Annotated in this window: 114 protein-coding genes, 3 tRNA genes and 3 pseudogenes (2 of these 120 cut by a window edge); 59 read left to right on the forward strand and 61 right to left on the reverse strand. The window is 70.3% G+C overall.

Annotation, left to right across the window (positions count from 1 at the left end):
- On the forward strand, positions 1–1669 hold the 3' portion of the coding sequence (locus BMW85_RS12885) for a sensor histidine kinase (RefSeq protein WP_091080985.1). 200 nt of this gene lie to the left of the window's left edge; 1669 of the gene's 1869 nt are visible here — the last part of the coding sequence; the start codon falls outside the window, past its left edge; its stop codon occupies positions 1667–1669.
- A 142-nt stretch (positions 1670–1811) separates the two neighbouring features.
- The gene (locus BMW85_RS12890; RefSeq protein WP_342743401.1) at positions 1812–2246 is read left to right on the forward strand and encodes an ATP-binding protein; all 435 of its coding nucleotides are present in this window, start codon (positions 1812–1814) and stop codon (positions 2244–2246) included.
- 16 nt (positions 2247–2262) lie between these two features.
- Here BMW85_RS12890 and BMW85_RS12895 read toward each other — a convergent pair whose 3' ends face one another.
- The 3 genes from BMW85_RS12895 to BMW85_RS49525 all read right to left on the reverse strand — a co-directional run bounded on the left by BMW85_RS12895 (position 2263) and on the right by BMW85_RS49525 (position 3376).
- Positions 2263–2916 carry a YidC/Oxa1 family membrane protein insertase gene (locus BMW85_RS12895; protein WP_091080990.1) on the reverse strand — a complete coding sequence of 218 codons (654 nt, stop codon included), beginning with the start codon at positions 2914–2916 and terminating at the stop codon, positions 2263–2265.
- Between the two features lie 89 nt (positions 2917–3005).
- Positions 3006–3206 (reverse strand): DUF6412 domain-containing protein, encoded by a 201-nt coding sequence (locus BMW85_RS12900; RefSeq protein ID WP_091080991.1) that lies wholly within the window; start codon positions 3204–3206, stop codon positions 3006–3008.
- Positions 3203–3376, reverse strand: coding sequence for a hypothetical protein (locus BMW85_RS49525; protein ID WP_177240642.1), 174 nt, complete (start codon positions 3374–3376; stop codon positions 3203–3205). Before BMW85_RS49525 ends, BMW85_RS12900 begins: the two co-directional genes overlap by 4 nt.
- Before the next feature lie 94 nt (positions 3377–3470).
- Between BMW85_RS49525 and BMW85_RS12905 the strand changes: the two genes are divergently transcribed.
- Together BMW85_RS12905 and BMW85_RS12910 are read left to right on the forward strand one after the other, a co-directional pair.
- The gene (locus tag BMW85_RS12905) at positions 3471–4163 is read left to right on the forward strand and encodes a response regulator transcription factor (protein WP_091080994.1); all 693 of its coding nucleotides are present in this window, start codon (positions 3471–3473) and stop codon (positions 4161–4163) included.
- Positions 4163–5287, forward strand: coding sequence for a sensor histidine kinase (locus BMW85_RS12910; protein ID WP_091080996.1), 1125 nt, complete (start codon positions 4163–4165; stop codon positions 5285–5287). The genes BMW85_RS12905 and BMW85_RS12910 overlap by 1 nt, the downstream gene beginning before the upstream one ends.
- Here the strand turns inward: BMW85_RS12910 and BMW85_RS12915 are convergent.
- Complete coding sequence (locus tag BMW85_RS12915) at positions 5238–5879, reverse strand: hypothetical protein (RefSeq protein WP_091080999.1); 642 nt, start codon at positions 5877–5879, stop codon at positions 5238–5240. The two genes, BMW85_RS12910 and BMW85_RS12915, sit on opposite strands and share 50 nt — an antisense overlap.
- 187 nt (positions 5880–6066) lie before the next feature.
- Between BMW85_RS12915 and BMW85_RS12920 the strand changes: the two genes are divergently transcribed.
- The 3 genes and pseudogenes from BMW85_RS12920 to mptB form a co-directional block, all read left to right on the forward strand.
- On the forward strand, positions 6067–6414 hold the full coding sequence (locus BMW85_RS12920) for an STAS domain-containing protein (RefSeq protein ID WP_091081001.1): 348 nt from the start codon (positions 6067–6069) through the stop codon (positions 6412–6414).
- Positions 6411–7163 carry a glycosyltransferase gene (locus BMW85_RS12925; protein ID WP_091081004.1) on the forward strand — a complete coding sequence of 251 codons (753 nt, stop codon included), beginning with the start codon at positions 6411–6413 and terminating at the stop codon, positions 7161–7163. The genes BMW85_RS12920 and BMW85_RS12925 overlap by 4 nt, the downstream gene beginning before the upstream one ends.
- A 283-nt stretch (positions 7164–7446) precedes the next feature.
- A pseudogene (gene mptB / locus BMW85_RS50995) lies at positions 7447–8445 on the forward strand (polyprenol phosphomannose-dependent alpha 1,6 mannosyltransferase MptB); the annotation flags it as partial.
- Positions 8446–8713: 268 nt separating this feature from the next.
- On the opposite strand, the gene BMW85_RS51000 reads toward mptB, so the two are convergent.
- The gene (locus BMW85_RS51000; RefSeq protein WP_245774758.1) at positions 8714–11095 is read right to left on the reverse strand and encodes a hypothetical protein; all 2382 of its coding nucleotides are present in this window, start codon (positions 11093–11095) and stop codon (positions 8714–8716) included.
- A 59-nt stretch (positions 11096–11154) separates the two neighbouring features.
- On the opposite strand from BMW85_RS51000, the gene BMW85_RS12940 reads away from it, so the two are divergent.
- The 4 genes from BMW85_RS12940 to serS all read left to right on the forward strand — a co-directional run bounded on the left by BMW85_RS12940 (position 11155) and on the right by serS (position 15116).
- Complete coding sequence (locus BMW85_RS12940) at positions 11155–12360, forward strand: glycosyltransferase 87 family protein (RefSeq protein ID WP_245774759.1); 1206 nt, start codon at positions 11155–11157, stop codon at positions 12358–12360.
- Positions 12361–12382: 22 nt separating this feature from the next.
- Entirely contained in the window at positions 12383–12802 is a 420-nt protein-coding gene (locus BMW85_RS12945; RefSeq protein ID WP_245774760.1) for a DUF4446 family protein, read from the forward strand.
- 60 nt (positions 12803–12862) lie between these two features.
- Entirely contained in the window at positions 12863–13786 is a 924-nt protein-coding gene (gene pheA / locus BMW85_RS12950; protein ID WP_091081008.1) for a prephenate dehydratase, read from the forward strand.
- Positions 13787–13850: 64 nt separating this feature from the next.
- The gene (gene serS / locus BMW85_RS12955) at positions 13851–15116 is read left to right on the forward strand and encodes a serine--tRNA ligase (protein WP_091081011.1); all 1266 of its coding nucleotides are present in this window, start codon (positions 13851–13853) and stop codon (positions 15114–15116) included.
- 21 nt (positions 15117–15137) lie between these two features.
- Here serS and BMW85_RS12960 read toward each other — a convergent pair whose 3' ends face one another.
- Both BMW85_RS12960 and BMW85_RS12965 read right to left on the reverse strand, forming a co-directional pair.
- Entirely contained in the window at positions 15138–16451 is a 1314-nt protein-coding gene (locus BMW85_RS12960) for a hypothetical protein (RefSeq protein ID WP_091081012.1), read from the reverse strand.
- Positions 16452–16602: 151 nt separating this feature from the next.
- The gene (locus BMW85_RS12965) at positions 16603–16806 is read right to left on the reverse strand and encodes a cold-shock protein (protein ID WP_091081014.1); all 204 of its coding nucleotides are present in this window, start codon (positions 16804–16806) and stop codon (positions 16603–16605) included.
- Positions 16807–17029: 223 nt separating this feature from the next.
- Here BMW85_RS12965 and BMW85_RS12970 point away from each other — a divergent pair, with 223 nt between their 5' ends.
- The gene (locus tag BMW85_RS12970; protein ID WP_091081017.1) at positions 17030–17812 is read left to right on the forward strand and encodes an HAD family hydrolase; all 783 of its coding nucleotides are present in this window, start codon (positions 17030–17032) and stop codon (positions 17810–17812) included.
- A gap of 25 nt (positions 17813–17837) precedes the next feature.
- Here the strand turns inward: BMW85_RS12970 and BMW85_RS12975 are convergent, their stop codons facing one another.
- Positions 17838–18359, reverse strand: a complete 522-nt coding sequence (locus BMW85_RS12975; RefSeq protein ID WP_091081019.1) for a bacterial proteasome activator family protein — start codon at positions 18357–18359, stop codon at positions 17838–17840.
- A 5-nt stretch (positions 18360–18364) separates the two neighbouring features.
- A complete protein-coding gene (locus tag BMW85_RS12980) occupies positions 18365–19321 on the reverse strand; it encodes an NAD(P)H-quinone oxidoreductase (protein ID WP_091081021.1) in 957 nt (318 codons plus the stop codon).
- A gap of 114 nt (positions 19322–19435) precedes the next feature.
- On the opposite strand from BMW85_RS12980, the gene BMW85_RS51005 reads away from it, so the two are divergent.
- Entirely contained in the window at positions 19436–21625 is a 2190-nt protein-coding gene (locus BMW85_RS51005; protein WP_245774761.1) for a MinD/ParA family ATP-binding protein, read from the forward strand.
- A gap of 1 nt (position 21626) precedes the next feature.
- Here the strand turns inward: BMW85_RS51005 and BMW85_RS12990 are convergent.
- Positions 21627–21713 (reverse strand) — tRNA-Ser (locus BMW85_RS12990).
- Between the two features lie 51 nt (positions 21714–21764).
- Between BMW85_RS12990 and BMW85_RS12995 the strand changes: the two genes are divergently transcribed.
- Complete coding sequence (locus BMW85_RS12995) at positions 21765–22085, forward strand: STAS domain-containing protein (protein WP_218155763.1); 321 nt, start codon at positions 21765–21767, stop codon at positions 22083–22085.
- Here BMW85_RS12995 and BMW85_RS13000 read toward each other — a convergent pair.
- From BMW85_RS13000 to BMW85_RS13025, 6 genes are read right to left on the reverse strand one after another with little or no spacing between them, the layout of a single operon-like run.
- Positions 22035–22919, reverse strand: a complete 885-nt coding sequence (locus tag BMW85_RS13000; RefSeq protein WP_091081025.1) for an NUDIX hydrolase — start codon at positions 22917–22919, stop codon at positions 22035–22037. The two genes, BMW85_RS12995 and BMW85_RS13000, sit on opposite strands and share 51 nt — an antisense overlap.
- Before the next feature lie 12 nt (positions 22920–22931).
- Positions 22932–23666, reverse strand: a complete 735-nt coding sequence (locus tag BMW85_RS13005) for a M15 family metallopeptidase (RefSeq protein ID WP_245774762.1) — start codon at positions 23664–23666, stop codon at positions 22932–22934.
- A gap of 29 nt (positions 23667–23695) precedes the next feature.
- Positions 23696–24172 carry a universal stress protein gene (locus tag BMW85_RS13010; RefSeq protein ID WP_091081031.1) on the reverse strand — a complete coding sequence of 159 codons (477 nt, stop codon included), beginning with the start codon at positions 24170–24172 and terminating at the stop codon, positions 23696–23698.
- Between the two features lie 12 nt (positions 24173–24184).
- Positions 24185–24421 carry a hypothetical protein gene (locus BMW85_RS13015; RefSeq protein WP_091081033.1) on the reverse strand — a complete coding sequence of 79 codons (237 nt, stop codon included), beginning with the start codon at positions 24419–24421 and terminating at the stop codon, positions 24185–24187.
- A complete protein-coding gene (locus BMW85_RS13020) occupies positions 24418–24846 on the reverse strand; it encodes a hypothetical protein (protein WP_091081036.1) in 429 nt (142 codons plus the stop codon). Before BMW85_RS13020 ends, BMW85_RS13015 begins: the two co-directional genes overlap by 4 nt.
- Entirely contained in the window at positions 24843–26654 is a 1812-nt protein-coding gene (locus tag BMW85_RS13025) for an MDR family MFS transporter (protein WP_091081038.1), read from the reverse strand. Before BMW85_RS13025 ends, BMW85_RS13020 begins: the two co-directional genes overlap by 4 nt.
- 120 nt (positions 26655–26774) lie before the next feature.
- Here BMW85_RS13025 and BMW85_RS13030 point away from each other — a divergent pair, with 120 nt between their 5' ends.
- The 3 genes from BMW85_RS13030 (at position 26775) to BMW85_RS13040 (ending at position 29921) form a co-directional block, all read left to right on the forward strand.
- A complete protein-coding gene (locus BMW85_RS13030) occupies positions 26775–27353 on the forward strand; it encodes a TetR/AcrR family transcriptional regulator (protein WP_091081040.1) in 579 nt (192 codons plus the stop codon).
- A 138-nt stretch (positions 27354–27491) separates the two neighbouring features.
- Complete coding sequence (locus BMW85_RS13035) at positions 27492–28823, forward strand: glycoside hydrolase family 6 protein (protein ID WP_091081043.1); 1332 nt, start codon at positions 27492–27494, stop codon at positions 28821–28823.
- A gap of 117 nt (positions 28824–28940) precedes the next feature.
- Complete coding sequence (locus tag BMW85_RS13040) at positions 28941–29921, forward strand: LLM class flavin-dependent oxidoreductase (RefSeq protein WP_091081045.1); 981 nt, start codon at positions 28941–28943, stop codon at positions 29919–29921.
- 9 nt (positions 29922–29930) lie between these two features.
- Here BMW85_RS13040 and BMW85_RS13045 read toward each other — a convergent pair whose 3' ends face one another.
- From BMW85_RS13045 to BMW85_RS13095, 11 genes are all read right to left on the reverse strand, one after another.
- Positions 29931–30395, reverse strand: coding sequence for a hypothetical protein (locus tag BMW85_RS13045; protein WP_091081047.1), 465 nt, complete (start codon positions 30393–30395; stop codon positions 29931–29933).
- Positions 30379–31146 carry a PAS domain S-box protein gene (locus BMW85_RS13050; protein ID WP_143082250.1) on the reverse strand — a complete coding sequence of 256 codons (768 nt, stop codon included), beginning with the start codon at positions 31144–31146 and terminating at the stop codon, positions 30379–30381. Before BMW85_RS13050 ends, BMW85_RS13045 begins: the two co-directional genes overlap by 17 nt.
- Positions 31147–31216: 70 nt before the next feature.
- The gene (locus BMW85_RS13055) at positions 31217–31633 is read right to left on the reverse strand and encodes a hypothetical protein (protein ID WP_091081053.1); all 417 of its coding nucleotides are present in this window, start codon (positions 31631–31633) and stop codon (positions 31217–31219) included.
- 33 nt (positions 31634–31666) lie between these two features.
- Positions 31667–32893 carry a vWA domain-containing protein gene (locus tag BMW85_RS13060; RefSeq protein WP_091081055.1) on the reverse strand — a complete coding sequence of 409 codons (1227 nt, stop codon included), beginning with the start codon at positions 32891–32893 and terminating at the stop codon, positions 31667–31669.
- On the reverse strand, positions 32890–34083 hold the full coding sequence (locus BMW85_RS13065; RefSeq protein ID WP_091081058.1) for an AAA family ATPase: 1194 nt from the start codon (positions 34081–34083) through the stop codon (positions 32890–32892). The genes BMW85_RS13060 and BMW85_RS13065 overlap by 4 nt, the downstream gene beginning before the upstream one ends.
- 55 nt (positions 34084–34138) lie before the next feature.
- Positions 34139–35419 carry a hypothetical protein gene (locus tag BMW85_RS13070; protein ID WP_091081060.1) on the reverse strand — a complete coding sequence of 427 codons (1281 nt, stop codon included), beginning with the start codon at positions 35417–35419 and terminating at the stop codon, positions 34139–34141.
- 58 nt (positions 35420–35477) lie between these two features.
- Positions 35478–35948, reverse strand: a complete 471-nt coding sequence (locus BMW85_RS13075; protein ID WP_143082251.1) for a hypothetical protein — start codon at positions 35946–35948, stop codon at positions 35478–35480.
- Between the two features lie 112 nt (positions 35949–36060).
- The gene (locus tag BMW85_RS13080; RefSeq protein ID WP_091081065.1) at positions 36061–36441 is read right to left on the reverse strand and encodes a hypothetical protein; all 381 of its coding nucleotides are present in this window, start codon (positions 36439–36441) and stop codon (positions 36061–36063) included.
- Between the two features lie 85 nt (positions 36442–36526).
- On the reverse strand, positions 36527–37288 hold the full coding sequence (locus BMW85_RS13085; RefSeq protein ID WP_143082252.1) for a trypsin-like peptidase domain-containing protein: 762 nt from the start codon (positions 37286–37288) through the stop codon (positions 36527–36529).
- A 64-nt stretch (positions 37289–37352) separates the two neighbouring features.
- The gene (locus BMW85_RS13090) at positions 37353–38414 is read right to left on the reverse strand and encodes an EcsC family protein (RefSeq protein ID WP_091081069.1); all 1062 of its coding nucleotides are present in this window, start codon (positions 38412–38414) and stop codon (positions 37353–37355) included.
- Positions 38415–38789: 375 nt separating this feature from the next.
- Positions 38790–39659 carry a LysR family transcriptional regulator gene (locus BMW85_RS13095; RefSeq protein ID WP_091081072.1) on the reverse strand — a complete coding sequence of 290 codons (870 nt, stop codon included), beginning with the start codon at positions 39657–39659 and terminating at the stop codon, positions 38790–38792.
- 80 nt (positions 39660–39739) lie between these two features.
- Here BMW85_RS13095 and BMW85_RS13100 point away from each other — a divergent pair, with 80 nt between their 5' ends.
- The 4 genes and pseudogenes from BMW85_RS13100 to BMW85_RS48360 all read left to right on the forward strand — a co-directional run bounded on the left by BMW85_RS13100 (position 39740) and on the right by BMW85_RS48360 (position 43152).
- Positions 39740–40216, forward strand: coding sequence for a cupin domain-containing protein (locus BMW85_RS13100; protein ID WP_091081073.1), 477 nt, complete (start codon positions 39740–39742; stop codon positions 40214–40216).
- Entirely contained in the window at positions 40213–40575 is a 363-nt protein-coding gene (locus BMW85_RS13105) for a DoxX family protein (protein WP_091081871.1), read from the forward strand. The genes BMW85_RS13100 and BMW85_RS13105 overlap by 4 nt, the downstream gene beginning before the upstream one ends.
- Before the next feature lie 753 nt (positions 40576–41328).
- Positions 41329–41553 (forward strand): annotated as a pseudogene (locus tag BMW85_RS13110) (RDD family protein); the annotation flags it as partial.
- A 468-nt stretch (positions 41554–42021) separates the two neighbouring features.
- A complete protein-coding gene (locus BMW85_RS48360; RefSeq protein WP_143082253.1) occupies positions 42022–43152 on the forward strand; it encodes a hypothetical protein in 1131 nt (376 codons plus the stop codon).
- 203 nt (positions 43153–43355) lie between these two features.
- Here the strand turns inward: BMW85_RS48360 and BMW85_RS13120 are convergent, their stop codons facing one another.
- Complete coding sequence (locus BMW85_RS13120) at positions 43356–44468, reverse strand: DUF418 domain-containing protein (protein WP_245774764.1); 1113 nt, start codon at positions 44466–44468, stop codon at positions 43356–43358.
- A gap of 192 nt (positions 44469–44660) precedes the next feature.
- On the opposite strand from BMW85_RS13120, the gene BMW85_RS13125 reads away from it, so the two are divergent.
- Together BMW85_RS13125 and BMW85_RS13130 are read left to right on the forward strand one after the other, a co-directional pair.
- Positions 44661–45419, forward strand: a complete 759-nt coding sequence (locus BMW85_RS13125) for a TetR/AcrR family transcriptional regulator (protein WP_091081081.1) — start codon at positions 44661–44663, stop codon at positions 45417–45419.
- A 247-nt stretch (positions 45420–45666) separates the two neighbouring features.
- Positions 45667–46470: a hypothetical protein gene (locus tag BMW85_RS13130; RefSeq protein WP_091081083.1), complete on the forward strand. Its 804-nt coding sequence runs from the start codon at positions 45667–45669 to the stop codon at positions 46468–46470.
- A gap of 487 nt (positions 46471–46957) precedes the next feature.
- Here the strand turns inward: BMW85_RS13130 and BMW85_RS13135 are convergent.
- Positions 46958–47030: transfer RNA gene (locus BMW85_RS13135), tRNA-Arg, on the reverse strand.
- A gap of 145 nt (positions 47031–47175) precedes the next feature.
- Here BMW85_RS13135 and BMW85_RS13140 point away from each other — a divergent pair.
- Genes BMW85_RS13140 through BMW85_RS13165 form a run of 6 tightly spaced genes read left to right on the forward strand, consistent with a single transcriptional unit; the run spans position 47176 to position 51970 of the window.
- Complete coding sequence (locus BMW85_RS13140) at positions 47176–48423, forward strand: sensor histidine kinase (RefSeq protein ID WP_245774765.1); 1248 nt, start codon at positions 47176–47178, stop codon at positions 48421–48423.
- Positions 48420–49076 (forward strand): response regulator, encoded by a 657-nt coding sequence (locus BMW85_RS13145; protein ID WP_091081085.1) that lies wholly within the window; start codon positions 48420–48422, stop codon positions 49074–49076. The genes BMW85_RS13140 and BMW85_RS13145 overlap by 4 nt, the downstream gene beginning before the upstream one ends.
- 18 nt (positions 49077–49094) lie before the next feature.
- On the forward strand, positions 49095–49460 hold the full coding sequence (locus tag BMW85_RS13150; protein WP_143082254.1) for a hypothetical protein: 366 nt from the start codon (positions 49095–49097) through the stop codon (positions 49458–49460).
- Positions 49461–49470: 10 nt separating this feature from the next.
- The gene (locus BMW85_RS13155; protein ID WP_091081089.1) at positions 49471–50205 is read left to right on the forward strand and encodes a prolipoprotein diacylglyceryl transferase; all 735 of its coding nucleotides are present in this window, start codon (positions 49471–49473) and stop codon (positions 50203–50205) included.
- Positions 50202–51722, forward strand: coding sequence for a radical SAM protein (locus BMW85_RS13160; protein ID WP_091081092.1), 1521 nt, complete (start codon positions 50202–50204; stop codon positions 51720–51722). Before BMW85_RS13155 ends, BMW85_RS13160 begins: the two co-directional genes overlap by 4 nt.
- Positions 51719–51970, forward strand: coding sequence for a hypothetical protein (locus BMW85_RS13165; RefSeq protein ID WP_091081093.1), 252 nt, complete (start codon positions 51719–51721; stop codon positions 51968–51970). Before BMW85_RS13160 ends, BMW85_RS13165 begins: the two co-directional genes overlap by 4 nt.
- Here BMW85_RS13165 and BMW85_RS13170 read toward each other — a convergent pair.
- The 3 genes from BMW85_RS13170 to BMW85_RS13180 form a co-directional block, all read right to left on the reverse strand.
- A complete protein-coding gene (locus tag BMW85_RS13170; protein WP_091081096.1) occupies positions 51960–53231 on the reverse strand; it encodes a hypothetical protein in 1272 nt (423 codons plus the stop codon). The genes BMW85_RS13165 and BMW85_RS13170 overlap by 11 nt on opposite strands.
- Positions 53228–53527: a sigma-70 family RNA polymerase sigma factor gene (locus BMW85_RS51010; RefSeq protein WP_245774766.1), complete on the reverse strand. Its 300-nt coding sequence runs from the start codon at positions 53525–53527 to the stop codon at positions 53228–53230. The genes BMW85_RS13170 and BMW85_RS51010 overlap by 4 nt, the downstream gene beginning before the upstream one ends.
- A 250-nt stretch (positions 53528–53777) precedes the next feature.
- A complete protein-coding gene (locus BMW85_RS13180) occupies positions 53778–54236 on the reverse strand; it encodes a MaoC family dehydratase (RefSeq protein ID WP_091081099.1) in 459 nt (152 codons plus the stop codon).
- A 275-nt stretch (positions 54237–54511) separates the two neighbouring features.
- Here BMW85_RS13180 and BMW85_RS13185 point away from each other — a divergent pair, with 275 nt between their 5' ends.
- Complete coding sequence (locus tag BMW85_RS13185) at positions 54512–55693, forward strand: ATP-binding protein (RefSeq protein ID WP_091081101.1); 1182 nt, start codon at positions 54512–54514, stop codon at positions 55691–55693.
- Between the two features lie 120 nt (positions 55694–55813).
- Here the strand turns inward: BMW85_RS13185 and BMW85_RS13190 are convergent, their stop codons facing one another.
- Positions 55814–56608, reverse strand: a complete 795-nt coding sequence (locus BMW85_RS13190) for a MauE/DoxX family redox-associated membrane protein (protein WP_245774767.1) — start codon at positions 56606–56608, stop codon at positions 55814–55816.
- A gap of 5 nt (positions 56609–56613) precedes the next feature.
- Positions 56614–57579: a hypothetical protein gene (locus BMW85_RS13195; protein WP_091081106.1), complete on the reverse strand. Its 966-nt coding sequence runs from the start codon at positions 57577–57579 to the stop codon at positions 56614–56616.
- A gap of 216 nt (positions 57580–57795) precedes the next feature.
- On the opposite strand from BMW85_RS13195, the gene BMW85_RS13200 reads away from it, so the two are divergent.
- Positions 57796–58299 carry a SigE family RNA polymerase sigma factor gene (locus tag BMW85_RS13200; RefSeq protein WP_091081108.1) on the forward strand — a complete coding sequence of 168 codons (504 nt, stop codon included), beginning with the start codon at positions 57796–57798 and terminating at the stop codon, positions 58297–58299.
- Here the strand turns inward: BMW85_RS13200 and BMW85_RS13205 are convergent.
- Positions 58294–58869 (reverse strand): MarR family winged helix-turn-helix transcriptional regulator, encoded by a 576-nt coding sequence (locus BMW85_RS13205; protein WP_245774768.1) that lies wholly within the window; start codon positions 58867–58869, stop codon positions 58294–58296. The genes BMW85_RS13200 and BMW85_RS13205 overlap by 6 nt on opposite strands.
- A gap of 103 nt (positions 58870–58972) precedes the next feature.
- Between BMW85_RS13205 and BMW85_RS13210 the strand changes: the two genes are divergently transcribed.
- Positions 58973–59536: a YceI family protein gene (locus BMW85_RS13210; RefSeq protein WP_091081113.1), complete on the forward strand. Its 564-nt coding sequence runs from the start codon at positions 58973–58975 to the stop codon at positions 59534–59536.
- Positions 59537–59711: 175 nt separating this feature from the next.
- Positions 59712–59801, forward strand: a tRNA-Ser gene (locus BMW85_RS13215).
- Between the two features lie 64 nt (positions 59802–59865).
- Here the strand turns inward: BMW85_RS13215 and BMW85_RS13220 are convergent.
- The 4 genes from BMW85_RS13220 to BMW85_RS13235 form a co-directional block, all read right to left on the reverse strand.
- The gene (locus BMW85_RS13220) at positions 59866–60693 is read right to left on the reverse strand and encodes a protein phosphatase 2C domain-containing protein (protein WP_091081115.1); all 828 of its coding nucleotides are present in this window, start codon (positions 60691–60693) and stop codon (positions 59866–59868) included.
- Positions 60690–61514 (reverse strand): sigma factor-like helix-turn-helix DNA-binding protein, encoded by an 825-nt coding sequence (locus BMW85_RS13225; protein ID WP_218155764.1) that lies wholly within the window; start codon positions 61512–61514, stop codon positions 60690–60692. The genes BMW85_RS13220 and BMW85_RS13225 overlap by 4 nt, the downstream gene beginning before the upstream one ends.
- 429 nt (positions 61515–61943) lie before the next feature.
- Positions 61944–62354 carry an ATP-binding protein gene (locus BMW85_RS13230; RefSeq protein WP_091081120.1) on the reverse strand — a complete coding sequence of 137 codons (411 nt, stop codon included), beginning with the start codon at positions 62352–62354 and terminating at the stop codon, positions 61944–61946.
- 99 nt (positions 62355–62453) lie between these two features.
- The gene (locus BMW85_RS13235; protein WP_218155765.1) at positions 62454–63263 is read right to left on the reverse strand and encodes a helix-turn-helix domain-containing protein; all 810 of its coding nucleotides are present in this window, start codon (positions 63261–63263) and stop codon (positions 62454–62456) included.
- Between the two features lie 1180 nt (positions 63264–64443).
- Here BMW85_RS13235 and BMW85_RS13240 point away from each other — a divergent pair.
- Positions 64444–64812 carry a hypothetical protein gene (locus BMW85_RS13240; protein ID WP_143082255.1) on the forward strand — a complete coding sequence of 123 codons (369 nt, stop codon included), beginning with the start codon at positions 64444–64446 and terminating at the stop codon, positions 64810–64812.
- Positions 64813–64826: 14 nt separating this feature from the next.
- Here BMW85_RS13240 and BMW85_RS13245 read toward each other — a convergent pair whose 3' ends face one another.
- Positions 64827–66902, reverse strand: coding sequence for a hypothetical protein (locus BMW85_RS13245; protein ID WP_177240655.1), 2076 nt, complete (start codon positions 66900–66902; stop codon positions 64827–64829).
- Positions 66848–67258, reverse strand: a complete 411-nt coding sequence (locus tag BMW85_RS13250; RefSeq protein WP_091081128.1) for a DoxX family protein — start codon at positions 67256–67258, stop codon at positions 66848–66850. Before BMW85_RS13250 ends, BMW85_RS13245 begins: the two co-directional genes overlap by 55 nt.
- Positions 67259–67544: 286 nt before the next feature.
- Between BMW85_RS13250 and BMW85_RS13255 the strand changes: the two genes are divergently transcribed.
- The 11 genes from BMW85_RS13255 to hypE all read left to right on the forward strand — a co-directional run bounded on the left by BMW85_RS13255 (position 67545) and on the right by hypE (position 76612).
- Complete coding sequence (locus BMW85_RS13255) at positions 67545–68945, forward strand: hypothetical protein (RefSeq protein ID WP_091081130.1); 1401 nt, start codon at positions 67545–67547, stop codon at positions 68943–68945.
- Positions 68942–69442, forward strand: a complete 501-nt coding sequence (locus tag BMW85_RS13260) for a hydrogenase maturation protease (protein WP_091081133.1) — start codon at positions 68942–68944, stop codon at positions 69440–69442. Before BMW85_RS13255 ends, BMW85_RS13260 begins: the two co-directional genes overlap by 4 nt.
- Complete coding sequence (locus tag BMW85_RS13265) at positions 69435–69833, forward strand: hydrogenase maturation nickel metallochaperone HypA (RefSeq protein ID WP_245774769.1); 399 nt, start codon at positions 69435–69437, stop codon at positions 69831–69833. Before BMW85_RS13260 ends, BMW85_RS13265 begins: the two co-directional genes overlap by 8 nt.
- Positions 69830–70894 carry an NADH-quinone oxidoreductase subunit B family protein gene (locus BMW85_RS13270; protein ID WP_091081137.1) on the forward strand — a complete coding sequence of 355 codons (1065 nt, stop codon included), beginning with the start codon at positions 69830–69832 and terminating at the stop codon, positions 70892–70894. Before BMW85_RS13265 ends, BMW85_RS13270 begins: the two co-directional genes overlap by 4 nt.
- Before the next feature lie 36 nt (positions 70895–70930).
- Positions 70931–72724, forward strand: a complete 1794-nt coding sequence (locus BMW85_RS13275; RefSeq protein WP_091081140.1) for a nickel-dependent hydrogenase large subunit — start codon at positions 70931–70933, stop codon at positions 72722–72724.
- Positions 72717–73067: a NifU-related iron-sulfur-binding protein gene (locus BMW85_RS13280; RefSeq protein WP_091081142.1), complete on the forward strand. Its 351-nt coding sequence runs from the start codon at positions 72717–72719 to the stop codon at positions 73065–73067. The genes BMW85_RS13275 and BMW85_RS13280 overlap by 8 nt, the downstream gene beginning before the upstream one ends.
- A complete protein-coding gene (locus tag BMW85_RS13285; RefSeq protein WP_091081144.1) occupies positions 73064–73678 on the forward strand; it encodes a DUF5947 family protein in 615 nt (204 codons plus the stop codon). Before BMW85_RS13280 ends, BMW85_RS13285 begins: the two co-directional genes overlap by 4 nt.
- A 13-nt stretch (positions 73679–73691) precedes the next feature.
- Complete coding sequence (locus BMW85_RS13290; protein ID WP_091081146.1) at positions 73692–73901, forward strand: hypothetical protein; 210 nt, start codon at positions 73692–73694, stop codon at positions 73899–73901.
- 151 nt (positions 73902–74052) lie between these two features.
- Complete coding sequence (locus BMW85_RS13295) at positions 74053–74325, forward strand: HypC/HybG/HupF family hydrogenase formation chaperone (protein ID WP_091081148.1); 273 nt, start codon at positions 74053–74055, stop codon at positions 74323–74325.
- 11 nt (positions 74326–74336) lie between these two features.
- On the forward strand, positions 74337–75476 hold the full coding sequence (gene hypD / locus BMW85_RS13300; protein WP_091081150.1) for a hydrogenase formation protein HypD: 1140 nt from the start codon (positions 74337–74339) through the stop codon (positions 75474–75476).
- Positions 75473–76612 carry a hydrogenase expression/formation protein HypE gene (hypE, locus tag BMW85_RS13305; RefSeq protein WP_245774770.1) on the forward strand — a complete coding sequence of 380 codons (1140 nt, stop codon included), beginning with the start codon at positions 75473–75475 and terminating at the stop codon, positions 76610–76612. The genes hypD and hypE overlap by 4 nt, the downstream gene beginning before the upstream one ends.
- A gap of 14 nt (positions 76613–76626) precedes the next feature.
- On the opposite strand, the gene hypF is transcribed toward hypE, so the two are convergent.
- The 6 genes from hypF to BMW85_RS51015 all read right to left on the reverse strand — a co-directional run bounded on the left by hypF (position 76627) and on the right by BMW85_RS51015 (position 82823).
- Positions 76627–78903, reverse strand: a complete 2277-nt coding sequence (gene hypF, locus BMW85_RS13310) for a carbamoyltransferase HypF (protein WP_177240656.1) — start codon at positions 78901–78903, stop codon at positions 76627–76629.
- A 6-nt stretch (positions 78904–78909) separates the two neighbouring features.
- Entirely contained in the window at positions 78910–79644 is a 735-nt protein-coding gene (locus tag BMW85_RS13315; protein ID WP_091081152.1) for a D-sedoheptulose-7-phosphate isomerase, read from the reverse strand.
- Positions 79641–79865: a HypC/HybG/HupF family hydrogenase formation chaperone gene (locus BMW85_RS13320; RefSeq protein WP_091081154.1), complete on the reverse strand. Its 225-nt coding sequence runs from the start codon at positions 79863–79865 to the stop codon at positions 79641–79643. Before BMW85_RS13320 ends, BMW85_RS13315 begins: the two co-directional genes overlap by 4 nt.
- The gene (locus BMW85_RS13325; RefSeq protein ID WP_091081156.1) at positions 79862–80446 is read right to left on the reverse strand and encodes a D-sedoheptulose-7-phosphate isomerase; all 585 of its coding nucleotides are present in this window, start codon (positions 80444–80446) and stop codon (positions 79862–79864) included. The genes BMW85_RS13320 and BMW85_RS13325 overlap by 4 nt, the downstream gene beginning before the upstream one ends.
- On the reverse strand, positions 80425–80835 hold the full coding sequence (locus BMW85_RS13330) for a PadR family transcriptional regulator (RefSeq protein ID WP_245774771.1): 411 nt from the start codon (positions 80833–80835) through the stop codon (positions 80425–80427). Before BMW85_RS13330 ends, BMW85_RS13325 begins: the two co-directional genes overlap by 22 nt.
- Before the next feature lie 134 nt (positions 80836–80969).
- On the reverse strand, positions 80970–82823 hold the full coding sequence (locus BMW85_RS51015) for an extracellular catalytic domain type 1 short-chain-length polyhydroxyalkanoate depolymerase (protein ID WP_091081158.1): 1854 nt from the start codon (positions 82821–82823) through the stop codon (positions 80970–80972).
- Positions 82824–83073: 250 nt separating this feature from the next.
- On the opposite strand from BMW85_RS51015, the gene BMW85_RS13340 reads away from it, so the two are divergent.
- The gene (locus tag BMW85_RS13340) at positions 83074–83547 is read left to right on the forward strand and encodes a MarR family winged helix-turn-helix transcriptional regulator (RefSeq protein ID WP_245774772.1); all 474 of its coding nucleotides are present in this window, start codon (positions 83074–83076) and stop codon (positions 83545–83547) included.
- Here BMW85_RS13340 and BMW85_RS13345 read toward each other — a convergent pair.
- The gene (locus BMW85_RS13345; protein WP_091081164.1) at positions 83542–84495 is read right to left on the reverse strand and encodes an alpha/beta hydrolase; all 954 of its coding nucleotides are present in this window, start codon (positions 84493–84495) and stop codon (positions 83542–83544) included. The two genes, BMW85_RS13340 and BMW85_RS13345, sit on opposite strands and share 6 nt — an antisense overlap.
- 282 nt (positions 84496–84777) lie before the next feature.
- Between BMW85_RS13345 and BMW85_RS13350 the strand changes: the two genes are divergently transcribed.
- Positions 84778–89004 (forward strand): WD40 repeat domain-containing protein, encoded by a 4227-nt coding sequence (locus tag BMW85_RS13350; RefSeq protein ID WP_091081166.1) that lies wholly within the window; start codon positions 84778–84780, stop codon positions 89002–89004.
- A gap of 55 nt (positions 89005–89059) precedes the next feature.
- Here BMW85_RS13350 and BMW85_RS13355 read toward each other — a convergent pair whose 3' ends face one another.
- The 8 genes from BMW85_RS13355 to BMW85_RS13390 all read right to left on the reverse strand — a co-directional run bounded on the left by BMW85_RS13355 (position 89060) and on the right by BMW85_RS13390 (position 98433).
- The gene (locus tag BMW85_RS13355) at positions 89060–90634 is read right to left on the reverse strand and encodes an SMI1/KNR4 family protein (RefSeq protein ID WP_177240657.1); all 1575 of its coding nucleotides are present in this window, start codon (positions 90632–90634) and stop codon (positions 89060–89062) included.
- Between the two features lie 281 nt (positions 90635–90915).
- Positions 90916–92757: a glycoside hydrolase family 15 protein gene (locus BMW85_RS13360; protein WP_091081170.1), complete on the reverse strand. Its 1842-nt coding sequence runs from the start codon at positions 92755–92757 to the stop codon at positions 90916–90918.
- Entirely contained in the window at positions 92754–93266 is a 513-nt protein-coding gene (locus BMW85_RS13365; protein ID WP_091081172.1) for a hypothetical protein, read from the reverse strand. Before BMW85_RS13365 ends, BMW85_RS13360 begins: the two co-directional genes overlap by 4 nt.
- Positions 93263–94594 (reverse strand): molybdopterin-dependent oxidoreductase, encoded by a 1332-nt coding sequence (locus BMW85_RS13370; protein ID WP_091081175.1) that lies wholly within the window; start codon positions 94592–94594, stop codon positions 93263–93265. Before BMW85_RS13370 ends, BMW85_RS13365 begins: the two co-directional genes overlap by 4 nt.
- Positions 94595–94699: 105 nt before the next feature.
- A complete protein-coding gene (locus BMW85_RS13375) occupies positions 94700–96112 on the reverse strand; it encodes a glycosyltransferase 87 family protein (protein WP_245774773.1) in 1413 nt (470 codons plus the stop codon).
- Positions 96109–97122, reverse strand: a complete 1014-nt coding sequence (locus BMW85_RS13380) for an NAD-dependent epimerase/dehydratase family protein (protein WP_091081879.1) — start codon at positions 97120–97122, stop codon at positions 96109–96111. The genes BMW85_RS13375 and BMW85_RS13380 overlap by 4 nt, the downstream gene beginning before the upstream one ends.
- On the reverse strand, positions 97122–97811 hold the full coding sequence (locus BMW85_RS13385) for a TIGR04282 family arsenosugar biosynthesis glycosyltransferase (RefSeq protein WP_425434329.1): 690 nt from the start codon (positions 97809–97811) through the stop codon (positions 97122–97124). Before BMW85_RS13385 ends, BMW85_RS13380 begins: the two co-directional genes overlap by 1 nt.
- Complete coding sequence (locus BMW85_RS13390; RefSeq protein WP_091081180.1) at positions 97774–98433, reverse strand: glycosyltransferase family 2 protein; 660 nt, start codon at positions 98431–98433, stop codon at positions 97774–97776. The genes BMW85_RS13385 and BMW85_RS13390 overlap by 38 nt, the downstream gene beginning before the upstream one ends.
- 355 nt (positions 98434–98788) lie before the next feature.
- Here BMW85_RS13390 and BMW85_RS13395 point away from each other — a divergent pair, with 355 nt between their 5' ends.
- The 8 genes and pseudogenes from BMW85_RS13395 (at position 98789) to BMW85_RS13425 (ending at position 105859) form a co-directional block, all read left to right on the forward strand.
- A complete protein-coding gene (locus BMW85_RS13395; protein ID WP_091081181.1) occupies positions 98789–99400 on the forward strand; it encodes a class I SAM-dependent methyltransferase in 612 nt (203 codons plus the stop codon).
- A gap of 185 nt (positions 99401–99585) precedes the next feature.
- Positions 99586–99771: pseudogene (locus BMW85_RS52530) on the forward strand (recombinase family protein); the annotation flags it as partial.
- A 71-nt stretch (positions 99772–99842) separates the two neighbouring features.
- Positions 99843–100271, forward strand: coding sequence for a hypothetical protein (locus BMW85_RS51020; RefSeq protein ID WP_245774775.1), 429 nt, complete (start codon positions 99843–99845; stop codon positions 100269–100271).
- Between the two features lie 393 nt (positions 100272–100664).
- Positions 100665–101825 (forward strand): cytochrome P450, encoded by a 1161-nt coding sequence (locus BMW85_RS13405; RefSeq protein WP_177240659.1) that lies wholly within the window; start codon positions 100665–100667, stop codon positions 101823–101825.
- Positions 101822–102199, forward strand: a complete 378-nt coding sequence (locus BMW85_RS13410) for a hypothetical protein (RefSeq protein WP_143082256.1) — start codon at positions 101822–101824, stop codon at positions 102197–102199. The genes BMW85_RS13405 and BMW85_RS13410 overlap by 4 nt, the downstream gene beginning before the upstream one ends.
- A 137-nt stretch (positions 102200–102336) precedes the next feature.
- Complete coding sequence (locus tag BMW85_RS13415) at positions 102337–103326, forward strand: MvdC/MvdD family ATP grasp protein (protein ID WP_091081189.1); 990 nt, start codon at positions 102337–102339, stop codon at positions 103324–103326.
- A 44-nt stretch (positions 103327–103370) separates the two neighbouring features.
- Positions 103371–105332 (forward strand): ABC transporter ATP-binding protein, encoded by a 1962-nt coding sequence (locus tag BMW85_RS13420; protein WP_245774776.1) that lies wholly within the window; start codon positions 103371–103373, stop codon positions 105330–105332.
- 65 nt (positions 105333–105397) lie between these two features.
- Complete coding sequence (locus tag BMW85_RS13425; protein ID WP_091081883.1) at positions 105398–105859, forward strand: pyridoxamine 5'-phosphate oxidase family protein; 462 nt, start codon at positions 105398–105400, stop codon at positions 105857–105859.
- 456 nt (positions 105860–106315) lie between these two features.
- Here the strand turns inward: BMW85_RS13425 and BMW85_RS13430 are convergent, their stop codons facing one another.
- Both BMW85_RS13430 and BMW85_RS13435 read right to left on the reverse strand, forming a co-directional pair.
- On the reverse strand, positions 106316–106996 hold the full coding sequence (locus tag BMW85_RS13430) for a chorismate--pyruvate lyase family protein (protein WP_091081191.1): 681 nt from the start codon (positions 106994–106996) through the stop codon (positions 106316–106318).
- Positions 106993–107532 (reverse strand): EF-hand domain-containing protein, encoded by a 540-nt coding sequence (locus BMW85_RS13435; RefSeq protein ID WP_091081194.1) that lies wholly within the window; start codon positions 107530–107532, stop codon positions 106993–106995. Before BMW85_RS13435 ends, BMW85_RS13430 begins: the two co-directional genes overlap by 4 nt.
- A 160-nt stretch (positions 107533–107692) precedes the next feature.
- Here BMW85_RS13435 and BMW85_RS13440 point away from each other — a divergent pair, with 160 nt between their 5' ends.
- From BMW85_RS13440 to BMW85_RS13450, 3 genes are all read left to right on the forward strand, one after another.
- Positions 107693–108508, forward strand: coding sequence for a methyltransferase domain-containing protein (locus tag BMW85_RS13440; RefSeq protein ID WP_177240660.1), 816 nt, complete (start codon positions 107693–107695; stop codon positions 108506–108508).
- Positions 108509–108622: 114 nt separating this feature from the next.
- Positions 108623–109249: a ClpP family protease gene (locus tag BMW85_RS13445; protein ID WP_091081200.1), complete on the forward strand. Its 627-nt coding sequence runs from the start codon at positions 108623–108625 to the stop codon at positions 109247–109249.
- Positions 109246–109836, forward strand: a complete 591-nt coding sequence (locus tag BMW85_RS13450) for a ClpP family protease (protein ID WP_091081201.1) — start codon at positions 109246–109248, stop codon at positions 109834–109836. The genes BMW85_RS13445 and BMW85_RS13450 overlap by 4 nt, the downstream gene beginning before the upstream one ends.
- Positions 109837–109862: 26 nt before the next feature.
- Here the strand turns inward: BMW85_RS13450 and BMW85_RS13455 are convergent, their stop codons facing one another.
- From BMW85_RS13455 to BMW85_RS13465, 3 genes are all read right to left on the reverse strand, one after another.
- On the reverse strand, positions 109863–110225 hold the full coding sequence (locus BMW85_RS13455; RefSeq protein WP_091081204.1) for a helix-turn-helix domain-containing protein: 363 nt from the start codon (positions 110223–110225) through the stop codon (positions 109863–109865).
- 302 nt (positions 110226–110527) lie between these two features.
- Positions 110528–111391 (reverse strand): hypothetical protein, encoded by an 864-nt coding sequence (locus BMW85_RS13460; RefSeq protein WP_091081206.1) that lies wholly within the window; start codon positions 111389–111391, stop codon positions 110528–110530.
- 163 nt (positions 111392–111554) lie between these two features.
- Entirely contained in the window at positions 111555–112622 is a 1068-nt protein-coding gene (locus tag BMW85_RS13465) for a 2OG-Fe(II) oxygenase (protein WP_091081208.1), read from the reverse strand.
- On the opposite strand from BMW85_RS13465, the gene BMW85_RS52535 reads away from it, so the two are divergent.
- Positions 112515–112801: the 5' portion of a recombinase zinc ribbon domain-containing protein gene (locus tag BMW85_RS52535; RefSeq protein ID WP_425434330.1), read on the forward strand. The gene runs 136 nt beyond the window's last position; only the first 287 of its 423 coding nucleotides appear in the window; it begins with the start codon at positions 112515–112517; its stop codon lies off the right edge, out of view. The genes BMW85_RS13465 and BMW85_RS52535 overlap by 108 nt on opposite strands.

Raw genomic sequence — 112801 nt, forward strand, 5'->3', positions numbered from 1 at the left:
CAACGCGGCGCTGGAGCGCGTACGGACCGGCGGCCAGGTGTCGGTGCGCACCAAGCGGCTCGACAGCGCCGGCGACCTCCTCGACGTGCGGGTGGACATCAGCGCGCTGCGGCTCGGCAGCGCCGTCGCCGGCTACGTGTGCGTCCACCACCTGGCCAGGGCCGACCAGGTCGCGAAGACCCGGATGGCGCGCCGGGCCAGGCTGGTGCGCCGGCTGACCGACGTGGTCGGCGACATCAACTCCGACCTGGAGCTGTCGGCCGTGCTCGACCGCATCTCGGCCAGCCTGACCGAGCTGACCGGGGCCGACGCGGGCGGGTTCGTGCTCATCGAGGGGGAGCGGCTGCGGCTGGTGAGCACGTACGAGCTGCCTGACGACCTCCGCGGCACCACCACGGACCTGCGGACGAGCCTCGTGGACCGGCTGTTACGCACGGGCAAGACCGTCCTGCTGGAGTCGAGCGGGCTCGACGACCTCGTGTGGGCGCGGCTGAAGGGCCTGCACACGATCGCGCTCGGCCTGGCCGCGGTCGGCGGCCGGCCCTACGGCGCGCTCTACGCGCTGTTCGCCAGGAGCACCCCCGGCCACCTGGAGCTGGAGCTGCTGGAGCTGCTGGCCGGGCACGCGGGCATCGCGGTCGGCAACGCCGTCGCCTACCAGGAGGCGGTGCGGCAGCGGGCCCACGAGCGGGCCGTCTTCGACGCCAGCGCCGACGGCATTGCCGTGCTGGACGAGGCCGGGCGGGTGGTGCGCTGGAACCCTGCCGCCGCCGAGATCACCGCGATCCCCGAGGAGACCGTGCTCGGCGGGCCGCCGCCGTTCCCGCTGCCCGAGCCGGGCGAGAAGCTCACCTTCCAGCTGGAGACCGGGCGGTGGCTGGACGTGGTGGGCGCGCGGATCGAGGAGACCGGCGAGGTCGTGGTCGACTTCCGCGACGTGACCAGGGCCAAGGAGCTGGAGGAGGCCAAGGACCTGTTCCTCGCCACGACCAGCCATGAGCTGCGCACGCCGATCACGATCGTACGGGGGTTCGCCTCGACGCTCGACGCCCGCTGGGACAAGCTCGGCGACCTGGAGCGGCGCGCGGCCGTGCACACCATCGCCGAGCGGGCGAGGTCGCTCGGCCAGCTCATGGACCACCTGCTGCTCGGCGCGCGGGCCGGGGCGGACGAGCTCAAGGTGAGCATCGAGGAGTTCGACCTGGCCGACCGCATCCACGCGGCCACGCTGGGGCTGCCGGTGCTGTCGGACCGGCACCGGGTGGAGGTCGCGATCGGCGACGGGCTGCCTCGCGTGCTCGGCGACGCGCTCGCCACGGACATCGTGCTCGGGCAGCTCCTGGAGAACGCGTTCAAGTACTCGCCCAAGGGCGGGCTGATCCGCGTGGAGGCGTGGCCGGAGGACGGCCACGTGGTCGTCGTGGTGGACGACGAGGGCGTCGGTATCGCCGCTCCTGACCGGGAACGGGTCTTCGAGCGGTTCGTCCAGGTGGACAGCGGGGACCGGAGACGGTTTGGTGGAGTAGGGCTCGGGCTCTACATCGTCCGCAGTCTGGCGAGGGCACAAGGAGGAGACGTGAGCGCACAGCCGAGACCCGGCGGGGGCACCAGGATGCGGCTGGTGCTGAAGGGCGCCGGCACTATCGGATCCGACACACCGATGCGGTAACGAGGTGGTCACGGTTGAGCTGATCTATCTTCCAATGTGTACAAGCTGTGATCGAGATGCGGTTTCTGGGATCGAGTAACGGGGCATTTCGGTCGTACCGGGGAGTGTTCCCGCGGGGGGCACAGGGAACGGGGAGGTGGGTGTGTCAAGCGTGGTGCTGCTGCCGTACGCGCCGTCCAGCGTCGCCGTCGCCCGCCAGCGTCTGAGCACGGACCTGCAGGACAGCGGGGTCTTCGCCACGGCGATCGACGACGCCGTGCTCGTCGTGAGCGAGCTGTTGAGCAACGCGCTGCGGCACGCGCACCCGCTGCCGTCCGGCATGGTGAGAGTCGCCTGGCTGCGCAGTGACGGCCACATCGAGGTCGCGGTGAGTGACGGAGGCGCGGCGACGGAGCCACGGGCGGCCCGGCCGACCCTGTCCTCGCTCGGGGGGCGGGGGCTCGGCATCGTGGAGTACGTCGCGGAGAGCTGGGGGGTGCGCCACGACGGGGACACCACGACGGTGTGGGCGATCCTGCCCGCTCCTCAGACGGCTTCGATGAACGGGCAGGTCGCGGCGTTGAAGGAGGCCGGCTAGCCGGTCCTGGGGCGCGTCAGGCGCCCGCGCCGGCCGGGCGCCGGTAGAGCACGGCCCGCTCCGCGGTCGCCCACGCGCTCGACACCAGCAGGTAGAGCCCCGCCGCGAGCGGCAGCACCAGCACGGCCACCACCGACCCGTACGGCGCCAGCTTCGCCATCCTCCTGACCAGCTCCGGCTGCTCGTCCCCGATCCTGATGTTCCTGGCGGACAGCCACGCCACCGCCGTGACCAGCACGAGGATCAACGCGAAGACCGAAACAGGCACACTGAGCAGACCGTAATTCGCCACCAGGCCCGCCACCTGCTGCCCCAACGGCGCCCCGAACAACGTGTGCCCAGCCAGCGCGGTCGGATGCGTGGCCACCCGGTACATCAGCCACAGGAACGGCAACTGCCCCAGCATCGGGAGGAACCCGGCGAACGGCGAGCTGCCCTCGGCGGCGTACAGCGCCCTCGTCTCCTCGGCCAGCCGTTCGGGCCGGCGCGCGTGGCGCTTCTTCAGCGCCTGGAGCTTGGGGGCGAGGCGTTCGCGGATCCTCGCCGTACGGGCCTGGCGCACGTTGAGCGGCAGCAGCAGGAGCCGTACGGCGAGCGTGAACAGCACGATCGCGAGCGCGGCGTCGCCCCCGGCCGTGCCGACGACGAACGCGACAAGAGAATCGATCATGACGAAGCGAGCCTTCCATCCATGGGGAGACGATCGGGATGGGGCTCACCGCGCGGCGAGCCCCGCTTGCCTGGGGAAGCGGGGCATGCCTAAGGAGCGCGCGGGCGGGACCGCCCGGCGGCGTCAGGGTCGCGCTGGCGCTGGAAGGCGCTGCGGCGCGCGTAGGTCAGCGGAGAGCCAGGGGGCTCCCCGCCGAGGACGGGCAGCAACCTGGCCGCCCACGCGACCAGCAGCAGGATCGCCACCAGGGTGATCCCGGCCAGCCACGGATCGAAGAGGAACTGGGTCACTCTGACCTGGAGGACTTGCTCATCACGGTGACCACCACGAACACGAGCAGAGCGATCACACCGACGATCAGGACGAGCTTGAACAGACCCGCCAGCAGCGGCAGCAGGAAGTTGAACAACACGAACAGGCCCAGCAGGGCCCCGAGGACGGCCATCACGACTCTACTCATGAGCCCACCGTACGTCCTCCGGGCAGGGGCCGCGAGGCTTACGGAGTGATGACGTGAACGACGTTCCCGGGGGCGTGAGCCGTACCGTGAGGTGATGAACACGCGCATCCTGGTGGTCGAGGACGATCCGACCGTGTCCGAGGTGGTCGCCCGCTATCTGGAGCGTGACGGGCACGAGGTCGAGTGCGTGGGCGACGGCGCCGAGGCGCTGCGCCGGGCCCTCGCGCATCCGCCCGACCTCATGGTCCTCGACCTCATGCTGCCGAGGCTCGACGGGCTCCAGGTGTGCCGCAGGCTCAGGGAGCGCTGGCCGGTGCCGGTGATCATGCTGACCGCGCTGGGCGAGGAGATCGACCGGGTGGTCGGACTGGAGACGGGGGCCGACGACTACGTGGTCAAGCCGTTCAGCCCGCGCGAGCTGGCCCTGCGGGTGCAGTCGGTGCTGCGGCGGGCGCGCGGCGCGTCCGTGACCGGCGGCACCGGGGTGCTGCGCGACGACGACCTGACGGTGGACGTCGGCGCCCACGAGGTGCGCCTGCGCGGCGCCGAGGTCATGCTGACCGCCCGCGAGTTCGACCTGCTGGCCTACCTCATGCGCAACCCCCGCCAGGCGTTCAGCCGGTCGGCGCTGCTCAACCAGGTGTGGGGCTGGTCGTTCGGCGACTCGTCCACGGTGACCGTGCACGTGCGGCGGCTGCGGGAGAAGATCGAGCCTGATCCGACCTCGCCGCGCAGGATCGTCACCGTGTGGGGCGTCGGCTACCGCTACGAGCCGATGGAGGGCTGATGGCGGCGGGCGGTGTTGCGCCGGCCGCCGTGGCGGTCGGGGAGCTGCCGACGGTCGTGGCCGTGGCGGCCGGGCTCGGGCTGCTGGTGGCGCTGGGCGGGATCTGGGCGATGGGGCGGCTGCGCACCCGTTCGATCGGCGTGATGCTGGCCGTGGTCGTGGTGGTGGCCGTGGCGGCCACGCTGGCCGGCGTCGTGGCGATCATCGCCAAGATGATCATCGAAGGGCCGGTCAAGGACTTCGTGCTGAGCGTGGTGGCCGTCGGCGGGCTGGTCGGGCTGGGGGTGGCGTTCGTGCTGTCCAAGCGGGTCGTACGGGAGAGCCGCCGGCTCGTCGACGCCGTACGGGAGCCGCCGTTCAAGGCGCCCCAGGGGCTGCCCGCCGAGCTGCAGGAGATCGCGAACACCCTGGAGGAGGCGTACGCCCGCGAGCGGGCCTTGGAAGGCGCTCGGCGGGAGCTGGTCGCCTGGGTCAGCCACGACCTGCGTACGCCGCTCGCCGGCATGCGGGCCATGGCCGAGGCGCTGGAGGACGGCGTGGTCTCCGACCCCGCGACGGTCGCCCGCTACCACGGGCAGATCAAGCTGGAGGTGGAGCGGCTGTCGGCCATGGTGGACGACCTGTTCGAGCTGTCGCGCATCCACGCGGGGGCGCTGCGGCTGTCGCGGGCGAGGGTCGGACTGGCCGATCTCGTCGCCGACACGGTCGCGGGCGTCGAACCGCTCGCCCGAGCCAAGGGCGTGCTGCTGACCGCCGAGGCGGCCGACGCCGCCGTGCCCGTCGAGGCCGACGCGGGCGCGCTGGGGCGAGCCCTCGGCAACCTCGTGGTCAACGCCATCAGGCACACCCCGTCGGACCGGGCCGTGGTGCTGCGGGCCGGCGTGGACGACGGCATGGCGTGCCTGTCGGTCGCCGACTGCTGCGGGGGCATCCCGGAGGAGGACCTGCCTCGCGTGTTCGAGGTGGCCTTCCGGGGGGAGAGCGCACGCACGCCGACCGCCGACGGCGGGGCCGGGCTCGGGCTGGCCATCGCCCAGGGCATCGTGGAGGCGCACGACGGGGTGATCGGGGTGGTCAACGACGGGCCGGGGTGCCGGTTCGAGATCCGGCTGCCCCTGTGCTGAGGGTGGCTTCGGTGCTGGGCGTGCTCCGGACCGTCTCCTCCCCGATGCGGAGCTCCTTGGCGGGGCGGGCCGGCCCATCGGGCGCGGACGGGGACGGAGACGGTGACGCGGACGGAGACGGTGACGGGGACGCGGACGCGGACGGGTGGTCGGTCGCGGTGTCCTGTGCGGCTTCGGTGTCGGGTGCGGCTTCGTTGTCCTGGGTGCCTGTCATGTCCCGGTGGGAGCCGAACGACTCCACCATCGCCCGAAATGTCGGACACGGCCATCGCCACATGCAGCTCCGGCACCGCAGGATCGGATGCGCGGCGTCGCTGGTGATGCCACCCGCGTCACGGGGCTGATGCAGGTCGAGCAGCCTGAGCCCCAGCTCGGACAACCTGAGCAGGTCGGTGCGCGCCCCCGCCAGGAACTCCAGGTCTTCGCGGACCAGCCGCGTACGGATCGGGACGTAGCCCTCGTGGTTGAGCAGGCCACGCAGCCGCGCTGCTTCGTCATGCCATGAGTTGGCCTTCTCCGTACGGAGAAGGATGGACTCCAGCCGGTCGCGGAGCCCTTCGCGCTGAGGATCTTCGGGTTTCTCGGTCTTCATCGACGTGGGGCCCGTCAGCCGTGCCCTGGTCCCTCCTTCTCGGTGCCGCGGCGGGTGTTCAGGTGTCACGCTGTCAAGCTTCGCGTACTCTCCGTGCCCATGGAGCCCAAACGGAGGACAAAAACCTGTGCTTGGCCTATCGGCGTGACAACGTGACCGGAAGCCTCCGCGCCGCTAGCCTGCCCATGTGGAGCTCAAGGTCTCGACTCGATCACATGCCGGGTTCGCGCTCGTCGCGGTCACCGGGGAAATCGACCTCTATACGGCGCCTCACCTGCAGTCCGAGTTCACTCGGCTGCTGCAGGAAGGGCCGAGCCGGGTGGTCATCGACATGTCCGCCGTGGATTTCTGCGACTCCACGGGCATGAACGTGCTGCTCTCGGCGCTCAAGAGAATGAAGGAGCAGGGGGGCACGCTGGAGGTGGCCTCGCCCCGCCCCGCCGTACGCAAGATCCTGCAGGTCACCGGGCTCGACTCGGTGTTCACCGTGCACGAAGAGGTTCCGCAGGAGTTCCTCATATCCGAGGGTTCATGACGAGGAGTTCACGAGCAGTGAGCGGTGACACCGCGGTCGTCATTCCGGCGGCGAACGAGGCCGAACGCATCGCGACCACCGTCAAGGCCGCCTCGGCGCTGCCCGGCGTGGACCTCGTGGTGGTCGTGGACGACGGCTCGCGCGACCTGACCGGCAAGGCGGCGCGGGCCGCCGGAGCCCGCGTGGTGCGGCACAGCCGCAACCGGGGCAAGGCGGCCGCGATGGAGAGCGGGGCCGAGGCCGTACGCCTCCTGGACGGGGACGACGCCGCACCGCGCCACCTGCTGTTCCTGGACGCCGACCTCGGAGCCACGGCCGCCGCCGCGGCGCCGCTCGTCGAGCCCGTACGCGCGGGCGTGGCCGACATGACCATCGCCGTCTTCGCCACCAGGGTGAAGCTTGGGGGCCACGGGTTAGTCGTCCGCCTGTCCAGGGAGGGCATCCGCCGCGCGACCGGCCTGGAGCTCGCCCAGCCGCTCAACGGCCAGCGCTGCCTGACCCGGGCCGCCTTCGAGGCCGCGCGCCCGCTCGCGCACGGGTTCGGCGTGGAGACCGCCCTGACCATCGACCTGGTGCGCAAGGGATTCCGGGTGGAGCAGGTCGAGGTCGAGATGGCGCACCGGGCGACGGGCACGGACTGGCGGGCGCAGCTCCATCGCGCGACCCAGCTCCGTGACGTGGCACGGGCGCTCGCCACCCGCGACCCGGTGGTCGTCCAAAACCTGAACAAACTTCACCCCAACCGCTGACCACCTCCAGGACAGGTCGAGCCGACGCCACGGTCACCGGGCATCCGCGGCACTTCCGCCCGGGTGCCCGGCGCCTTGTCCACAGGTCCACAGGTGCCCGGCCCTGTTGTCCACAGGTGCCTGCCGTCCGGGCGAAGGCCGTGCGCGCGTGTGCTGGAATACGCGGGTGACTTCGGAGAGGCGGCACGACACCGCGCGCGGGCGGCTCGCGTGGGCGGGCATGTGGGCGATCGGCGCCTCCGTCCTGCTGACGGCCGTCATCGGCCTGCTCGGCCCGTCGCCCATGGTCCCCGCGCTGGGCGGCCCTTCCTGGCAGCCGCCCTACTCCCTGGACGCCCGTCCCGATCCGCACCTGGCGATCGCCCTCGCCGCGGCGGCGATCATCCTCGGCGGCCTCGGCCTGCTGGCCACGTTGCCCGCCCTCCGCACGCCGCTCAGCGGCGGCCGGCTGCCGGACGGGAGACTGCTGGTCCTGCTCGGCTGCCTCGCCGCCGCGGTCCTCGCCTTCCTGCCCCCTTCGGGCTCCGGCGACCACCTCAACTACGCCGCCTACGGCCGCATGCTCACCCTGGGGCTCAACCCCTACACGCACGGGGCCGCCGACCTCCCCGGTGACGCGATCGCCGACGCGGTCGAGCGGCCGTGGCGCGAGGAGCCCAGCGTCTACGGCCCGGTCGCGACGGCGGTGCAGGCGTTCGCGAGCTGGGTCGGCGGCGACTCGCTCCGGCTGACGATCTTCGTCCTGGCGCTGGTCAACGCCGCCGCCTTCATCGTGACGGCCCTGCTCATCGACCGCTTCACCAGGCACGACGAGGCCGCCCGACGCCGCGCCGCGCTGCTGTGGGCGGCCAACCCGCTCCTGCTCTACCACCTGGTCGCCGGCATGCACGTGGACACCCTGGCCGTGGCCTGCATGGTCGCCGCCCTCCTCGCGAGGGGCCGTCCGGTGGGCGGGGGCGTCCTGCTCGGCCTGGGCGTGGCGATCAAGGTCAACGCGGGTCTCGTCGCGCTGGGCCCGGCCTGGGAGCTGCGCCGCCGTCCCGGCCGCCTGGCCGTCATGGCGGGATGCGCCCTGGCGGTGGTGGTCGCCGGATACGCCGTGGCGGGCACGGACGCGATCGCGCCGGTGACCCGCACCAGCAAGGCGATCTCGCACGCCACGATCTGGAAGCTCGTCCAGGGCTGGCTGCAGTCGGTCGTCGGCACGGGGACGGCCTACCGCGGCGAGATCCAGGTCGGCTCGCTCCTGCTGCTCGCGCTGCTGGCCTGGCTGCTGCTCAGGTGGGCCGCCCGCACCGGATGGGCCTGGGACATCGGGCAGCCCGCCGGGGCGGCCGGGCTCGGCGCGCCGGTGGTGGCGGCCGGGCTGGCGGTGGCGTACGTGTTCGCCTCGCCTTACGTGCTTCCCTGGTACGACGGGCTGGCCTTCGGGATGCTGGCGCTCGTGGCGGGCTCGGCGGTGGACGGGTTCCTCGTCGTGCACCTGCTGGCCCTGTCGCTCGCCTACCTGCCCGCCCGCGTCGACGGGCAGCCCGCCGACCTCGGCTGGCTCAGCGGTGTGGTCCGGCCTCAGACGGCTTGGGTGCTGCTCGCCCTGACGACCGCCCTGGCGGTGTGGGCCTGGCGAGCTGCAGGGCGCGCACACACGCCGCCAGCGTCAGCGGCACCGCCACCGTGAGCGCCATGGCGGGGATGGCGATGCCCGAGTCGTTCATCAGAAACCCGACGAACGCGCACGTCAACGCGCCGAACAGGCCGGCACGGAGCGTCGGGGCGAGGGCATAGACCTGTCCGAGCGCCGCGGCCCCATACCGCGAGGGCCGGGCCAGCACCAGGAAGAGGAACGCGAGCGCGACCAGCGTGAGGAGGGTCAGTGACCAGTTCCCGACCGTGACGCCGATCATCGCGCTGAACTTCCGGGCGACGACGGTCCACGCCTGGCCGTCGATGACCTGCTGCACGAACGTCCCCAGATGCGTCCGCTGCGCCTCCGGACGCAACCAGTCGACCACCGACAACACCCCGACGATCGCCACCCCCGCGATGCCGACCAGCAGCAGCTTGAGCAGCGACACCCGCCGGCCGGAGAGGAGGATCAGGAAGACGGCCAGCCCGATCACGAACGCCGGCACCCCGCCGAAGTCCGCTCCCCAGGACGGCCAGCCGTCCGCGAACACCGCGAACATCCCGTAGAGCGCGCAGCCCCCGACCACGACGAGCCTGGAGACGCCTCTGGCCAGCAGCCACTGCGCGATCCCCGCCAGGCCCAGGATCGTGCCGGTGGCGTAGACGGCGAAGGCGATGTTGCTGAAGCCGTAGAAGCGGCCGCCGGTGACGGGCTCGTACCCGGTGACGGCGTTCACCTGGAGTTTGGAGCCGGTCATGACGTCGATGAGCAGGGCCAGGGACGTCAGCGCCGCGACGACGGTCAGCGGGCCCAGCACGTGCGCCCGCCACGGGCCGGCGAACGCGGCGCCGGTGACGAGCGCCGCGATGCCCAGGATCGTCACGACGACCGAGACCATCGGCACGGGGAGGGTCCACCAGGGCACGAGCTGCGCCAGGAAGGTGGAGACGGCGATCGCGCCGCTCAGCACGGCGACGATCTGGACGGCGCGGAGCAACCTGGACGTGCTCGCGTCCACCGCCCCGTCGCCCTCGCCTTCCCCTTCGCCTTCGCCGTCGGGGGTCGATGGCTTCGTGGTGCTCGGCGCCGCACCCTCGGGCGGTGCGGCGGCGTCGTCTCCGGCTGGGGTGGTGGAGCGGCGGCGGCGCAGGGCGAGGGCGGCGCAGGCGTAGAAGAGGAGCTGGAGGGTGACCAGGACGGTGAAGAACGGGCCGCGGACGTTCCGGAGCACCTGGCTGGCGAGGTCGGCGTCGGCGAGGCCGGACACCGTGTCCGCCGTGCTGCCGGAGGCGGGAGCACCCGGCTGCCAGGGGCGGCCGACCACTTCGCGCGGCTGCGGCAGGCCCAGGAGCTGGATGGCGGTCGCCGTGAGGTCGGTGATGGTGACCAGGGCGTCCTGGCGGGTGGAGGTGGCGGTGAGGTCGCCGCGCGGGTACGGCTCCCCGGCAGGGGACGGGCCGGTGGCCACGGCGACGTGGAGGTGGGCGTTCGGGGTCACGTCGGATAGGCCGGCGACCAGGATCGTGGTGCCGGGCGGGAGCCGGTCGAGCAGGGCGGCGAGCCCGCGGTCGGCCTCGGCGACGGCGGCCTCGCGGGTGGCGGCGGGCATCCCGGCGGGGACGCCGTACTCGTCGAGGGGCTGGCGGGACCAGGCGTCGGCGAGGGCGGCGGCGTCGAGGACGATGAGGTTGTACGGGGCCGGGTCGCCCAGGGCGTCAGGGGTTGGGACGTATTTGGCGATATTTCCGGACTTGTCGGCACCGGCGATGGCCGCTCCCGGACCGATGGCGGCGACCTTGCCCCCGGCGTCCGTCACCAGTTGACCGAGCGTGCCGATCCGGGCGTCGTACCCGGTCTCGGACTGGTAGGCGGACATGGCCTGCCAGCCGGGGACGGTGGCGCCGCCGTCGCCGCGCCCCGACGGCTGAGGGGTGGCGGGGGCGGGGCAGCCCTTGCCGTCGGTGCCGGCGCGCTGCCCCGCGGAGACGGTCAGCCAGCCGGCGACAGGACAGGTGATGCCCCGGTCCGGCGGCGGCACGGCCCTGGTGGAGAGCGAGGCCGAGGAGCCCTGGCCGACGAGTTTCCAGAGGGTGGGGGTGCGGGTCGCGTCGAGGTCGCTCCACTGGATTCCGGGCACGCCGATCAGCGCCACCCGGCCGCTCGGCGCCGCCTGCCGGCTCTGGGCGGCGGCCGTGGCCGGGATGAGGGTCAGGAGGGTGAGGAGGACGGCGGCGACGCCGTACGCAAGGCGGGGGCGGGAGCCCGGCCGACCTCCTGGCAGGCCGGATGCGCTCTCGTACGCCATGGATGGAACCCCCCGTGATTGCCCCTCGATAAACAACAGCCACGGTAACGTGCCACACCGTGACAAGAGGCGAGGTGCAGGTGAACCGGCGACAGTGGTGGGCATGGGCGATCGTGGCGCTGGCCGTCGCGGCGGCCGTCGCGCCGCTCGTGCACACATGGCTCACGAACCCGGACGACCAGCGCCTGGTCGACCTGGACGTCTACCGGACCGGCGGGCAGATGCTGCTCGAAGGGCGCCCGGTGTACGCCGCCTACACGCCCGCGCCGCAGTTGCTGCCGTTCACGTACCCGCCGGTGGCGGCCATGCTGGCGGTCGGGCTGGCCGTGATGTCGTGGGAGGCGGCCCAGTGGGTGTGGACGGCCGGGATCTACGTGACGCTGGCGGTGACCGTCTGGTTCTCGTTCCGTCAGGTGCTGACGGGGGAGGCGGTCCGGCGGTACGCGCCGTGGGTGTTCGGGCTGCTCATGGTGGCCTGCGCCTACCTGATGCCGATCCGCGACCAGGTGCGCTTCGGGCAGGTGGACATCCTGCTGGTCGCGCTCTGCGTCGCCGACTGCCTGGCCAAGCGCCCCTGGTGGCCGCGCGGCTTCCTGATCGGGCTGGCCACGGCGGTCAAGCTCACGCCGGGCGTGTTCCTGATCTATCTCCTGGTCACCCGGCAGTGGCGGACGTTCTGGATGGCGGCGTTCGTGACGGCGGTGCTCACGCTGCTGCCGTTCGCGGTGATCCCGGAGGACGCGGCCGACTTCTGGTTCTCGGCGCTGCTCGACCCGGAGCGGCTCGGCGCGAACGCGGCCACCACGAACCAGTCGATGCGCGGCATGCTGATCCGTCTCTACATGAACGACACGGTGGAGTCGGCGATCTGGCTGGTGCTGGTCGCCGTGGTCGCCTGGTTCGGCTTCCGCGGGGCGCGGGACGCCTACCGGGCGGGTGACCCGCTCACCGCCGTGGCGCTGGTCGGCCTGATGGCCGTGCTGCTCTCGCCGGTCGCCTGGATCCACCACCTGGCCTGGATCGTCGTGGTGCTCGGGGCGATCGTGGGCGACGGGCGCGACCCCGTACGGCGGCGGGTGGCGGGCGGGGCGTGGCTGTACTACGTGGTGCCGGTCCCGTGGTGGGGGGTGGCGCTGATCGCGGCCGGCATCCCGGGGGTGAGCCTGGTGCTGGGGAAGATCGTTCAGAACGGGTTCGGGCTGGGGGCGCTGGTCCTGGTGTGGTTGCTGGTGTCGTGGTTGCCGAAACGGCGCGAGCTTGTTTGACTGAGCCGTTACCCTCGGTCACGTGCTCGTTACCGCATGGGTGATCGTGGGCGTCGTCGCCGGGGTCAGCGGCGTGCTGATCGGCCGGCTGTCGCTGCGGCAGGCCAGGGCCGCCGTGGAGGACTGCCAGCGGATGCTGGCCAGGCAGAGCAGCGAGGGCATGGGCGACCTCAAGGCCATCAGGGACGTCGCGGTCTGCCGCTACGACGCGCTGTCCGAGATGCGCGGGCGGCTGTCGTTCTCGGTGGCGATGATCAACGGGCTGGGCGACGGGATCGTGCTGACCTCGATCAACGGGCAGAGCGAGACGCGCACGTACGTACGGCCCGTGGTGGGCGGCAAGGGCGAGCAGCCGCTGTCGCCCGAGGAGGCGGAGGCGGTGCGGGCCGCCCGGCTGGGGCTCGGACCGCTGGTGCCGTGCCGCTCGGCGGGCCCGCTGTGACCTGAAGGATCAGGGGTGAAACGGGCGCGGACCCGGGCGACCTGCGGATACCCTGGACGCATGCCCAGACTCGCCTACCTCGGGCCCGAGGGTACGTTCACCGAAGAGGCCCTCAGCCTCCTCGACCCGACGGCCGAGCGGCTGCCCTGCGCCAGCGTGAGCGCGGCGCTCAACGCGGCCCGCGCCGGCGAGGCCGACGGAGCCGTGGTCCCGCTGGAGAACTCCATCGAGGGCGCGATCACCACGACGCTCGACGAGTTCGCCTGGGGCGAGCCGCTGCTGATCACGGCCGAGCTGCTGCTGCCGGTGCGGTTCTCGCTGCTGGCCAGGCCCGGCACCGAGATCCCGCACATCAAGCGCCTCTACACGCACCCGGCGGCGATCACGCAGTGCCGGGGCTACATCGCGCGCGAGCTGCCGGACGCGGTCGTGGTGGCCGCGCCCTCGACGGCCGCCGCGGCGCAGGAGGTCTCGCTGCCGGGCTCCCCGTACGACGCCGCGATCGCCCCCCGCATCGCCGGCGAGTACTACGGGCTGACCGAGCTGGCCGGCGGCATCGGCGACCGGTCCGACACGGTGACCAGGTTCGTCAAGGTCAACCGTCCCGGCGGGCCGCTGCCCGAGCCGACCGGCTCCGACCGTACGACGCTGGTGGTCTTCCTGGCCGACGACCATCCGGGCGCGCTGCTGGAGATGCTGACCGAGTTCTCGGTGCGCGGCGTCAACCTCACGCGCATCGAGTCGCGCCCCACCGGCGACGGCATCGGGCGCTACTTCTTCCACTTCGACTTCGAGGGGCACATCGGCGACGCGCGGGTCGGCGAGGCCATCGCCGGGCTCCACCGCATCTGCGGCGAGGTGCGCTTCCTCGGCAGCTATCCGCGGGCCGACGGCATGGCGCCGCAGATCAAGCGGGGCACCTCGGACGCGGAGTTCGGCGAGGCGGGCGAGTGGCTGGCCCGCGTCCGCGCCGGCCAGGTCTGACAGAGATCCCCGGCGGGCGGTAATCCGGGGGCGGGACGGCGTCCGGCGCCGGTAGCCTTTCCTTGTGATTGACCTGCGTACCCTTCGTGAGGATCCCGACCGGCTACGGGCTTCGCAGCGTGCCCGCGGCGAGGACGACTCGGTCGTCGACACGCTGCTCGACCTGGACGAGCGCCGCCGCGCCGCGCTGACCTCGTTCGAGTCCCTGCGCGCCGAGCAGAAGAGCATGGGCAAGTCGGTCTCCAAGGCGCAGGGCGAGGAGAAGGCCGCGCTGCTGCAGCGCGCCAAGGACCTCGCGAGCCAGGTCAAGGCGGCCGAGTCGGAGGCGGAGAAGCTCGGCGCCGAGCTCGACGACCTGGTGCAGGCGGTGCCCAACATCGTCGAGGAGGGCGCGCCCGCCGGCGGCGAGGACGACTACGTGGTCCTGGAGACGGTGGGGCGGCCGCGCGAGTTCGACTTCGAGCCGAAGGACCACCTGGAGCTGGGCGAGGCGCTCGACGCCATCGACATGGAGCGGGGCGCCAAGGTGTCCGGCTCGCGGTTCTTCTTCCTCAAGGGCCTCGGCGCGCGGCTGCAGCTCGGGCTGCTCAACATGGCGATGCAGCAGGCGATCGAGGCCGGCTTCACGCCGATGATCACGCCGGTGCTCGTCAAGCCGGAGACCATGCAGGGCACCGGCTTCCACGTCGCGCACGACAAGGAGATCTACCGCCTGCCCGAGGACGACCTCTACCTCGTCGGCACGTCGGAGGTCTCGCTGGCCGGCTACCACGCCCAGGAGATCGTCGACGCGGGCGCGCTGCCGCTGCGCTACGCGGGCTGGTCGTCGTGCTTCCGCCGCGAGGCCGGCTCCTACGGCAAGGACACCCGCGGCATCATCCGCGTCCACCAGTTCGACAAGGTGGAGATGTTCTCGTACGTGCGGCCGGAGGAGGCCCACGAGGAGCACCTGCGCCTGCTCGCCTGGGAGAAGGAGATGCTGGCCAAGATCGAGGTGCCCTACCGCGTGATCGACACGGCGGCGGGCGACCTCGGCATGTCGGCGGCGCGCAAGTTCGACTGCGAGGCGTGGATCCCGAGCCAGGGCCGCTACCGCGAGCTGACCTCGACCTCCAACTGCACGGAGTTCCAGGCGCGCAGGCTCGCCGCCCGCTTCCGCGACAAGGACGGCAAGCCGCGCCACCTGGCCACGCTCAACGGCACGCTGGCCACCACCCGGTGGATCGTGGCGATCCTGGAGAACCACCAGCAGGCCGACGGCTCGGTGGTGGTGCCCCAGGCGCTGCGCCCGTACGTCGGGCTCGACGTCCTCACGCCGACCAAGCCGTAGCCGCGACCGGCGCCCGCGGGCTCACAGGGCCGCGGGCGCCTTCGCGGCGTCCTTCCTGATGAGCGCCAGGTCCACGGCCAGCACCAGCGAGGTCAGCAGCGCGGCCACCGCGACCGCGGTCCAGTACGACCCGAAGTCCCCGTCGGCCCAGCCCACGAAGGGCAGGTAGACGGTCAGGTAGACCAGCGGCGCGCTCAGCACGCCCACGGCTACGGGCAGCGGGCGCGCCTGCCCCATGATCAGCAGAATGACGCCGACGATGACGCCCGTGGGGACCATCGCGGCCGTGATGAGCGCGAACACCCCCGAGATCGTGGCGGCGGACGCGAAGCCCAGGAAGCTCAGGCAGGCCGCCGTCGTCACGATCAGGTAAGCGCGGTGATACCGGCGCAGCCCGGCTCCGGCGGCCCCGAACAGCAGGCAGCCGGCCAGGAAGGCCGCGGTGACCCCTTCGGCGTGGATGTCCGTGGCGCGCTCCGGCTCGCCGGGCCGGCCGAGCCGCCGCCAGGAGCCGGTCTCGTCGCGGAGCAGGATGCCCTCGCTGCCGTTGGCGACGACCACCACGTGCCCGCCGCGCCAGCCCTGCACGGCGAGGCCGCCGGAGCGCGGGAGGCGGTCGCCGAACTGCCGGACGAGGCGGTCGTGGTCGTCGCGGGACGGCGACCACGACAGGCGCCAGGTGTCGCCGCCGTCGTCGGACTGCTCGACCCCCAGCCGTCCTGAGGCCACGCGGTAGCAGCGGGTGGCCTGGTAGGGCACGCACATGGCCTTCGCCGGCCTCTTGGGCGGGCGGTCGAACGAGTCCTCGAAGATCCAGGTGTCGCCCCTGTCCGCCGAGGTCCACGCCGCCGAGCCGTCGGTGTGGACGATGACGCGCTCGCCGCGCACCTCGACGGAGACGGCCTCGGACGTGGCCTCGGGGGCGGCGCCGCTGGCCGCGACCGCGAGCAGGGCCAGCGGCGCGGTCAGCAGGACGCGCAGGCGGGGTGAGGAGGGGGCGGTGAGGCTGCGGGCGCGTACCCACCAGGCGAGCGCGAGCGCCGGCAGGGCCAGCAGGTCCGTGGGATCGGCGAGGACGCGCGAAGGCCCCGCCACCAGGGTCCAGACATGGGAGGCGGCCTCAGCGCCCGTCTCCGTCGTTTTCACGAGCGCGAAGAGCACTCCCGTGGCCAGCGTGGCGGCCAGGTCGGCCCGGCGCAGGAAGAGGAGGGCCAGCAGCGGGGGCGCCACGAGCAGACCGGCCACGTCGCTGAGCTTGCCCGTCACGAACCCGGGCCAGGCCTGCTTGAGCAGGTGGTCGTTGACCAGGAGCACGATCACCCCGGCAACGGTCACGGGATGACATAACCACGCGTACCTCATGTAGAGATCGACGCGCGCTGGAGCCCGCGCGTTCGGCGGGCGGCCCACCCGTGACCAACCCGACACATGCGAAAGCCGAGGTCCGCTGGACGCGAACCTCGGCCTTTACTTGCTAACTAACAGGTCAGATGGCGCGGACCTGGGAGGCCTGCGGCCCCTTCTGGCCCTGCGTGATCTCGAACTCGACCCGCTGGCCGTCTTCGAGGCTTCGGTAGCCACTGCCGACGATCTCGGAGAAGTGCACGAACACGTCCGGCGCACCGCCGTCCGGGGCGATGAAGCCGAAGCCCTTCTCAGCGTTGAACCACTTGACGGTTCCCTGAGCCATAAAAGCTCTCCCTCAGGATGTGAATCTATGGGACCCACACCTCGTGGGTCCCGGTGTGTCGTACAGCAGGCACCCGGGGTGGCTCAGACAATGTCATGCTGGTTTTCACTACGGGATCAGCTAATACAACGCCTTGCTATCTAACACCATTCTGGCGCGTCGGTGTTCCCCTCCCTCCGAAGATTTCTGTCATCCCGCATCACCGGGCAAACTGGAACCTGTTATGCGCAGCGACCCGACACCCCGCCTTGTGGCCACCGACCTGGACGGAACCGCTCTTCGCCGGGACGGAACCGTGTCTCCCCGGACCGTCGCGGCCTTCGCCCGCGTCGAGGACTCCGGTGCCATGCTCGTGTTCGTGACCGGCCGGCCGCCCCGGTGGATGGGGGGTGTGGCGAGTGCGGTACGTCACCATGGGCTCGCGATCTGTGCGAATGGGGCCCTGATCTACGATCTCCATACCGAGCGGATAGTTGAATCTCACCTCATCGAGGCGGAGGTCCTTGAGGAAGTCGTCGCTCAGCTAAGAGCGAACGTGTCCGATCTCGTATTTTCGGTCGAGTATGAAGCCGGTTTTGCGCATGAGTCCGATTTCCTGGACCGCCGGGTGGTCGAGGCGCAGGCCGCCTCCATGACCGCCCGCCCGTGCGCCAAGCTGCTCGCCCTGCACCCGCACATGGACGCCGACGAACTGCACGTCGTGGTGCACGACCTGGTCGGCCACCTGGTGACGGCCACCCACTCCAGCCGCCGGGGACTCATCGAGATGAGCGCACAGGGCGTGACCAAGGCCACGGCGCTGGCGGCGTTCGCCGATGAGCAGGGCATCGAGGCCCACGAGGTGGTGGCGTTCGGGGACATGCCGAACGACCTGCCCATGCTGGGCTGGGCAGGCACGTCGTACGCGGTCGCGAACGCGCATCCCGACGTGCTGGCGGCGGTCGATCACGTGACCGCGGCCAACGACGAGGACGGCGTCGCGCAGGTGCTGGAAAAGCTGTTCTGACCCTCGGACGGGGGAAGCGAACGGCCTACAGGTAGGGCCCGGAACCTCCGTGGGGGCGCCCGGACTCGTCCATCGACTGCGGCACGCCGGGCAGCGCCCTGCGCATCTGCTCAAGCTGCGCGCGGGCCGCCATCTGCTGCGCGAACAGCGTGGTCTGGATGCCGTGGAACAGCCCTTCGAGCCAGCCGACCAGCTGGGCGTGCGCGATGCGCAGCTCGGCCTCGCTCGGCGGGGCGCCGGTGTCGTCCGTGAACGGCAGCGACAACCGCTCAAGCTCCTCGACCAGCTCCGGCGCCAGGCCGTCCTCCAGCTCCTTGATCGAGGAGGCGTGGATGTCCTTCAGCCGCTTGCGGCTGGCCTCGTCGAGAGGAGCGGCGCGCACCTCCTCCAGAAGCTGGCGGATCATGCTGCCGATGCGCATCACCTTCGCCGGCTGCTCGACCAGCTGGGTGACCGAACGGTCCTCTTCGCCGCTATCGCCCTGACTCCCCTGGAAGTCGGGGCCCACCACCACGATGTGAGGGGTGTTGTTGTCCTCAGCATTCATAACACTCACCGTACTAGCAGGATCTTGCCGACGTGCTCCCCGGAATCCAACATACGGTGCGCCTCGGCAGCAGCGGACATGGGGACTTCCGCGTACACGACCGGGCGCACCGCACCCCCCGCGACCAGCGGCCACACGTTCTCGACCACGCTGCGGACGATCACGCCCTTCTCGTCCACAGGCCGGGCGCGGAGCGTGGTGCCGTGCACGGAGGCACGCTTGGCCATGAGGGTCCCGAGGTTGATCTCGGCCTTGCTGCCGCCCTGGAGCGCGATGATCACCAGCCGGCCGCCGGTGCGCAGGACCTTGAGGTTCCCCGCGAGGTACTTCGCCCCGATGATGTCGAGGATGACGTCGGCCTGGACCTTCTCGGCGAAGTCCTCCTCGCGGTAGTTGACGACCTCGTCCGCGCCCAGCCTGAGCACCTGCTCGGCCTTCTCCGCGCTGCCGACGGTGGCGACCACGCGCGAGCCGAGCGCCTTGGCGAGCTGTACGGCGAACGTGCCGATGCCGCTCGCCCCGCCGTGCACCAGCAACGTCTCGCCCCTGCGCAGCCGGGCCAGCATGAAGACGTTCGACCAGACCGTGCAGGCGACCTCCGGCAGCCCGGCGGCCTCCTTGAGCGGCACGCCCTCGGGCGCCGGCATGACCTGCTGCCACGGCACCGCTACGCGCTCGGCGTAACCGCCGCCGCCGAGCAGCGCGCACACCTCGTCGCCCGGCTTGAACTGCTCGACGTCCGCGCCGACCTCGGCGACCACGCCCGAGACCTCCAGCCCCGGGTACGGCGGCGCGCCCGGCGGCGGGTCGTAGTGGCCGCCCCGCTGCAGGACGTCGGCACGATTGAGCGCGGAGGCGGTGACGTCGATGAGCACGTCCCCCCGTCCGACCTCGGGGTCGGGCACCTCGCGCCACTCCAGCACCTCCGGCCCGCCGGGCCGGGTGATCTCAATGGCTCGCATGCGATCCACGGTAGCCGGGCAAAGAAGTTGTGGGTTGGTGGGCTGGACCGGTTGCCAGCGCGTTAACCTGCAAGGTATTTGCTGCCCCTTTAGACCCACCCGAGGGGGAACACGGTGGCAAGACACGATCGAGAGGAATCTCTCGAGGAGCAGCTGGCCTGGCTTGACGCGATCAAGGAGAGCGACGAGACCCCGGTCAGCGTCGGCGCCCCGGCCGCGGCTGCCGACGAGGCGGTCTCGCCGTACCCCAAGGACCCCTGGTCGCTGGTCCCCGCGCAGCCCGAGACCCCGGCGCCGACGCTGTTCCGCGCTGCCGCCGACTCCGTGGCCGCCGCCGACGCCGAGCCCGTCGCGGACGCTGACGCCGAGACCGGATGGCTCGGGGACGCGGCCACCACGGACATCACCCGGGAGGCCCTGCGGGAGATCAACCGGGACCAGCCGCCCGCTCCCGCCGTGGACGATCCGTTCCACGCGCCGCTCAAGCCGCTGCCGCGGCCCGACGACACCGACACGTACGGGCTGACGTTCAGGCCGTCCGCCGAGCCCGCCCAGCCGCCCGCGGCGGACAGGCCCGAGGAAGGACGCCAGGAAGAAGGACCTCAGGACCGGCGTGAGGACGAGACCTGGCCGCCGGCCGAATGGTCGCGGCCGTCGGAGCCGGGCGGATGGCGGCGGGGGGCGTTCGAGGAGCCCGCGCGGGAGGAGTCGCCTGCGCAGGAGGAGCAGCCGGAGCCCTGGGCCGCCACCCAGCCCAGGAACGAGCCCCCGAAGTGGGGCGAGCCCGACTCAGGGCCCCAGGTTGAGCCCACCGCCGCGTTCAGCGCCGAGCTCAGCGGCGCCGATCCCAGCGTCGGCGACCGGCCCGCAGGTTCCGTTCCCAAGGATGAGCCCACCCCGCAGGTGGACACGCCGGAGGCCGCCGAGCACCGCACGGAGCGGCCCCACGAGCCCGTGACCCACGAGCCCGTGACCCGCGGGCCCGTGACCCACGAGCCCGTGACCCGCGAGCCCGCGACCCGCGAGCCCGCGACCTACGAGCAGGACCTGCCCCGCTCCGAGTCGCCCCCGCCGGATCCGCTCAGTCCCGGCCCGCTCAGTCCCGGCTCATTCGGGGCCGAGTCATCCCGCGCGGAGCAGCCCAGCGGCGAGCGCGCCGGCAGCGGACGCGCCACGAGCGGGTCCACCGGGATCGAGCCCACCGGGACGGAGCCGCCGGGGAGCGGCCCGCTGCAGCGGCAGGACCGCCCCCAGCGGCCTGAGCAGCAGGAGTGGCGCCCGGCCGAACGTGACATCCCGCCCGTCGTCCGCCGCCGCCCGGCCCCCGTCCCCGTGTTCACCTCCCCGCCGCGCCCGCCGGTCACCGGCCGCCCGACGGCCGACAGCCTCGACCCCGAGACCCTGCTCCGAGGCCGCCGCAACGCCCCGTCCAAGGGCTGGCGCCGCCTGGTCTACAAGGCGTCCGGCGGCTGGATCAAGCCGGGCGAGCCGCCGGAGGTCCGCCGCCGCCGCGAGCTGATGAACCGTGCCCGCACCCCGGTCACCACCGGCCACCACCGGGTGGCCGTGCTGAGCCTGAAGGGCGGCGTGGGCAAGACCACGACCACCGTCGGCCTCGGCGCCACGCTGGCCCAGGTGCGCGGCGACCGCGTCATCGCCGTCGACGCCAACCCCGACCGCGGCACGCTCTCCGACAAGCTGGTGCTGGAGACCTCGGCCACCGTGCGTGACCTGCTCAACGAGCGCGACCAGGTCAAGCGCTACGTCGACATCAGGGCGTTCACCTCGCAGGCGCCGTCCCGGCTGGAGGTGCTGGCCTCGGACCGCGACCCGTCGGTGTCGGAGGCGTTCAGCGGTGCCGACTACCAGGCCGTCTCGCAGGTGCTGGAGAACTTCTACTCGATCTGCATCACCGACTGCGGCACCGGCCTGCTCCACTCGGCGATGGGCGGCGTGCTCGGGCTGGCCGACCAGATCGTGCTGGTCAGCTCCCCGTCGGTGGACGGCGCGCGGGCGGCCTCGGCCACGCTCGACTGGCTGGAGGCCCACCACTACGGCGATCTGGTGAAGAACGCGACGGTGGTGCTGTGCAGTGTCAGGCCGCGGTCGAAGTCGGCGGTGGACATCCAGAAGCTGGAGGCCCACTTCGCGGCCCGGTGCCGGGCGGTGGTGCAGGTGCCGTACGACCCGCATCTGGAGGAGGGCGCGGAGATCGACCTGGACCGGCTCCAGGACAGCACGCGGGAGGCTTACCTCAAGCTGGCCGCGCACGTGGGCGATGGTTTCGCGGCCCTGAGGGAGTGAGCGGAGGGTGTGGGATTCGAACCCACGAGGCCATCGCTGACCTGGCCGCTTTCAAGGCGGCTGCACTCGTCCACTATGCGAACCCTCCTGTGCGGAAACCACGATAGCGGCTGTGGTGAGGCCGGTGTACGTTCAGGAGGTGGCGGATCTCGACGTCGAGGTGGAGCGCGGCGGCCCCCGCGCGCGCGTCCACGTGATCGGCGAGCTCGACAAGCTCACCGCGCCGTTGTTGAAGGAGAGCCTGACCGCGCTCTTCGCCGAGGGCAGGGTGGACGTCGTCGTCGACGCCAGCCTGCTCGACTTCTGCGATTCGAGCGGCCTGTGGGCGCTGGTCGAGCATCAGCGCCGGGTCTCGGCCCATGCCGGCTCGCTGACCCTGGTGGGCGTGCACGGGGTCCTGGAGCGGGTGTTAGAGGTGACCGGGCTCAAGGCCGTCTTCGACGGAGTGGTGCTCGCCTAGCTGTGACAGCAGCCATTTCGGGCCGACGCACTCCGCGCCCAGCTCGCTCACCCGCTGCCGCAGCCCTCGGTCGGCGGTGACGACGAGCATCCGCTCCCAGGGCTTGGCCTGGCGTACGACCTCGACGATCGTGTCGTCGCCGCTGCCCGTGGCGGGGACGACGTGCACGCCGGGCAGGCCGGGCACGTCCTTGGCCGCCCCTTCGACGATCGCGACCACCCTCGGGAACCATTGCGCCAGCACCGGATGCCGCAGCCCGAGCCCGGCGACGTCCTCGAGCAGCCGCGCGGCGGCCCCGGCCCGGTCGCGCCACCAGCCGTGCTCGGCCCGCGCGCCGACGATGTTGGCGACGTCGAGGACGATCGTCTCCGGCTGGAGCGTCCCCTGGATGGTGCCCCAGGTGGCGGCGAAGCCCGGATGCAGCTCGTGCGCGGCGATCTCGGGCAGGGCGACCCAGCGCAGCTCGGTGCTCTCCTGGTTGGCGGGGGCGGCGGCCAGCAGCTCGGCCGACTCGGCGATCACCGTCTCGAACGCCCACCCGCCGTGGTCGTCGAGGTAGACGCCCCGCACCTGCAGCCCGTCGGCGCCGAGCGCGGCCTCCTCGCGGGCCTCGCGCAGCGCCGAGGTGAGGGCGTCCTCGTGGCTGTCGCGGGCGCCGCCGGGCAGCCCCCAGGTGCCGCCGTGGTGGCTCCACCAGACCCGTTTCTGCATGAGCACGTACGGGATCCCGGCCGGGTCGTGGTGCACGAGGAGGAGCCCTGACGCCCCGTGCAGTCCCCAGTGCCGATGGCCCTGGGCGCACTCGATCCAGCCGTCGCCGTCCTTAACCGTCATGGCGTGATTGTGTCAGCCTCCGCCCTTGGAGAAGTGCTGGAAGTCCTTGGTGCCGGACCAGTAGCCGCCCCACTCCCAGCCGACCTGCGCGAACGCCTTCACGACCTTGTCGCCGGGATTGATCACACCTTTGCCCTTCATCGGGCGCTTCGTAAACTCTTCGGCATTTTTGTGCGCCGTGCTGCCACTTGCGGTGACATATGGGTTTTCGCGGGGGTTGATGTCGATCGCCTTGCCGTAGGCGTGGTTCGACCAGCTGCTGGACCCGGTGGCCCGCCGGCAGTTGAAGGCCGAGGTGTTGTCGGCCTCGATCGAGGCGTAGTCGTCGGCCTTGAAGGCGTCCACGAGCTTCATCTGCCTGATGGGCCAGCGCCATCCGTACAGCTTGCCGAAGACCGTCACGATGTCGTCGGTGACGCTCTTGTGGACCACGAGCTCGCCGGTGTGCGGCTTGCCGTCGAACCCCCAGTACGACAGCGTCACCAGCCGCAGATCCCGGTAGCTGACCGGGCAGCCGGGCCGCCAGGAGTAGGGCAGGCGGTCACGCGCGACGGGCGTCACCTTCGCCGCGAACGCGGGCGGCGCGGTGGCACTCGGCGTCGCCGTGGGCGAGGCCGTGGGCGACGCCGTGGCCGCCGGTGAACTCGTGGCCGGCGCGGGAGTGGGAGCGGACGACGCGACGGGCTCCGCCGCGCCGCACGACACGGTCGTGAGGACTACGAACGCCATGGCGGCAGCACGCTTCATCTCGCCACAATATGCGACGTCTTGCCAGGTCAGGGGACTATCAGCACAGTACGGCGAGCCCGCTTCGCCAGCGAGCCCGCCACCGACCCGAACAGGGAGCGCCGCGAGCGGCCCACCACGATGGCGTCGGCCATGTAAGAGCTGGCCAGCGTCTCCAGCTCCCGGGCCGCGTCGCCCCGGACGCTGACGAACCGCCACGGCACGCCGCTGCCCCTCAGCTCGTCCTTGAGGTCCTCCGTCAGGTCGGCCGCCGAGTCGGGGACGATGGGCGAGCCGGCGAAGAACCACAGGGACGCGCTGTTCAGCGACTCGACGAAGACGACGAGCAGCGAGGCGTTGTCCCTGCGGGCCAGCCCGGCCGCGTACGCGAGCGCGTTGCGGCTCGGCCCGGACCCGTCGAACCCCACCACCAGCAGGCCCGCGCCGTCCTTGCCGATCTCGAACGCCCCGTCGGGGAGCCGGCCTGCCAGCGGCTCCCAGCGGGGGTCCACGTCACCGCCGGACACGGCGCTCTCGCGTCAGCTCTCGGCGTGCTTGCCGCGACGCGCCAGCTCGCGCAGGGCGTCGGCGGCGTAGACGACGAGGGCGACGAACGTGAGCCCGATCAGGCCGCCCCCGACCCACAGGTCGTTGACGGTCGCGTCGGCGTACTCGGCGCCCCTCGGCTGGTAGCCGACCGCGAACGGGGCCGCGACCAGCCACAGGCCCCCCAGGAACAGCACGACCAGGGCGCCCGCGCCCAGCTTCGCCTTCATCGGTTCTCCTCCACTCCGACCAGGGTGGTCCTGCCGTTCTGACGGTGCTCGCCGCCGGCGCGGTCGGTCCGGTTCATGTCCTCGCGAAGGGCCTCGACGAGCGGGGCGAGCAGGGCCGCCAGCTCGGCCGAGGACGCCTGCGGCGGCGCGGCCGGGACGATCTCGGGCTCGGGCTCGACCCGGCGCGGCTTCACGACCACGGCGCCGCGGACGACCAGGTCCTCGTAGATGGCGAGGGCGAAGCTGATCGCGCCGACGAGTCCCACGACGGCCACGCCGAGACCGGTCCAGAACTCGGAGGTGGTGATGTCGGTCCAGTCGCGGTTCTCCGGCTGGCTGCCGAGGGCCCAGGGGGCGATCATCAGCCACAGCCCGGCCAGCACGGCCAGGGCGGAGGCGACGGCGCCCACGAACTTACGAATCATTGAGGGATTCCTCCTGTGACGAGGTCTTTCTGTGCCGGCGCGGCCTGCGCGAGCAGCGCGCGCGAGGTCGGGCGCAGCACCGTCTGCGCCACCGACCTGGCGCGCTCGCGCTCGGACCCCGAGTCCTCGGGCGCCATCCTGGCGACCGCGGTGAGCAGCGCGGACGGCTCGCCGTTGGCGCGCTCGACCCGCTGGGCGACGAGCTCCAGCAGCAGCCCGGCGAGGACGAGGTCGTCCTTGCTGAGCGGCTGCGGCGCCGCCGGGGGCGGCGTGGTGGAGCCGCGCAGCGGCAGCTCCTTGAGGAAGAGCGTGGCGATGAAGCCGAGCAGCGCGATGGGCACGCCCACGATGAACACGGTCTCCAGGCCGCGGGTGAACGCCTCCAGCACGATGTTCTTGAGCGGGGTGGGCATCGACTGGATGGCGTCAGGGCTGCCGAGCTTGACGTCCCCGCCGCCGCCGACCTTGAGGCCGGCCTCGGCGATGAGCGTGGCCATCTCGTCCTTGAGCCGGTTGGTCAGGATGGCGCCGAACGCGGCCACGCCGACGGCGCCGCCCAGCGAGCGGAAGAACGACACGCCGGACGTGGTCGAGGCCATGTCGCGCAGCTCGGAGCCGTTCTGCGCGGCGAGGATGAGCATCTGCATGGAAAGGCCCAGCCCGACGCCGAGCACGGCCACGTCGAAGCCGATGAGCCATTCGCTGGAGTCGACGTGCAGCCGCGACAGCATGAACAGCCCGATGGCCACGATGAGCAGGCCGGCGACGGGGAAGATCTTCCACTTGCCGGTGCTGGTGACGATCTTGCCGGAGATGACGCCGGACAGGAACAGCGCCACGACCATGGGCAGCGTCATCAGACCGGAGTTCGTCGGGCTCATGCCCTTGACGATCTGCAGGTACTGGGGCAGGTAGATCATCGCGCCGAACATCGCCATGCCGACGAAGAGCGAGGCGAGGCTGGTCAGCACGAACGTCGGGTTACGGAACAGCCGCGGCGGCAGGATCGGGTTCTTGGCCGTCCGCTCGGCCAGCACCGACAGCGCCAGCATGAGCAGGGCGATCGCGGCCAGGAAGTACGTCCAGAACGAGTTCCACTCGAACTCGTTCCCGCCGAGCGTGAGCAGCAGCATGAGCGCGCTCGCGCTGGCCGTGATGGTCGTCGCGCCCCAGATGTCGATGGAGGTGTTGCGCTTGACCGGCGGCAGCCGCAGCACCTTCTGGATGACGATGAACGCCACCAACGCGAACGGCACCACGACGTAGAAGCACCAACGCCAGCCGAGCCAGTCGGCGTCCACGATGAACCCGCCGAGCAGCGGTCCGGCGACCGTCGAGATGCCGAAGACCGCCCCCATGTAGCCGGAGTACCGGCCGCGCTCGCGGGGCGAGACGATGTCCCCGAGGATCACCTGGGAGAGCGCCGACAATCCACCCACGCCCAGGCCCTGCACGGCACGGGCCGCGATGAGCTGTCCCATGTCCTGCGAGAGGCCCGCCACCAAGGACGCCGCCACGAACAGGCCCAGCGCCGTCTGGAAGAGCAGCTTGCGCCCGAACAGGTCGGACAGCTTGCCCCACAGCGGCGTGGAGACCGTCATCGTCAGCATGGTGGCGCTGGCCACCCATGAGTACTGGTCCTGACCGCCGAGCTCCCCCACGATCGTCGGCAGAGCCGTGCCCACCACCGAGGTCGAGATCATCGACGTGAGCATCGCGAGCATCAGCCCGGACATGACCTCGAGGATCTCGCGGTGGGTGTAGGTCCGCTTCGCGGAGGGAGCTGCGGCGTGAGCTTGGGTTACCAAGACACCACATTCCCTTCATACCGTTTTTACCCGACGCGAGTATACGCATGTTTACTAGCCGCGCGGCAAGCGGGGGTCAGTACACCCTCACGTGAACAGAGCGTGAGTAGAGTGCGGAACATGGAGGCCCAGGTGACCGAGAGCCAGGCGACCGAGAGCAGGCCGCGCGGGCGCGAGGCCACGCGCGAGCGCATCCTGCAGGCGGCGCGCACGCTGTTCGGTGAGCAGGGATACGAGCAGGTGACCGTCCGTACGATCGCCGCCGCGGCCGACGCGAACATCGCGCTGGTCGGCCGCTACTTCGGCTCCAAGGCCGGCCTGTTCGCCGCGGTCCTGGAGGGCGAGCCCACCATCGACCGGCTGCTCGAAGGCGAGCGCGCGGAGCTGCCGCGCCGGCTGGCCGAGTACGCCGCCGAGCGCATGCGCCGCCCCCCGGACAGCCCGATCCTGCGCGCGCTCGAACGCTCGGCCCGTCATCCCGAGATCGTGGACGTGGGCCGCGAGCGCCTGATCGCCGCCGTGCTCCAGCCGTTGCAGGCCCGGCTCGGCGGCGGCCCCGACGCGCTGGCGCGGGCCCGCATGGCCACCGCCGTCGTCCTCGGCATCGGCGCCACGCGCCGCCGCCTCGGCCCTGCCGTCCCCACGGCCCGCGACGTGGACCGGCTCACCGAGGTCTTCCGCGCCTGCCTGGAGGAGTGAAAGTTTCACCTCTCGTGTCCGGTCTGGCCTGCGGCGACGTGCTCGCGAGCGGTCGGAGGTCTTTGAGAGGGCGTGAACGGCTACCTACCATCCGTGGTGCCGGTGGGAGCGCTCCCACACAACCAACGGAGTGATTGCATGTCTCGCAGAAGGCCCGTGCTGGCGGCGTTCCTCACGGCGGCCGCCATGGCCGCGGCCGGGGCGGTCGTCATGTCCTCGTCCACCGCCCAGGCCGCCGACTCCGCTTTCTACGTCGATCCCCAGACCAACGCCGCCAAGTGGGTGGCCGCCAACCCGGGCGACAGCCGCACCCCCGTCATCAGGGACCGCATCGCCGCCGTGCCGCAGGGCCGCTGGTTCGCCAGCTACAACCCGTCCACCGTGCGCGCCCAGGTCGACGCCTACGTCGGCGCCGCCGCCTCGGCCGGCAAGATCCCCATCATGGTCGTGTACGCCATGCCCAACCGCGACTGCGGCGGCCCGAGCGCCGGCGGCGCCCCCGACCACACCTCCTACCGGTCCTGGATCGACCAGATCGCGCTCGGTCTGGCCGGCCGCCCGGCCACCGTCATCCTGGAGCCCGACGCCCTGGCCATCATGACCAACTGCATGAACGCCTCCGAGCAGGCCCAGGTCAAGGCGTCCATGGCGTACGCGGGCAAGAAGCTGCGCGGCCAGGCCAAGGTCTACTTCGACATCGGCCACGACGCCTGGCTGTCGCCCTCCGAGGCCGCCTCCCGGCTCAACGGGGCCGACGTCGCGGGCAGCGCCGACGGCATCGCGGTCAACACCTCCAACTACCGCTCGACGCCGGGCCTGGTGTCGTACGCGAAGAACGTGATCTCCGCGACCGGCGTCTCCAGGCTCAAGGCCGTCATCGACACCAGCCGCAACGGCAACGGCCCGGCCGGCAGCGAGTGGTGCGACCCGGCCGGCCGCGCCACCGGCACCTGGAGCACCACGAGCACCGGCGACTCCGCGGTCGACGCCTTCCTCTGGGTCAAGCCGCCCGGCGAGTCGGACGGGTGCATCGCGGCGGCCGGGCAGTTCGTGCCACAGCGGGCGTACGACCTGGCCATGGCGGCCCCGACCCCGACCGTCACCCCCACGGTGACTCCCACCGTCACCCCGACCGTGACCCCGACCGTCACCCCCACCAGCGGCCCCTCGGGCTGCACCGCCACGTACCGGATCGCCAGTCAGTGGCAGGGCGGCTACCAGGGCGAGGTCACCGTCAACAACACCGGCTCGTCGGCGATCTCCGGCTGGCGGGTGGGCTGGACGATGCCGAGCGGCCAGACCATCACCCAGCTCTGGAACGGCAACCTCTCCGGCTCCAGCGCCGTCACCGTCACCAACCTGTCCTGGAACGGCAACCTGTCCGGCGGCGCCGGGACCACGTTCGGCTTCCTGGTCAACTCCAGCGGCCAGAACACCACCCCGTCGCAGGTGACCTGCACCGCGTCCTGACCGTCGCCTGCCGGGCCCCACGCCTCGGGGCCCGGCAGTGCGGCTGAGATCCGCTGAAATATCCGCGCCCTCGTCGCTGTTGCACAGAGCCAGATCATCGACGAAAGGCGCGTACCCATGGCTTTGCCGCTGTCCATCCTTGATCTGGCGCACATCGGCGAGGGCGAGACGGCCGCGGACAGCTTCGCCGCCAGCGTCGCCCTGGCGCAGCGCGCGGAGGAGCTGGGCTACCGCCGCGTCTGGTACGCCGAGCACCACAACATGGACAGCATCGCCTCCTCGGCGACGAGCGTGCTCATCGCCCACATCGCCGCCCACACCCGGACGATCCGCCTCGGCGCGGGCGGCGTCATGCTCCCGAACCACTCGCCGCTGACGATCGCCGAGCAGTTCGGCACCCTGGAGACCCTGCACCCGGGCCGCATCGACCTCGGCCTCGGCCGCGCCCCCGGCAGCGACCAGAACACCATGCGCGCCCTGCGCCGCACCCCGTCGGCCGCCGACACGTTCCCGCAGGACGTGCTGGAGCTCCAGGGCTACCTGACCGGCGAGACCCGCATCCCCGGGGTCCACGCCACCCCGGGCAAGGGCACGAACGTGCCGCTCTACATCCTCGGCTCCTCCCTGTTCGGCGCGCAGCTCGCCGCCATGCTCGGGCTGCCGTACGCCTTCGCCTCGCACTTCGCCCCGACGGCGCTTGAGGAGGCGGTCACCGTCTACCGCACCGAGTTCAAGCCGTCCGCGCAGCTCGACCGGCCGTACGTCATCGCCGCGCTCAACGTCATCGCCGCCGACTCCGGCGAGGAGGCCCGCGAGCAGTTCCTGGAGGCCAAGCGGCTGCGGGTGAGCAAGTTCCTCGGGCGGGGCCGTACGTTCACGCCGGAGGAGGCGGACATGATCCTCGAATCGCCCGCCGGGCAGCAGCTCCTGCAGATGATGAAGTACTCGGCGGTCGGCGACCAGGCCGAGGTCAAGGAGTATGTCGACCGCTTCGCCGCGCACTCCCGCGCCGACGAGCTGATCGTCGCCTTCTCCGCCCCCGACCGGAAGGTGTGGCTGCGCTCGGCCGAACTGCTGGCGCAGGCGTACGACCTCTGACGCCCTTACTCAGTCCTCCTGGCGCGGGCGCTGGAGGTTGACCGCGTAGGGGCCGGTGGCCTCCGAGATCGGGGCGGGCGACAGCCCGGCCCCGACGAGCTGCGTGCGCAGCGCGACCACCGTGCGCTCCAGTGCGCGGATCTGCGCCTGAAGGCGGCGGATGTGCTCGCGCATCGCGGTGGAGCTGCTCTGCTCGGCGAGCAGGTCGGTGCCGAGCCGCGTGGCCTGGCTCTGCACCCGCTCCATCTGCCGCTCCATCTGGCTCAGCGCGTCCTCGTAAATGATCTTCGCGCGGGTGAACGCCTCCGCGTCCACCTTGGAACGCTCCAGCTCCGCCTGCCGTTCGGCCTGCAACAACGCGGTCTGCTGGGTCTTCCTGTTGGCGTCGGTCGCCGACTTGAACGCGAGGTAGGCCACCCCAAGAGGGACCACCCCGATGGCGATCTCGATGAGCACGTCAGCGATCCCGGACACCACGGCCTCCTCCCAAGGCCCGGATCACGCCGGTATAGGTGATGCCGTCGTCGGTGTGCCAGGCGTTGACCGTCAGCGAGATCGGGAACTCGGTGCCGTCGCGGCGCAGCCCCATCAGCGGCATGACCTCGCCGGAAAGGTCCGACCTGCCGTTGGCGCGGACCCGGGCCAGCCCCTCGCCGTGCTGCCGGCGGTAGCGGTCGGGCATGAGCACCGTGAGCGGGCGGCCGACGGCCTCGTCCGTGCTCCAGCCGAACATCCTCTTGGCCTGCGGGTTCCACGACAGGATGGTGCCGGCGGCGTCGGCGACGACGACGGCGGCTCCGCCGGACACCGGCACCCGGGCCAGGTGCGCCGCCTCCGGCCAGGTGGCGATCAGCGCGATCCAGCCGCCGAACGCCAGCCAGACCGCCCCCGTCACCCAGCCGCGCGGGTTCTGTCCGGTGAAGGTCGAGGACAGGAAGATCAGGCCGTACATCAGGAGCAGGGCGGTGGCCGCGGCGAAGGCGACCCTGTCGGACCGCATGAACGTCTGCACCAGGCACAACACGCCGACCGCGAACCAGGCCGCGGCCCATACGGACAGCGGGGCGAGCGCGGCCAGAATCGTGAAGGCGGGCAAGGTCCGCTGCTCGGGCCCGGCGAACACGAGCGAAGCGCCGATCACCAGACTGAGCAGCCCGACGAAGACCAGCGACGCCCCGCGCCGCCCGATTCTGCGCATCAGTCGCCCCGCCAGATCGTCACCCACAGTGGTTATACTAATCCAGATAGTTAGCAATGGGATGGCATGATTTCACTTTCGGCTTGCCATTTTCCGCTCAGCTTGTCCTAAACCCGCGAGCCTCGCGGCCGGCACGCCGGACGATCGGCACATAACCGCCCCTGGCCCGGCCGCCCGCCGCGAGCCCCGCCCAGTCGTACGCGGCGTCCCACCGGCCCACCACCGCGATCACCGCCCCGCCGGCCCGCTCCACGTGGTCGAGCCAGGCGAAACGCCCGTCGGCCTCGTCGTGGTGCGTGATCCCCTCCACCAGGAGCCGGAACCTCCCCGGCCCCTCGACCAGGGAGAAGGTCACGCCGGGCGTGAGCACACAGCCCGAACACGTCGCCGGCCTGCCGTTGCCGGCCAGCCGGAACCGGGGGAGCTGGACGACGGGCTCGGCCGCCCTGAGCACCATCATGGGCACGGCGCCGCCGAGAAGGAGGGCGTCCTCGCGAGAGATGCGGGCGGGCACGCCCCTGAGTATGGCACCTCAGTGACGACCCGCTCACGCTACGTCGAGCTCCACCACGCGCGCCCAGGCCGGCGGCCGGTCCGGCACGTAGCCGGGGTCGTCCTCGCGCCACGACGCCCGCCGCTCCCGGGGGAACAGCCCCACCACCGTCCGGCACGCCGGCCGCACCTCCGGCCACGGGGTCTGCCCGTCGGTGAGCACCACCACGACGTCCGGCCGCGGCTCCGTCCTGAGCGCCCGCGCGAACCCCCGGCGCAGATCCGTCCCGCCGCCGCCCACCAGCGCGATCCCCTCGGCCCGGCACAGCGGCTGCACCACCCGGGCCGCCGCGTCGCACGACACCACGCTGACCAGGTCGCGCCGCCCGCCCACCGCGCGGACGATCGCCGCCACCTCCAGCAGCGCGCCGCCCAGCTCGGCGTCGCTGACCGACCCCGACGTGTCGACGACCACGGCGACCCGCGGCGGCCGGCGCCGCAGACTCGGCAGGACGACGCCCGGCAGCCCGGCCGAACGCCGCGCCGGCCGGCCATAGGTGTAGTCCTCGCCCGCCCCCGGGCCGGAGACGGCCGCGCGGATCGCCGCCCCCAGCAGCTCCCGCCACGGCTGCGGCGGATGGAACGCCTCCTCGGCCCACCTCCGCCACCCCTTCGGCACGCTGCCCGGGCGGGCGGTGATGCCCTGGGCCACCCGGAAGCGGACGGCGTCCCGTTCCTGGTCGCTGAGCCCGTACGCGCCGTCAGGACCGAGGTCCCACTCCCGGTCCAGCCCGTCCGCGCCGCTGCCGCAGTCCAGCCAGGCCAGATCCTGCGTGTACGGCCCCAGCCGGAACAGCCGCAGGTAGTCCTCCATGAGCTCGCCCCGGGGGAGCCCCAGGTCGGCCGGCTCGGCGGCGCCGTCCGGGCAGGCCAGCCCGTCGCCGTACACGTCGTCGTTGATCTCCAGGTCGGCGGCGATGTTCATGCGCAGCCGCTCGCCCGGCCCGGTGAGCCCCCGCTCGGCCGCGACCCGGTCGCTGCGCCCGTGGTGGTCGCGCAGCAGGTGGGAGACCTCATGGACCCAGACCCCGGCCAGCTCCTCGACCGGGGTCCTGGCGACGAACGCGGGCGAGACGTAGCAGCGCCAGTGCCGGTCCACGGCCATCGTCGGCACCCGCCGCGACTCGACCACGTGCAGCGCGTACAGCGCTGTCGCCAGATAGGGGCGGGCGCGGGCGGCGTGCAGCCGGGCGGCGAACAACCTCTCCTGCGTGTCGATCATCCGCCTTGCCTCGCCGCCACCCGGGCCGCGGCCAGATCCGCCTGCCTGCTCAGGGACACCGCGCCGGCGAGCCGGTCGATCGAGGCGGGGACGTCCCAATCCTCCCGCCGCAACGTCGCGAGCGTGGACGCCGGCACGACCACCAGATCCGGCGGCCCGCTCTCCAGCGCCCGGCCCAGAACCGTCCACGCCGCCTCCCACCGCGGCCTGTCCGGACGTCTCCGCACCGCCTCCACCACGCCGTCGAGCACGGCCTGCCGCAGGTCACCGCGCTCCGGCAGCTCCGCCCCCGCGGGGTCCGCCAGCAGCGACTCGGGATCCGGCAGGTCCATCCGGTCCATCGCGGCCAGCAGCTCCAGCCCGGGACCGTCCCCGACCGTGCCCCTGACCAGCATGGACAGCACCTCGCGCGACGTGCCCGCCGCCGTGGCGAAGGCGACCAGGCGCAGCGCCATGTCCCAGCTCCGGGGCGAGGGCCAGGGGCCGCCACGGCGGGCCTCGTTCTGCGGGAGCCGGTGCACGAGGGCGGGACGGGCGGCGAGCAGCCCGCACACCGCCCGCCGGGCGAACGCCACCGCCTCCGCCAGCCGCCCCGGGTCGAGCCGCGGCAGCGACGCCCGTGGCCAGGTGCCGCCGAGGCCGCGTACCACGACGTCGTGATCGTGGGCCCACTGCAGGTGCACGAACCGGTTGGCGAGAGGCGGGCTGAGCTCCCAGCCGTCGGCGGCCGACGAGCGCGGGTTGGCCGCCGCCACGATCCGTACGCCGGGAGGCAGCCGGAGGGCGCCGACCCGCCGTTCCAGTACGAGCCGCAGCAGCGCGGCCTGGACGGCCGGCGGCGCCGTGGACAACTCGTCGAGGAAGAGCAGCCCCCGCCCCTCCCTCGCGAGGTGCACCGCCCAGTCCGGCGGAGCCATCGGTACGCCCTGCGTCGCCGGATCGTTCCCGACCACCGGCAGGCCGGAGAAGTCGGACGGCTCGTGCACGCTGGCGATCACCGTCGTCAGCGGCAGCCCGAGGGAGTCGGCGAGCTGCGTCAGGGCTGCGGTCTTGCCGATGCCCGGCTCTCCCCAGAGCAGCACCGGCAGGTCGGCCGCGACGGTCAGGGTCAGCGCCTCCAGCTGCGGGTCGGCGCGGGGTTCCGTGGCGGTGTCGTGGAGGAGGGCGAGCAGGTCGGCAGCGACGTCCATGGACAAGAGGATCACCTTTGGGAGTCTCGATGTGCGGGCCGTGGCGGCCCAGGGATCAGCGCGTACGCCGGCGGGAACGGGCGGGTGCCGCGGGGCCGGGCCCGAGCCCGTCCAGCTCCGCCCGGAACAGCCCATGAGCCACCCGCCGCCGGGCGGCCCGCTCCAGCTCGTCCCGCAGCGGGCCGTCGGGCAGCGAGGCACCCGGCCCGAGCAGGCGCTCGACGACGGCCAGCGCCCCGGCGACGTCCCCGTGCGCCAGCCGCTCCCGTACGTCGTCAAGAGAGCTCGGATCGCGGTGCGCCGCCTGGATCACCGCGAGGCAGGGCAGCGGGGTGCCGCCCAGCGTCGCCAGCAGCTCCTCGCGGCGTACCTCGTCCGCCGAGTGATCCAGCGGCACGAGCACCCCGTCCACGAGCCCGATCCGGTGCCGGGCGCCCCGGCACTCGACCAGCCGCGGCCCGCCGTCCGCGTCGCGACTCCGCGTCCCACCACCGGCCACCGAGCGCCCGGGGACGAGCGCCGCCGCGACGAGCGGATGCAGCCGATCGGCCTTGATCAGGCCCGCCCGCAGCAGCGCCAGGTCGGGCAGCACCCACGTCGCCGCGTCCGGCAACATCGGCAGCCTGCTGCCTCCGGCGGGCGCGGCCGTGATCCGCGGCTCCGGCCCCGCGAGGTCCAGCGTCAGCCGCCGCCGGCCGCCGAGCCGTACGACGACCGCGTCACCGTCCCGCCCATCCGCGCCCAGCAACAGCCGCGCCTCGTCCGGCCACCGGTCCGCGGCGCACCCGCTCGGCAGCCCGGGGACGGGCCGCCCGCCGCCCGACCGGACCCGCAGCTCATCCACCCTGCGTACGTCCCACAGGTGTCGGTGCAGGTCGAGCCGGAAACACCGATGGGGCCGAGGATGCGGATGCCCGCGCGCCGTGGGCCGGTCCGCGTCCCACAGCTCCAGGCCGAACCGCTGCCCCGCCGCCGCCCGGACCGGCGGCGTACGCGCCACGAGTCGCAACCCGGGCGCGTACCTCGCGAGCGCGACGGTCAGCCCCGGCCGCAGCAGACCGTCAGGCGCGACCCGCGGCAGATGCCAGCGCAGCAGCTCAGGGGCCAGATGCCGGAGATCATCCCGTAGGCGCGCCGCGACCTCGTGCCCATGGGCGCGGGCCACGGAACGCAGGTCGAGATCGACGTCCACGCGCGCCGCGGCACACGCCCCCGCCCAGTCGCCGACGGCACGGCGGGCGGTCGCACGTTCGATCATGGTGGGCGGCACGGCGAACTCGCGCATGCGCAGCCAGCGAAGAAGGCGAGAATCCTCGTCCGCGAAAATGGAGTGCATCAGCACTCACCTTGCGCGAACGGGACCCCCAATCTGCTGAAAGAGAGGTTCATCCCGCTCAGGATATAGCCACGGACCCCGTCCCGATCAAGCCCGAATCCGTCCACAATCCCAGAGCGACCTCGACGTGCCGTACGACGTGCAGCAGCTCCCACGACCGGAGCCACGACTCGACCTCCCTGACCCGGACCACGAGGCGATCACGTTGTCCGGCCGTCGCCCGAAGGCATTCCTCAACGCATTCAACGAGCTCCGGCGACGTCAACTCAGCTGAACGACGCTCACGCCAGAACCACAAGGCGTAAAGAGCGGCTTCCCGAGGAGCGCCGTACCAGTAGAAATTCGCCTGGACATTCGGATCGATTTCCCCTGCCCTCGGCGCCCGCCGACCACGCTTCTTGGCCTCCCGCCGCCTCGCCGCATAAGCGCGCACCGCGACCTGCCGAGCCGCCCGACTGGCCTCGACCAGCGCCAACGCCTGCAACAGCGCCGACTCCTCCTGCTGAAACCGGCCCGCCTTGGCCTCCAAGTAGCTCAGGGTGGCCTGAAATCCGAGCGGCCTGTACAACTGCACGCAGGAACGCAACGCCGACACCCGCCACCGAAAAGGCAGAGCGGGATCACGCACCCTGCGGGCGTAATTACCGAAGCTCACGGGGCTTGTCGAACCACCGCCCGGCCGAGGGCAACAAGAGCAGCACGACGACCGTCCAGGCGAGGCCGTTTCCGAGGACCACCGACCGCCAGAAGGCGGTGGAGAAGACGGCGTCGTCCATGACACTGGCGCCGACCATCACCAGCTGCATGGCGACGATCGACCAGCGCAGGTGAACCCGGCGACTCATCCACCGGCTGAGCAGCCATCCGAGAATGGCCGCGCTTCCCGCGACATAGGCGAGTCCGGGTAGGTACTGCCAACGGAAACTGGAGAAGAAAAAAGCCAGCATGAGCCCGGTGCCCACCAGGCTGAATGCCACCTGGATCGTGATGAGGACACGAGCCGCCCTGAGGGTGACCGGCATTGGGGGCGCCTCGACGGAATTCGCCACAACACCCATTCTGCTGGACAGATCAACGCGCGGGAAAGCCGTCACTCCGCAGAAAGCTCTACGGTGTCCGGGACGAGCGGTCCCCGGTACACTTCCGGGTCGAGACATGCCTCGTGGCATCGGTCGCGGCGTCGGCGACGGGAAGGATCTCCTCGGCGGTCAGCGCGTAGCCACGGTCCGGCTCATCCGTCGCCGCCCCGACCATCATCCCGGCGACCGTGCCGTCCTCGACGATCAGCGGGGCGCCGCTCACACCCGCGTCCATGTGACCGGAGACCGTAAGCATCATCCTGCTCACATCGTGTTCCCTGTAGATGTTCGGGCCTTCGCCCTCGATGCGCCCCTCGATCTTGATCTGCTGGGCCACCAGACGCTTCGCGCCCTTCGAGTGGCTCAGCAAGCGGGCCTCGCCGAGCGACATCCCGGGGAGACGCAGCGGAAACGTGGACAGCCGGGCGATGCGCAGCGGAGGCGCGGGAAGATCGGGTACGTAGAGGACCGCGACGTCGACATCGGGATCGAAGGCCACGACGCTGCCCTCGTACACCTCGCCGCCGACAGTGGTGACGACGAGAGACACCGGGATGACGCCGGCCACCACATGCGCCACAGTCACCACCCGCTGAGGGGCGTACACGAAACCCGTCCCCTGGATCATCACATCGCACGACGGCGCTTCTCCTTCGATGTGCACCACGCTTTGCTCCACGCGGACGGGAGCCTTCGGCGGGACCGCAACCTCACGAGCAGCCTTCGGAGCAGGCGCCGTGGCCGAGCAACCGACCAGGACGAGAACGGCAAGCAGCCAGAACCAACGCATCACGCCCCCTCCAGTCGATCAAGCTACCGACGCCAGATGACGACCATGTCACGGGGAGACGGGGTCAGTCGTCCACGGCGGTTGGGGCGATATCGGCCTCCTCCTCGCCGGCGATGACCTCACCGAGCAGGTCGTCGATCTCGACCGCCGTCGCATCCACGACCGGGCCGGTCGGGCCGGTTTCCGCGGCCTCGGCCACCGACGTCGGCTCGGTGAGCCACTCCTCCCACGACAGCCCGTACTTCTCGGCCAGACGGCGGGCACGGTAGAGCCGCGTCGCGTCGTCCACAGCCGAATGGAGCATGTTGAAGCTGAGCCCGGCCGTGAGGATGCCGCCGGCGATCGGCACGACGTTGGCCAGCCGCGCATGGGTGAGCCTCAGCCCGAGCAGCTTGAAGATCTTCAGGAGGACCTGGACCAGAGGCTCCTTGCCCAACTGCTTCCATGTCGCGCGGCGCATCATCATCTGGGTGAGGCGCGACAGGCTGGCGAGAGCAGCCGTCCTGCTCGCGGACGATGACGCCATGCTGTAGTTCAGGACCCCCATCAGGAACAACTCCTCTCCGGGCTCCCGAGGGTCGTAGCCGTAGTGGACGGCGACCTCGGACACTGCCCGGCCGAGGAGGGCCATCGAGATCACCGCGTCCGACGCCACCGCCACGACCGCGACTGCCGCTGTCGTGCCACCGCTCACAGTCGTGCTGACCGTGGCTCCGGTCACCACGACGGAGGCGACGCCGGATTGAAGGACCCCGATGAACGGGATGGTCAACGTGGGCCGGCCCTTGTCGAGGTCCTTGAGGTCGAGCGACTTGAACGGCGACCCCGCACCCAGATCCTGGTGCCTGCGACGCAGCTTCTCGACGCGTTTCTCCAGCGACGCCGAACGCAGCGCGGGCAGGAACACGGCCTTGAAGCCGCCCTCCAGCGCCTTGACGATGGTCTCGTCACCGAGTTCCACGACCTTCTCCGCGCCGGGGACCCTCCTGATCTGCTCGCCGGCCCGCTTGGTGACGACTGCCACCTTGCCTGCCACGCGTGCTCTCAAGCCGTTCCGGCGCTTCCGCTCGCCGTCGAGCAAGGCGGCCCAGGCCCGGGCCTCGTAGTCGGACATGCCTTCCCGCATCTGCGGCCCCTCACGGAATCATTGGAACGCGCCCAGTTCGTCATCCCAGCACACCTAAGGCCGCCGATTGGCCGTAACGCTGTAAATGCAGAAGGCCCGCTCCAGGGACCTTCGGAAGCGGGCCTTGCTGCTGCTGTGCGCGAAGCATTAGATGCTCCGCAAAAATCACTTTTGATCAGGGTATGTAAACCTCGTAGTAATAGCCCGGCCGAAAAACGCCACCTCCGCGGAACCAGTGACAGCCGACGAGCCCGGTGTATTGACCGTTCTGCGCAGCGTCCTGGAAGGCGACTTCGCAGTCCGCCAGGGTCGCGTAGGGACCCTGGAGATACCAGTCCGGCTCGGCCAGCCCCCAGTGCTCGCGGCCGTGCTGGTCTAGGTGCTGGCGAAGGCTCCGTCGCGATAGGCGGCGATCGCGAGCCGGACGAACGAGCGGATCAGCGGATTGGTGTCGCCCTCCTTCCACGCCACCACCGCACGGCTCGGGGGCATGTCGATCAGCGGCACCACGGCGAGCCCGTCCGCCTGTGGGTGGTTCAGGAGAGTCATGCCGACCGTGCCGTTCCAGAGAACGGCCTGCCTGCACTCCTGGACGGCACGCACCACCGGACCCTCCCGAGGCGCCCCTCCGTTCCAGTACGACTGCCAGGCAGGATCGGTGCCCTCCGGGAACAGGAACCAGCGGCGGTCGGCCAGCTCGGCCAGCTTCACGCTGTCCCGGCCGGCCAGCGGATCGTCCGCGCGCACCAGCGCGCCCACCGGGTCGGCGCGCAACTCCCGTACGGTCAGACCGGTCTCGTCGAACGGCCCGCGGGTCAGGGCCACATCGACCAGCCCAGCGTGCAGGCCGCAGGTGGGATCGGTCAGGTCGGTCTCGCGGATGCGGACCTCGACCTGCGGGTGCCGGCGACGGTAGGCGTCGGCCAGCCGGGCCGCAGCCGGGTCGGCGCTGTCCCCCAGGAAACCCACCGTGATGGCCGCGGTGCCGGCCGCCGCGGCCACGCGTACGCGCAACCGGTCCGCCTGGTCGAGCAGGGCCCGCGCCTCGCCCAGCAGCACGGCCCCCACCGGGGTGAGCGAGACTCCGGAGGGCGAGCGGTCGAACAGCGCGGCGCCGACCTCGTTCTCCAGCTGCTTGATCGCCCGGCTGAGCGGCGGTTGACTCATGTGCAGCCGGGCGGCGGCCCGGCCGAAGTGGAGCTCGTCGGCGACCGCCACGAAATAGCGCAGCGTGCGTAGCTCCATGGTGCGACGATACCCGTACGGTATCGGCGGCACAGAACAGATCTTGGACAGGCGCAGTGCGCTGCCAGTGAGATCGAGACATGACCGACCAACCAACGACCGTATCGGTGGTCGGCCCGGGCGACGGCGAGACGATCGTCCTGGGCACCACCCGGCTGCGCGTCCTCGAAGACGGCAGCAACACCGGTCACCGCCTCGGAATCGCCGAATCCGTCCTCGCGCCGCACACATCCGGACCGCCGCAGCACCGTCACGCCCAGCACGACGAGGGCTTCTACGTCATCTCCGGCACGGTGCGGTTCACCGTAGGCGACACGGACCATGACGCGACGGCGGGGACGCTCGTGATGGTCCCGCCCGGAGCCCCGCACACCTTCGCCAACGTGACCGACGAACCGGCCGTCATGCTCAGTACGTTCACGCCCGACCTCTATGTGCAGTACTTCCGCGATCTGGCGGACATGATCGCCGGTGGCCGGACGCTGACCCCGCAGGACAACATCCAGGTGATGCGCCGCTACGCCACCGAGCCCGCCACCAGCGGATGGGCACCGTGAACGTCGCGTACTGGATCGTCGCCGGCCTGCTCGCCCTTTTCTACCTCTACGCGGGCGGGTTGAAGGTGGTCCGGAGCCGTGAACGGCTCCGGCCGATGATGGCCTGGGTGGACGACACGCCGATGCCGGCCGTCAGGGCCATCGGCGTGATCGAGACACTCGGCGCGATCGGGCTGATCCTCCCGCCGCTGACCCGCATCGCCCCCTGGCTGGCCCTGGCCGCGGCCATCGGCTTCGTGGCCCTCCAGCTCGGCGCGACCGCCCTGCACCTGAGACGCGGAGACCGTCAGATCGCCCTCAACCTCACCCTCCTCATCGCTGCGGCCCTCACCGTCTGGCTGGCGACGCCCTGGCTGTGAACAGGCGGAGGGCTACACCTCCGCGAGGGACTGCCGAGTACCGCTAGGGTGTCGCGAAACCGGAGATCATCTTGTCGCGATTACCCCGCCTCGCTTGGGCGTCCGCCCTGGCCCCTGCTGCGTACTCGACCTGGAGCGCCTGGCAGGTCGAGTACGGATCCTCCTATGCCGCCCTCGACTGCGGGAGGTGGTTCGACCAGGGCGGTCTCGGCTCCACCAGACTGGCGTCGGCACTCCTGGGGGACGCCTACGAGATCGCGGACCTGGCCCTCGTATGGGGTGTGCCCTCGCTCCTCGTCCTCACGGGGCTCCTGATGTCGGCCGTCACCGGGAACGCGGCTGTCGCCGGCCGACGGGTAGCCGGCCTGCTCGTCCTGCTCGCGCTAGTCAGACCGGCCGCCCCCTCGTACGTGGCCGAGGACGGCTGCTCGATGATCCCCGTGCTGAGCGGCGAATGGTTCGCGACCGTGGCGCGCGCCTACGGGCCTGCGGAGTCGGCCCTCCTGCTCTCTGCGCTGCTGGTGCTGCTGGCCACCCGGACCGCGAGGGACACCTGGCCGAGTGGGCTGGCCGGACGCCGGGCGGTGGCGTTCACCTTCGATTACTGGGTCTTCGTCGCTTTCCTGAGCCTCTTCGAGGGCGGGCTCAGCAGCCTGGACTACGGCCTCCTGAACTGGCTCAGGATCAACACGCCGGCATCGCTGCTCCTCGCCGTGCCCGCGTTCCTCTACGTGTTGACGGGGACGGACATTCGGCAAGCGGCTCATGCGCATCCGCGTCGTCTCCACCGACACCGGCCACTGGCCAGGCCGGCGCAGGGCCGCGATCCGCGCGCTCGTCTTCCCCGTCCTCGTCTGCGTGCCCCAGTACGGGCTGGTCCTGCTCCTGGTGGACGTTCTGTGGTCGGTGGCCGACCCGGACGCTCGCACCTTGCACGACCGCCTCGCCGGCACTCGCGTCGTACGCGACCTGCTGTAGTCGCGACCAGGCGCAGTCCGCGGCGCGGAAGAGGAATCCAAGCAGGCGCGGATCAGGGCGTTCCTCACTCCAGGGCCACGCGAGGGCGCGCAGAACCGTGTACGCGTTGTCCTCGGGTGCGCACGGGAAAAGGTCGACGGACAGAGGATCATCCACCGTGATGAGCGGGATTTGCATCAGGTCGCTGACGTGGCTGCTGGGGTAGCGGCCGTTGCTTGTGCAGATCGTGCGGAGGATCCCGGCGATGTCCACGCCAGTCAGGTGTTCTCCATCGCGAACTCGGTGCCGCTTCATCGCGGAATGGTCAGTCTCGTGATCCACCCGTTACTGGACCCGCTTACTGTGTCGCTCGGTATCGGATGAGGAGGCGTGGGGGCCATGGGGGCATCCGTCGATATGAATGGGACCGACGCTGGCGGACTCGACTTGCCGCCTCACGGGTTGAAGGACAGTCGTAGACGCCGGCCGATGAGATGGGTCGGCGTTCTTCTTCTTCTCATCTGCATACTCGGAGCCGGCTTCCTGTATATGAATCAGGACAACACGCCGAGACCGGCATGGGAGTGGAAGCCAGGACCTTATGATCCGCCCGTACAATACGCCTTCATTCCCGAGGACACGGAATGCCATGGCTGGCCTTCCAGCCCCACGGAGGAAGAGGCCGAGCCTCCGTTGATAGCTTGCACCGAGTGGCGGTTACGCGTCAATTATAAGCTCGGCAAGGGAAGGCAGGATATTGGCCTTATATTTGGGGCAGGCTGCGGTGGATATCGGAGAGGGGTTAGCGTCGGCGACGACGACTGCACAAGCGATATCGAACTCCATGATGCCGCCAGCCAGGTGCAGCTGAGCGACAGCGAGCGTAGAGGCGTCCCGCTCAGGATCACTCGTGATGGCCATCGTATCGCTTACTTGAGCAAGAAATACCTGCAGTTCGTAGGCTGGGATCTCCCGACGGCTCAGCAAAAGGCCATCTCCCCGCGCCTCGACGCCCGAATGCTGGATGACGTTCGCAGCGTAGAAATCTCACCGGACGGGAAATTCTTTGCGGTGTCTTTCGCCGGGGACCAGCCTCGCTTGCTTGTCACAGAGTTCGCCACAGGACAGACCACCACCCTTCGAGGATTCTGTACAATCCTTGGGCTAAGCCAAGGCGCGTCTCGGATCGCGGCACAACGAACGTGTTCCGACCTCGTTGAGGCGGGCCCAGTAACCATCTTGAAACGAGATGGGACCGTCATCAGCGAATGGGGGAGCGCCGCCTCTGTCGGAAGTCTTTCCCCCGATGGTCAATCCGTCGTGGAGATACAGGCCGACTTCGGCGACGATGGCGACGAGCACCTTGTCACTCGTAACGCCATGACCGGCAAAGTCACCAAGAAGCTCAAGCTCAACCTCCTCTCGGAGCCGAGCGATGCGGTTGGCCATGCCTGGCTGTCCAACAGAGAATTCATCGTCGAAGCTGAAACTCCCGAACCCGGCGGATCGTTCGGCTACTATCGAGTCAACGTTCAAACTGGGGCTTCGCACAGAATCCGAGATCTCGGACTGAACCCTGGCAGCACCGTTTCTTTGGGAAGTGCCTTTGTCCGCGATTAAGCGGCCGAGAGGACTCGAACCCCTGACCTTCTGATCCGTAGCAAGGTCAGGAACGTCTACAGCCTTCCACCGCTGACATGAATGCCTGCTCCCAGGCGGTGTCTGGCGTGAGAGATTCCAGCGATGTCCGTGGTCGCCCCGGCACCCTGTCCAGGAAGCCGGGGCCCGTGTCAGTCGGCCGGGACGGTTTCACTCCGCGGCGGTCATGTCCGGGGCCCGTAGGTCAGACGGCGCAGGACGGTCTCCGCGGGGCCGGCCTGATTGCGCTGGTCGAGCAGGCGGGCGATCAGCACGGTCACGAGCCAGACGGCCACCGCGATGATCAGGCCGGTCACTGTGGGGCTGCCGAAGCGGCCGCCGAGGGCGAGCGTGAAGGGCGCCAGGAGGATGAGCCAGGCCACCGACTGGAACAGGTATCCGGACAGGGAACGCCGGCCCAGGGCCGAGAGGGCGCCGACGACTGGACCGGGCCGCGTGACCCTCATGGCGATCAGGCCGAAGACGGCGACGTAACCTGGGCCGGCGAACATGCCGCTGGCGCCGTGGAGCGACAGCATCTCACCGGCGACCGACTCGTTGACGTGCAGCCATCCGGCAGCGACCAGGGCGGCCGGTAGACCTCCGGCGATGGCCATGCCGAGTCCGAGGACGGCGGTCCACTTGAGCAGGGTTTTGTGGCGGCTCGGCTCTTCGAGGACGCGGCTGCGGGCGGCCCACATGCCCAGCCAGGCGATGAGGATGAACGGCAGGACGGTCAGCGTGTGCGTCGGCCATTCGCCGAGACGGCCCAGCATGGACTCCAGGTATCCGGGCGCGGCGAGGGAGTCGATGTGGCTCGCCGGCAGCGGGGCCGACCCGCCCGAATCCCCGATGATGCCGCTCACCACCGTGGCGCCGATGACCAGGGTCTGGACCGCCGCCACCGCCCAGATCACCAGCGCGATCCGGTGGAACTTGTCGCCGCGGCGCAGCAGCACCAGGGTCATCACGATCCCGGTGATCCCGTAGGCGCCGAGGAAGTCGCCGTAGTACAGCAAGACGGCGTGCGCGAACCCGAAGGCGACGAGCCAAAGGTTGCGGCGCAGCAGCACCGAGCGGACCTGCTTCGGCGAGGCGCCGGAGGCGTCCTGGCGGCGGGCTAACTGGACGATTCCGTAACCGAACATCACGGCGAAGACCGGGTACCCGCGGGCGTGGACGAGCTCGAAGAGCAGGAAGTTGAGGCCGCGGTCGACTCCTTCCGGCGTGGCGTCGAGGCCGGGCTGGCCGGCGAAGACGACTCCGGCGACGTTGGCCAGCGCGATGATCAGCAACATCGCTCCCCGGGCCAGGTCCGGTGCGAGGGCGCGTTCGGCACGCCGCACGGGCCCTCTCGACGCACGCGGTGCGAGGTCAATGCTCATGCTCGTCCTTCTCGCAGGCTTTAGTTTCACAGAGAAAGTATCACAGGTAAACTAATATGGGTCTGGCATGATGGGCTGAGTCTTTTCAGAGGCCAACGAGGAGCCATGACCAGCGAGGACTTCATTCCGGCGCCGCTACGTCGGCTGTGGGGGATACCGGAGTCCTCGCGTCTCGGGCGGCCTGCGGCCCTCGATGTCAACCGGGTCGTCGCCGCGGCGGTGAAGATCGCCGACCGGGACGGCCTCGGTGGCGTGACACTTCCCAAGGTCGCCAAGAGTCTCGGTGTCACGGGGATGTCGCTCTACCGGCACGTCGGTTCCAAGGACGAGTTGCTCACGCTCATGGCCGACTCCGCCATGGGCGTACCGCCGGAGATGGACGTCGACGACTGGCGCGAAGGGCTGCGCAGTTGGGCGTTCGCGCAGCGTGCGGTGTTCCAGCGTCGGCCGTGGCTGACGCGGGTGCCCGTCTCCGGACCGCCCTCCGGGCCGAACCAGATCGCCTGGATGGAGGCCGGGCTGGCGGTCCTGTCCCGCACCCGCCTCGACTGGGCGCACAAGGTCGGCATCCTGTTGCTGATCAGCGGCTACGTGGTCCAGTCGGTACGGCAGTACGACGAACTCGTCGCCAGTAGGGCCGAAGGCCAGGGGCAGGCCGACGCCGAGCGCGACTACGGCCGCGCGTTGGCGCGACTCATCCAGCCCGAACGCTTCCCTGAGACCGCCCGGCTGTTCTCCTCGGCGCTGTTCGAAGCGCCGCCCTCGGACACGCCCGACGTGACGATCGCTGACGCGGACTTCTCGATCGGGCTGGAGCTGATCCTTGACGGCGTCGCCGTCCGGATCGAACGCTCCGACTCCTGAGGCGCATCCGCCCGGCCTTGGTCTTCTCGCGCGGCGCGCACCCCGCGTTTTCACTCCTGCCCTGCTGAAACGGTGGATATGAGTCGATGCCATGTGATCGCGCGAGGCGGTTGCTGTACAGCACTCCTCTACGAAAATGCAGGGACGTGAGGCATGGCCCCCATTAGCAGTAATCCGAAAGAGACCTTGAGACGAGACGATCTGGAGTGCCGACCCGGTAGGGGGAGGATCGAGAGAGGACGCGCGAATGAGGCGATGGGCCGCCGCGTTGACCGTCGCGATGACCGTGTCCGTCGCGGTCACCGAACTCAGCACAGCCGGGCATGCTCAGGCGACCCCCGCCGGCCCGGCCGACGCACTCAGGCGTCAACTGGTCGAGAGCCGTGGTGTGACCATGTCAGAGGTCTTCACTTCGAAGGAAACCGGGGAAAGAACGAGTTACCGCAAGAAAACCCGCGCCCAGTTCGGCAAGGGCACGGTGACGGCTACCGACGTCAGGGACGTCGCCAGCCCCGACGTCCCTGAACCTGCGCCACGGTTCCTCACGTTCAAGGGCCGAACGTACTGCCAAGGCTGGATCTGCCCCGCTCCCGAGGGAAAGACCTGGGTCCTCCTCTACGAGAACGAGAAGACCCGTCCTTTCCTACAGTCTGGCGGGATCGATCTCGCTCATCCGGCAGCGCTGAAGGCGGTACTGGCCACAACTGAGTCCAAACGTCCTGGAGGCGCCTACGACAACACCCGCACCACCATCTACCAGGGAACAATCACCTTCGGCGACCTCTACAGGGTGTCACCCGCGTTCCGCGACCAACACGATGGGACGCCCACCGGGAAGTACGCGAAGACAGACCTCTCGTGGCAGCTCTGGCTCGGAGAGGACCAACTGGTACGCAGGGTCCGGACCTCCTGGCCCGAACAGCTCGGCAAGCGCTCGATTTCCCACGTCGTCGACGCCCGCCTAACTGGCTGGGGCGCCAAGACCGACATCGCAGCCCCCTCCACAGACGAGACAGCGGGACCGGACGATTGGAAGAATTCTCCATCCTGAACCTCCCCGCCGAGCGGTGATCGCTCTCCTCCTGTAACTGGCACCCCTGACCTTCTGCTTTGCAAACGGGAGCCAGTCACGACGTCGAGTGGTCTTCCTCCTGGTCAAGCAGCAGTTAGCGGATGCTGTCACGCGCTGGTGTGTGTCAACGTTGCTGTACCGGCTGCTGTACAGCGCCCGCCAGAGACCACGCTCAGCGACCGATCAGGTGTTGCTTGATGAGAGTCACCCGTAGCCGAGGTTCTCGCCTTCTGTCCCGGTACATGTCCGCCCAGGTCTTGGGGCTCACGGCCGGCAAAGTCGCTGTGTGCGGCGCAGTCGCGGTGGGCTTCCTGTATCTGGCTTCGAGCTTCGGCCGGCCTGGCGACATCAAGGAGGTCTCCACTCGCCGGGGATCGGTTGTGTCGGGCTGCGTTGCTGTACGACGCTGCTGTACGGCCACGAAAAAGGCCCTCCGAGATCATCCCGGAGGGCCTTTCACCTGCTGCGCGGCCGAGAGGACTCGAACCCCTAACCTTCTGATCCGTAGTCAGATGCTCTATCCATTGAGCTACGGCCGCTCGCTGCGTAAGCAAGCATAGCGGGTTTCGGAGTGTGCCTCGAACCATAAACCGCGATCTCGTGTGCGCCGTCCAGGCTCGCGCAGGTCACGGCCGTACGAGGGGGGATGATCTCGGGGTGTCGGCAGGGTGGTGGGATGGGGGGATGAGGCGGACGGTGTGGGGGGCTGTGCTGGCGTTCGCGGTGGGGGTGTTGCTCATCGCGGGCGGGGCGCGGCTTGAGCGCGGCGTGCCGGAGTGGGTGCTGGTGGTGCCGTTGGCCGTCACGTGTGCGGGCGTGCTGGTACGGCGCCGGGCCCCGGTCGCCTCCCTGGGGCTCGGGGTGGTGGCGGTCGGGCTGGACGCGGTGGTGGGGCCGTCGCTGGGGACGGTGCTGGTGTTCACCGACAACCTGTACGCGGCCGCCCTGTACGGTCCGGCCCGCCTGGCGCGCGGGCTGCTCATGGGTACGGCGGTGCTGGCGATCGCGGCCGGGGCCGGGGCGGGGTTCTGGGCGGCGAACTGGCGGCTGCCGGCGGTCATCGGGGTGCAGGCGGCGCTGGTGCTGGTGACGCCCGTGCTGAGCGCCCTCCTGATACGCGAGCAGCGGGACCGGGCGGCGGTCGAGCGCGTACGGGCCGAGCAGGTGGCGCGGCTGGCGGAGCTCGATCGGCGGGCGGCCATCGCCGCGGAGCGGACGCGGATGGCGCGTGAGCTGCACGACCTGATCGCCAACCATTTCAGCGCCATCGCCATCCAGTCCACGGCCGCGCTGTCGCGGACGGATCTCGATGCGGGGACGGTACGGAAGATCATGGCGTCGGTACGGGAGAACAGCGTGGAAGGGCTGGCGGAGTTGCGGACCATCATCGGGCTGCTCAGGGAGGAGGACGCCCGCCCCGAGGAAGGGGAGCGTCTCGGGGGTGAGGTCGTGCGGCTGCGGCTGGCCGAGGTGGAGGTGCTGGTGGAGCGGGTCGTCGCGGCAGGCATGAAGGGCTCGTGGCGGGTCGAGGGGACGGCACGGGAGGTGCCCGCGGCCGTCGACCTCGCGGGTTACCGGATCGTTCAGGAGGCGCTGACCAACGCGCTCAAGCACGGCGAGTCGCCGGTCGAGCTGGTGGTGTCGTACGAGGTGGGCCGGGTGGTCCTGCGGGTGTGGAACGCGGTGGGCGAGGAGCGGCGGGCGCTGCCCGGGGCCGGAGCCGGGCTGGTGGGGATGCGGGAGCGGGCCGCGCTGGTGGGCGGGTCGTTCGAGGCCGGTCCGTCCCCGGCGGGCCCGACCGAGGTCAGGCCCGGGTGGGAGGTGGTGGCGGTGTTGCCGACGGAGGAGCGTGGCCCGGCGGCCACCGAAGGCATGAGCGGGCTGTCGTCGCAGGTCGTCGGCCTGATGTTCCCGCGAGGAGCCGGCTCATGACCCCGCCCGTACGCGTCCTGGTGGCCGACGACCACGCCGCCGTCCGCGCCGGGATCGTGCTGATCCTGGACGGCGCCCCGGACATCGAGGTCGTCGGCGAGGCCGGTGACGGGGAGCGGGCCGTGGCCATGGCCCGCGAGCTGCGGCCGGACGTCGTGCTCATGGACGTCCGCATGCCGCGCCTCGACGGCATCTCGGCCACGCGCGAGCTGGCGGGGGTGAGCGACGTGCTGATCCTGACGACGTTCGACCTCGACGAGTACGTCTTCGGCGCCCTCCGCGCGGGCGCGGCCGGTTTCCTGCTGAAGAGCACCGACGCCGAGTCGCTGGTCGAGGCGGTACGCGTGGTCGCCCGCGGCGACGGCCTCATCTCCCCGTCCGTCACCCGCAAGCTGATCTCCGCTTTCGCGGAAAGGAGCGCGGAAAGGAGCGCGGCGAAGAGCCGGCAAAAGGGCGAGCGGGCGCCGGAGGGCCTGACGCCCCGCGAGCGCGAGGTCCTGGCCTGCATCGCCCGCGGCCTGTCGAACGCCGAGATCGCCAGGGAGCTGGACATGGCGGAGGCGACGACGAAGACACACGTCAGCCGCCTGCTGAACAAGCTCGGCCTGAAGAGCCGCGTCCAGGCGGCCATTTACTACTCAGAGGGCACTTAGGACCGTAATGTGAGCGGGGTGAACATGCCTCCGCCCCCGCCACCACCCCCACCGCCGCCGTTCCCGCCACCCCCGCCGCAGGGGCAGGGGCCGGAGCCGCGGAACACCGGGGTGATCGTCGGGCTGGCGTTCGCGGGGCTGTTCGGCTATGTCGTCATCAACTTCTTCGTCGGCCTCGTGGCCATCAGCGTGGCGCAGACGGTGGCGTTCGCGGTGGGGGCCGGGTTCCTGGCGCTGGTGGGGCTCGGGGTCGGGGTGACGTTCCTGCTGCTGCGCAAACCCTGGTCGATCGGGCTGGGGCTCGGGCTGATGATGGGGTGGGCCCTGGTGTCGATCGTGTCCGCGGGCTGGTGCACCGGGCTCAATCCCGGCATGTACACCTGACGACCCACCGATGCCTCCTTACCATGAGATCTTCGTCGGCCTCGGCGTGCTGGCGGCGTCCGTCGTGTTCGTACGTGAGGCCCGCCGCAGGGGCGCGCTGCACGAGCACTCCCTCATCGCGGTCACCGGCGCCCTCGTCGGCGGCGCGATCGGCATGCGGCTCGCGGGCTGGCTGGAGACCCTCGACCTCAGGGACCTCTGGCTGTACGGCTCCCGCAGCATCCTCGGCGGCCTCACCGGCGCGTACGCCGGCGTCCTCGTCGCCAAGAGGATCAGCGGCTACCGCGAGCGCACCGGCGACCTGTTCGCCCCGGCCGTCGCGCTCGGCATGGCCATCGGCCGCATCGGCTGCCACCTCACCGAGGCTCCCGGCCGTCCCACGAGCCTGCCCTGGGGTGTGCACGCCCCGCCGACGACCCCCGAGTGCCCGGGCTGCCTGACCGGCGCGGCCATGCACCCGTCGTTCCTGTACGAGATCGCCTTCCAGCTCGCCGCGTTCGCCGCGCTCATGTGGGCGCGCGGGCGTCTGACGCGGCCGGGGGAGCTGTTCACCCTCTACCTCGCCGGGTACGCCGCCTTCCGCTTCCTGGTGGAGTTCACCAGGGCGAACGAGACGTTGTGGCTCGGCCTGACCGGACCCCAATGGTTCCTGGCGGCCGGCCTGCCGCTGCTCGCGGTCCGGGTGACGATCGGCTACCGGCGCGGCTACTACGATCCCCTCATCTCTCGAAAGGTCACATCATGAGCGCAGGGATGAGCCTCCGGGGCGACCGCATCCTCAGGTACGTCAACGCCTTCTGTCCCCACTGCCACGGCCGTGACCTGGACCGGATCGAGCGCCTGAGCGGCTATCTCGCCGAACGCGACGGCAAGGTGTGGCTGGAGCGCGGCTGCCGCGAGCACGGCTTCATCCGCACCCTGTACGACGAGGACCCGGAGATCCTCGCGTACCTGGAGGAATGGACCGCTCCCACCAAGCAGCACATCCCGGACGTCCAGGGCAACTTCGCGCCGATCCCGCTCGCGTACCTCGACGGACTCCCCGAGATGCAGACCCAGCACACCTGCATCCTCCTGGAGGACATCGCCGAGACCTGCAACCTGCGCTGCCCCACCTGCTTCGCCGACAGCTCGCCCGACCTGTCCGGCGTCGTCCCCGTCCACGACGTCCTCGCCAACGTGGACCAGCGGCTCGCCCGTGAGAACGGCAAGCTCGACGTGCTCATGCTGAGCGGCGGCGAGCCGACCCTCCACCCGGAGCTGAAGACGCTGCTCGCCGAGCTGACCGCGCGCCCGATCACCCGCATCCTGGTCAACACCAACGGCGTGCTCGTCGCCAGGGACGACTCCCTCCTCGACCTGCTCACCGAGCACCGGGAACGGGTGGAGGTCTACCTCCAGTACGACGGCGTCTCGGCCGAGGCGTCCAGGCACCACCGCGGCGGCGACCTGCGTCAGCTCAAGGCCCAGGCCCTGGCCCGCCTGTCCGAGCGGGAGATCTTCACCACGCTCGTCATGACGGCCGCCCTCGGCGTCAACGACGGGGAGATCGGCGACGTCGTACGCCTCGCGCTCGACACCCCGTACGTCGGCGGCGTCTCCCTGCAGCCCCAGTTCGGCTCGGGCCGGTCAGGCGAGATCGATCCCATGGACCGGCTCACCCACACCGGCGTGCTCAAGCGCCTCGGCCCGCAGACCGACGGACTGGTGACCTGGCGCGACCTCACCGCCCTGCCCTGCTCGCACCCGCACTGCTGCTCGGTCGGCTACCTGCTGCGCGACGACGCCGGCCAGTGGCGCTCGCTGACGGCGCTCATCGGCCACGACCGGCTCAAGGCGAACCTCGGCCTGGTCTCCAACCGCATCGCCGACAGCGAGATCCCGCGCGAGCTGCGCCTCGCCGTACAGGAGTCGCTGCTCGGCCTGCTGTCGGAGCAGTCGTCGCTGTCGCATCCGCAGGTCGGCGACCTGTGGCGGAACATCTGCGAGAACTGCGACCTCGGCATCTCCACCCTGCTCACCCTCGCCTCCTCGGCCCTGCCGGGGCGGCGGCGGAAACTGCGCCGCATGCTGGCCGAGCGGGTGGTGCGCATCACGGTCAAGCCGTTCATGGACATCTCCACGATGATCGAGGAACGCCTCACGCAGTGCTGCGTGCACGTCGGCACCCGCGACGGCGAACGCGACCAGTGCGCGCCGTTCTGCGCCGTCCAGGCGTGGCCGCAGCTGTCCCGGCAGCGCCTGTCGCTGGTGGCCCGGTGAGCGCGCAGCCGGAGGGCAAGGCGCCGTACGATCCGCTGCGGCTGTGCGTGTACGCCACCGTCGCGCTGCTGGCGTGGCTGCTCGGGCCGTGGGCGGTGCTCGGGTTCGCGGCGCTCGGGTTCGCGGGTTACTGGAAGGCGCGGCGGGCCGGGCTGACCCGGAGCAAGTGCCTGCTCCGGGACACCCGGCTGGTGCTGGCCTACCTGGGACTGCTGGCCGCCGTGGCGGTCGTGGCGATCATGGTGTGAGGGCCCGCAGGTTGAGCACCGTCCACTCCTTCAGGCCGAGGGTCATCGGCGCGCACGTCTTCTTGGCGCACGTCGCGGGAGGCTGCGCGTCCTCGTCCCAGTGGAGGGTGGTCGCGGACGGACTGTTCGACAACGACATCGGCATCAACGGTGTGCCCATCGTGCCGGGCCGCTGCTCGCCGAGCCCGGTCGTCGTGCCGGTCTCCAGGTCGTACAAGAGGGCGAGCGGCCCTTCTCCGGTCCGCTGCGTCGGCGCCGGGGCGGCGAGCACGTACCGGTCGGCGTAGGGCTGGCGGGGCGAGTACAGGCGCAGCTCGGGCAGCTTCCTGCGGCCGGTCCCGTCCACGCGCTGGACCAGCAGCCGGCCGTTCAGCTCCCCGGCGCACCAGCGCGGCCCGCACCGCAGGAACAGCGTTCCCTTCGGCGCACGTACGTCGATGGAACGGCCGGTCTCCAGGTCGACGGCCCGGTCCTGGTTGGCGAACGTGCGCCGGCCGAGGTGCGCCGCCCACGGCCAGGTGGTCAGCGTGAGCCCGTCGCTGCCGGGCAGCCGCGCCGGCGTCCCCCCGGTCAGCGGCACCCGGTGGACGCCGCCCTTCCAGGAAGACCAGACGAGGGAGTCGTCCGTGACCCCGAGCACCGCCACGTCGCCGGAGGCCGTGGTCACCCGGGTGGCCGTCCCGCCGGTGCGCGGCACGGCCCAGAATGTCGTGGTGCCGCCGGTCGTGGCATACCAGGCGATATGTCCTGGGCCTACCGTCACGCCGTCCGGTCCCTCCTCGCCCTTGACGGCCGGGACCTGGGCGAGCGTCCTCGTCGTACGGCGGGTCACGTCGTACACGTCCAGCCGCGACGGCTTCCCCTTGGCGGGCGCGGCCACGAGCAGCAGCACCTCCGCCGGGCTCAGCCCGGCCACCGGCAGGATCCGCGCCCCGTCGGAGGTCCTGGCCGGCACCTTGGCCACGGCCTGCGGCCAGCGCTCCTTCACCTGCGTCCACGGCTCGTCGACCTGCGGCCGCCGCTCCTCGATCTGCGTCCACCGCTCCTCGGCGCGTCGTTCGGCGCCGGATGACGCGACGGACAGGGCCGCCGTGGTGCCGCCCGCGACCGCCACCGCCGCGAGCGCCGCGAGCGCCATCCGCACCCGTTGCCGGATCCTGCGGCCGTGCCGCCTGGCGGCCACGCCCCGCGCGAGGTCCACCTGCTCGACCTGGTCGGCGGCGGTGCGCAGGGTTCGGATCAGGTCCTGTTCGCCTCTCATCGTGCCTCCTGCAGCACTCGCTTGATCCGGAGCTTGTCCAGGGCGCGGGCGGCCTGGCTGCGTACGGTGCCGCGGGAGACGCCGAGGATGTCGGCGATATCCTGGTCGGACAGGTCCTCGTAGTAGCGCAGCACGAGCACGGCCCGCTGCCTGCGGGGGAGTCGCTGGAGTTCGGCCCACAGATCGGCGTCGCCGTAACGGTCGTGGGCGCCGTGCTCGGGCACCGTGGCGACCAGGCTCTCCCTACGCCGTCTGCGCCAGGACCTGATGTGCAGCCGGACCATCGTCGTGCGCACGTACCCTTCGGGGTCGTGTTTGTTGCCACGCGGGTCCAGGCGTCGCCGAGGCGGGCCAGAGCCTCCTGTACGAGGTCGGCCGCGTCCTCGGAGTTACCGGACAGCACGAAGCCGTACCGGAGGAGGGCGTCGCCCCGGGCCCGGACGAACTCGTCGAAATCTTCCACGAACCCAGGGAGCGACGGAGGGGCTTTACTGTTGCACGTGAAACGTGGCCGCGGGTCGCGGCCACTCGGCGGCTACTCGGCGGTTACTCGGCGGGGACGTACAGCGAGAGGGTCTCGGCGACGCAGGCGGGGCGCTTCTCGCCCTCGATCTCGATCGTCATCTTCAGGTTGGACAGGTAGCCGGCCGGCGTGCCCTTGACGTCGGTGAGCTCGCCGACGGCCCGGACGCGCGCGCCCACCGGCACCGGCCGGGGGAAGCGGACCTTGTTGAGGCCGTAGTTGACGCCCATGGCGATGCCCTCGACCTTGACCAGCGAGAACATGAACGACGGCAGCAGCGACAACGTCAGGTAGCCGTGCGCGATGGTGCCGCCGAACGGCCCCTCCTTGGCCCGCTCGACGTCCACGTGGATCCACTGGTGGTCGTCGGTGGCGTCGGCGAAGGTGTTGACCTGATCCTGGGTGACGGTGCGCCACTCGGTGGGACCGAAGGTCTCGCCGACTGCCGCCTTGAGCTCCTGAACGTTCGCGAAGGTCCGCATGACGCGAAACGCTATTCCCAGGCCACGGCGGCTGCCAAGTCGGCCGGTCGTCCGCGCGTCGCCGCGGCCGTTGCGAAGATCTTTACCCGAAAACCATCGCATAGGTGTTCGAGTCCGCGCTACAGTCTTAGGAGCAGCAATCGAACAAGGGTTCGGCCTGGTGAGAGGGGGTGTGTCCGATGGCGGTGCTCGCGCCACCCCGCGCTCGGACACGCCGTAGCACTTTCTTCCCAAATCTAAGACGGCCGCTATATCCGGCAATAAAGTCCGAGAGCGTGGACCCTGTGCGAAACCCCTACGCTCCCGGCGCGGGACAGCGTCCCCCGGAGCTCGCCGGCCGTGACCGAGAGCTGCAGCAGTTCGAGGTGGTGCTCGAACGTGTCGCCCGTGGCCGTCCCGAGCGCAGCATGGTCGTCACCGGGCTGCGCGGCGTCGGCAAGACGGTGCTGCTCAACACGTTCAAGTCCATGGCCATGCAGCGGCTGTGGGGCACGGGCAAGATCGAGGCCCGGCCCGACCAGTCGATCCGGCGGCCCGTGGCGGCCGCCCTGCACATGGCCATCCGCGAGCTCGCGCCGCGCCACCGCGCGCCCGAGCGCATCGAGGAGTTCCTCGGGGTGCTCAAGGCGTTCGCGATGCGCGACCCGGCCGCGGCCAAGGGCACCTCACACTGGTCGCCCGGCATCGAGGTGCCCGCCAGCCGCGGGCGCGCCGACTCGGGCGACCTGGAGATCGACCTCACCGAGCTGTTCGTCGACGCGGCGAGCGTGGCGACCGACCTCGCGGTCGGCATCGCGCTGTTCATCGACGAGATGCAGGACGTCCCGGCGTCCGACGTCTCGGCGCTCTGCGCCGCCTGCCACGAGCTGTCGCAGTCGGGCGGCCCGCTCATCGTCGTCGGCGCGGGGCTGCCCCACCTGCCGAGCGTGCTGTCGGCCAGCAAGAGCTATTCCGAACGCCTCTTCCGCTACGCGCGCATCGACAAGCTCGACCGGGAGGCGGCCGACCTCGCGCTGATCCTGCCCGCCCGCGAGGAGGAGGTGGAGTTCACCCGCGAGGCCCTCGACGCCCTCTACGAGGCCGCCGACGGCTACCCCTACTTCGTCCAGGCGTACGGCAAGGTCGCCTGGGACCTCGCACCGCGCACCCCGATCACGCTCGACGACGTCAAGGTCTCCGCGCCCGAGGCCGAGGAGGAGCTCGCGGTCGGCTTCTTCGGCAGCCGCTACGAGCGCGCCACCCCGGCCGAGCGCGACTACATGCACGCCATGGCGCAGATCGGCGACGAGCCGGTCGCCACCGCCGAGGTCGCCGAGGCCCTCGGCCGCAAGCCGTCCAGCCTGTCGCCCGCCCGCGACAGCCTGATCAAGAAAGGGCTGATCTACAGCGCCGAGCGCGGGCTGATCGCGTTCACGGTGCCGCATTTCGGCAGATTCCTGCGCGCCCAGCCGGTGTGAGCCGGGCACGCTCCTAGTCCTCTATTGGGCTGTCTAGAGGGGAAGCTAGATAGCCCAATAGAGTCATATCCCCATGCTTCCGGGGCCGGCGCGTCGAGGCTTCTCTACGGCTGTCTAGCGTCAGGCCGATACAGGGCTATATTCCGGCAGAGACGAGCCGCTGTCCTCGCCGCTGACCACCGCCATCCGCACCGCCGGGCGCCGCCCGCTGAGATAGACGGCGAACACCACGTCGTCCTGCTGCTGGTTGCGGAAGGCGAAGAAGCGCCAGCACAGCTCACGCCAGCTGTCGTACGGCTCGGCCGAGGTCAGCTCGTGCCGGTGCGCCCGCCAGGGGCCGCTCGCCCGCAGCCGGGCGAGGGTGGCCGACTCGGCGGGGCCGGGGCGCTGCTCGCAGGGGGCGCGGTAGCGCACGCGGTCGAGCAACTCCTCGATCTCCGGCGACAGCGCGGCGAGCACCAGCACCCCGGCCGCCGTCAGCCATGACATGCCGGTGGCGGCCGTCCAGCCGGTCACCGGCGCCCACACCGACACGACGGACATCCCGGTCAGCACGACCGTCCGGGCGATCGAACGCAGCCCGACCGGGGCCGAGCTCACCTCGCCGAAGCAGCCGCAGCCCGCGTCCGGCCGCCGCCTGCGCAGCTCCAGCAGCACGTACGTGGACATCGCGAAGAACGCGGCCGTCCCCCACCGGAAGAACGGATGCGTGCCGAGCGCCAGCCCAGCCGCCAGCACCGCCTCGACGGCCGCGCACAGCAGCAGCGCGGGAGCCTGCAGCCGGCCGGGCATCAGCACGGCCGGGCCGAGCCGGGACAGCGCGCCCGGCTCGCCGCCGGAGCGTACCGTGACGATCTTGGCCACCGTGCCCAGGCCGAGCAGCACGACGAGGATCGGCAGCTGTGATTCCAGCACGCGGGTCACCCCAATCCGATCTGAGCGTTGAAGCAGCCTTTCACCAAATCACCGCCGAGCTCCACGTAGGAGTAGGGCGAGAGCTCCGCGATCCGCCCGCGCGGCGAGGTGTCACACTCGACGCAGCGGTCGCAGAACCGCCCCGCCAGGCATCCGCAGGCCACCACGGGGACGTTGGCCGAGCGGCCCGAGCAGACGTTCCTGATCTGCAGGAGCGAGCCGAGGGCGAGGTACGGCAGCCCCGCGCAGGACACCCCGGCGTCCGCGCAGCCCGTGTCGGAGCGCTCCAGCATCGGGTAGGCGGCGCCGCGTTCCTCCTCGTCGAAGGTGTCCGACCAGGTCGCGGTGCCGGCGATGCGCTGCTGCACGCCGGCGTACGCGGGGGGCGGGGGCGGCACGGCGCGGGCCGGGTAGGGCGGCTGCGAGGTCGCCGGCAGCAGCGCCTGGCTCGCGCCCTCCTGGCGCAGGCCGATCGCGTCGAACAGGTAGCCGGGCTCGAACTTCGGATGGCGCACCTGGAGCCGCCCCGAGGCCCGGTAGGGGATGACGACCGTGCGGTGCCCGCGGTGCGGCCCGCAGTCCAGCTCGACCGTCAGGTCCTTACGTCCGTCGATGGACTGGATCGTTCCGGTGATGCGGGTCGTGTCGGCCCAGATGCGCTCCACGACGCGGCCCTCGCGCAGGGTGCGCATCATGACCATCGACCCCACGGGCAGACCGGCGGGGGCGACGTCGCCGCCGTGCCAGGCCGTCGCCCAGGGGGCGATCACCAGGCGTTCCTGGACGCCCTCCGGCGTCTCGATGATGATCAGATGCGGGCTGATGTCGAGGATCTCGCCGGCCACCGCCCGCAACGGTCCGCCTCCGGCTTCGCCGGACTCCTGTGGATTGTCGGGACCCGGGACACCGGGCTCGCGGCCGAGCGCGGCCGCGGCGAGCACGCGGCGGCGCTCGATGATCGGATACCCCATCCGCCCTCCCTCGCTCGCCTACTAGGGTCACACGACTCGCGAGTGGATCAGGCCCCGTGGCGCACAAGGGAGCAAAATACGCATCCTCGGGGAAGTGCCCTGACATCCGGCGGAGGAAGGATCGCCACCGACCTTGACGGACTTTTGTCGTCGGCGGACCGAAACCTGAATTGCAGTTCAGCCCGAAAAGGGCATCCGGCTGCGATTCTGGCCACGATGCAGACCACGGACTGGGAAGAAGAGTTCCGCGAGTACGTCACGACCCGCGGTCCCGCCCTGCTGCGTGCCGCGAACCAGCTCACCGGGCACCCCCTGGACGCCGAGGACCTGCTGCAGAACGCGCTCACCAAGACGTACCAGGCGTGGGGGCGCATCGAGGACCGCCGGGCGCTGGACGGGTACGTACGGCGGGCCATGGTCAACATCAACATCTCCCAGTGGCGGCGGCGCAAGCTGGAGGAGTACCCGTCGGGGGACGAGCTCCCCGAGGTGGTGGCCGCGTCCGAGGGGACGCCGTGCGGGGAGATCCACGAGCGACTGGAGCAGGCACTGAGAGAACTGCCTGATCGGATGCGGGCGGCGATCGTGCTGCGGTACTACGAGGACATGACGGAGCCGGAGATCGCCCAGACGTTGGGGATCAGTGTGGGGACGGTCAAGAGCACGGTGTCACGCGCGATGAGCAAGCTCCGCTCCGCGCTGGGGCTGTCGGGATCATAGGCTCGGCTTCGCCGGACTCAAGGGCACGGCCGGGACGGCGGCGTCTTCGCGAGCGGCGTCGTGGTCGTCGCGCCCGGCGGCTTTCTCGCATCCGGCGGCGTCCGAGGTGAGGCCGGCGCCGGCGGTGGCGCACGGACGGACCACGTCCCTGATCTTCCTCAAACTGGCCAGGAACGTCTCAAGCTCCCCATCCGGCAGCAGCCTGGTGAAAGACCTGTCGATGTCGTGGAGATGCTCGGGCAGCACGGACTCCAGCCGCTCCCGCCCGACCGGCGTCAGGACCGCGTAGGAGGCACGCCGGTCGCTGGGGCAGGCCTGCCGCGCCACCAGCCCTTCTCGTTCGAGGCGGTCGACGACGCGGGTCACCCCGCTGGTCGACAGCCCGGTCTGTGCGGCGAGATCGCTCATCCGCAGCCGCTGCTCGGGGGAACGTGCCAACCGGATGACGGTCTCGAAATCGATCTCCGACAGGCCCGCCCGCGCCAGCGCGGGATGCAGCCGCGCCATGATGCCGGCGTGCACCTCGGTCAGCAGGCCCAGGGCCGTGAGCCGGGAATCGTGGTAGTTCATCACGCTCATATCATAGACGACGATAGTTGACGTGCGGAATATTCCTCGTGTAGAAAGTTGTTGAAGCAGACAACAGCACCGCACCCTTCACAAGGAGAACCCCATGAGCACCCGTACCTGGGAGAGCCTGACCATTCCCGCCGCCGGCACGTACAACCTCGACGTCGCCCACACGCGCATCGGCTTCGTCGTCAAGCACATGATGGTCAGCAAGGTCCGAGGACACTTCGGCACGTTCAGCGGCTCGGTCACCATCGCCGAGAACCCGCTCGAGTCCGCCGCCGAGCTCACCATCAAGACCGACAGCATCGACACCGGCATGCCCGACCGCGACGGCCACCTCCGCAGCGACGACTTCCTCTCCGCCGACAAGTTCCCGGAGATCACCTTCAAGAGCACTCGCGTGGTCGGCCACTCGGGCGACGAGTTCACCGTCGTCGGCGACCTGACCATCCGCGACGTCACCAAGGAAGTCGAGCTCACCGTCGAGTACGGCGGCGCCGGCACGAACCCCTGGGGTGCGGCGGTGTGGGGCTTCTCGATCACCACGGAGTTCGACCGCGAGGACTTCGGCCTGACCTGGAACCAGGCCCTGGAGACGGGCGGCGTCCTGGTCGGCAAGAAGGTCAAGATCGAGATCGAGGGCGAGGCCAACCCGGCCGCTTGATCCCACGATCGCGTAGGGTTATCCACAGCCTCGAAGCCCGCCCACGCTCTGGGCGGGCTTCATCCACAGCCAGTTACCCACAGGCTGTTGATAACTCTTGGTGAAGGCGAGCGCGGATTCGCTTTGCCGCCTCGCCAGAAGGCCGGTACTCTGTGCTGAGCCGCACCGGCTACCAGGAGGATTCGCCTAGTCAGGTCTATGGCGCCGCACTGCTAATGCGGTTTGGGTTTAACGCCCATCCGGGGTTCAAATCCCCGATCCTCCGCAGACGAGAGGCCCTCTTCCCGAGTACGGGGAGAGGGCCTTTTTGTATGGGCCAGGCTTGGCGATCAGGGAAGCGAGAGCGTGACCACGGTGGCGTCGTCGAAGGTCTTACCTCGCGGCCACCGGGATCCTGTGGGGTCGCTGTACTCGGCCGCGCGTACGCGGCTGATCAATGCTTCCGGACCCTCCTGATCGAGCAGGTCGAGCGCTTGCCGCCAGGTGGCGAGGTGAAAACGATCGACGAGGCGGGACGCGCCGTCACTCAGGAGGACGGCCGTGCGGACCGACTCCCTTGGGACCGTCCCCGTAAGGGCCTGGTCGGCGGCGAGGGGGTCGGTGGCCGCGACCCAGAAGCCGCCGTCGCGGTTGCGGTGCGCACGCAACGCCTCTACGTAGTCGCGGTGGGCGGCCTGGTGTTCGGGGCTGCCTGAGTCGAGGGCGTCCATAGCGCTGCGGTACCGGGCGCCGACCTGCGCTTCGCGATCATCGCAGATGACCATCGGTGCCGCGGTGTCGCCTGCATCGAGGACCAGGCCGGAGTCCGCCAGGACGAGCCATTCGAGGGCGTCGTCCGTACGCCGGAGCATTACCACGGTCGCCGAGGGCGAGCCGGGGTGGGTGAGGTCGCAGGTGTCCTCGTGCAGGCCGGCCACAGCTTTGATCTCGCTTGCCAGCAGCTCGGGCAGGGTTTCGTGCTTCTGCGTCATGGCGGCCAGCAACGAAGAGCCCAGAGTGCGAGCGAACCAGGCGACCCCATGTGAGCAGCCGGACTCGGAGCCCGCGGGCGTGCCGGCCCCGTCGAGGAGGACCGCCGCGTCTGCGCTCACCGCGACGAAGTCCTCGTTGGGACGTCCCGGAGCCGCTTCGGTGGCCAGCGCGACGCGCACCTTCACCCCTCCTCGTGCAGGTAGAGCGGACTGGCAAGCTCGACCTTCACGGGTTCCCCGCTCTCCGGCTCGTACTCCGTGGACACGACCGTCGAGAACGGCTTGTCCGCCACCTCGCCCCACAGGGCAGCCAGCTCGGTTTGCAGGAGCCGGACCACGCCGAGCGTCCCTTGAGGGTGGACGCCGGTGAAGACCAGGACGTGGCCCGCCCCATCGGGACGGGGAAGCCGTCCAAGATAGGCGTAGTCGATCGGCCGCGCGGGCTCGTCATCGGAGCCCGACCGATAGCGTTCATCGGTCCGGGTGTCGTGAAGCGTCCACACGTCCTGCTTCACCCACTCCAGCACCGGGTCCCTCTCGTACAGCTCGCCCATGACCGTCGAGAGCCGTGGCCCGCAGATCACCACGAGATTGGGCCGATTCAGGTTGACGTCGCCGCCGAGGGGGACGTGCTCCAGCTCCACGGCCAGGTCGAACCCGCGCGCCAGATCTTCCAGCCGTTTCGCCGCCGCGACATCTTCCACAGCGACGACAGGGCGTGCCTGCCGCGCTTCCCGTTTCAGAGGCGTGATCAGCGTGATCGTCCCCTGGCCGAAGAAGGCTCCTTCGGGGGCCGGACCGGTGTGGCGGATCTGGTGGATGCGACCGCGGGTGAGGCCGGCTTCCTTCGCGATCTGGGCGTACGACATGCCCTGCGCGTGCAGCTCTTGGATGACCCGCCGGCGAAGACGGGACAGCTCGGTCACCTCCTGCTGCGCGGCGTTCAGGCGCTCGGTGGCAACCCGGAGCAGTTGGTACGGATCCTCGATCGCTGCGATCCGCTCCACGTCGTTCGATGGCAATGGTCCCCCTTGGATCATTGCCGATGAGTCTAGGCCCCTAGACAGAATGCCGTCTATCCCCCTTGACGGTATGCATTCGAGCGCTTCGCCGGTTTTTGGATCTACTGCCCGAATTGCTGAACGCCGCCGAGGAACCCGCGTGGACTCACCGAGCAAGCCCTGACAACAGAGCCTGCCACAGCTTGTGCGCCTCCGAGGGCCGCATCCGGAACGTGTCCGACACCTGCCACCCGGTGCCGGCCTGCACGTACCGCCTGATGAACCCTTGCCCAGCAGCCTCGCGCAGCTCGTACACGATCGGCCGACAATCACACGTCCATCCCACGACTCTCTGCCTGCCGTCGCGGCGAGGCGCTCGCCATTCGAGGAACGCACAGGAGGGCCGCGGCGGTGCGACGTGGGGCGAGAGGCACATCAGCAGTCCTGTCGCTGCGCGCGAGACGCGTCGTTCAACGAAGCCCAGACGGTCCGGCCTCTGTGGTCACCCAGCACGCCCCACTCGGCCGCCATCTCGGACACGATCCGCAGCCCGCGCCCGCCTTCAAGGTCGGGATACTCGGGGAAGATCCGTGGCCTACCCGGGCCTCCTTCGTCCAAGACGGCGATCCACAACCGCCCGGCATCGCCGCGAATGGTCACGAGAAAGCGACCGCCGAACCGTCCACTTGCCGAGTGCCGTATCGCGTTCGTAGCCAACTCGCTCACGATCAGCTCGGCCGTCGCGACGTCAGGCCAGCCCTTGAGGAACGTGGTGACGAAGCGCCGGGCTTCGATGATCGAGACGGTGGACCCGAGGAAGTAGCGAGAGATGCACCAAGCCGACACGGGAAACTCCTGGTGTCTAGGGGACTATACGCCGCCAAGCACCAAGCGTATGAGCAGCATTGCAGCAAGCTCAAGGTATTCCATGCATAAATACGTGCACTAGTGAGTGCGGGCTGCCAGGTTCCTCATGTCCTGGGCGATCTGCCCGAGAAGATCCCGCACCTCATCCCCGTACACCGCAGCGTTGCCGAACAGCTCGAAGGTCTCCTCGTGAGCCGCGATCTCCTGCGCCTGCGTCATCGTGAGATCACCGGTCAAGCTCTCGACCACGCTCACGCCCCCGTCGTAGATCGTGAACCCATGCAGCGGAAAGGCCGGCGCCTCCACCGCCCAGGGCACAACTCCGAGCCGGACATGCGGCATTGTGGACACCTGAACCAGCCGATCAAGCTGCGCCACCATCAGCGCCGGCGACCCCGGCCAGGTCCGGACCGCTCCCTCGGTCAACAGGAACGCGAACTCTCGATCCGCCTCGAACAACACCGCTTGGGCATTCAGCCGAACGGCCGCCGCCTTGGCCGCGCCCTCCTCATCAACATCGCGGCCGATCGCCAGCGCGAGCCTGGCATATTCGGCGGTCTGCAAGAGTGCCGGGATCATCGCGGACTGGAACGACACCACCCGCCGCGCCGCACGCAATCGAGCAGCATCGGCCGCCTCTCGGCCAGCAAGCCCACCCCTGAGCCGAGACACCTCATCACGCAGCCGAGCGAGCAGGACATCCAGCTCTGCCCGCTCACCCTCGTCCAGTCCAAGAGCATCGACCAGCCGCTCAACAGTCTCAGGCGTTGGAAGCAGCCGACCGGTTTCTATCCGGGAGACAGTTGGCTGAGCGACCTGGGCGCGCTGCGCCAGCTCCTTACCCGACAGCCCCGCCCGCTTGCGCAGCCTCCGCAGCAACTCGCCCAACGCCCGCAAGCGATCCCGTCGATCCTCCACACCGAGCGTTCTACCACTCCCGCTGTGCCGGTCATTGCCGAATTGTTCTCTTGAGGATCAAGCGGCGGCGCTCCGCGCCGCCGGTGCGGCCCTGCGACCGTTCTCGCGCGCGGCCGTGCTCGGGCCGCGCGAGGTCGATGTCGCTCCGATTGCTTGAGCACTGACGGCATGTGGGTTCTGACTGCCACAAGCAGTTTCTCCGGGTGAAGTGGATCTCTTGTCAAACGGTTGACAAAAGATCCACGTTACGGCGAAAGCGAGAATCCTTGCGGTATTTCGGCGTCTTCGGCGTGTCGGACGCGTCAGGACCTGCCCGTGTCGGCAGGATTGGTCACCTGAGAGCCTGGCCGTCAGCGAAAGCGAACGGCCCCCTGGTGCAACAGGGAGCCGCTCTCATGTCCAGTGCGTCTGTCAACGAAAGGACATCTAATCGTGAGTCTAGTCCCGCTACCTCCAGCGCCAAAGGACAACCCGCCGCGAGAGGAGCCGTCTAGGCTTCCTCTTCGCTGGGCCGTGATCCTCCTCGCTGGCACCATTGTCGGTGTCTGGCTCGGAAACTCGACTGGAAATGTAACGGCTGGAGTTGGGACAGCCTTGGTGGCGGTCGGGCTTCTCCACACGATCCTTAGCTGAGACCACACTGTCTCCGACGGGGGCGCTTCGACTCCGGGATGATCGCAGGGCGGAACCTAGAGATCGTAGATGGCTGAGGTGGAAGCCTGATCATCCCGTCCTCCATCGACTCGGGACAAGCCGAGCAGACCAGGGCCACGGGCACCAGATCGTTCGTCCCTGGGGCGCTCCATCTGGTGCCCGTGGCCCTGGCCCGCTTCCCCTTCGGGCGGGTCAACGGCGGATGGGATGATCAACTGGCGGAACGCTCGCTAGCGCGCACAGAGACTTCTGGGGTTGCAATTTGGGTTGCAGTTCCGCACCGTGCCACCTGGTTTCAGTGCGCCCGTTCCGCCGCAACGGTCCAGGTTGAACGCCCTGGGACGGTCAGCCTCCTAGCTGCTAATGCGGTTTGGGTTTAACGCCCATCCGGGGTTCAAATCCCCGATCCTCCGCAGATGAGAGGCCCTCTTCCCGAGCATGGGGAGAGGGCCTTTTTGATCTGCAGGTCTCCTCAGGGTGAACCATGCGGGCGTGCGTGCGGGACCTGACTTTCTTCCAGCTCACTGAGGTCTTCGGGCTGGAACAGGCAACGAATGCGGTCATGAAGGAGTACGTGGACATCTCCTACGGGCCCTGGCGGGTGCCGGTCTGGGCATCGGCCGGCCAGTACGCGGGCTCGCTCCTCCTGGCCATCGCCGCCTGGCGCTCAGGACTCTTCGGCACCGTCCGCGCCGTGATGCTGCTGCTGGCGGGAGGCACCTGGATGGGCGTGCTTAAGGGCGCCTCCATCCCCGACGTGCTGGTCACCGGCCTGCTCGCCGTGGCCCTGGTCCCGCTGGGCGCGCAGGTGCTGCGGGACCGGCTGCCTGTCCCGGCCGGCCGTCCGAAGGTACTCAGCTGGTAAGGAGGAATCCCGGGTCAGTTACGGGTCAGGACGCGGGTGACGCCCGCGACGAGGGCCGTGGCGAACATCCATCCGAGCACGATCAGCACGGATGCCACCCACTGAGCGAGGCCCTGGTGGGTGAAGGCGCTTTCCTGGCCCAGGTTGATGATCGGCAGGAGCACGTCCGCGGTGTACAGCACCGGTTGATACGCGGGATGCTCACCCGCCTTGATCGGCTGCGGCTGATGGTAGGTGAAGAAGACGCTCCCCGCTGCCCATAGACCCAGCACCCACAACGCGGCCCGCCCCGGCCGATAGCCGTAACCGACCATGCCGTCGAGCAGGTAGCCCCAGATCCTGGCGTACCAGGGGCGCGATGCGCGGTGGTGACGCTGCTTGGCCAGCAGCACCCGCCGAGCCTCCTCGTCGTGCCCTTGACGACGGTAGTACGCCGCCAGCTGCTCGTACGGCTGAGCCCTGTATTCCTTCCCACCGGCCCTGAGCCATCGCAACCGCTCCAGGGCAGGCAGATCCGGCTCCAGGTCGTTGTAGACGAGCTCGTTGACGTACATGCGGGCCGGCCAGCACTCGGGGTCGTCGAACAACGTCCGCACCCGCATGCCGCTGAGATCCACGTCTCCGTCGGCGGCGAAATCTTCCGCCAGCCATAGTGAGGCGGCCTCGGCGTCCATACAGCACAGGGCGAGCCCGTCGGGATTCGTCAGACGGGCACCGTTGAGGCCGAGTTGGCCGGCCACGCGAGCCTCTAGGAGGCGGATCACGCCTTCCGCCTGGAACCCGTCCTGGAAGAACATGTTCCCCTCGACGACCAACCCGTCGGCGTCGAGGGCGTTCCCTTTGGGGTTGGTCAAGTGCGCACCGCTGAAGTCGAGCTGGCCGGTCACGCGGGCGCCGAGGAGGCGGATCTCCCCTTCCGTCCGGAACCCGTTCCGGCAGAACATGCTGCCTTGGATGACCAGTTGGTCGGCGTTGAGCACGTTCCCCTTCGGGTTAATCAGCCGTGCGCCGTCCAGGCTGAGTTGGCTGGCCACGCGGGCGCCGAGGAGGCGGATCTCGCCTTCCGTCTGGAACCCGTTCCGGCAGAACATGTTCCCCTCGACGACCAGCCCGTCGGCGCTGAGCACGTCCTTGTCCGGGTTGGTCAAGCGCGCACCGTTGAAGCTGAGCTGGCCTGCCACGCGGGCGCCGAGGAGGCGGATCTCGCCTTCCGCCTGGAACCCCTCTCCGCAGAACATGCTTCCCTCGACGACCAGCCGGTCGGCGTTGAGGGCCTCGTTCTCCGGGTTGGTCAGGCGTGCGCCGCTGAAATCGAGCTGGCCGGCGATGCGGGCGCCGAGGAGGCGGACCTCGCCTTCCGCCTGGAACCCCTCCCGGCAGAACATGCTTCCCTCGACGACCAGCCGGTCGGCGTTGAGGGCATCGTCCTCGGTGTTGGTCAAGCGGGCACCGTTGAGGCTGAGCTGGCCGGTGATGTGAGCGTCGGTCAGGGCAACGGTCTGAACCCGGCACCGATCCAGGTTCAGATGTCCCTTGATCTCGGCGTCGTTCGCATCCAGGCGCGGGATGGTGCTACCGGCCAGGTGCACCGACCGAACCGCCGCCTCGTCCAGGCAGATCGGCTCGTCGAAGCGGCACTCCTGCAGGAACAGGGGAGCCGTCACCTCGGCATGGGCCAGCGACAGATCACCGATCACCCGGGCTCCGGTCAGCGACAACATCGCCACCCGGCCGGGATCCGGCTTCACGGCCGACAGCAGCAACGCGACGATGACCTCGGCCCGCACCCGCCGCTCCTCGCCCCACTCCTCTCCGCGCTCGGGATCGTCCTTCTCCCGATCGCCCGTCCTCAGATCGAGGGCGTCACCGCGTAAGAACGCGTCGCACAGCCGGCGCTCGACCTCCGAGAACTCACCGAGGCCCAGCTCGGAGATGAAGGAAAGCCTCTCGTGCATGGGCTCGATTCTCGTCGAAACAGGCGTGACCCGCCTCCCTTTGCCGACGTCCGGAGCGGGCGCGGCGCCGGAGAGCGTCGTCAGGTGCGCGCCGTTTGCGGGAGCAGTCTTCTGTCCGCCGGCCTGAAATGCCACGAGACGATCGAGAGCGCCAGGAGAATGAGTGCCGGGAGTAATTCATACCAGGCGTCGCCTGACGCGAGATGCGAGAACATCCCTCCCGTGAACAGGAAGAAGAGGCCCGCATAAGCCCATTCCTTGAGCAGCGGATATTTGGGCAGGAGGATCGCCGCCGCCCCCAGGAGTTTCCATACGCCGAGCAGCGTCAGGATGTAGACGGGGTATCCGAGCTGCACGATGCCCCATGCGTAGGGCGGTGCCAGCGCCCCTTCGCCTTCCGTTCTCAGCAGTTGCTGGACACCGGAGCCGACCAGTCCTGATGCGACTCCGAGGGTGGAGAGCCAGTAGGTGATCTTGCGCATGTTCGCCATTTCCGTCGGCTCCTTGTCGGCTTGATCTCCACGTCAAGCTATGGCGAGTTCGTCGGTCCGTGCTTCTCCATTCCTGATCGATCCCGTGGGAGGCAAGGCGGTGGGCAAATCATGTTGGGGTGGAGCGGGCTTTCGTCGCGGAAGCTCCGATTCCCGCGCGGATGGATCACCAAGAACCGCTAAGTGAGAACGGCACCTAGGGGCGCGATCCACCTACTTGTCCTGAGACGGCGTGGCTATACCGGAAGGGTCACGTACGACCAGGGACAGGAAGGGGCCACCCGCCGTGGACGCGAACGGCATCGACGCCGCGCCCGGGTACCGGGCCGCGCTGGCGGTGGCGGACGCCGTCCTGTACGAGGGCTACCTGCTGTACCCCTATCGCCGTTCCTCGCCGAAGAACCAGGTGAGGTGGCAGTTCGGCGTGCTGCTGCCGGAGCCGTGGGCCAGGGCGCACGGGTTGGAGGGCGGCGGCGTGGCGGGCTCCACCGAGTCGTGGTGGCAGCAGACCGAGTGCCTGCTCGTCGCTCCCGCAGACGCGGTCGTGCGGGGCAGGCTCCGCTTTCTGCAGCTGCGCCGGCGTACGCCCGAGGAGCGGTTGCCGGACGGCGGACACCGGGAGGCGGACCGGGTCGGCGAGGCGCTGAGTTTCGACGAGGCGGTGCCGCGCGAGCTCGACGTACGGGCATCCGTGGCGGAGCTGCGGTCCGGCGAGAAGCGGCTCGACCTGGGGGTTCCTGGCGGTGAGACGGTCACTCCGCTGCCCGGCTCGGCCGGGCGGACGCGGTGGCGTGAGTGGCCGCTGAGCGCGCGGGTGACGTTGTCGCTGAAGCCATGTGAGGCCCCTGCGGCGCCGCTGCCTAAGGGGGAGACGCTGTTCAGGCTCCGCGTACGGACCGAGAACGCCGGCCAGGAGCCGTCGTCGCCGGAGACGCCCAGGGAAGAGGCGCTCCAGCACGCCCTGATCGCCTGTCACACCCTGCTCACCGTGCCCGGCGGCCGGTTCGTGTCGCTGCTCGAACCTCCGGACTGGGCGCGGGACGCGGCCGGCGCATGCGTCAACGCGCACACGTACCCGGTGCTGAGCGGCGACCAGGTGGTCCTGTCGTCGCCGATCCTGCTCTACGACAACCCGCGGATCGCGCCGGAGAGCCCCGGCGACCTGCACGACGCGGCCGAGATCGACGAGATCCTGTCGCTGCGCACGCTGACGCTCACCGACGCCGAGAAACGCGAGGCGCGCGCCACCGACCCGCGCGCCGCCGCCATCCTCGACCGGGTCGAGGCGATGACGCCGGAGGACCTGGCCCGCCTGCACGGCACCAACCGGGATCCGCGACCGGCCGGTCCGGTGCCCTGGTGGCATCCCGAGGCGGACGCCTCCGTCTCGCCGGACACGGACGCCGTCGAGGTGGCGGGGACGCTGGTGCGCAAGGGCAGCCGGGTGCGGCTGCGGCCCCGGCTGCGCGGGTCCGACCCGCAGGACATGTTCCTGGACGGCAGGACGGCTCTGGTGGAGGCGGTGCTGCTGGACGTCGACGGCGCCCGCCACCTCGCCGTGACGCTGGAGGACGACCCGGCGGCCGAGCTGAACCAGTGGTACGGCCGGTACCGGTACTTCGCGCCCGAAGAGACCGAGCCGCTGGACGGGCCGCTGGACGAGCCGCTGGACGGGGAGCCCGTATGAAACGGGTGCTGGTGGCCGGGATCGGCAACGTGTTCCTGGGCGACGACGGGTTCGGCGTCGAGGTGGTCCGGCGGATGGACGTCTCGGCCCTGCCCGGGTCGGTGGTGGTGGCCGACTACGGCATCCGCGGCGTCCACCTGGCCTACGAGCTGCTCGGCGGCGCGTACGACACGCTGATCATGGTGGACGCGGTCGAGCTCGACGGCCCGCCGGGCACCGTGGCCGTGCTGGAGATCGACGACGAGCCGGCGCCGGACGCCATGCCGCCCGTGAACGGGCACGGCATGCATCCCCAGGCCGTCCTCGACCTGCTCGCCAAGCTGGGCGGCAGGGTGCCCCGGGTGCTGCTGGTGGGCTGCCGGCCCCGGACCATCGACGAGGTCATGGGCCTGTCGGAGCCGGTGGCCGCCGCCGTCGAAGGCGCGGTCGCCGCGGTGACGGCGCTGGCCCGTGACGAGACGTACCGACAATCCGACAGGGAGCGCGCCGATGCATGAGACGGGAATGTGTGACGAGATCGTCCAGGCGGTCCTGCGCCGGGCGGAGGGACGGCAGGTGGCCGCGGTACGCGTCCGCGCCGCCTTCGCCGGGCACCGGCCCGATCCGGCGGTCGTCGAGCAGGGCTTCCGCGTGGCCGCGGCCGGGACCCCGGCCGAGGACGCGCGGATCGAGCTGGTCACCGAGCCGCCCGCGGTGAGCTGCCGCGACTGCGGCGCGAGGACGCCCGCGGCCGACGCGCTCGCGCTCGTCGCCTGCCCGCGCTGCGGCGGCGTCGACGTCGAGATCGCGGGCGACACCGGTGCGGTCATCGAGTCGATCACCTATCAGCCGGACGTCCGGACAAGCGAGGCGAGCGAGACGAGCGAGGCGAGCGAGGTGCGCACATGACGCAGACGCAGCAGCAGCAGGGCGGCCAGGCCGCCGGCTACGACGAGATGCACATCCTGTGGATATCCGAGGGCATGAGCTGCGACGGCGACACCGTCTCGATCACCGCGGCGACCCAGCCCGCGATCGAGGACGTCGTCAACGGCACCATCCCCGGCCTGCCCAAGGTCCACCTGCACAACAAGGTGCTGTCGCCCAGTCTCGGCGGCGAGGACTACCTGGCTCCGTTCCGGGCCGCCGCCCGCGGCGAGCTGGAGCAGCCGTTCATCCTCGTCATCGAGGGTTCGGTGCCGAACGAGAACATCAACGGCGACGGCTACTGGACGTCGTTCGGCAACGACCCGCATTCGGGCCAGCCGCTGACCCTGAACACCTGGATCGACCGGCTCGCCCCGCAGGCGTGGGCGGTCGTCGCCATCGGTACCTGCGCCACCTACGGCGGCATCCACGCGATGGCCGGCAACCCGACCGGCTGCATGGGCCTGGCCGACTACCTCGGCTGGGACTTCCGGTCGGCCGGCGGGCTGCCGATCGTGAACGTGCCGGGATGCCCGGTCCAGCCGGACAACTTCATGGAGACCCTGACCTGGGTGCTCTACCACGCGGCCGGCAGCGCGCCGCCGCCCCCGCTGGACGAGATGCTGCGGCCCCAGTGGCTGTTCGGCAAGACGGTCCACGAGGGCTGCGACCGGGCCGCGTACTACGAGCAGGGCGACTTCGCCCACGACTACAACTCCCCGAAGTGCCAGGTGAAGGTGGGCTGCTGGGGCCCGGTCGTGAACTGCAACGTGCCGAAGCGCGGATGGATGAGCGGGATCGGCGGCTGCCCGAACGTGGGCGGCATCTGCATCGCCTGCACCATGCCGGGGTTCCCGGACAAGTTCATGCCCTTCATGGACATGCCGCCCGGCGGCAACCTGTCCTCGACGCTGATCAAACCGTACGGCGCGTTCATCCGCCGGATGCGCGGCATCACCAACCACACCGCCAACAGGGAGCCCCGGTGGCGGCACAACCGTGAGGCGCTGACCAGCGGCTACGACCCGCGCTGGCGCCCGTAGACCCGTCGGCGCCCACGAGAGAGAAGAGCACTGCGGATGGCCATCGAACAGCAGGAGAGAGTCACGCCCAAGCCGGGGCAGCTCGTCGAGATGTCCTGGGATCCGATCACCAGGATCATCGGCAACCTCGGCATCTACACCAAGATCGACTTCGAGAACCAGCGCGTGGCGGAGTGTCACAGCACGTCCTCGCTGTTCCGCGGCTACTCGGTGTTCATGAAGGGCAAGGACCCGCGCGACGCCGGGTTCATCACCAGCCGCATCTGCGGCATCTGCGGAGACAACCACACGACATGCTCGGTGTACGCACAGAACATGGCGTACGGGATCAAGACCCCGAAGCTCGCCGAGTGGATCATGAATCTCGGCGAGGCGGCCGAGTACATGTTCGACCACACGCTCTTCCAGGACAACATGGTGTTCGTCGACTTCTGCGAGGCGATGGTCAAGGGCACCAACCCGAGCGTCCTGCGCCGGGCCGCGACCACCGACGCGCCGAACGCCGGCATCCACGGCAAGCGCACGATCGCCGACATCATGCAGGCGTTCAACCCGTTCGAGGGCGACGTCTACAAGGAAGCGCTCACCATCAGCCGGGTCACGCGGGAGATGTTCTGCCTGATGGAGGGCAGGCACGTGCACCCGTCGACGATCTATCCCGGCGGCGTCGGCACGATGCCGTCGCCGACGGTCTTCACCGACTACCTGTCGCGGCTGATCAACATCATCGACTTCGTCAAGAAGGCCGTCGCGCTCAACGACGACGTCTTCGACTTCTTCTACCAGGCTCTGCCCGGCTACGAGGAGGTCGGCCGGCGCAGGGTGCTGCTGGGCTGCTGGGGGGCGTTCCAGGACCCCGAGGTGGTCGACTACCGCTACCAGACGATGAACGAGTGGGGCAAGGCGATGTACGTCACCCCCGGCATCGTCGTCGACGGCGAGCTCGTCACGAACAACCTGATCGACATCAACCTCGGCATCCGCATCCTGCTGGGCAGCTCCTACTACGAGGACTGGGTGAACGAGAAGCCGTTCGTCACCGAGGACCCGATCGGCAACCCGGTGGACATGCGCCACCCGTGGAACCAGACCACGCTGCCCGCCCCGCAGAAGCGGGACTTCGACGGCAACTACAGCTGGGTGATGAGCCCGCGCTGGCTCGACCCGCGCACCGGCGACCACCTGGCCCTCGACACCGGCGGCGGCCCGTTCGCCCGCCTCTACACCACGGCGCTGTCCGGCCTCGTGGACACGCCGTACGTGAAGTCGACCGGTTCGAGCGTGCAGATCAACCTGCCCAAGGGGCCCGACCTGCCGGAGATGACGCTGGAGTGGCGCATCCCGCAGTGGTCCAACGCCATCGAGCGCAACCGGGCCAGGGTGTACTTCGTGGCCTACGCCGCCGCCATGGCGGTGTGGTTCGTCGAGCGGGCGCTGGAGCGCGTACGCGGCGGCGACACCAAGGTGTTCCAGGACTTCGACGTGCCGGACCAGGCCATCGGCGTCGGCTTCCACGAGGCGGTGCGCGGCGTGCTGTCGCACCACCTGGTGATCGAGAAGGGCAAGATCGCCAACTATCACCCATACCCGCCCACCCCGTGGAACGGCAGCCCGCGCGACCGCTACGGCACCCCGGGGCCGTACGAGGACGCCGTGCAGGATATGCCGATCTTCGAGGAGAACGGGCCGGAGAACTTCAAGGGCGTCGACATCATGCGCGCGGTCCGCAGCTTCGACCCGTGCCTGCCCTGCGGCGTCCACATGTACCTCGGCAAGGGCCGCACGCTGCGCAAGCTGCACTCGCCCATGTTCGGCGGCGGCCATGACTGACCGGCCGAGGCTGGACGAGCGGACCGTCGCCGGGCATCTGGAGCTGCTGGAGGAGCTGCTGAGCGGGCTGGAGGCGACCCCGGGGCCCACGGCGGAGCGGGCGCTCGACGCGATCGCCACGCTGGCCGAGGTGTACGGGGAGGCGCTCGCCCGCGTCATGGACCGTGCCACCGCCGCCTCTCCCGAGCTCGGCGCGGCGCTGGCGGACGACGTCCTGCTGGCGCACCTGTTCGTGCTGCACGGGGTGACCACCGGCCAGGCGCCGGCGAGTGAACCGGGAGCGGCCTTCATCCCGCTCGACACGCTCGCGCGGCGGCCCGCCACCGCCAGGGCGGCCCCATGACCGCGAGCGCGCTCGCCCGGGTGATCGGCCGGCCGGTCGCCGGGCGGCGGCGGGCCGCCGAGCCGTGCGAGCTGTGCGGCGAGCCGCTGCCGGCCGAGCACGCCCACCTGCTGGAGGAGCGCAGGGACGTGGTGCTGTGTGCCTGCCGCGCCTGCGCGCTGCTGTTCGAGCCGGGGGAGACCGGTCCTGGCCGGTTCCGGCTGGTGCCTCACCGGCGGCTCCGCCTCACCGGGCCGTCGCCGTCCGAGCTGGGTGTGCCGGTGGGCCTGGCGTTCTTCGTCCGCCGCTCCGACGGCACGGTCGTGGCCCACTACCCGAGCCCGATGGGCGCCACCCGCTGGGAGGTGGACGCCGCCGCCTGGGACCGGCTCGTCGGCCGGTACGAGGAGCTGGAGTCGATGCGGCCGGCGGTGGAGGCGTTCCTGGTCGCGATCGTGCGCGGCATGGACGAGCGCTGGCTCGTACCGATCGACGACTGTCACCGGCTCGTCGCCCTGGTGCGCCAGGAGTGGACGGGCATGTCCGGCGGCCCGCGGCTCTGGGAGCAGGTCGCGGCCTTCTTCGCCGGACTCGACAGATCCGGACCCGACACATCCGGACCCGACAGATGAGGGGGAGGACGACATGGCACGGATCCGCGTGGGCAAGCCCGACGTGAAGCCCGACACGCCCTCGCACGTCAAAGGCGTGCGGCAGGGCAACGCGAAGGGCGCGTACCGCCATCAGGCAGGTCATCACAAGGACGACACCGCCGACGCGCGGCGCTCCACGGGCATACGCCCCGGCAAGGAGAACCCGATCCTGCCGATCATGCCGAACCTCTCACCCAGCTAGACCGAGAGGAGGTGGAGGTCGACATGCGGCATCCAGGCAAGTTGCTGGCCCTGTTCGCCGGGGCCGCGGTCATCGCGATGATCATGCGGGAGCTGCCCGCCATCAAGCGCTACATCACCATGACACGAATGTGAGAGGAGCGAGGCGGCCGATGTGCCTGGGCATTCCCGGCGAGATCGTCGAACTCATCCCCGGACAGCCCGAACTCGCCAAGGTCGAGGTCGCGGGCGTCCGGCGGGCCATCAACGTCGGGCTGGTCAACCAGGACGGCATCCGTCCCGGCGACTGGGTGCTCGTGCACGTCGGCTTCGCCATGTCCAAGATCGACGAACGGGAGGCGGCGGCCACGCTCGAGCTCCTGCGCGGTCTCGGACAGGCGTACACCGACGAGCTCGAAGCGCTCGCGGAATCCGACATCACCTGAGAGGCGGGACAGTGCGGTTCGTCGATGAGTACCGCGACGCGGGCGAGGCCAGGAGGCTGGCGGCGCGGATCCGGGAGCTGTGCGAGCCCGGACGGCGCTACACCTTCATGGAGGTGTGCGGCGGCCACACGCACACGATCTACAAGCACGGGCTGGAGGATCATCTGCCCGAGTCGGTGTCGCTGGTGCACGGCCCCGGCTGCCCGGTCTGCGTCATCCCGATGGGGCGGGTGGACGACGCCATCGCGATCGCCCGCGAGCCGGGCGTGATCATGACCTCCTTCGGCGACATGATGCGGGTCCCGGGCGGCCAGGGCTCGTTCTTCGACGCCAAGGCCGCGGGCGCGGACATCCGCATGGTCTACTCGCCGCTGGACGCGCTCAAGATCGCCCGGCAGAACCCGGAGCGCACGGTCGTCTTCATGGCCATCGGGTTCGAGACCACCGCGCCGTCCACGGCGATGACCGTGCTGCGCGCCGCCGCCGAGGGCATCGGCAACTTCGCCGTCTTCTGCAACCACGTGACGATCATCCCGGCGATCAAGGCCATCCTGGACTCGCCCGACCTGCGGCTGGACGGCTTCATCGGGCCCGGCCACGTCTCCACCGTCATCGGCTGCCGGCCCTACTCCTTCATCGCCCGCGACTACGGCAAGCCGCTGGTGTGCGCGGGGTTCGAGCCGCTGGACGTCCTGCAGTCGGTCTACCTGCTGCTGCGGCAGCTCGCCGAGGGCCGGGCCGAGGTCGAGAACCAGTACACGCGGGTGGTGCCGTGGGACGGCAACCAGCGGGCGCTGTCGGCGATCTCCCAGGTGATGGAGCTCCGGCCGCACTTCGAGTGGCGCGGGCTGGGCTTCATCGCGCACTCCGCGCTGCGGATGCGGGAGGCGTACGCGGCGTACGACGCCGAGACGCGCTTCCCCGTGCCGGGGGTGCGGGTGGCCGACCCGAAGGCGTGCCAGTGCGGCGAGGTGCTGAAAGGCGTGCTGAAGCCGTGGGAGTGCAAGGTCTTCGGCACCGCCTGCACGCCCGAGACGCCCATCGGCACCTGCATGGTGTCCTCGGAGGGCGCCTGCGCCGCCTACTACAACTTCGGCCGCTTCACCCGGCGCCGCGAGCCCGTGCCGCTGGCCCTGGGGCCGCGGCCATGAGCGACCGGACCGTGCACACGGCGGAGTGGGCCGAGCGGGCGCTCGCGGAGGCGGCCCACCACGAGCCGGCGTCCCGCGAGGAGCAGGTGCTGGAGCGGATCGAACGTGCCCGCCGCCGCCGGCCGAAGATCACCGAGGAACGGGTGACGCTGGCGCACGGCGCCGGCGGCAAGGCGTCGCGGACGCTGATCGAGGCCGTCTTCGTCGAGGCCTTCCGCAACCCGGTGCTCCAGCCGCTCGACGACGGCGCCACGCTCGACCTCGGCACCGGCCGGCTGGTCTTCACGACCGACGCGTACGTGGTCTCGCCGCTGTTCTTCCCCGGTGGCGACATCGGCGACCTCGCGGTCAACGGCACCGTCAACGACCTGGCGGTCTGCGGGGCCAGGCCGATGTACCTGTCGGCGGCGTTCGTCCTGGAGGAGGGGTTCCCGCTCGCCGACCTGCGCAGGATCACCGCCTCGATGGCGGACGCGGCCGAGCGGGCCGGCGTAAAAGTGGTGACCGGCGACACCAAGGTGGTCCAGCGCGGCAAGGCCGACGGCTGCTACGTGACCACGGCCGGCGTCGGGGCGCTGGAACGGCCGGTCACGCTGGGCGAGTCGCAGGTCCGGCCCGGGGACGCGGTGATCGTGTCGGGGCCGATCGGCGAGCACGGCATCACCGTCCTGATCGCCCGTGGCGACCTGGACATCGAGGCGGACCTGACCTCCGACACCGCGCCCCTGCACGACGCCGTCGCCGCGCTCCTCGACGCCGTCCCTGTGCGGATGATGCGCGACGCCACCAGGGGCGGGGTCGCGACCGTGCTGAACGAGGTGGCCCGCGGCGCCGGGGTGGCCGTGACGGTGGACGAGCGCGCGCTCCCGGTGCGCCCGATCGTGAGCGGGGCCTGCGAGCTGCTCGGCCTGGACCCGCTGTACGTGGCGTGCGAGGGCAGGTTCGTGGCCGTGGTCGACGGTGACCACGCCGAAGCCGCGGTGACGGCGCTGCGCCGGCACCCGGTGGGCGAGGGCGCGGCGGTGGTGGGCCGGATCGAGCCGGGGCCTCCGGGGATGGTGCTGCTCAACACCGCCTTCGGCGGCACCAGGATCGTGGACCTGCTGGTCGGTGACCCGCTGCCGCGCATCTGCTGACCCGTACGGGGTGGTCAACGGCGGTCGTTCGCCGCGGCGACGACCGCCTGCCCGAGCGCGATCCCGCCGTCGCCCGGCGGCACCCGGGAGTGGACCAGCACCGTGAACCGCTCCCGTTCCAGGCCGCACAGCACGGCCTCCAGCAGGACCGCGTTCTGGAAGACGCCGCCGGACAGCGCCACCGTCCGCAGGCCGGTCCCCTCGCCCAGCACCCGGACCGCGCGGACCACCGCCGCGGCCAGCCCACGGTGGAACCGCGCGGCGATCCGTCCCGCGTCCACCCCGGCCGCGACGTCCTCGGCCGCCGCCCCGACCAGGTCGCCCGCGGCGATGACCAGGGGCTCGCCCTCGATCAGCCGGGCCGGGTACGCCCCCCGCTCGCCGGGATCCACCCGGGCCTCCAGCTCGGCCGCCGCCTGCCCCTCGTGACCGATCACGTCGCGCACCCCCGCGATCGCCGCGACCGCGTCGAACAGCCGCCCGGCGCTGGACGTGAGCGGGGAGTTCAGCCCGGCCCGCGCCATCCTGACGACCACCGGCCACTGCTCCCGATGCCGCTCGGCCACCGGCAGGCCGGGCAGCGCGTCACCGTGGATCCGGTCCAGCCAGGCCGCCGCCATCCGCCACGGCTGCCGCACCGCCGCCGCGCCGCCCGGCATCGGCACCGCCTCCAGGTGCCCCGCCCGCCTGAAGGAGACCAGGTCGGCGACGAGCAGCTCCCCGCCCCACAGCGTGCCGTCCTCGCCCAGGCCGAGCCCGTCGAACGCCACCCCGATGACGGGCCCGCCGTGACCGTGCTCGGCCAGGCAGGAGGCGATGTGCGCGTGATGGTGCTGGACCCCGATCAGGTCCACGCCCTCGCGGTCGCGCGCGTACGCGGTCGACAGGTACTCCGGGTGCAGGTCGTGGGCGACCACGGCCGGGCGGACGCCGAAGATCCGGCAGAAGTGCTCGACGCCCTCAGCGAAGGAGCGCAGGGTCTCGTAGCTCTCCAGGTCGCCGATGTGCTGCGACAGGAACGCCTGGTTGCCTCTGGCCACGCAGAAGGTGTTCTTGAGCTGGGCTCCGCAGGCGAGCACCGGCCGGGGGAACGGCCACGGCACGCCTATGGGGGCCGGCGCGTACCCTCTCGATCGGCGTACGACCAGCTCCCGGCCGCGGAAGACCCGCACCAGCGAGTCGTCGGCCGGCGCCTCGATCCGCCGGTCGTGCATGAGGAACCCGTCGGCGAGGCCCGCCAGCCGCCGCAGCGCCTCCTCGTCGCGGTAGGCGATGGGCTCGTCGGTGAGGTTTCCGCTGGTCAGCACGTACGGCGCGGCCAGCCGGTCGGCGAGCAGGTGGTGCAGCGGCGTGTACGGCAGCATCACCCCGAGGTCGCGGGCTCCGGGCGCCACGAGGTCGGCCACCGGGGCGTCGCGGCGGCGCGGGGCCAGCACGATCGGCCGGCGCGCGCCGGTGAGCAGCAGCTCGGCAGCCGGGTCCAGATGGACCAGCGTCCCGGCCGCCGCCGCGTCCGGCGCCAGCACGGCGAACGGCCGGCTCTCGCGGCGTTTGCGGGCCCGCAGCGCGGCCACGGCGGATCCGTCGGCGGCCAGGACGGCGAGGTGGTAGCCGCCCAGCCCTTTGATCGCCACGATCCGGCCCGCCTCCAGCCACCGGGCCGCGACCTCGACCGGGTCCCCGGCCGCCGGCCGGCCGTCCGCGCCGAGGGCGCGCAGCGCCGGCCCGCACGCCGGGCAGCAGACCGGCTGGGCGTGAAAGCGCCGGTCACCGGGGTCGCCGTACTCCCGCGCGCAGCCGGCGCACATCTCGAAGTCCGCCATCGTCGTGGCGCACCGGTCGTACGGCACGCCGGTGACGATGGTGAAGCGCGGCCCGCAGTCGGTGCAGTTGGCGAACGGGTAGCGGTGCCGGCGGTCGCCCGGGTCACGCAGCTCGCTCAGACAGGCGGCACACGTCCCGGCGTCCGGCGACACCAACGCGCCGTCCGGGAACTCGCCCTGCCGGCTGGCCACGATGCGGAAACCGGACTCGCCCACAGGCTCCGCCGGCTCCACCGAGACCCGCTCGACGAGGGCGAGCGGCGGCGCCTGGCCGGTCAGGCCGGCCGTGAACGCGTCCAGCGTGGCCGGCTCGCCCTCCGCCTCGATGAACACCCCGCCGGGGTCGTTGCCGACGAACCCCGACACCCCGTACGCACCGGCCAGCCCGCACACGAACGGCCGGAACCCCACCCCCTGCACGAGCCCCTCGACCCGCACCCGGATCCGACGTGCCCCCGTACCGGACATGACCCGTCACGTCTCGCCGGTCAGCACCCGCTGGGTCAGCTCCCACAGCACGTGGCAGAGGGTGATCTGCGCCTCCTGGATGCGGTGCACGGACGCCGACGGCACCACGAACAGGTACGCCACCCGATCCTCCTGCGCCATCGGCCCGCCGTCGTAGCCGACCAGCCCGACGGTGAGCATGCCGCGCCTGGACGCCTCCGTCATGGCGTTGAGCACGTTGGCCGAGCCCCCGCTGGTGGACAGCCCCATGGCCACGTCGCCAGGGCGGCCGAGCGCGGCGAGCTGCCTGGCGAAGACCAACTCGTACCCGACGTCGTTCGACAGCGCCGTGAGCAGCGCGACGTCCTGGGCGAGCGGCACCGCGGCGACCGCGCGCACCGGCTCCGCCCGCGCCGGCACCGGCGCGCCGGCCGCGACGCCCCCGACCGCCGCGACCGCGTGCGCTGGCTCCGGCGGGGCGGCGAACAACTGCGCGACGGCCTGCGCGTCCGTGCTGCTCCCCCCGTTGCCGAAGGCGAACAGCCGGCCCCCCGCGTCGAACGCCGCCGCCATCGCCCGCGCGCACGCCACCAGACGCTCGGCGTGCAGGGCGACCAGCGACCGGCGCAGCGCGACGATCTCGTCGGCCTTCCTCCGGGTGGACGCGCACAGGTCCGTGACGACGGCCTCCCGATCGACCGGCGCCGGCGCGAGGAACGGATAAAGGGCCTCGATCCCACCGGACTCACCGACCGTGCTCACGACTCACTCCCCTGTACGCCCCTGTACGGGCCGATGGCCTCTTTGGCGTGCACCAGGACGATGTCGCCGGGCCGCGCGTCCACCAGCGCCACGCTGACCTCCTCCGGCCCCGACTCCGTCTCCACCAGGGCCAGCCCGTCCTCCAGCAGCCGCAGCACGCGCACCGGCACCGCCGCGTCGGAGCACGTGACGCAGACCTCGTCGTGGCACGGCTCCGTCATCGGACCGCCTCCAGCTCGTGGAAGACGTGTACGAGCTCCCACAGCACGTGGTAGATCGTCATGTGAACCTCCTTGACGACCAACGGGTCGTCGGAGCGGACGGCCAGCACGTGGTCCGCCTCGTGCGCCGCCTGCCCTCCGGTGAGCGCCACCGTGAGCAGCCCCAGCGCCCGCGCCGCCGCGAGCCCGTTGCGCACGCCGGCGCAGTCGCCGTCGGCCGACACCCCGAGCGCGATGTCGCACGGCGCGGCCAGCAGCCGCAGCTGGGCGGCGAAGATCCCGTCCAGGCCCTGGGTGCGGGCGATCCCCGTGGCCACGGCCATGTCCGTGGTCAGCGAGATGGCCGGGAGCGCCGGCTTGCCCATGATGACCGGATGCGCGAACTCGACGGCGACGTGCTGCGCGTCGGCCACCGACCCCCCGGTGCCGAACACCAGCAGCTTGCCGCCCCCGCGGAACCGTTCCGCCATGTCCTGGCAGGCGCGGACGATCCGCTCGGCGTCCTCCCCGAGGGCGGCCGCCGGTCCCATCCGCCGCTCGAACGCGGCGGACACGGCGGTCATCGCCGGGTCCTCACCCATGGCACCTCCTCCAGTACGGCCTGCTCGCGCGCGGCCGGGAACCCGTGGCCGCCCGCTTCCTGGCTGATCCGCGACCACCTGGTGAGGCAGGTCTCCAGCAGCTGCCGGACCTCGATCAACCGGCGCATCCACGCCTGCAGCTCGGCCATGCCGCCGGTGGTCAGCTCGTAGCGCCTGCGCGCCGGCCCCGCCTCCGAGGCGACCCAGACGGAGGCCAGATGGCCGGCGCGTTCGAGCGAGCGGAGGGCGCGATAGACCTGGCCGGGCTCCGCGTCGGAAGCCCCCAGTCGCGCCAACCGCTCGATCAGGTCGTACCCGTGACCGGGCCGCTCGCAGATGAGCAGCAACAGGAAGGGAGGGAGCAGGCCGCGGACGTCACTGCCCGACATGGGTCCCCTCCTCCGGTGCTGTCATGGCCGGTCGTGAGGACAGTAGGCCGCCGCGCGCCACGGAGGTGGGCGGCGCGTCCGGCATTTGCCCGAGTCATCGCCGTACGCAAGCCAAGAATCTCCTGGGCTTGCCTTCAGGCGCAGGTGTAGCCGGACGGCAGGGCTGTGTCGCCGTTGGGCCTGCTCGCCTGGAAGCCGAAGCTGGTGGTACTGGCTCCCGGCGCGAGCGTGCCGTTGTGGCTGACGCTTTTGACCGTGACGGTCCGGCCGCTGGTGGTGACGGTGGCGTTCCACGAGCCGGTCAGGGTGTGCCCGGCCGGCAGGGTGAAGGTGACGGTCCAGCTGGTGATCGTCGAGGTGCCGGTGTTGGTGACGGTCAGCGGCTGGATCACGTATCCGTTCCCCCACTGGGACTGCACGGTCGGGGTGGCCGAGCAGGCGCCGGTCGTACCTCCTTGGGTGGTGATCTGGACGGTGCCGGAGACCGGCGAGACGTTGCCGGCGGCATCGCGCGCCCGGACCTGGTAGCGGTAGGTGGTGCTCGCGGACAGGCCCGTGTCGGTGTACGAGGTCGTGGCCGAGGTGCCGACCTGGGCGAACGTGCCGCCCGTCGCGCCGGGAGCGCGCAGGATCTCGTAGCCGGTCACACCGGTGTCGTCGGTGGACGCGGTCCAGGTCAGGCTGGTGCCGGTCGTGGTGGTGCCCGAGGCGGTGAGCCCGGCCGGGGCGGTCGGCGGCGTGGTGTCGCCTCCGGTGGCGGCCGTGGTGAAGGTGACCGTCGCGGAGTTGCCCGACAGGTTGCCCGCGCCGTCACGCGCCCGTACGTACACCTGGTATTGGGTGTTGGCGGTCAGTCCGGTCAATGTGATCGAGGCGGTGGCCGACTGGCCGAGCTGCGGGTCGGTGGCGCCCTGCTCGCGGTAGACGTTGTAGCCGGCCAAGCCGGAGCCGCCCTGGTCGGTGGAGGCCGTCCAGGTCAGCGTGGCACTGGTGGCGGTCACGTTCGACGCGACCGGGGTGCCCGGCGTGGTCGGCGGGGTGGTGTCGGTCTGACTGGTCGTCAGGCCGAAGAACTCGATGGCGTAGCGGGCCATGCCGCTCTGCGGGAGAACGTGCCCGGCGCCCTGGATGCTGTACGCCTCCACCTGCACGGTGCCGGACGAACTGGCGTACCGGCTGCGGCTCCAGCCTGACTGCGGGGTGTCGGTGCTGGTCGGGGTCTGGCTCAGCCCGAACACGTTGGTCCACTGCTCGATCGACTCCCGCAGCAGCGAGTAGGGCACGAGAGTGTCGCCGGTGCCGTGCCACAGCTGGATGCGCGGGCGGGGACCGGAGTATCCGGGGTACGCCTGGCGGACCGCATCACCCCACTGCTGGGGCGTACGGTCCATGCTCCCGCCGGTGCACCTGCTGCTTCCCGGTGGGTAGTCGGAGGCGCCGGCGAAGCAGTTGAAGGGCACGCCCATGAAGGAGGCCCCTGCCTTGAACACGTCGGGGTGGACGGCGAGCATGTGCTGGGTCATCATGCCGCCGGACGAGCTTCCGGTGGCGTAGACGCGGTTCGGGTCTCCCTGATAGGTCCGCTCGACATAATCGATCATCGAGAGGATCGAGACCGGGTCGCTGCCGCCGCCGCGCTGCTTGGCCGCGTCCGACCAGGTGTCGAAGCAGTTGCCGAACCCCGCCGACTGGGTGGCGGTCGGGTAGATGACGACGAAGCCGTACCGATCGGCCAGCGAGGCGAACTCACTGCCCTGATAGAAGCCGGGACCGGAGCCGCCGCAGCCGTGCATCGCCACGACGATCGCCGGCGAGGCCGGGCGCGAGTCCGGCACGTAGACGTGCATCCGCATGTTGCCCGGGTTGTTGCCGAAGCTGGTCACCTCCACCAGGGTGGCGGCGACGGCCGGCGATCCGAGCACCACGGTCATGACGGCAAAGAGCGCCGCGGCGCAGGCACCGGCCAGCACCGTGGTCAATCGTCTCATTCGCGCTCCTCCTCTCCATATCCGCGGCGCCGCGTGCCGCGGATCCGTCCGCCGCGTAATGGCGTCGGTCGCTGGAAAATAGAAGCGTCACGACCCACCGTCAACGCCCGCTCGGTGCGCACGCCCGCGGCTTCACCTGGCAAGGAGTCGTTTCCCCTGGTTATCAAGTAACTTGCTATCAAGGTCCTTGATAACGGGGCGAGAAACTTACATCGGAGCCCGTTCTGTCGGGTCGCGATATCGTCTCCTGGTGATCGATCCGGGTGCCCCCTCGGCCGCTGCGCCGGACACACCGCCGCCCCGCGTGAGTTACCTGGTGTTCCGGCTGGAACGCCGCATCCGCGCGTGCCTGGACGAAGCGCTCGCCCGGCACGGCATGACGACCACCGGATACATGGCGCTCAGCGAGCTGCGCCTGCGCGACGCCCCGTCCTCGGCCGACCTGGCCCGCATCGCCTTCGTCACTCCGCAGGCGATGAACCTGGTCATCCGCGATCTCGAACAACGCGGCCTGATCCGCCGCGACCCGCATCCCCGTGGGGGCCGCGCCCTGCGCACCCGCCTCACCCCGAAAGGCCTGGACACCCTCCGGCGATGCGACCGTTCCCTCGACGAGATCGAGGCCGTCATGCTCGCCGAGATGGACGACCCGGACCGCACGGCACTCGCGCAAGCGCTCACCCTGTGCGCCCGAGCCCTCCACCCGGACGCACGCGGCTTATAGGGAATGCAGGGCCCGCCGTAATGCCTCGATCATGTCCTCGTTCATTCGTCTGGTGAGCGCCGTGTCCGCGATCACGGCGGCGCCGTGGAAGGCGCCCGGATACATGTGCAACTCGGTGTGGACCCCCGCCTGCACCAGCCGCTGCGCATAAGCGATGCCCTCGTCGCGAAGGGGATCGAACTCACAGACCGACACGTACGCGGGAGGCAGGCCGGACAGGTCCTCCGCGCGAGCGGGCGCCGCGTACGGCGAGACCGGCCCGTCCTCGCCGGGCAGGTAATACCGCCAGCTCAAGATCGCGTCGCCCCTGTTCCACATGGGCGTGTCGACGAAGTCCCGCATGGACGGCGTCTCCAGCCGGTCGTCGGTGACGGGCACGTCGAGCAGCTGGAAGCACAGCGGCGGCCCACCCCTGTCCCGGGTGAGCATCGCCAGCGCGGTCGAAAGGTTGCCGCCCGCGCTGTCGCCGCCCGCGGCGATCCTGCCCGGATCGACGCCCAGCTCGCCCGCGGACCCGTGCACCCACTCCAGCGTGGCCATGCAGTCCTCGAGCGCCGCCGGGAAGGGATGCTCGGGGGCGAGCCGGTAGTCGACGGCGACCACCACCGCCGGGACCCGGTCCGCGAAGCGGAGGTTCCTGACCTGGAAGAAGTCCAGCTCGCCCGAGACGAACCCGCCGCCGTGCAGGTAGATCAGCGCAGGGAGCGGAGTGCTGCTCTCGGGCCTGTAGAGGCGGACTCGCACGTCACCCGGGATCACCCTGTCCTCGACCGTCACCGGCCTCTCCGGTGTGTACTGCGGCAGGAGTTTCGCCATCCTCTCGATGACGGCCGGATCCATGGTGGCGGGGTCGAAGGGCGGAGCGTCCCGCTTGATGAACTCGCTCAGCTCCACGCTGGGGATGGTCTCGACGTACGGCAGCAGGTCGGGATCGTAAGCACGGCTCATGTCGCGTGAGTCAATAGCGTCCAGAAGACCCGGCCAACCCCCTACATCCCCCTCATCAGGTCGTTGTACGGCGCGGTGTGGATGACGACCCCGCGGGCTCTTCACCGGCGGGCTCGGCTGTTCAGGGAGTTCCGCTGAGCGCATAGTGCCCCATCTGCTGCACCTGCCAGGCGCGCGCTGATTCACTGCAAGCGGTAGCACGGAGCGAGACCGAGCCGATAACACCACAGATGCGGTGTCAGGGGATCTGTTCGGATGGCGTCACGGGGTCAGGAGCATCGTTTGGATCGACAGGGGGCGCAGCCGCCGGAGCCGGGCAGGGACGTCCTGACGCCGCAGCAGGTCGCCGCGGCACAGGAGGGCGCTCGCACGTGGGTGCGGCGGGTGGCGCGGGCGGGCGGGCGGGCGTTCACCTGGGGGACGCCGCGCGCGTTGCTGGCGGCCTTGTGCGCTAGTGCACTTACGCCCCTGCTCGTCGCCGGGCCGGGTACCGCCGTGCTCGTGGCGGGGATCGGGGTTGTCGGGTCCGTCGGGGCGAACGTGCTGTCCGACTTGATCAGCGCGGCCTTGGCTGCTGCTCGAGACCGTTCCCGGGGCGATGGCGCGGAGTCCTCCGCCGACATGGAGCGTGAGCTGGCGGCTCGGCTGGAGGAGGCGTTGCAGGCCGGGGACGCTCGTGCCGATGCTCTGGCGGAAGCGCTGGTCGCCGCGCTGACCGCAGTGGACGCTGCGCAGGCGGCCATCGGTGAGGCGCTCGTGGGCGGGCAGGAGCGGCTGCTGGAGGAGTTGGTGGTCGGGTTCGCCGAGCTGGGCCGGCAGAACGCGGCGCTGGAGCCGATGCTGGGGCGGCTGGACGCGGCTGCCGGGCAGATTCAGCAGACCCTGTACCGGCAGGACGCCGAGCGCCGCCTGGACAGGGCGCATTACCAGCAGCAGACAGCGCTGCTGCTGGTGATGCGTGACCAGCTGGGCCGGCAGATCCGTGATCTGGGGCGCCGCCTGGGCGGGGTGGCGGGCGCGGAGGGCGGGACGAGGTGGAGCGGCGGCTGCCCGTATCAAGGGCTGGCGCCGTTCGGCCCTGCTCAGGCGGAGCTCTTCTACGGGCGAGGACAGGCCGTCGCCCGGCTGGTCGCCATGGTCACGGCCTGCGGTCATGGCCTGGTGGTGGTGACCGGGGCCTCGGGCGTGGGCAAGTCCTCGCTGCTGCACGCCGGGCTGTTGCCCGCGCTGGCGGCGGATGCGGACTGGCCGCAGCTGACCCTCACCCCGGGGGCGCGGCCGTTGCAGGAGCTGGCGGTGCAGTTGGCGGTACGATGCGGCGCCGATCCCGATGCGGTGCTGGAGGAGCTGCGACGCGATCCCGGCCGGGGAGAGGCGCGGGCTCGGCAGGTGCTGAGCGCCGAAGGGGTACGCCGCCGCCAAGCCGGGTCCGATGAGCCGCCGCGCCGGCTGGTGATCGTGGTCGATCAGTTCGAGGAGCTCTTCACTCTAGCGACGGAGGCGCCTGCGGAGGAGGCGGAGGCGTTCGTGGCGGCGTTGGAGGCGATCGCCGTCGCGACGGGGCCGGTGATCGTGGCCACGCGCGGTGATTTCGTCGATCGCTGTGCCGCCTACCCGCAGCTCGCCCGGGCCTTGGAGGAGCGCGTTTTCGTGCTCGGGCCGATGAGCGACGCGGAGCTGCAACGAGCGATCACCGGGCCGGCGGCAGCGGCCGGACTCACCGTGGAAGAGGGCCTGGCGGAGCAGGTGGTACGTGAGCTGGCCGGTCACCTCCGTGCGCCGGCAGGCTCGTCGTACGGCGGGACGACGGTGGGGGCGTTGCCGCTTTTGTCCATGGCGATGGTGCGCACGTGGGAGAACCGCCAGGACGGCCGGCTGACCCGGCACGGATATGACCGTTCCGGCGGTGTGGCCTCAGCGGTCAACGCCGCCGCCGAGGACGTCTACCATGCCTTGGACGCCGGGCAGCAGGCGATCGCCCGGCGCGCCCTCCTGTCGCTCGCCCTGATCGGCGCCGACGGGCAGGCGACCCGCCGCCGGGTGACCCTGGATGAACTGACCACCTCGTGCGCGCCGGGCCGGCCAGAACGTGTAGAGCAGGTGGTGGCCGCCTTCACCGAGGCCCGGCTGATGGTCGCCGGGAGTTCCCCCGCGCCGGTCCCTGGAGCCAGGACTGTCGAACTCGCCCACGACGTGCTGATGACCGCATGGCCACGCCTGAGCACATGGCTGGCCGAGGATCAGGCCGACCGGGTGCTGCACGGGGAGATCGTGCATGACGCCGCCGAGTGGAACGACGCGGGACGCGACCCTTCGTTCCTCTACCGCGGGATCCGGCTGGAGACCGGTCTCGCCATGGCGGCCCGGTGGCGCTCGGACACCGACCGCTATCCGGGCCTGAGCGGTCCTGCCGAAGACTTTCTCCATGCCGGTGCCCGTGCCGCCAGCCGGAGCCGTCGCCGCTGGCAGGGTGTCTTCGTGCTGCTGTCCGGCCTGTTGGTGATCGCGATCGTCACCGCCATCAGCGCGGTGCGCCTCGGTCAGGAGGCCGAGCAGCAGCGTGATATGGCGCTACGCCGAAGCGCCGACATCCTGTCTCGACAGCTGGCCGCCGACAGCGAGAAACTGTCCAACGATCCTCCGGCCTCCGCGCGCCTGGCCGCGACAGCCTGGACCATCTCGCCCACCAGCGAAGCGCGGGCGAGCATGGCCACCGTGCTCGGCCGTCCCGGTCGAGCACTTCTCGCCGACCCCAGCGGCTCGGTGTTCTCGGTGGCCTTCAGCCTGGACGGGTCTCGCCTGGGCTCCGCAGGGAGGGACGGGACGCTCCGGTTGTGGGACGCGGCGACCGGCAGGCAGCTCGGCGCTCCCCTCGGCCGTGACGAACGGGGGGTGCGCTCGGTGGCCTTCAGCCGGGACGGGTCCCGTCTGGCCTCCGCCGGGGGAGACGGGACGGTCCGGTTGTGGGACACGGCCGCCCGCGAACAACTCGGCACCCCCCTGACCGGCCACAACGGCACGGCGACATCGGTGGCCTTCAGCCCGGACGGATCCCGCCTGGCCTCCGCCGGCACCGACCGTACGGTCAGACTGTGGGACACGGCCACTCGCGAACAACTCGGCACCCCCTTGATCGGCCACAACGGCACGGTGACATCGGTGGCCTTCAGCCGGGACGGGTCCCGCCTGGCCTCCGCAGGGGAAGACGGAACGGTCAGACTGTGGGACACGGCCACCCGCGAACAACTCGGTGCCCCCCTCGGACGCAACGAACGCGGGGTGCTCTCGGTGGCCTTCAGTCCGGACGGGTCTCGCCTGGCCTCCGCCGGGGGAGACGGGACGGTCCGGTTGTGGGACACGGCCACCCGCGAACAACTCGGTACCCCACTGGCCGGCCACAACACGACCGTGTTCTCGGTGGCCTTCAGCCGGGACGGGTCCCGCCTCGCCTCCGCCGGAGGGGACGGGACGGTCCGGTTGTGGGACACGGCCAGCCGCGAACAACTCGGCGCCCCCCTGACCGGCCACAACGGCGGGGCGACATCGGTGGCCTTCGGCCCGGACGGGTCCCGCCTGGCCTCCGCCGGGGGAGACGGGACGATCCGGTTGTGGGACACGGTGACCGGCAGGCAACTCGGCCCTCCCCTGACCGGCCACGACACGACCGTGTTCTCGGTGGCCTTCAGCCGGGACGGGTCCCGCCTCGCCTCCACAGGGCAAGACGCGGCGATCAGACTGTGGGACACGGCCACCCGCGAACAACTCGGCACCCCCTTGAGAGGCCACGAACAGGGGGCGGTGTACTCGGTGGCCTTCCACCCGGACGGGTCCCGCCTGGCCTCCGCAGGGAGCGACGGGACGCTCCGGTTGTGGGACACGGCGACCGGCCAGGAGCTCGGCACCCCCTTGACCGGCAACAACGACTGGGTACACGCGGTGGCATTCAGTCCCGACGGGTCCCGCCTGGCCTCCGCCGGGAACGACGGGACGGTCCGGTTGTGGGACACGACTACCCGCGAACAACTCGGCACCCCCTTGAGAGGCCACGAAATGGAGGTGTACTCGGTGGCCTTCAGCCGGGACGGGTCCCGTCTGGCCTCCGGAGGGGACGACGGGACGGTCAGACTGTGGGACACGGCCACTCACAAGCAGCTCGGCACGTCCCTGACCGGCCACGCCGAGGGGGTGCGGTCGGTGGCCTTCAGCCGGGACGGGTCCCGTCTGGCCTCCGGAGGGGACGACGGGACGGTCAGACTGTGGGACACGGCCACTCACAAGCAGCTCGGCACGTCCCTGACCGGCCATGCCGAAGGGGTGCGGTCGGTGGCCTTCAGCCCGGACGGATCCCGCCTGGCCTCCGGCGGCAACGACGCCACGGTACGGCTGTGGGGAGTGGGCATGCCTCGTGACCTGCACTCAGCGGTGTGTGCTCTGGCGGGCCGATCGCTCACGCCCCAGGAATGGCAGCAATACACCCGAGACGAGCCTTACAAGAGAAGCTGCCCGTAGCACAGAAGGCCAGGTGTGTGTGCTGTCTGGGGCGTAGGCGGCCGCGGGTGAGCGTCTAATCCTTGTAGCGCCAGTCCAGGCGGTCTTTCTCTACGCGGGGCTGCCGGCCGCGAACTGGCTCGCCCCGTTCCAGGGCGCGGGCGGTGACCTTGAGCAGGGCCAGGTAGGAGGGCCAGATGTCGCCGTCGCCCGTGTGCAGGCCGTCCTCGCTGTGGAAGCTGCCGGTGCGGCCGGTGTCCGGGTCGACGAACAGGTTGCCGCCGGTGACGTCGTAGCCGAAGGGGATCAGGCGGCCGTGCCACCAGTAGGTGCTCAGCTCCGGGTCGTCGAGTGTGATGTCGCAGTTCGCCTGCCAGTCGCGCCGAATGCCGCGTACCGACATGGAGGTGTAGACGGGCGGGAAGGAGAAGCCCCAGTCGCTCGCCCCGTCGTGGCGTAGCAGCGAGGCCCGCAGGTCGTCGGGGAAGCGCGCGCCCATGGCGGCCTCCGCCTGGGCGATCGCCAGCGGCGTGGCGGGCGGGCGCAGGCTCGTGTACGTGGCGGGCGCGTGCCGGGCGAGCCAGCGCTCGATGCGCCGCCAGGTGGCGTTCACCTCGGCCGTGACAGCGGCTCGCGGGGTGCGCACGACGACGGCGCGGCGGGCGGGCAGGCAGCCGGTGGCGCGCTTCTCCGCGTGGGTGGGCGGCTGTGGGGTCGGTGTGGGGGTCGGTGTGGGGGTCGGACGCGGTTCGCCCGCGCACCCGCCCGGCAACGGAGCGGGCTCCGCGGCCCAGCGCAGCTCGCAGCTCCCGGTCACTGTCGGGTAAGAGCCGCCCATCGCGGCGCCGCTCTCCAGCGCGGCGGCCAGCGCCTCCAGCATCGCCGCGTGGGACGGGAAGCCCATCGGGCCGTCGTAGCGGAGCCGCTCGCCGAAGGCCGCCTCGCCCACCCGGCCGGTGCGGGGCTCGACGAACAGGTCATGCCCTGAGGCGTCGGTGCCGGTGGGCAGCAGGCTGCCGTGCCAGGTGCCGTGCTCGGGGTCGGCGTCCGCCAGGTCACCGGCCAGGACGAGGCTCTGGCACTTGCTCATGTTGATGTAGTCGATGTCGTTGATCTCCAGCAGGCCGTACCCGCCGGGGAGCCGGAAGCCGTCGCCCAGGTTGCCGGCCGCACCGTTGTGGCGCAGATAGGAGGCGTACAGGTCGTCGGGCAGGCGGCGGCCCGCGTAGTGCTCCCACTGGGCCAGGCGTTCCGGCTCGGCGCCGAAGCGCAGCTTGCGCAGGGTGGCTGAGGCGTGCGCGGCGAGCCAGCGCTCGATCCGGCCCCACGCGTCGCTGACGCGGGCGGCGAGCGCCGGGTCGGGGGTACGGATGGCGAAGGTGGTGGACTCGGGGGTCGGCAGCACCTCGCCGAACTCCGGCTCCCGCTGCTGTCCCACGTAGAGCGGCGGGCAGCCGATGGAGCGGGCCTCGGCGGGTGTGAGCATGGCGGCCGCCATGGCGGCGTCGCGCTCGGGGGAGCCGCAGGACATCGTGTTGCCAACGAAACCGCAGAAATAGCCATCGCCTTCGAGCAGGGCGTCGGAGGCGAGGCATCCCAGCAGCAGCACGGCCGCAAGTCCTTGGGTGAGGGACCGAGGTAAGCCGATCATGGACGCGTACGATACGGGAGCCCGCCGACAGGTCGCCGGAGGAAGGGCCGGCAGAGATCGTCTCTGCATGACGAGCCAATGGCCTGGCCATCGTCCGCCACGTGGCGACCCGCGTCGTAACTGAGCTCAACACAGAAGAGCCCGCCCTTCGGGGCGAGCTCCTCATGGGTAATCCTGTGTCCGAGGGCTGAGCGCCACCGAACGCACATGGCCCACCGCCATCCCCGGCCCCATACACCGGATTCCCGTTGCCTGACGTGCACCCGCGCCCGGCTGAGCGTTCAGCCGGGCTCTGCGCGTCCGCCTATGTCGTCTGCGCCCCGGGCGTCCCCGATGGCGCGGGCGGCGTTGATCAGGCCGATGTGGCTGAGGGCCTGAGGGTAGTTGCCGATCGCCTCTCCTGTGGTGGGCTCCACCTCTTCGCTGAGCAGGCCGACATCATTGGCGCAGGCGGCGGCGGTCTCGAACGCCCGCCCGGCCGCGACGTCCTGACCCATGAGGGCCAGCGCGTGAGCGAGCCAGAAGGTGCACAGCAGGAACGGGCCCTCCAGGCCGGCCAGCCCGTCGGCGGAACGGTAGCGGTACACCAGCCCTCTCGCGTCGGTCAGCCGGGTGGCGACGGCCTGCACGGTGGAGCGGATTCTCGGGTCGTCCGGCGGCAGGAATCCGACCAGGGGCATCATCAGGGTGGAGGCGTCGACCTGGGTGCCGTCGAACGTCTGGGTGAAAGCACCCGCCTGCTCATTCCATCCGCGGGTCAGGATCGCGGCGTGGATCTCGTCTCGGACGCGCGTCCAGTCGGCGACCCGGGAGGCGGCCCCCAGCACCGGGGACAGGGCGATCGCCCTGTCCAGTCCCACCCAGCACATCAGCTTGGAGTGCGTGAAGTGCCGGCTGGGGCCTCGGATCTCCCACAGACTCTGATCCGGCTCCTGCCAGCGGCGCGCGGCGGTCTCGGCCACTCCGATCAGCAGCGAGCGGGTGAGGGGGTCGAACGGGCCGATGTCCCGGTAGGTCTGGTGGGCGGCGTCGAGCAGTTCGCCGTACACGTCGAGTTGACGCTGACGCCAGGCGTCGTTGCCGACCCGCACGGGTGCGCTGTCCCGCCACCCCCGCAGCTGCGGTAGCCGCCGTTCGCTCAGGTCGCGCTCACCGTCGATGCCGTACATGATCTGCAGGTCCGGGTCCGCGTCGACCTGGGTCGCGCATGCGCGGGACAGGAAGGTGAAGAAAGCCGTTTCCTCCTCCTCGCAGGTGGCCGTGTTCAGGGCGTGCAGGGTGAAGCTGGCATCGCGGACCCATGTGTAGCGGTAGTCCCAGTTGCGCTCTCCGCCGATGCTCTCCGGCAGGGAGGTGGTGACTGCGGCCACCATGGCCCCCGTCGGGGCGTAGGTCATCGCGCGTAGAACCCGGCCGCTGTGGTTGACGTGCCGGCGCCAGGGCCCCTCGTAGTCGGCGTGACCGCGTGACCAGGAGCGCCATCCCGCGATGGTGTCGCGGATCCGGCGCGCGACGGCCCAGGAGGTACGGCGCGGCGGGTCGGGCGCCCAGGCCCGGCCGGCCTGCAGGGCCAGGCCGACGTTCTGTCCCGCGCGCAGGGTGAGAGCTGCGTCCGCGACCGAACCGCTGGTCCGGAATTCCACCGGACTGGACAGGGTGAGCACGTCGGCGCCTCCACGGGCGATCAGGCCGCCGCGGACCGGTTGCATCAGCGGGCGGACGAGCCCGAACTCGGGCCGGGGCGCATACACGATCTCCACAGGCACCCGCCCTTCGGTGCATGCGAGCCGGCGAAGGAGCAGGCCGGGTGATGACGTGCCCAGCGCGTGCGCACGTTCGCCACGGCCCAGCGCGAGAGCGTCCAGGAGCACCAAGGTGCCCTCGCGCGTCCGGAACGTGGTCTCCAGCACAAGGGTGTCCTCGACGTACCGGCGGGTCACCTCGGCCGGACATGCCGGGCGGATCGCCCAGAAGCCGGCCTCTTCGTCCAGCAGTCGGGCGAAGAGCGCCGGGCTGTCGAAACGGGGCAGGCACAGCCAGTCGACAGAGCCGTCGGACGTGACCAGCGCGGCGGACCGGCAGTCCGACAGCATCGCGTAGTCGCCGATCGGCCGGGCGCTCAACGGCCGACCCGCCCTGCGGCCAGGCGTCGCAGCACGTAGAGCAGTGCCGAGGCGGCGAAGAGCACCAGGGTGACCAGAATCCATCGGTTGAGATAAGGGATGGTGCTCAAGCCGACCGCCGCCCTGTAGTTGGGCTCGGCGCCGCGCAGGATGAGTGGGGACCACACCAGCAGCAGCAGACCGGAGAACGCGGTCGGCACGCGCAGGTAGTTGATCGGCGCCGGCCGCCGCCCCGTCGGCCGAGGCCGACGCCGAGCAGCCGTACGACCACGACGACGGGTATGGGCGGTGGCGGACCGGGCTGCGGAGTCGGCGGCGGAGTAAAGAGGGAACAGCACTAGATCATGGAGGATGACGGCCCCCACGAACCACACCAGAAAGCCCGGCCAGATCCCCACTTCGACCACCCGGGTGGCGGCGTAACCGGCGACCAGAAAACACAGGGCGAGCACGAGCAGATGCCACGGAGGGGCGCCGTAGGTCCTGGCCCACCGGCCGCGGCCGTTCACGATCGCTCCTGGGTGAAGTCGAGCTCGCGCACCCACTTCGTGTTGTGCACTCCGGGAGCGTTGGGGACGATGACCCGCGCCGGGTATCCGTGGTCGAGGGACAGGTCGGCACCGTTGACCCGCAGAGCCAGCAGCGAGCGCGGGTCGGCGACCTGCGCGGCGCTGAGCGAGGCCTGACCGAAATAGCCTCCGCGTTGCAGAGACCTGGCGGTGACACCTGTCGAGCCGGCCCGGGTCCCGGCGAGGCGGGCGAGGTCGGCCAGCCGTACGCCGGTCCAGGTCTGGACGGTCGACCAGCCTTCCACACAGGCGATCGGCAAGGCGTAGGTGTACAGCGGCATCGCCAGCAGGTCCTCGCGGGAGAATTCCATCCGGTGTGGTCCGACGAGTGCCAGCCGCCAGGACTCGCCGGTCCGGTCTGGTGTGACGCCGAGGCTCGCCGCTGTCTTGTTGACCTGGAAGTCGTTGGGGCCCGTACCGTAGTGGCGCCCATGGGGAGCGAGCAGCGCGGTACGCCGCAACGGCCCGTCGACGCACTGGCCGACGGACAGGCCGAACATGACCAGCGAGCCGCCGCCGGCGAAGGCCAGTAGGCCGCGCCTGGACATCGTGGGGGGCGCTGGGTCGGTGGCGACCAGGCCATCGGGGTCCGGCGGCTCCGGGCGGGTGTCCGCCACAGACAGGCGCAGGTAGTCGCGCAGGCCGTACGTCCGCAGGGTGCGGATGACGCGCGGCAGCTTGATGACGACGTGTACGGCGAAGGCGGCCAGGAAGATCCACGCGCCATAGAAGTGGGCCGGGTAGAAGGAGAACGGGAAGACGTAGAAGAGCTGGATGTTGAGTATCCCGGTCACGAACTGGAAGACCGCGCCGCCGACCAGGAGCAGCAGGCTGGCCCGCTCGACGGCCTCCGCCACGGAACGGGCGGGGGGCCAGGAGAACAGCTTGGGGATGACCGACCACAGCTTGGCCAGCAGGATCGGCACCAGTGTCAGCCCGCCGACGACGTGCGCGCCCTGGGTGACCCGGTACAACCAGACCGGGTCGGTGGGCCAGTCGAACAGGTAGAAGCCCAGCAGGCCCCTGCCGGGCGTCGTGTCGTTGCCTGGCAGGCGAGGCTCGTAGGCGGCGTACGACACCAGCCCGGTGATCGCGACGAGGGTGATCCCGACCAGCAGGATCAGTCCGAGCACCGAGGTCAGCCAGGGGCCGCGGAGCGGGCTGCGCCAGAACTCCGGCCGGAACGGCCCGGGTGGCCCGCTCCACCCCTTGAGACGTGCGGCCAGGCGGCCCTTCTTGCCGGGTTTGACCTCACGATCGCGCTGCATCCGGCACCGATCCCCTCGAAATCCAATGTCGGCTGTTCGGGCTCCTTGCCGGAAACGGGCTTTCCAAAGCCACGCCCCGGCACCCTTTCGGCAATGTCCGGCGGTTCATCCTCTTCGCAACCTCGGGGCGTCGTACGCGCTGTCAGGAGAGTGACGGGCCGCGCGTGCGACGAGCCCGGCGGCCACCGCCAGCGCGGCAAGGGCGTAGGCGATGGTCCCGGAGCCGGTGCCCATGTACGCCACGCCACTCGCCAGCGGGACGCCGAGCCACTCCCACCGGCCGTCGAGGGCGACCAGAGCGACGACCAGCACGGCGTACCAGGAATAGCCGGGCGTGAACACGAGGAACGCCACTCCGGTCACCAGCAGGGCGCCTTGCCACGGCCGGTCCGCGTCACCGTGGCGGAGTACGTGGAAGATCGCGATCCCGAGGATGACGAGGGCCGCCGGGAACGCCCACGAATCGGGAAGGAGCAGTCTCAGCAACGCGTACCGGTCCCTGCTGCCGGCATCGTCGTAACCCTCCTCGGTCAGGTAGCCGAAGAAGTATCCGAGCACCGAGCCGCGCGAGGCGAGCGCGTACGGCAGATAGGCGAGCGCCACGACGAGAGCGGCGGGGCCCAGGACGGCCAGGGTGTCGAGCATCCGCCTCGTCGGCGTTTTTCCGCCTTTCGCGAGGACCCCGGAGAGCGCTCCGGGGACGGTGACGGCGGGCAGCAGCTTGACGGCGGTCGCCGCGCCGAACAGCGCGCCGCCGAGCACCCTGTACCTGTTCGCGGTGGTGAGGGCGATGACGGCGAGCAGGACGCCGAGCGCGTCGACGTGGGCGTTGTTCACCAGTTCGAGCGGGACGGCGGGACACCACGCGTAGCAGGCGGTGTACGCCGGAGCGTTGTCCCGGGTGCCGGCCCGGCGGCTGAGCGCGATCAGCAGCACGGCTGAGGTCGCGAACGTCAGGAGCGCACCGCCGACCTGCAGCGGCTTGTGTCGTGCGCCTTCGGGCGAGAGTCCGTGTACCAGGAGGAAATACGCCTCCGCCAGGGGCGGATAGATCGTGTGCACGGCGGGGCGGTTGATCCGCGTGCACGACGTCATCAGGTCCGCTGATGGCAGCGGGTATCGATCGGGTCCCTCGCAGCCGGCACCGCGGGGGAAGAGCCAGGAGTCGCGCAGCGGCACCAGTTCCGCCTCAGCCGGAGCGTGATCGTAGGGCGAGACGCCCGCGGCCTGCACCCGTCCATCCCAGGCGTAGCGGTAGGAGTCGGTGCTGGTCGCGGGGGGAGAGAGGAGGCCGGTGACGGTTACGGCGATCCCTCCGACGATCACCAGGGACATCGCCTGACGCCTCGGCAGCCCGCGCACGGCCCACACCGCCGCGTAGAAGATCGCCCACGCGAGCACGTACGGCCAGAACAGGCCGTGGCGATCCGCGGGAACGGCTTCCTCTCCGATCGCCGGCACGAGCGTGCCGACAAGGGCGACCAGCAGGACGGCCGTTCCCGCCGCGCGGCAGCTCACGCCGGACAGGCCAGGGGCGCGGTGGCGAACTCCCTCATCCCCTCGTCGAAACCGACCCGGGCGTGGAATCCGAGTTCCGCACCCGCCTTGTACGGGGCGGCAACGATGTGCCGGACGTCGCCCAGCCGGTACTCCTCCGTCGTCACCGGCTCCGGCCCGCCATGGTGCGTGGCCAATGCCACCGCCATGTCACCGACACTGCGCGGCTCCCCGCTGGCGATGTTGTAGGCGGCCAGCAGGCCCGGCCGGCCGCCGGAGAGCGCGGCGACGTTCGCGCGCGCGACGTCGCGGACGTGGACGAAATCCCGCAACTGCCCGCCGTCCTCGAACACCCTAGGGGCTCGACCGGCCTCCAGCGCGGACCGGAAGATCGCCGCCACCCCGGAGTACGGCGTGTCCCGGGGCATCCTGGGCCCGTACACGTTGTGGTACCGCAACGCCACGGCCGTGCCGCCGGTCTCGCGCGCCCAGTTGGCGGCCAGATGCTCCTGCGCCAGCTTGCTGGTGGCGTACGCGTTGCGGGGATCCGTCGGCGCGCTCTCATCGATGGCGGCGTAGACCACCTCCGAGTCGCACCGAGGGCAACGAGGTTCGAAGAGCCCGCGAGCCAGGGCGACGGCGTCACGCGGCGCGGGCCGTACCCGGCCGTGGCTCGGGCAGTCGTAGGCGCCCTCGCCGTAGACCACCATCGAGGAGGCCAGCACCAGCCGCCCGACCTCGTGCCGGGCCATCGCGGAGAGCAGCACGGCCGTGCCGTACACGTTGACCGAGGCGTAGTCCGGCAGGTCGGCCACATTCACTCCGAGCCCGACCTTGGCCGCCTGGTGCACGACGACATCGACCCCTGCCATCGACCGGTCGAGCGTGGCGGCGTCGCGCACATCGTCGCCGGTCCTGAGGTCGAGACGGACCACCTCGTGTCCGGCCGCTTCCAGCGCCTCCGTCACATGGCTCCCGATGAACCCGGCCGCGCCGGTGACCAGCACCTTCGCCTTGCGAGAAGGGGGCATCACAATACCGCCGTTCCGGCGAGCGCGGCGGCGAAGCGTGAGTGGGGAGCCAGCGCCGCCACCTCCACCGCATCCGCCATGGTGTCCACATCGGTCAGGCACGGCAGGCAGGCGACGCTCATTCCGGCCTCAATCAGTCTGTTCAGCTGGATCTCTCCTGTGGTCGGCTCGGACATCGGCACGCCGAGCAGCAGATCGGGGTCGGGGACGCGCAGCCCGAGAAGCCAGAACCCACCGTCCGTCGCGGGACCGAACACCGCGTCGTGGGTGCCGAGCGACGACACGGCTTCAGCCAGCAGGTCGGGGGACACCTGTGGTGTGTCCATGCCGATGAGCACGATCGGGGTGGGCGACTTCCGGTGGGCGTCGTCGAAGGCGGCGGCGAGCCGTTCGTCCAGGCCGTCGCCGCGCTGCGGAACGACCGTGAACCCGGCGGGCAGCCACGCCCCGGGAGCCCCATCGAGAGCGATCACGCGGCGGGCCACCGGAACCCGGGCGACCGTCCGCAACGTGTCCTCCAGCGCGGCGCCGGCCAGTGCCGCGGCCTCGCGCGGAGTGCAGGGCGGGGTCAGGCGGGTCTTCACCTTTCCCGGTATGGGCTCCTTAGCGATCACCAGGAGTTGCGCGCCGTCGGTATGGTGCGAACTCACGTCATACTGCCCTGTCGGCCATGACCCGGCGCATGTCACCGATTGTCCGTAGCGTGCCGCGTACCGTACCGGTCACCTTCGACCGCCCCGTACGGGCCAGATAGTCCACCTCGACCTCGGCGATCCGCCAGCCGGCCGCACCGGCGCGCAGCACCATCTCCAGGGGGTAGCCGAACCGCCGGTCCGCCAGTTCCAAGGCCAGCAGGGCGGCACGTCCGCACGCCCGCATCGGCCCCAGGTCGTGCAGGTCGGCACCAGTACGGCGGCGCAGCTCGCGAGCCAGCACGGCGTTGCCGAGCCGGGCGTGCACCGGCCAGGATGAGCCCGGTCCAAGGACGCGGCGACCGAGTACCAGATCGGCCTCACCCGCCCGGACCGGCCCGGCGACGCGCGGCAACTGCCCGGGATCGAGGGACGCGTCGGCGTCCATGAAGCACACCACGTCCGCCGTCGCGGCCGTCAGCCCCGCGTGGCACGCGGCGCCGAATCCGGGCCGAGGCTCAGCCACCACCGTCGCGCCGAACTTTGTCGCGACCCTCGCGGATTCGTCGGTCGAACCGTTGTCGACCACGATCGGGCGGAAACCAGGCGGCATGCGCCCAAGCACCCAGGGCAGGGCCGCCTCCTCATTCAGGCAGGGCAGAACCACGTCGATCTCCATGGGCCGACGCTAACGCGGCGAGAGCGCCCCTTCTCTTACGAAGAGATGACGTCGTCCCGAGAAATGACCAGTTCGGGTCCGTGGAAATACGGTTTCATGGCCGATCCCGTGGTTTGGGTCATTGGCCTCTGTGTCCCCCTTAGGGCATGCGACTTGTCCCGCCCTGCCGCACTTTGACGCTTCGCCGAGGGCGTGATGGACGCGGTTTTGCCAGGCGGTCGCAGCTCCCCGTCCTCAACAGCTTCGTAAGGATCGTCACCAACCTGCCGGGGTAGCGTGACTGCGTGATCACAAGTAGTCGCTTGAACATACCGGCAGGCATCCTTCCCGGCGTCCGCCCCAATGGAAGAGCCGCGTGATCGGCGCTTTCTACGAAGAAAGTCTCAAAGGCGGAAACGTAGACATCGAATATGCCGACGGCCGAATACGGCCGCTCTCCGCCGAGCGCTGGCTCCGGTACAACGAAGGCGACGAGCATATTCTGGCCCGATGCTGCGGGCCCACTCTCGATGTCGGTTCGGGACCAGGAAGGCTGACCGTGGCGCTCACCCGGATGGGGGTTCCCGCCCTGGGCATCGACATCACTCCCCTGGCCGTGGAGCTGACCCGCCGCGCAGGCGGCCTGGCGCTGCGCAGGTGCGTCTTCGAGCCCCTTCCAGGAACCGGGCGGTGGGCCGAGGCGCTCCTGGTCGACGGCAACATCGGCATCGGCGGCGACCCCGCAGTCCTCCTCAGGCGCCTGCGCGAACTGGTCAGGTCAGGTGGAGCGGTGATCACCGAACTCTCTCCGCCGGGTGCACAGAGCGGGGTTCACACCGTACGGCTGCGCCAGGCCGGACGCACGGGCGACTGGTTCACCTGGGCGACAGTCTCGATCGACGATATCGCCTCTCTTGCCGGGCGATCCGGGTTCCCTACCGTCGAGCGCTGGCACGCGGCGGGGCGATGGTTCGCATCCCTCTCCTGACCTCGATGACTCACGCCATGGTCTCCGCCTCGCCACACAGGGCACCTCCGGCGTCCTTATGGCGGATCCGGGTACGGACGGCAATGGCCGCGCAGGTGAGCGAACAGGGGCGGTACCTGGGCGGCCGGCCACCGTACGGGTATCGGCTGGAGCCGGATCCGGCGACCGCTGAGATCGTGAAGTGAATGTTCGGCCGGCGACTGGCTCGGCATAGCCTGGCGCGGATCACTCGTGCCCTGAACGACATGGAAGTCCCCTGCCCGTCGGCGGCGGACCGGCAGCGCAATGCGCATCGGAGTGCCGCGCGGTGGACGCTGACCACGGTCCGCGCGATCCTGGCCAATCCCCGCTATACCAGCCATGAGGTGTGGAACCGGCAGCCGTCGGCGTACGACCTGGTCGACACGTCGAATACAGGCCTGGGTCATCGCCAGGTTCAGCGGTGGAGTCCGCCCGAGGACTGGGCATCTCTGAGCGGCCCGCGCACGAGGCCCTGGTCAGCCAGAGCGACTTCGTCGCCGTTCAGGGCATCCGCGCCCCCTCCGGCCGTTCCGGTCGCACGTACCGCTTGGCCGGGCTGCTGCGCTGCGGCTCCTGCCGCCGGCGGCAGGAGTCCTGCTGGTCCGGCAATCGGGCCGCCTACCGCCGCCGGCACGGCCACACCAGCGCCTCCCACGCCGATCCGCAGCGGCCCAAGAACCTGTACGTGCGTGAGGACCACCTCGTGGCCCGCCTGCCGGCTCTCTATCTCCTCCTGACCGGGGAGCTGGTCGGCCGGGCGCCCGGAGTCGAAGAGATCATCGGCTATCTGCGTGACTGGCACATCGACCTGGTCTACGACCGGGTGCGTGGTGCTCTGTGGGCGGGGTGAGGCCCAGCGTGAGCATGTAACCGTTGGTGCGCCGGCCCCACGTCAACGGAACGTCCGTCCACGTGTGCCTCGATGCTCCCGACAACCGGAACTCGACGGGTATCCGCTCTCCAATCCGGTGTCCTTCCATTATGGCCGCCGAGGTTACTCCGTCGATTCAACGTTTTTTCCATCATTTGTCAACGACGCAAGGTGCACGATTTTCGGCATGGCGGTGTCCGACATCGCGGCCGGCTAGAACTTCGACGTGCCGGCTTTTGACACCGGCGACTTCACCAGCATCACGGGTGTAGGCAGGTGACGACAATGCGTAATTTCCCGTTCGAGCCAGGTCCTTTCGGCGGCCCTCCGCCGGAGCACCGCAGGCGGCAGTCGCACGATCCGCTGGGACGCGTGGTCTTTCCCACGAGCGACGAAGCCGTACTGGCCGTCCGCTACGAGGACGTCCGGGCCATTCTCGGCAGCGCCTCCTTCAGCGTGGAGGCGCTGCGACTCGGGCACGCCGACGCGGATCTGGCCCTCGCGCGGGACGCGCCGCCGCGTTTGGTGGGCTCCCTGATGAACTCGGACCCGCCGGACCACACGCGCCTGCGGCGCCTCGTCGCGGGATTGTTCACACCAGCCCGGATAGAAAACCTCCGGCCCCGTGCAGTTCGGCTTGCGAACGATCTCATCGACGACATGGGAACGCCTCCCATCGATTTCATCGAGGCGTTCTCCGAACCGTTCTCGGCGCACCTCATACTGGATCTCCTCGGCACCCCGGAAAACGGCCGCGAAGAACTCGTACGTCATTTCGATGGCTTCACCTTCACCAGTTCCCTCACCCTTGCCGAACGCGCGCGAAAAGCTCAGGAGTTCAACAGGCACGTCATCGCGCTGCTTATGAGGGCGCGATCGGCCGGGTCCGTCAAAGGTCTGGTCGGCGCCCTGGCGGACGCGCGTGGAGGGGACGGCAAGCTTAGCGAGGAGGAACTGCACGGCCTGATCTACGCGATTGTCACGGTCGGGCACGGGACAGCGGTAGCGACGCTGACCAGAGCGGCGTGCACGCTCCTGCGCCACCCTGACCAGTTCGACCGGCTCGCCGCCTTCTCCGCCCACGTGCCGTCCGCGGTGGAGGAATTGCTCCGCCTCGACATTCCCGGTGAGGGCGGGCAGCCGCGCGTCGCGACCGAGAACGTCGACCTGCCCTCGGGCGCTATTCATCGAGGGGAGCTGGTGCTGCCGTCCATCGCCTCCGCCAATCGCGATGAAAAGCACTTCCCCGATCCTGACGCCTTCGACATCCTCCGCTCGCCCAACCCGCACATGACCTTCGGCTACGGTCACCACTACTGCCTGGGGGCCAGCCTGGCCAGGATGCAACTCCAGGTCATGGTGGGGCAACTCGTCGAGCGCGTGCCGACGTTGCGGCTGGCCGTGCCGGCCGGGGAACTCCTCTACACCAACGACGGTGCCACCAGGGGGCTGACCTCGCTTCCTGTCGCGTTCGACGCTCTCCGACCGACGACGACCGACGACAACGGGACAGCAGAAAGGACCACGAAATGACAGTGACCACGGCCATCGACGACTTCTTCGACCGTGAGCTGGTCAGGGAGAACTTCGGGGTGTCGGCCTCGTTCCTCCGTATGGAGGAGGAGCTCAGGAACACCAGAGAGGCGGAGGAGCTGAAAACCAGGACGCCCGACGAGCGGAAGCCCTTCGGTTACGCCTTCGACCTCGACGGCACCATCGACATCGACGCGGTGACGCAGTACGAGGTCATGGCGGTCGACCCGGCGACGCATCGCTACGACCCCGAGGCCCAGATCTGGTCGACCTCGCACGACTCCACGCAGATCCATTCCGCGCTGACCTTCTGCTTCCGAGGCACCTGCGGCTATTACTGGGGGTTCGACAACAACATCGACGACGGCTACTGAGCCTTCGGAAAACTGCCCCGCACGCCGGGACAGCACAGACCGATCTCCGGGCCGGAGTGGGCCCGGAGATCGGGAGCCGGTGACACGAGGCCCGAACCAGCCCCTCTCCCATCCCGTCAACGCCACAGGTACTGAGAATGCCGGAACCTATCGTCCTCGTCCTGACACAGGAGTTCGACGTCACCGCCGACAGTGTCGTCAAGATACTCAACGAACGCGGCGTCACGGTCTTCCGCTACGACACGAGCTACTTCCCGCGGAACTCGACGCTGACCTACCGGTCCACCGACGCCGGCTGGCGTACGACACTCGTGGACACCACTTACGGTCGTCGCTCACTTCGCCTCGAAGAGGTCACCTCCGTCTGGTACCGGCGGCCGACGCCTTTCACAGCCGACCCCTCATTGGCGGAGGCGCACCAGGAGTTCGCGGTGAAGGAGAGCGCCCACGCCATGGGCGGCGTCCTCACCGCGCTGCCCGCACGATGGGTGAACCTGCCGGCCGTCGAGCAGCGGGCGCACTACAAGCCGCTGCAGTTGCAGGTCGCACGTGATGCGGGGTTGCGCATCCCGAAGACGATCATCACCAACGACCCGGAGGAGGCCCTGCGCTTCCACCGGGAATGCGGCGGGGCCGTCATCTACAAGGCGCTCAACAGCGGCCTGCTGCACGAGCCGGGCGGCTGGCCGAGGGGATTGCTCACCACCGCGCTGCCTGAGCTGCCGCTGGACATCCTGCCCCGGGTGCGCTACTCGCCGTGCATATTCCAGGAGCACGTCGACAAGGCGTACGAACTGCGGATCACCGTCATCGGAGAAAGGCTCTTCCCCGTTCGCGTCGACAGCACCGATGACGATGGCGAGCCACAGGTTGACTCCCGCAACTTCCTCGGGACCATCCGCTACACCCAGGTTGCGCTTCCCGAAGAGGTCGAGAAACGGCTCAGACGGGTGATGGACCATTTCGAGCTCGCCTACGGCGCGATCGACGTCGTGGTCGATAGGGCGGGTGAGCACTACTTCCTGGAGGTGAACCCCGCCGGGCAGTTCGTTTGGCTCGACGATGAAACCCCCGGGCTGAACCTGGCCGCGGCCATGGCCGACTACCTGTCTGGCCAGTCGGACTAGCCGGCGGCCCACGCCAAGCGTGGAGAAGGGAACGGGCAGCGATCGTGCTACACGAACCCCCGCCGACCCTGGACGAGCCGAAGCAGGAGGCGCCGGCCGGCGAGCCGGTGGACCCTACGGAAGCGGGGTCGTCGGCGGGCGCCGGCTCGACCGAGCTCGCCCGCGACTCCTGGTGGTACCACGAGGAGTCGCGGCCCCAGGCGGGACTGATGACGATCCTGGGACGGTTGCCGGCCCTCGTCTCGGCGGCGCTCAGGCTGGCATGGACGGCCGACCCTGTAGGCACCGCCTGCACGATCGGGCTCAACCTGGGCGCGGGCCTCCTCAGCGCGTTCGGCCTGCTCGCCACCACCGGTATCCTCCACGCCCTGTTCACCGGCGGCCCCGCACCGGAGCGGCTGCTCGCGGCCGTGCCCGCGTTGATCGGGGCGGCGGCCGCTCTGACCGCGCGCTCACTCCTGCAGTCGGCCGCCGCCTGGACACAGTCCAGGCTCAGGCCGAAGGTGGACCGCCTGGCGGACCGGCGTCTCTTCGAGCTCACCACCGCCGTCACGCTCAGCGCGATGGACGACGCCGAGTTCTACGACGCCATGCAGCGGGCCCGCAGCCGCGGTGCCCGGGGGGCGGCCCTGGTGGTGGACGCGGGCGTCGGCCTGCTCACGGCCGCCGCCGGTCTCGCCGCGGCGGCGGGCACGCTGGCCGTCCTGCACCCGGTGCTCCTGCCGCTGCTGTTGGTCAGCGTGCTGCCGGCTGGATGGGCGACGGCGCATTCCGCGCACATGCAGTACCAGGTCATTTACATGTTGTCGACCAGCATGCGCCGACAGTGGATCCTCGCCGACCTCATGGCCGACCGCCGCCCGGCTGCGGAGATCCGTGCCTTCGACATGCGGGAGTTCCTGCTCAGTCAGTACGACCACGTCGCCCGCCTGTCGGAGGAGGCGCACGTTGAGCTCGCCCGCCGCCAGGCCGTGGCTCGGGTCGCTGGGGAGGCGGCGAACGGTGTCGTGGCCGGGCTCGTCTACGCCGCGCTGGGCGCACTGCTGTGGACCGGAGCGGTTCCGCTGGCAATCGCGGGCGGTGGAATCCTGGCCGTCCGCCTGGGCAGGTCGTCGTTGTCCGCCCTGGTCGGCGCGGCCAACGACGTTTACGACGAAGGTCTCTACTTCTCCGACTACCTGGACTTCTGCGAGGAGGCCGAACGGCGCTCGTCGCGGCACCGGCGGGGCCTGCCGGCGCCGGACTTCGCCGACGTGGAGCTGCGCGAAATCTCCTTCGCTTATCCAGGGACCGGCAGGCCCGCGCTCAGCGACGTCTCCCTCACGATCAGAAAGGGCGAGATCGTCGCTCTGGTGGGGGAGAATGGCTCGGGCAAGACCACCCTGGCGAAGATCATCGCCGGTCTGTACGAGCCCGACTCCGGGGTCGTCTTGTGGGAGGGAACTCCGTTGGCCCGGCTCGACCCTGGCGATGTACGCCGGCGGATTGCCATGATCCCCCAGGATCACACGCCGTGGCCGCTCACCGCCCGGCAGAACATCGCCGCCGACGCGGATGCCGACCAGGACGCCGTCGTCGCCGCGGCCGAACTCGCCGGCATCCACCGCACCATTGAGGACCTGCCCGAAGGGTATGACACCCTGCTCGATCCGCGGTTCAAAAGCGGTCACGAGCTGAGCGGCGGGCAGTGGCAGCGTGTCGCTGCGGCCCGCGGGTTCTATCGCAGAGCGCCTCTCCTGCTCTGCGACGAACCCACGGCCGCGCTCGACCCGCGGGCGGAGCACGCCTTTTTCGACGCTGTCCGCCACTCCGCCTCCGCCGACCCCGCCGATCCCCAGACCGTCATCCTGATCACGCACCGGCTTACCAGCGTGCTCATGGCGGACACGATCCACGTCCTGGCCGAGGGCCGCATCGCTGAGAGCGGGACACACGCGGAGCTCATGGCTCTCGACGGCGTCTACGCGGCGCTCTTCAAACTCCAGGCCGAGGCGTACACGCCCTGATCACCTCCTCCGCTTCAGGCATGACACCCATGCGCACCTTCGATCTGACGAAAGGTCTCTCGCCCATGCCTCGCGCTCCTCTGCCCGAGCACCTCGTCGCGGCTCTGGTCCGTCCGAACCCCTGCGTCATCGCCATGCTCGGCCGGGGTGGCGCGCCCGTCTCTGTGGCCACCTGGTACTTATGGGCGGATGGAAGAGTACTGGTCAGCATGGACGCCCAGCGCAGGCGGCTCGACCATCTGCGGGCCGACCCCCGGGTCTCGCTGACGGTGCTGGACGCCGCAAGCTGGTACAGCCACATCAGCCTCCAAGGACGGATCGTGTCCCTCACCGACGATGCGGACCTCGCGGACATCGATCGCATCTCCCACCACTACATGGGCATGCCGTACGCCGATCGCGAACGACTCCGGGTGAGCGGCTGGATTGAGATCGACACCTGGCACGCGTGGGGAGCGCTCGCCGGTCAGCCCGCGAGAGCGGCGAGTAGGAGCAAGGCGACGGTCACGACCGCGAGCACCCCATGACCAGCGTCCACCTGCACGGGAAAGTCGCTCTAGGTTGGAGCCGGCACGCCGCGCGCAGCAGGGCGAATGGGAGTATCACCATAGAGGTGGCCGGAAAGACGCTCGACGACTGTGACCAGCGGATGACCCGTTACAGGCCGTCCCCGCAAGCGGAATCCCCGAGGTCCTCCGGAAAGCCGGCCCGGCGGACCGGAACGATCTGTACATGCGAACGGGCCCTCACCTCGTCTCGTCTATGCCCCCTCTGAAAAAGAGATCACAGTGAGGCGAGGCCCCCGCCTGCCAGAGTGCGTGTCCGAGAGGGAGCCGGACCCCAGGTCAAAGACCTGGCGCCGGGTGACCGGCGAACGTTTCCCCGTGATCGTTGATCGCGCTGTGTAGCTGTTGATGTAGGCAAGGTCCCGGTACCTGCCGTACTTCGGCTCGCAGCTCAGAGCCGTGCTCGTGGGCGCGTGGTCAAGAGGCGAAGCGCGTCGCAGGGTTCGAAGCGGGGCCGTGATGCCCGCGCGGGACGACGGCTGGGTTGAAGGTTTCCCAGACGAGCATGAGGGGCATGTCGGCGGCGCGGATGAGGTAGGCCTTGGACGCGGTTTCGCGCTGGTTTGCGCTCCAGCGGGCCAGGCCGGTGCAGCGTAGGTGGCGGCTGTGATCGATGTCGTGGGCGATCAGGTTGAGTCCGAGTGGCTGGGCGGGGTCGGTGGCGATGCGTTGCATGAGGGGAGTGCTCGGTGGGGTGATCACCTCGTTGCGGGAGAGTGGTGTGTCGTGGTGATCGTGTAGCAGTGAGCGGCGAATGGTGACGGTGGCGTCGCTGGTGAGCTGCAGCAGGGCTCGCACGTCGGCGGGCATGCCGGCGGCGGGTTGGTCGGTCAGGCTCTGCAGGTGGACGCTGATCGGCCCGCCGGTGAGCGCTTCGAGCAGCAGGGTGGTCGAGCCGTCGCTGGCCAGCAGCATGCGGGTGATCGCGCTGGTGAAAGAGCTGGCCGGGACCGGCAGCAGGCCTGCGGGCCGGTAGGCCGGAGAACTGGTGTGCAGCCTGTGGGGCGGGGTCGCGTGGTCGGCGGGCGCGTCCTGCGGGCCGCCCGCGTCGCGAAGAGCGTGGGCGGGCGGCGGCGAGGCTGGTGGGCTGTGCGTCATGCCGGCTGGTTGGCCAGCAATTGTCCTGGGGTGTTCGCCGAGTCGCTGACGTAGTAGTCCCTGATGGCCGCTGACCAGGCGTCGGTGGTGATACGGCCGCGCTGTCCTGCCAGCGCGGCGAAGAGCTGTCGCACGTGCGGCGGGGCGAAGCCGATGGCCGTCATGCAGGCGATGAACTCGCCCTGTTCGACCTGTCCGTCGTCGTCGGTGTCGGCCAGGGCGACCAGGGCGCGGGCGTACGGCGAGCCGTACTGGTCGAAGTGGGCGGCGTCAGGGATGGCCGCCGCGTACTCCTGGAAGGTGACGGTTGCGTCGCCGTCACGGTCGCAGGCCGCGGCCAGGCCCTGCCAGAAGGTTCTGCATCCTTGCGTCAGGGCGTGGGCTTTGGCTGAGTCTCGGTCGGCGCTGAGGGAATCGAGAACGCGGTCGGCGAGCAGGGCGAAGTCGTCGCCCTGCAGGTGGCCGTCGCCGTTGGTGTCCAGCAGGGCGAAGCGGGTGCGAAGGCGGATCAAGCGATCGGTGGGGTCCGTCGGCATGTCGTGTCTCCTCGTTGGGCGGAAAGAGCGACGGAGGGTTGGCGACACCGCCTCAACCTCCATCGCTCACTGAGTGTAATGTTAAAACTACTCTTGGCAACGATGAGGTAATGCCTTCTATCTGGCACACAGACCCAGACCGCTAGGGAGGAGCATCCAGGTGACCCGACCGGCTTCAGCGCCACACGATTCCCCCTATCTCCTCGGCGCCTCCAGCGCCGAACACCGGCGACTGCTGGCCCAGGGCACCCTCCTGCGCGAGGCCGCACAACACCTCCTCGGCCGCCTTCCGCTGCCCGCACCGGCCCGCGCCATCGACGTGGGCTGCGGCCCCTTGGGTATCTTGGACCTGCTCAGCGACAGGGTCGGCCCGCACGGCACTGTCGTCGGCCTCGACAACAACGAGCAGATGATCATCTGGGCACGGCAGTCCATCGCTCAACTAGGCCTGGCCAACGTCACTACCACGCTGGGCACGCTTCAGGGCGACAGCCAGCCGGCCTTCGATCTGACCCACTGCCGGCTCCTGCTGATCAACAGCACCGACCCGGCGGCGATCGTGGCCTCGATGGCCGCAGCCACCCGCCCCGGCGGCTGGATCGCCGTACAGGAATACGACTGGGCCACCTGGCACTGCGACCCACCCCACCCTGCCTGGGACACGCTCAAAACCCTGCTCGCCCCGGTCTTCGGCGGGGACGTGCACATCGGCGCCCGGCTGGCGAGCCTGCTGCGCGATGCCGCAGGCTGCCAGGACGTCCACACCGCAGCGCACGCCCACTACTGGCGTGCCGCCAACCCCTGCCAAAGGCTACTGCTGCACTTCGTCGACCTGTTCGACGAGCGGCTCCGCGCCTGCGGCATCGCCCCGCACACCCTGGCCACCCTGAAGCGCGAACTCGGCGACCATCTCGCCCGTCCGGCCACCGTCGTGCGCGAGAGCCTGCTGGTACAGGCATGGGGCCGCAAGCCCTGACACGATCCGTTGGCCGCCGAGTCGTCCCAGCTCAGGAGATCGATCAGCTCACAGCAGATCTGCCCCAGGCAGATCGCGTCACCCCTGGTCCGAAACGCTGCACATGATGGACGCATGAGCGAAGAATCAAAACTTCCGCTGTTGAACGCGCAGGTAAGACGCGAGCTTTATGAGCAGCGTGTTCTCGTTCTCGACGGCCCTCTCGACGATGACAACGGGACGCTGCTGGCCACGCAATTGATGACACTCGCCACGCAGGACGCGTCGACCGACATCGCATTGTGGATCCACTCCCCGGGCGGCTCGGTTCCCTCGATGCTGGCGATTCGCGACGTCATTCGACTCATTCCCTGCGACGTATCGACCCTCGTGTTGGGCATCGCCTACAGCGCCGGGCAATTCCTGCTGTCCTCGGGAGCCCGCGGGAAGCGCCGCGCTCTGCCGCATTCACGCGTCCTGATGCACCAGGGCTCGGCGGGAATCGGCGGCACCGCGGTTGACATCGAACTGCAGGCCAACGACCTTCGGCATACGCGCGACACAGTGCTCGGCCTCATCGCCGAGGACACGGGGCAATCCGTCGGGCGCATATTCGAGGATTCCCTGCACGATCGTTGGTACACAGCGCAAGAAGCACTCGACTACGGCTTCATCGATGCGATCGTGCAGAACTTCAGCGAAATCGCGCCCCACCATCGCCCGCGGCCCGGATTCGGCATCACCGAAGGAGTCGGCAAGTGACCTCATATACGATCCCGAACGTAATCGCCCAAAATCCTCGTGGCGAGCGGATCATGGATGTCTACTCGCACCTGCTCACCGAGCGAATCGTCTATCTGGGCACCGCCATTGACGCGGGCGTCGCGAACGCGCTCATCGCGCAGCTGATCTTTCTGGAGTCGGACAACCCCGATGCCGAGATCCAGTTCTATATCAACTGCGAAGGCGGCGACCCGAGCGCGATGCTCGCGATCTACGACACGATGCGTCATATCCGCCCGCGGGTCTCGACCACCTGCGTCGGACAGGCCGTCGCCGTGGGCGCTGTCCTTCTCGCCGCAGGCGCCGAGGGAAAACGTGCCGCTCTCCCACACGCACGGGTGATCTTGCACCAACCGGCCGCTCAAGGGCGCGGAACGATCCCCGATCTCATCTTGCAGGCTGACGAGGTCGTACGTGTCCGGGCGGACATTGAGCGCATCCTGTCACGCCACACCGGCCAGACGATCGAGACCCTACGCGCCGACACCGATCACGATCGCGTGTTCACCGCGACCGCGGCCTTGGAGTACGGGCTCCTCGACCAGATCATCGAGGAGCACTCCTAACCCCGCGGACAACCCGGCAAGCCGCGCTATGCGGCCAGCGCGTACGCCGTCGCCGCCGAGCAGGTAGCGCCTCTCGACACGCTGTGCTGGGCGGGGCGCAGGCTCTCGGCCACGGCAAGGGTCAGATCGACCAGGGTCACATCCAGCGCTCCGGCGACCGCAGCGATCATCTCGCTCGACGGCTCTTTGAGCCCTCGTTCTATCTCGGAGAGATATTGCGGTGAGACTCCGGCGCGACTCGCCGTCTCGCTCAACTTCTCGCCTCGCTCGTGGCGAATGCCTCGCAGACACTCACCGAGCACCTGCCTCCACAGGCGCTCGCGAACCGGAGAGAACTCGGGGGCGGTCCGATCGATCGCGGGACGCAGCGGCGGGATGGAGGAGGCCATGCCTACACCATAGGGAGACCTCACGTTCGAGTCCTGTCGGCTTCGCGTAGAGCAGAACCAGTCACTGGCCCCTCCGCCCGCTCACGAGTGGGCGCCGCGGCGGCGACCACTCGGTAACACCGGTCACCCGGCCACGTGACCAGGGCGCACACCGCGCTCTGCAAAGTGAGGCGGGGTCCGGAAGCCGGGTTGCGGTCCTTCCAACGCCAGGCCGGCCACTCGTGTGAGGCGCGGGCATCCTGAACGCCCGCCATGTCAGTCGCCGGTGCTGACCGCCGTGGCCCGACCATGTCCGTGACGGTTCAGGTGGAGACTTTCCACTCATGGGTCAGCCAGGCCAGATCCGCTTGGTGGCGCTCGCGGGCGAGACGCTCACGTTCGAACAGGGCTTCGGTCTTGGTCAGTACCAGGGTGTACGGACGGCCCTGCCGCCTGGTCTCGTGATGGACCGGCAGCTCAGTCTCATCGATCCTGGCGTGGACATGCCTGCGCCTGTCCTTCGCGAGCGGCCAGTCGAGAGCGCGTCGCCCAGGGTCTCGGAGAAACGTGCCGAGCGTCTCGCACAGCTCGCACGCGCATCCGGTGGGCAGCTCGATCGACCAGTCGCCCGGCGGTCGTTGTGGCTGCGCCAGTAATGTGCGGATTCGATCGGCACAGGAGAGGGCCAGCTCGTCGAAGCCCCTTTGGCGCGTCCCGGCGGCACGCAGCGTCGCCATCGCCAGGGCGTGCGCCCGATCACCGGCCGTTCGCACGAGCTTGTGGGCGTTCTCCAGAACGCCCGTCGATCCCAGCCCGGCCGCGGCCGCGATGATCCCGGAGCACGGCGTACCCAAGGCGGTCAGCCATGCTTGCCGCCGGGAGGTGAGCGGCCCGTCGAGCGCTGGAGCGACATGGCCCGCGAACATCGTCCATGACAGTTCGACGATGCGGCGGGCGGCTGCGGTGGACGCGTTCCCCTCCGCCGAGAGCGCGGCACACAGCCGTGGGAGATCTTCGAACCACTCCAACGGTGCCTGGGCGAGGCCGTAGGAGCCGGGTCGCCAGCCCTCTGTCCAGTGGCGCAGCAGGCCGTCCGTCCAGGTGTCGCCGTAGTGCGCGGCCAGGGCCGCGAATACCGGACCATGAGGAGGGACCAGCCGCTCGAGCGCGAACGGCCGCAGCAGCATGGCGGCGACCTGCGCGTCATCCAGCTCCCTGGCCGCTTCCAGCGCCTTGCCGACCAGTTCGGTCTGGCCGGGGTAACGGCCGGCGGCGTGCCAGAAGGACTCCAGCGACCGCGCCGCCTCACGAGCCTCCCCGGTCTTCCCGGCACGGGCCGTCGCGGCGAGTTCATCCAGCGCCCATCCTGGAGACGCCTCGGCCCGGCCGGCGAAGCCCCTGGCCCCGGGGCCAGATGACCAGCGCCGCCCGCCGGTACCAGCGGTCCAGGGTGTTGCCGTAGTTGCCCATGTAGCCCTCGTACTCGGAGGAGTAGGGCGTCATGTCGGCCGTCGGGGTCGTCGAGGCCACCTCGGCGTCGCTGAGGTCCAGCGAGATGTCCTCCAATCGCCCCGTTTCCGGGCCGATCCAGTGGGCGAGGGTGGTGGAGGTCTCGATCAGGTCCTGGAGGACGTACTGCCTGTCGTTCGCGCTGCCCCGGCCCTCGTGGTCGTCGGGATCCTCGTCCTCGTGGTGGCCGTACCACGCGTCCTCGTCCTCGTCGGGGTCGTAGGCGTCCCAGGTCTCCTGGATCTCCGCGAGGGCCAGAGTGATCTCACAGCCCGCCCGCTCGGCCGCGGCCCGCAGCAGGGCGCCCCGCACGGTGTCTGATCCCTTCAGCCGGGACCAGCTCAGCCCGCGGGCGGTGTACTCGTGGTCGAGGAGGTACGCCAGCCGCGTCGGCGGTTCCCCTCGGCGGGAGCTGTAGGGCAGGACGACCGGGGTGGCGAAGTGCGTGAGAAGGCCGGCCGCGAGCTCGCTGACCAGTGGATTCTCGGCCGCCGCGGCCTGGCTGTCTCCTGTCAGGAGCAGGTTGTAGGTGAGGGTGACACGGTTGCCCGTTTTGACGGGAAGAACCTGGTGCCGGCAATCGGAGTAGAAGGCCACCAGTGAGACCGCGGTCTTCAGCCCCCGGTACTTCTTGGTCCGGCCCTGATGCTCGATGACGAGCTCGCCGCCGGTGTGCGCGGACGGCAGCGACACCACCAAGGTCGCGACCATGGCGTCGTCCTTCTCGGAGTCCTGGTGCGGGACGAAGAACTGCCCGGTCTCGTACAGGAGCATGGAGTGCAGCTCGGGCATGAGCCGGCAGTGCGGTGGCAGTCCCAGTTCGGCGCGCATCCCGTCGAGGACGGTCGTGAACGCTTCCGTCCACTGGACGCGCACCAGCTCCTTGGGGATCTCCCAGGTGTCGCGCACCTCTGGGTCGGACAGGGTCTGCTCACCCCGCCCGAACCGCGCCCGGCGGCCGAGCTCGCGCAGCTGGACGGCCTGCTCATCGGCGACGGGCTCGCGGGCCTACTGAAGTGCGGGTTCTGCGGGCGCCGTCTGGATTCGCACTGGGTGAACGGACGTCCGGGATATCGGTGCCGCCACGG

The organism is Nonomuraea wenchangensis, assembly GCF_900111685.1.
Lineage (GTDB): Bacteria > Actinomycetota > Actinomycetes > Streptosporangiales > Streptosporangiaceae > Nonomuraea > Nonomuraea wenchangensis.

Excerpts from the sequence above, each read along its gene's own strand:
- BMW85_RS12895 (WP_091080990.1), bottom strand. The coding sequence starts at position 2,916 with ATGATCGATTCTCTTGTCGCGTTCGTCGTCGGCACGGCCGGGGGCGAC.
- BMW85_RS49525 (WP_177240642.1), bottom strand. The coding sequence starts at position 3,376 with ATGAGTAGAGTCGTGATGGCCGTCCTCGGGGCCCTGCTGGGCCTGTTC.
- BMW85_RS12905 (WP_091080994.1), top strand. The coding sequence starts at position 3,471 with ATGAACACGCGCATCCTGGTGGTCGAGGACGATCCGACCGTGTCCGAG.
- BMW85_RS12910 (WP_091080996.1), top strand. The coding sequence starts at position 4,163 with ATGGCGGCGGGCGGTGTTGCGCCGGCCGCCGTGGCGGTCGGGGAGCTG.
- BMW85_RS12915 (WP_091080999.1), bottom strand. The coding sequence starts at position 5,879 with ATGAAGACCGAGAAACCCGAAGATCCTCAGCGCGAAGGGCTCCGCGAC.
- BMW85_RS12925 (WP_091081004.1), top strand. The coding sequence starts at position 6,411 with ATGACGAGGAGTTCACGAGCAGTGAGCGGTGACACCGCGGTCGTCATT.
- BMW85_RS51000 (WP_245774758.1), bottom strand. The coding sequence starts at position 11,095 with ATGGCGTACGAGAGCGCATCCGGCCTGCCAGGAGGTCGGCCGGGCTCC.
- pheA (WP_091081008.1), top strand. The coding sequence starts at position 12,863 with ATGCCCAGACTCGCCTACCTCGGGCCCGAGGGTACGTTCACCGAAGAG.
- BMW85_RS12965 (WP_091081014.1), bottom strand. The coding sequence starts at position 16,806 with ATGGCTCAGGGAACCGTCAAGTGGTTCAACGCTGAGAAGGGCTTCGGC.
- BMW85_RS12970 (WP_091081017.1), top strand. The coding sequence starts at position 17,030 with ATGCGCAGCGACCCGACACCCCGCCTTGTGGCCACCGACCTGGACGGA.
- BMW85_RS12975 (WP_091081019.1), bottom strand. The coding sequence starts at position 18,359 with ATGAATGCTGAGGACAACAACACCCCTCACATCGTGGTGGTGGGCCCC.
- BMW85_RS12980 (WP_091081021.1), bottom strand. The coding sequence starts at position 19,321 with ATGCGAGCCATTGAGATCACCCGGCCCGGCGGGCCGGAGGTGCTGGAG.
- BMW85_RS13000 (WP_091081025.1), bottom strand. The coding sequence starts at position 22,919 with ATGACGGTTAAGGACGGCGACGGCTGGATCGAGTGCGCCCAGGGCCAT.
- BMW85_RS13005 (WP_245774762.1), bottom strand. The coding sequence starts at position 23,666 with ATGAAGCGTGCTGCCGCCATGGCGTTCGTAGTCCTCACGACCGTGTCG.
- BMW85_RS13015 (WP_091081033.1), bottom strand. The coding sequence starts at position 24,421 with ATGAAGGCGAAGCTGGGCGCGGGCGCCCTGGTCGTGCTGTTCCTGGGG.
- BMW85_RS13020 (WP_091081036.1), bottom strand. The coding sequence starts at position 24,846 with ATGATTCGTAAGTTCGTGGGCGCCGTCGCCTCCGCCCTGGCCGTGCTG.
- BMW85_RS13030 (WP_091081040.1), top strand. The coding sequence starts at position 26,775 with ATGGAGGCCCAGGTGACCGAGAGCCAGGCGACCGAGAGCAGGCCGCGC.
- BMW85_RS13035 (WP_091081043.1), top strand. The coding sequence starts at position 27,492 with ATGTCTCGCAGAAGGCCCGTGCTGGCGGCGTTCCTCACGGCGGCCGCC.
- BMW85_RS13040 (WP_091081045.1), top strand. The coding sequence starts at position 28,941 with ATGGCTTTGCCGCTGTCCATCCTTGATCTGGCGCACATCGGCGAGGGC.
- BMW85_RS13060 (WP_091081055.1), bottom strand. The coding sequence starts at position 32,893 with ATGATCGACACGCAGGAGAGGTTGTTCGCCGCCCGGCTGCACGCCGCC.
- BMW85_RS13065 (WP_091081058.1), bottom strand. The coding sequence starts at position 34,083 with ATGGACGTCGCTGCCGACCTGCTCGCCCTCCTCCACGACACCGCCACG.
- BMW85_RS13070 (WP_091081060.1), bottom strand. The coding sequence starts at position 35,419 with ATGCACTCCATTTTCGCGGACGAGGATTCTCGCCTTCTTCGCTGGCTG.
- BMW85_RS13080 (WP_091081065.1), bottom strand. The coding sequence starts at position 36,441 with ATGCCGGTCACCCTCAGGGCGGCTCGTGTCCTCATCACGATCCAGGTG.
- BMW85_RS13085 (WP_143082252.1), bottom strand. The coding sequence starts at position 37,288 with ATGCGTTGGTTCTGGCTGCTTGCCGTTCTCGTCCTGGTCGGTTGCTCG.
- BMW85_RS13090 (WP_091081069.1), bottom strand. The coding sequence starts at position 38,414 with ATGCGGGAAGGCATGTCCGACTACGAGGCCCGGGCCTGGGCCGCCTTG.
- BMW85_RS13095 (WP_091081072.1), bottom strand. The coding sequence starts at position 39,659 with ATGGAGCTACGCACGCTGCGCTATTTCGTGGCGGTCGCCGACGAGCTC.
- BMW85_RS13100 (WP_091081073.1), top strand. The coding sequence starts at position 39,740 with ATGACCGACCAACCAACGACCGTATCGGTGGTCGGCCCGGGCGACGGC.
- BMW85_RS48360 (WP_143082253.1), top strand. The coding sequence starts at position 42,022 with ATGAGATGGGTCGGCGTTCTTCTTCTTCTCATCTGCATACTCGGAGCC.
- BMW85_RS13120 (WP_245774764.1), bottom strand. The coding sequence starts at position 44,468 with ATGTTGCTGATCATCGCGCTGGCCAACGTCGCCGGAGTCGTCTTCGCC.
- BMW85_RS13125 (WP_091081081.1), top strand. The coding sequence starts at position 44,661 with ATGACCAGCGAGGACTTCATTCCGGCGCCGCTACGTCGGCTGTGGGGG.
- BMW85_RS13130 (WP_091081083.1), top strand. The coding sequence starts at position 45,667 with ATGAGGCGATGGGCCGCCGCGTTGACCGTCGCGATGACCGTGTCCGTC.
- BMW85_RS13140 (WP_245774765.1), top strand. The coding sequence starts at position 47,176 with ATGAGGCGGACGGTGTGGGGGGCTGTGCTGGCGTTCGCGGTGGGGGTG.
- BMW85_RS13145 (WP_091081085.1), top strand. The coding sequence starts at position 48,420 with ATGACCCCGCCCGTACGCGTCCTGGTGGCCGACGACCACGCCGCCGTC.
- BMW85_RS13155 (WP_091081089.1), top strand. The coding sequence starts at position 49,471 with ATGCCTCCTTACCATGAGATCTTCGTCGGCCTCGGCGTGCTGGCGGCG.
- BMW85_RS13160 (WP_091081092.1), top strand. The coding sequence starts at position 50,202 with ATGAGCGCAGGGATGAGCCTCCGGGGCGACCGCATCCTCAGGTACGTC.
- BMW85_RS13170 (WP_091081096.1), bottom strand. The coding sequence starts at position 53,231 with ATGAGAGGCGAACAGGACCTGATCCGAACCCTGCGCACCGCCGCCGAC.
- BMW85_RS13180 (WP_091081099.1), bottom strand. The coding sequence starts at position 54,236 with ATGCGGACCTTCGCGAACGTTCAGGAGCTCAAGGCGGCAGTCGGCGAG.
- BMW85_RS13195 (WP_091081106.1), bottom strand. The coding sequence starts at position 57,579 with ATGGGGTATCCGATCATCGAGCGCCGCCGCGTGCTCGCCGCGGCCGCG.
- BMW85_RS13200 (WP_091081108.1), top strand. The coding sequence starts at position 57,796 with ATGCAGACCACGGACTGGGAAGAAGAGTTCCGCGAGTACGTCACGACC.
- BMW85_RS13205 (WP_245774768.1), bottom strand. The coding sequence starts at position 58,869 with ATGAACTACCACGATTCCCGGCTCACGGCCCTGGGCCTGCTGACCGAG.
- BMW85_RS13210 (WP_091081113.1), top strand. The coding sequence starts at position 58,973 with ATGAGCACCCGTACCTGGGAGAGCCTGACCATTCCCGCCGCCGGCACG.
- BMW85_RS13250 (WP_091081128.1), bottom strand. The coding sequence starts at position 67,258 with ATGGCGAACATGCGCAAGATCACCTACTGGCTCTCCACCCTCGGAGTC.
- BMW85_RS13260 (WP_091081133.1), top strand. The coding sequence starts at position 68,942 with ATGAAACGGGTGCTGGTGGCCGGGATCGGCAACGTGTTCCTGGGCGAC.
- BMW85_RS13265 (WP_245774769.1), top strand. The coding sequence starts at position 69,435 with ATGCATGAGACGGGAATGTGTGACGAGATCGTCCAGGCGGTCCTGCGC.
- BMW85_RS13270 (WP_091081137.1), top strand. The coding sequence starts at position 69,830 with ATGACGCAGACGCAGCAGCAGCAGGGCGGCCAGGCCGCCGGCTACGAC.
- BMW85_RS13275 (WP_091081140.1), top strand. The coding sequence starts at position 70,931 with ATGGCCATCGAACAGCAGGAGAGAGTCACGCCCAAGCCGGGGCAGCTC.
- BMW85_RS13280 (WP_091081142.1), top strand. The coding sequence starts at position 72,717 with ATGACTGACCGGCCGAGGCTGGACGAGCGGACCGTCGCCGGGCATCTG.
- BMW85_RS13285 (WP_091081144.1), top strand. The coding sequence starts at position 73,064 with ATGACCGCGAGCGCGCTCGCCCGGGTGATCGGCCGGCCGGTCGCCGGG.
- BMW85_RS13290 (WP_091081146.1), top strand. The coding sequence starts at position 73,692 with ATGGCACGGATCCGCGTGGGCAAGCCCGACGTGAAGCCCGACACGCCC.
- BMW85_RS13295 (WP_091081148.1), top strand. The coding sequence starts at position 74,053 with ATGTGCCTGGGCATTCCCGGCGAGATCGTCGAACTCATCCCCGGACAG.
- hypE (WP_245774770.1), top strand. The coding sequence starts at position 75,473 with ATGAGCGACCGGACCGTGCACACGGCGGAGTGGGCCGAGCGGGCGCTC.
- hypF (WP_177240656.1), bottom strand. The coding sequence starts at position 78,903 with ATGTCCGGTACGGGGGCACGTCGGATCCGGGTGCGGGTCGAGGGGCTC.
- BMW85_RS13320 (WP_091081154.1), bottom strand. The coding sequence starts at position 79,865 with ATGACGGAGCCGTGCCACGACGAGGTCTGCGTCACGTGCTCCGACGCG.
- BMW85_RS13325 (WP_091081156.1), bottom strand. The coding sequence starts at position 80,446 with ATGGGTGAGGACCCGGCGATGACCGCCGTGTCCGCCGCGTTCGAGCGG.
- BMW85_RS13330 (WP_245774771.1), bottom strand. The coding sequence starts at position 80,835 with ATGTCGGGCAGTGACGTCCGCGGCCTGCTCCCTCCCTTCCTGTTGCTG.
- BMW85_RS51015 (WP_091081158.1), bottom strand. The coding sequence starts at position 82,823 with ATGAGACGATTGACCACGGTGCTGGCCGGTGCCTGCGCCGCGGCGCTC.
- BMW85_RS13345 (WP_091081164.1), bottom strand. The coding sequence starts at position 84,495 with ATGAGCCGTGCTTACGATCCCGACCTGCTGCCGTACGTCGAGACCATC.
- BMW85_RS13355 (WP_177240657.1), bottom strand. The coding sequence starts at position 90,634 with ATGATCGGCTTACCTCGGTCCCTCACCCAAGGACTTGCGGCCGTGCTG.
- BMW85_RS13370 (WP_091081175.1), bottom strand. The coding sequence starts at position 94,594 with ATGCAGCGCGATCGTGAGGTCAAACCCGGCAAGAAGGGCCGCCTGGCC.
- BMW85_RS13380 (WP_091081879.1), bottom strand. The coding sequence starts at position 97,122 with ATGCCCCCTTCTCGCAAGGCGAAGGTGCTGGTCACCGGCGCGGCCGGG.
- BMW85_RS13390 (WP_091081180.1), bottom strand. The coding sequence starts at position 98,433 with ATGGAGATCGACGTGGTTCTGCCCTGCCTGAATGAGGAGGCGGCCCTG.
- BMW85_RS13410 (WP_143082256.1), top strand. The coding sequence starts at position 101,822 with ATGACAGTGACCACGGCCATCGACGACTTCTTCGACCGTGAGCTGGTC.
- BMW85_RS13415 (WP_091081189.1), top strand. The coding sequence starts at position 102,337 with ATGCCGGAACCTATCGTCCTCGTCCTGACACAGGAGTTCGACGTCACC.
- BMW85_RS13425 (WP_091081883.1), top strand. The coding sequence starts at position 105,398 with ATGCCTCGCGCTCCTCTGCCCGAGCACCTCGTCGCGGCTCTGGTCCGT.
- BMW85_RS13430 (WP_091081191.1), bottom strand. The coding sequence starts at position 106,996 with ATGACGCACAGCCCACCAGCCTCGCCGCCGCCCGCCCACGCTCTTCGC.
- BMW85_RS13435 (WP_091081194.1), bottom strand. The coding sequence starts at position 107,532 with ATGCCGACGGACCCCACCGATCGCTTGATCCGCCTTCGCACCCGCTTC.
- BMW85_RS13445 (WP_091081200.1), top strand. The coding sequence starts at position 108,623 with ATGAGCGAAGAATCAAAACTTCCGCTGTTGAACGCGCAGGTAAGACGC.
- BMW85_RS13455 (WP_091081204.1), bottom strand. The coding sequence starts at position 110,225 with ATGGCCTCCTCCATCCCGCCGCTGCGTCCCGCGATCGATCGGACCGCC.
- BMW85_RS13460 (WP_091081206.1), bottom strand. The coding sequence starts at position 111,391 with ATGCTGCTGCGGCCGTTCGCGCTCGAGCGGCTGGTCCCTCCTCATGGT.